The organism is Wolbachia endosymbiont (group A) of Opomyza germinationis (assembly GCF_964264765.1).
Taxonomy (GTDB): Bacteria; Pseudomonadota; Alphaproteobacteria; order Rickettsiales; family Anaplasmataceae; genus Wolbachia; species Wolbachia pipientis.
In genome coordinates this window covers 1,211,100-1,326,442 of record NZ_OZ183482.1, presented here as the reverse complement: position 1 = coordinate 1,326,442, position 115,343 = coordinate 1,211,100, and the positions used below count along the sequence as shown (strand labels likewise).

Annotated in this window: 114 protein-coding genes, 6 tRNA genes and 13 pseudogenes (1 of these 133 only partly in view); 57 read left to right on the top strand and 76 right to left on the bottom strand. The window is 35.9% G+C overall.

Features of this window, described 5'->3' with window-relative positions; all coding sequences use genetic code 11:
* From tldD to ACFEL3_RS06650, 3 genes are all read left to right on the top strand, one after another.
* Positions 1 to 1,162 carry the 3' portion of a metalloprotease TldD gene (tldD, locus tag ACFEL3_RS06660; RefSeq protein ID WP_010962974.1) on the top strand. 257 nt of this gene lie to the left of the window's left edge, so 1,162 of the gene's 1,419 nt are visible here — the last part of the coding sequence; its start codon lies beyond the left edge, outside the window; it ends in the stop codon at positions 1,160 to 1,162.
* 55 nt (positions 1,163 to 1,217) lie between these two features.
* Complete coding sequence (locus ACFEL3_RS06655) at positions 1,218 to 1,358, top strand: hypothetical protein (RefSeq protein WP_153296798.1); 141 nt, start codon at positions 1,218 to 1,220, stop codon at positions 1,356 to 1,358.
* Positions 1,359 to 1,448: 90 nt separating this feature from the next.
* Positions 1,449 to 2,696 (top strand): IscS subfamily cysteine desulfurase, encoded by a 1,248-nt coding sequence (locus tag ACFEL3_RS06650; protein ID WP_010081919.1) that lies wholly within the window; start codon positions 1,449 to 1,451, stop codon positions 2,694 to 2,696.
* A 34-nt stretch (positions 2,697 to 2,730) separates the two neighbouring features.
* Here the strand turns inward: ACFEL3_RS06650 and ACFEL3_RS06645 are convergent, their stop codons facing one another.
* The 8 genes and pseudogenes from ACFEL3_RS06645 to ACFEL3_RS06610 all read right to left on the bottom strand — a co-directional run bounded on the left by ACFEL3_RS06645 (position 2,731) and on the right by ACFEL3_RS06610 (position 9,774).
* Positions 2,731 to 3,531, bottom strand: coding sequence for an Rpn family recombination-promoting nuclease/putative transposase (locus tag ACFEL3_RS06645; RefSeq protein ID WP_010962972.1), 801 nt, complete (start codon positions 3,529 to 3,531; stop codon positions 2,731 to 2,733).
* Entirely contained in the window at positions 3,528 to 5,075 is a 1,548-nt protein-coding gene (gene ltrA, locus ACFEL3_RS06640; RefSeq protein ID WP_006280223.1) for a group II intron reverse transcriptase/maturase, read from the bottom strand. Before ltrA ends, ACFEL3_RS06645 begins: the two co-directional genes overlap by 4 nt.
* A gap of 37 nt (positions 5,076 to 5,112) precedes the next feature.
* A complete protein-coding gene (locus ACFEL3_RS06635) occupies positions 5,113 to 5,256 on the bottom strand; it encodes a hypothetical protein (RefSeq protein WP_173862902.1) in 144 nt (47 codons plus the stop codon).
* Positions 5,257 to 5,710: 454 nt separating this feature from the next.
* Positions 5,711 to 5,956 (bottom strand): annotated as a pseudogene (locus tag ACFEL3_RS06630) (PD-(D/E)XK nuclease family transposase); the annotation flags it as partial.
* 287 nt (positions 5,957 to 6,243) lie between these two features.
* Positions 6,244 to 7,407, bottom strand: coding sequence for a 1-deoxy-D-xylulose-5-phosphate reductoisomerase (gene dxr / locus ACFEL3_RS06625; RefSeq protein ID WP_070356952.1), 1,164 nt, complete (start codon positions 7,405 to 7,407; stop codon positions 6,244 to 6,246).
* Positions 7,408 to 7,479: 72 nt separating this feature from the next.
* Entirely contained in the window at positions 7,480 to 7,977 is a 498-nt protein-coding gene (locus ACFEL3_RS06620) for a hypothetical protein (protein ID WP_010082318.1), read from the bottom strand.
* A gap of 320 nt (positions 7,978 to 8,297) precedes the next feature.
* Positions 8,298 to 8,999, bottom strand: a complete 702-nt coding sequence (locus tag ACFEL3_RS06615) for an ABC transporter ATP-binding protein (protein WP_006279859.1) — start codon at positions 8,997 to 8,999, stop codon at positions 8,298 to 8,300.
* Complete coding sequence (locus ACFEL3_RS06610; protein ID WP_038199265.1) at positions 8,992 to 9,774, bottom strand: MlaE family ABC transporter permease; 783 nt, start codon at positions 9,772 to 9,774, stop codon at positions 8,992 to 8,994. Before ACFEL3_RS06610 ends, ACFEL3_RS06615 begins: the two co-directional genes overlap by 8 nt.
* A gap of 910 nt (positions 9,775 to 10,684) precedes the next feature.
* Here ACFEL3_RS06610 and rpmF point away from each other — a divergent pair.
* The 4 genes from rpmF to ACFEL3_RS06590 all read left to right on the top strand — a co-directional run bounded on the left by rpmF (position 10,685) and on the right by ACFEL3_RS06590 (position 13,146).
* Positions 10,685 to 10,867, top strand: a complete 183-nt coding sequence (gene rpmF, locus ACFEL3_RS06605) for a 50S ribosomal protein L32 (RefSeq protein WP_010962967.1) — start codon at positions 10,685 to 10,687, stop codon at positions 10,865 to 10,867.
* 10 nt (positions 10,868 to 10,877) lie between these two features.
* Positions 10,878 to 11,915 (top strand): phosphate acyltransferase PlsX, encoded by a 1,038-nt coding sequence (gene plsX, locus ACFEL3_RS06600; RefSeq protein ID WP_038199264.1) that lies wholly within the window; start codon positions 10,878 to 10,880, stop codon positions 11,913 to 11,915.
* On the top strand, positions 11,908 to 12,864 hold the full coding sequence (locus ACFEL3_RS06595; RefSeq protein ID WP_010962965.1) for a beta-ketoacyl-ACP synthase III: 957 nt from the start codon (positions 11,908 to 11,910) through the stop codon (positions 12,862 to 12,864). The genes plsX and ACFEL3_RS06595 overlap by 8 nt, the downstream gene beginning before the upstream one ends.
* 111 nt (positions 12,865 to 12,975) lie before the next feature.
* Positions 12,976 to 13,146 carry a hypothetical protein gene (locus ACFEL3_RS06590; protein WP_265039588.1) on the top strand — a complete coding sequence of 57 codons (171 nt, stop codon included), beginning with the start codon at positions 12,976 to 12,978 and terminating at the stop codon, positions 13,144 to 13,146.
* Positions 13,147 to 13,706: 560 nt separating this feature from the next.
* Here ACFEL3_RS06590 and ACFEL3_RS06585 read toward each other — a convergent pair.
* From ACFEL3_RS06585 to mnmE, 3 genes are all read right to left on the bottom strand, one after another.
* A complete protein-coding gene (locus ACFEL3_RS06585) occupies positions 13,707 to 14,723 on the bottom strand; it encodes an NAD(P)/FAD-dependent oxidoreductase (protein WP_038199260.1) in 1,017 nt (338 codons plus the stop codon).
* Positions 14,724 to 14,891: 168 nt separating this feature from the next.
* A tRNA-Ser gene (locus ACFEL3_RS06580) sits at positions 14,892 to 14,979 on the bottom strand.
* A gap of 47 nt (positions 14,980 to 15,026) precedes the next feature.
* Positions 15,027 to 16,553, bottom strand: a complete 1,527-nt coding sequence (mnmE, locus tag ACFEL3_RS06575; protein ID WP_010082336.1) for a tRNA uridine-5-carboxymethylaminomethyl(34) synthesis GTPase MnmE — start codon at positions 16,551 to 16,553, stop codon at positions 15,027 to 15,029.
* Between the two features lie 131 nt (positions 16,554 to 16,684).
* Here mnmE and nuoI point away from each other — a divergent pair, with 131 nt between their 5' ends.
* Genes nuoI through infC form a run of 5 tightly spaced genes read left to right on the top strand, consistent with a single transcriptional unit; the run spans position 16,685 to position 19,995 of the window.
* Positions 16,685 to 17,167 carry an NADH-quinone oxidoreductase subunit NuoI gene (gene nuoI / locus ACFEL3_RS06570; protein WP_038199316.1) on the top strand — a complete coding sequence of 161 codons (483 nt, stop codon included), beginning with the start codon at positions 16,685 to 16,687 and terminating at the stop codon, positions 17,165 to 17,167.
* Positions 17,167 to 17,289 (top strand): hypothetical protein, encoded by a 123-nt coding sequence (locus tag ACFEL3_RS06565; protein WP_255322257.1) that lies wholly within the window; start codon positions 17,167 to 17,169, stop codon positions 17,287 to 17,289. Before nuoI ends, ACFEL3_RS06565 begins: the two co-directional genes overlap by 1 nt.
* Entirely contained in the window at positions 17,283 to 17,570 is a 288-nt protein-coding gene (locus ACFEL3_RS06560; RefSeq protein WP_010962961.1) for a hypothetical protein, read from the top strand. The genes ACFEL3_RS06565 and ACFEL3_RS06560 overlap by 7 nt, the downstream gene beginning before the upstream one ends.
* Positions 17,563 to 19,464 (top strand): threonine--tRNA ligase, encoded by a 1,902-nt coding sequence (thrS, locus tag ACFEL3_RS06555; protein WP_010962960.1) that lies wholly within the window; start codon positions 17,563 to 17,565, stop codon positions 19,462 to 19,464. The genes ACFEL3_RS06560 and thrS overlap by 8 nt, the downstream gene beginning before the upstream one ends.
* Before the next feature lie 12 nt (positions 19,465 to 19,476).
* Positions 19,477 to 19,995: a translation initiation factor IF-3 gene (gene infC / locus ACFEL3_RS06550; protein WP_006279610.1), complete on the top strand. Its 519-nt coding sequence runs from the start codon at positions 19,477 to 19,479 to the stop codon at positions 19,993 to 19,995.
* A 28-nt stretch (positions 19,996 to 20,023) separates the two neighbouring features.
* Here the strand turns inward: infC and nuoF are convergent, their stop codons facing one another.
* Both nuoF and ACFEL3_RS06540 read right to left on the bottom strand, forming a co-directional pair.
* Complete coding sequence (gene nuoF / locus ACFEL3_RS06545) at positions 20,024 to 21,277, bottom strand: NADH-quinone oxidoreductase subunit NuoF (RefSeq protein WP_010962959.1); 1,254 nt, start codon at positions 21,275 to 21,277, stop codon at positions 20,024 to 20,026.
* A gap of 19 nt (positions 21,278 to 21,296) precedes the next feature.
* A tRNA-Lys gene (locus tag ACFEL3_RS06540) sits at positions 21,297 to 21,369 on the bottom strand.
* Between the two features lie 341 nt (positions 21,370 to 21,710).
* Here ACFEL3_RS06540 and ACFEL3_RS06535 point away from each other — a divergent pair.
* From ACFEL3_RS06535 to ACFEL3_RS06520, 4 genes are all read left to right on the top strand, one after another.
* Positions 21,711 to 21,786: transfer RNA gene (locus tag ACFEL3_RS06535), tRNA-Ala, on the top strand.
* 212 nt (positions 21,787 to 21,998) lie between these two features.
* Complete coding sequence (locus ACFEL3_RS06530) at positions 21,999 to 23,474, top strand: magnesium transporter MgtE N-terminal domain-containing protein (RefSeq protein WP_038199255.1); 1,476 nt, start codon at positions 21,999 to 22,001, stop codon at positions 23,472 to 23,474.
* A 41-nt stretch (positions 23,475 to 23,515) separates the two neighbouring features.
* Complete coding sequence (locus tag ACFEL3_RS06525) at positions 23,516 to 24,001, top strand: hypothetical protein (protein ID WP_010082371.1); 486 nt, start codon at positions 23,516 to 23,518, stop codon at positions 23,999 to 24,001.
* Between the two features lie 97 nt (positions 24,002 to 24,098).
* Positions 24,099 to 24,473, top strand: a complete 375-nt coding sequence (locus ACFEL3_RS06520; protein WP_010082372.1) for a hypothetical protein — start codon at positions 24,099 to 24,101, stop codon at positions 24,471 to 24,473.
* A 72-nt stretch (positions 24,474 to 24,545) separates the two neighbouring features.
* On the opposite strand, the gene ccmE is transcribed toward ACFEL3_RS06520, so the two are convergent.
* Genes ccmE through ACFEL3_RS06480 form a run of 8 tightly spaced genes read right to left on the bottom strand, consistent with a single transcriptional unit; the run spans position 24,546 to position 31,662 of the window.
* On the bottom strand, positions 24,546 to 24,938 hold the full coding sequence (gene ccmE, locus ACFEL3_RS06515; protein WP_010082373.1) for a cytochrome c maturation protein CcmE: 393 nt from the start codon (positions 24,936 to 24,938) through the stop codon (positions 24,546 to 24,548).
* Positions 24,922 to 25,059, bottom strand: a complete 138-nt coding sequence (locus ACFEL3_RS06510) for a hypothetical protein (RefSeq protein WP_010962957.1) — start codon at positions 25,057 to 25,059, stop codon at positions 24,922 to 24,924. The genes ccmE and ACFEL3_RS06510 overlap by 17 nt, the downstream gene beginning before the upstream one ends.
* Positions 25,056 to 26,099, bottom strand: coding sequence for a biotin--[acetyl-CoA-carboxylase] ligase (locus ACFEL3_RS06505; protein ID WP_375316758.1), 1,044 nt, complete (start codon positions 26,097 to 26,099; stop codon positions 25,056 to 25,058). The genes ACFEL3_RS06510 and ACFEL3_RS06505 overlap by 4 nt, the downstream gene beginning before the upstream one ends.
* A gap of 17 nt (positions 26,100 to 26,116) precedes the next feature.
* Positions 26,117 to 27,481, bottom strand: coding sequence for an NADH-quinone oxidoreductase subunit N (locus ACFEL3_RS06500; protein WP_095742783.1), 1,365 nt, complete (start codon positions 27,479 to 27,481; stop codon positions 26,117 to 26,119).
* A complete protein-coding gene (locus tag ACFEL3_RS06495; protein WP_010962955.1) occupies positions 27,478 to 28,920 on the bottom strand; it encodes a NuoM family protein in 1,443 nt (480 codons plus the stop codon). Before ACFEL3_RS06495 ends, ACFEL3_RS06500 begins: the two co-directional genes overlap by 4 nt.
* Positions 28,921 to 28,923: 3 nt before the next feature.
* Complete coding sequence (gene nuoL / locus ACFEL3_RS06490; RefSeq protein ID WP_022626390.1) at positions 28,924 to 30,771, bottom strand: NADH-quinone oxidoreductase subunit L; 1,848 nt, start codon at positions 30,769 to 30,771, stop codon at positions 28,924 to 28,926.
* A 4-nt stretch (positions 30,772 to 30,775) separates the two neighbouring features.
* The gene (gene nuoK, locus ACFEL3_RS06485) at positions 30,776 to 31,084 is read right to left on the bottom strand and encodes an NADH-quinone oxidoreductase subunit NuoK (RefSeq protein WP_010962953.1); all 309 of its coding nucleotides are present in this window, start codon (positions 31,082 to 31,084) and stop codon (positions 30,776 to 30,778) included.
* Entirely contained in the window at positions 31,075 to 31,662 is a 588-nt protein-coding gene (locus ACFEL3_RS06480) for an NADH-quinone oxidoreductase subunit J (RefSeq protein ID WP_010962952.1), read from the bottom strand. The genes nuoK and ACFEL3_RS06480 overlap by 10 nt, the downstream gene beginning before the upstream one ends.
* Before the next feature lie 212 nt (positions 31,663 to 31,874).
* On the opposite strand from ACFEL3_RS06480, the gene ACFEL3_RS06475 reads away from it, so the two are divergent.
* Both ACFEL3_RS06475 and ACFEL3_RS06470 read left to right on the top strand, forming a co-directional pair.
* A complete protein-coding gene (locus ACFEL3_RS06475) occupies positions 31,875 to 32,303 on the top strand; it encodes a hypothetical protein (RefSeq protein WP_010082321.1) in 429 nt (142 codons plus the stop codon).
* A 127-nt stretch (positions 32,304 to 32,430) separates the two neighbouring features.
* A complete protein-coding gene (locus tag ACFEL3_RS06470; RefSeq protein ID WP_375316757.1) occupies positions 32,431 to 34,347 on the top strand; it encodes an ATP-dependent helicase in 1,917 nt (638 codons plus the stop codon).
* Between the two features lie 223 nt (positions 34,348 to 34,570).
* On the opposite strand, the gene ACFEL3_RS06465 is transcribed toward ACFEL3_RS06470, so the two are convergent.
* From ACFEL3_RS06465 to ACFEL3_RS06435, 7 genes are all read right to left on the bottom strand, one after another.
* On the bottom strand, positions 34,571 to 34,714 hold the full coding sequence (locus tag ACFEL3_RS06465) for a Putative reverse transcriptase (protein ID WP_022626389.1): 144 nt from the start codon (positions 34,712 to 34,714) through the stop codon (positions 34,571 to 34,573).
* Positions 34,715 to 34,876: 162 nt separating this feature from the next.
* On the bottom strand, positions 34,877 to 35,113 hold the full coding sequence (locus tag ACFEL3_RS06460; protein WP_238513961.1) for a hypothetical protein: 237 nt from the start codon (positions 35,111 to 35,113) through the stop codon (positions 34,877 to 34,879).
* 17 nt (positions 35,114 to 35,130) lie between these two features.
* Complete coding sequence (locus ACFEL3_RS06455; protein WP_255317429.1) at positions 35,131 to 35,259, bottom strand: hypothetical protein; 129 nt, start codon at positions 35,257 to 35,259, stop codon at positions 35,131 to 35,133.
* Between the two features lie 33 nt (positions 35,260 to 35,292).
* Positions 35,293 to 35,496: an IS5 family transposase gene (locus ACFEL3_RS06450; protein ID WP_007549940.1), complete on the bottom strand. Its 204-nt coding sequence runs from the start codon at positions 35,494 to 35,496 to the stop codon at positions 35,293 to 35,295.
* A gap of 91 nt (positions 35,497 to 35,587) precedes the next feature.
* Positions 35,588 to 36,754: an aspartate kinase gene (locus tag ACFEL3_RS06445; RefSeq protein WP_010962950.1), complete on the bottom strand. Its 1,167-nt coding sequence runs from the start codon at positions 36,752 to 36,754 to the stop codon at positions 35,588 to 35,590.
* A gap of 92 nt (positions 36,755 to 36,846) precedes the next feature.
* Positions 36,847 to 37,047 carry a hypothetical protein gene (locus ACFEL3_RS06865; RefSeq protein WP_010962949.1) on the bottom strand — a complete coding sequence of 67 codons (201 nt, stop codon included), beginning with the start codon at positions 37,045 to 37,047 and terminating at the stop codon, positions 36,847 to 36,849.
* Between the two features lie 133 nt (positions 37,048 to 37,180).
* Positions 37,181 to 38,647, bottom strand: coding sequence for a hypothetical protein (locus ACFEL3_RS06435; protein ID WP_208571710.1), 1,467 nt, complete (start codon positions 38,645 to 38,647; stop codon positions 37,181 to 37,183).
* Positions 38,648 to 38,782: 135 nt separating this feature from the next.
* On the opposite strand from ACFEL3_RS06435, the gene ACFEL3_RS06430 reads away from it, so the two are divergent.
* Positions 38,783 to 40,057, top strand: coding sequence for an APC family permease (locus ACFEL3_RS06430; RefSeq protein ID WP_010082345.1), 1,275 nt, complete (start codon positions 38,783 to 38,785; stop codon positions 40,055 to 40,057).
* 213 nt (positions 40,058 to 40,270) lie between these two features.
* On the opposite strand, the gene ACFEL3_RS06425 is transcribed toward ACFEL3_RS06430, so the two are convergent.
* The 3 genes and pseudogenes from ACFEL3_RS06425 to ACFEL3_RS06415 all read right to left on the bottom strand — a co-directional run bounded on the left by ACFEL3_RS06425 (position 40,271) and on the right by ACFEL3_RS06415 (position 42,004).
* Positions 40,271 to 40,594, bottom strand: a complete 324-nt coding sequence (locus tag ACFEL3_RS06425; protein WP_182183164.1) for a transposase — start codon at positions 40,592 to 40,594, stop codon at positions 40,271 to 40,273.
* Positions 40,595 to 40,846: 252 nt separating this feature from the next.
* A pseudogene (locus ACFEL3_RS06420) lies at positions 40,847 to 41,231 on the bottom strand (IS110 family transposase); the annotation flags it as partial.
* Between the two features lie 320 nt (positions 41,232 to 41,551).
* Positions 41,552 to 42,004, bottom strand: a complete 453-nt coding sequence (locus ACFEL3_RS06415) for a hypothetical protein (RefSeq protein ID WP_015589289.1) — start codon at positions 42,002 to 42,004, stop codon at positions 41,552 to 41,554.
* A 140-nt stretch (positions 42,005 to 42,144) separates the two neighbouring features.
* On the opposite strand from ACFEL3_RS06415, the gene ACFEL3_RS06410 reads away from it, so the two are divergent.
* Entirely contained in the window at positions 42,145 to 43,179 is a 1,035-nt protein-coding gene (locus ACFEL3_RS06410) for an aspartate-semialdehyde dehydrogenase (RefSeq protein WP_010962945.1), read from the top strand.
* 882 nt (positions 43,180 to 44,061) lie between these two features.
* Here ACFEL3_RS06410 and ACFEL3_RS06405 read toward each other — a convergent pair.
* Positions 44,062 to 44,562 carry a Smr/MutS family protein gene (locus ACFEL3_RS06405; RefSeq protein WP_010082340.1) on the bottom strand — a complete coding sequence of 167 codons (501 nt, stop codon included), beginning with the start codon at positions 44,560 to 44,562 and terminating at the stop codon, positions 44,062 to 44,064.
* 92 nt (positions 44,563 to 44,654) lie between these two features.
* Here ACFEL3_RS06405 and rlmB point away from each other — a divergent pair, with 92 nt between their 5' ends.
* From rlmB to ACFEL3_RS06385, 4 genes are all read left to right on the top strand, one after another.
* Positions 44,655 to 45,419 carry a 23S rRNA (guanosine(2251)-2'-O)-methyltransferase RlmB gene (gene rlmB / locus ACFEL3_RS06400; RefSeq protein ID WP_038199241.1) on the top strand — a complete coding sequence of 255 codons (765 nt, stop codon included), beginning with the start codon at positions 44,655 to 44,657 and terminating at the stop codon, positions 45,417 to 45,419.
* 79 nt (positions 45,420 to 45,498) lie between these two features.
* Complete coding sequence (locus tag ACFEL3_RS06395; protein ID WP_010962942.1) at positions 45,499 to 46,221, top strand: Bax inhibitor-1/YccA family protein; 723 nt, start codon at positions 45,499 to 45,501, stop codon at positions 46,219 to 46,221.
* The gene (locus ACFEL3_RS06390; protein WP_010082343.1) at positions 46,222 to 46,758 is read left to right on the top strand and encodes a cytochrome c oxidase assembly protein; all 537 of its coding nucleotides are present in this window, start codon (positions 46,222 to 46,224) and stop codon (positions 46,756 to 46,758) included.
* 170 nt (positions 46,759 to 46,928) lie between these two features.
* Positions 46,929 to 47,906 carry a quinone oxidoreductase family protein gene (locus tag ACFEL3_RS06385; RefSeq protein WP_038199239.1) on the top strand — a complete coding sequence of 326 codons (978 nt, stop codon included), beginning with the start codon at positions 46,929 to 46,931 and terminating at the stop codon, positions 47,904 to 47,906.
* Positions 47,907 to 48,254: 348 nt separating this feature from the next.
* On the opposite strand, the gene ACFEL3_RS06380 is transcribed toward ACFEL3_RS06385, so the two are convergent.
* A complete protein-coding gene (locus ACFEL3_RS06380) occupies positions 48,255 to 48,662 on the bottom strand; it encodes a transposase (protein WP_095742788.1) in 408 nt (135 codons plus the stop codon).
* A gap of 212 nt (positions 48,663 to 48,874) precedes the next feature.
* Positions 48,875 to 49,081, bottom strand: a complete 207-nt coding sequence (locus ACFEL3_RS06375) for a transposase (RefSeq protein ID WP_233641170.1) — start codon at positions 49,079 to 49,081, stop codon at positions 48,875 to 48,877.
* On the opposite strand from ACFEL3_RS06375, the gene ACFEL3_RS06370 reads away from it, so the two are divergent.
* The gene (locus ACFEL3_RS06370; protein WP_179943772.1) at positions 49,001 to 49,390 is read left to right on the top strand and encodes a hypothetical protein; all 390 of its coding nucleotides are present in this window, start codon (positions 49,001 to 49,003) and stop codon (positions 49,388 to 49,390) included. The genes ACFEL3_RS06375 and ACFEL3_RS06370 overlap by 81 nt on opposite strands.
* 25 nt (positions 49,391 to 49,415) lie before the next feature.
* Positions 49,416 to 50,398: pseudogene (locus tag ACFEL3_RS06365) on the top strand (IS4 family transposase); the annotation flags it as partial.
* Positions 50,399 to 50,591: 193 nt separating this feature from the next.
* Here the strand turns inward: ACFEL3_RS06365 and ACFEL3_RS06360 are convergent.
* Positions 50,592 to 51,523 (bottom strand): annotated as a pseudogene (locus tag ACFEL3_RS06360) (IS110 family transposase).
* A 216-nt stretch (positions 51,524 to 51,739) separates the two neighbouring features.
* Between ACFEL3_RS06360 and ACFEL3_RS06355 the strand changes: the two are divergent.
* The 4 genes and pseudogenes from ACFEL3_RS06355 to ACFEL3_RS06340 all read left to right on the top strand — a co-directional run.
* Positions 51,740 to 52,147 (top strand): annotated as a pseudogene (locus ACFEL3_RS06355) (IS4 family transposase); the annotation flags it as partial.
* 157 nt (positions 52,148 to 52,304) lie between these two features.
* Positions 52,305 to 53,918, top strand: coding sequence for a hypothetical protein (locus ACFEL3_RS06350; protein ID WP_010962938.1), 1,614 nt, complete (start codon positions 52,305 to 52,307; stop codon positions 53,916 to 53,918).
* Positions 53,919 to 54,095: 177 nt separating this feature from the next.
* Complete coding sequence (locus tag ACFEL3_RS06345; protein ID WP_022626382.1) at positions 54,096 to 54,443, top strand: IS630 transposase-related protein; 348 nt, start codon at positions 54,096 to 54,098, stop codon at positions 54,441 to 54,443.
* 167 nt (positions 54,444 to 54,610) lie between these two features.
* Complete coding sequence (locus ACFEL3_RS06340) at positions 54,611 to 54,946, top strand: transposase (RefSeq protein ID WP_049973597.1); 336 nt, start codon at positions 54,611 to 54,613, stop codon at positions 54,944 to 54,946.
* Between the two features lie 416 nt (positions 54,947 to 55,362).
* On the opposite strand, the gene ubiB is transcribed toward ACFEL3_RS06340, so the two are convergent.
* The gene (gene ubiB, locus ACFEL3_RS06335; RefSeq protein WP_375316756.1) at positions 55,363 to 56,793 is read right to left on the bottom strand and encodes a 2-polyprenylphenol 6-hydroxylase; all 1,431 of its coding nucleotides are present in this window, start codon (positions 56,791 to 56,793) and stop codon (positions 55,363 to 55,365) included.
* Positions 56,790 to 57,530 (bottom strand): metal ABC transporter ATP-binding protein, encoded by a 741-nt coding sequence (locus tag ACFEL3_RS06330; protein WP_038199232.1) that lies wholly within the window; start codon positions 57,528 to 57,530, stop codon positions 56,790 to 56,792. The genes ubiB and ACFEL3_RS06330 overlap by 4 nt, the downstream gene beginning before the upstream one ends.
* On the opposite strand from ACFEL3_RS06330, the gene ACFEL3_RS06325 reads away from it, so the two are divergent.
* Positions 57,522 to 58,403, top strand: coding sequence for a zinc ABC transporter substrate-binding protein (locus ACFEL3_RS06325; RefSeq protein WP_010962934.1), 882 nt, complete (start codon positions 57,522 to 57,524; stop codon positions 58,401 to 58,403). The two genes, ACFEL3_RS06330 and ACFEL3_RS06325, sit on opposite strands and share 9 nt — an antisense overlap.
* Before the next feature lie 232 nt (positions 58,404 to 58,635).
* Here ACFEL3_RS06325 and ACFEL3_RS06320 read toward each other — a convergent pair whose 3' ends face one another.
* Together ACFEL3_RS06320 and ACFEL3_RS06315 are read right to left on the bottom strand one after the other, a co-directional pair.
* Entirely contained in the window at positions 58,636 to 59,109 is a 474-nt protein-coding gene (locus tag ACFEL3_RS06320; protein WP_250296353.1) for a transposase, read from the bottom strand.
* A 139-nt stretch (positions 59,110 to 59,248) separates the two neighbouring features.
* The gene (locus tag ACFEL3_RS06315) at positions 59,249 to 59,455 is read right to left on the bottom strand and encodes a transposase (RefSeq protein WP_233641170.1); all 207 of its coding nucleotides are present in this window, start codon (positions 59,453 to 59,455) and stop codon (positions 59,249 to 59,251) included.
* Here ACFEL3_RS06315 and ACFEL3_RS06310 point away from each other — a divergent pair.
* A complete protein-coding gene (locus ACFEL3_RS06310; protein ID WP_233641017.1) occupies positions 59,375 to 59,665 on the top strand; it encodes a hypothetical protein in 291 nt (96 codons plus the stop codon). The genes ACFEL3_RS06315 and ACFEL3_RS06310 overlap by 81 nt on opposite strands.
* Positions 59,666 to 59,853: 188 nt before the next feature.
* Here the strand turns inward: ACFEL3_RS06310 and ACFEL3_RS06305 are convergent, their stop codons facing one another.
* Positions 59,854 to 60,129 (bottom strand): helix-turn-helix domain-containing protein, encoded by a 276-nt coding sequence (locus ACFEL3_RS06305; protein ID WP_010082632.1) that lies wholly within the window; start codon positions 60,127 to 60,129, stop codon positions 59,854 to 59,856.
* Between the two features lie 25 nt (positions 60,130 to 60,154).
* On the bottom strand, positions 60,155 to 60,355 hold the full coding sequence (gene rpmG / locus ACFEL3_RS06300) for a 50S ribosomal protein L33 (RefSeq protein WP_010082633.1): 201 nt from the start codon (positions 60,353 to 60,355) through the stop codon (positions 60,155 to 60,157).
* Between the two features lie 149 nt (positions 60,356 to 60,504).
* On the opposite strand from rpmG, the gene ACFEL3_RS06295 reads away from it, so the two are divergent.
* The 5 genes and pseudogenes from ACFEL3_RS06295 (at position 60,505) to ACFEL3_RS06275 (ending at position 67,431) form a co-directional block, all read left to right on the top strand.
* On the top strand, positions 60,505 to 62,268 hold the full coding sequence (locus ACFEL3_RS06295) for a ribonuclease E/G (protein ID WP_265039585.1): 1,764 nt from the start codon (positions 60,505 to 60,507) through the stop codon (positions 62,266 to 62,268).
* Between the two features lie 86 nt (positions 62,269 to 62,354).
* Positions 62,355 to 64,277 carry a molecular chaperone DnaK gene (dnaK, locus tag ACFEL3_RS06290; RefSeq protein ID WP_010962930.1) on the top strand — a complete coding sequence of 641 codons (1,923 nt, stop codon included), beginning with the start codon at positions 62,355 to 62,357 and terminating at the stop codon, positions 64,275 to 64,277.
* A 79-nt stretch (positions 64,278 to 64,356) separates the two neighbouring features.
* Positions 64,357 to 64,641, top strand: a complete 285-nt coding sequence (locus tag ACFEL3_RS06285; protein WP_010962929.1) for a BolA family protein — start codon at positions 64,357 to 64,359, stop codon at positions 64,639 to 64,641.
* 7 nt (positions 64,642 to 64,648) lie between these two features.
* Positions 64,649 to 65,882, top strand: a pseudogene (gene metC / locus ACFEL3_RS06280) (cystathionine beta-lyase).
* Positions 65,857 to 67,431: a UDP-N-acetylmuramoyl-L-alanyl-D-glutamate--2,6-diaminopimelate ligase gene (locus ACFEL3_RS06275; RefSeq protein ID WP_070356941.1), complete on the top strand. Its 1,575-nt coding sequence runs from the start codon at positions 65,857 to 65,859 to the stop codon at positions 67,429 to 67,431. Before metC ends, ACFEL3_RS06275 begins: the two are co-directional and overlap by 26 nt.
* A gap of 1 nt (position 67,432) precedes the next feature.
* Here ACFEL3_RS06275 and ACFEL3_RS06270 read toward each other — a convergent pair whose 3' ends face one another.
* The 7 genes from ACFEL3_RS06270 to ACFEL3_RS06240 all read right to left on the bottom strand — a co-directional run bounded on the left by ACFEL3_RS06270 (position 67,433) and on the right by ACFEL3_RS06240 (position 76,795).
* The gene (locus ACFEL3_RS06270; RefSeq protein ID WP_182282677.1) at positions 67,433 to 68,287 is read right to left on the bottom strand and encodes an ankyrin repeat domain-containing protein; all 855 of its coding nucleotides are present in this window, start codon (positions 68,285 to 68,287) and stop codon (positions 67,433 to 67,435) included.
* A 67-nt stretch (positions 68,288 to 68,354) separates the two neighbouring features.
* A complete protein-coding gene (locus ACFEL3_RS06265; protein WP_208571762.1) occupies positions 68,355 to 69,080 on the bottom strand; it encodes a ComF family protein in 726 nt (241 codons plus the stop codon).
* A 227-nt stretch (positions 69,081 to 69,307) separates the two neighbouring features.
* Positions 69,308 to 69,622 (bottom strand): hypothetical protein, encoded by a 315-nt coding sequence (locus ACFEL3_RS06260; protein WP_010082388.1) that lies wholly within the window; start codon positions 69,620 to 69,622, stop codon positions 69,308 to 69,310.
* Between the two features lie 54 nt (positions 69,623 to 69,676).
* Positions 69,677 to 72,472, bottom strand: a complete 2,796-nt coding sequence (gene uvrA, locus ACFEL3_RS06255) for an excinuclease ABC subunit UvrA (RefSeq protein WP_265017990.1) — start codon at positions 72,470 to 72,472, stop codon at positions 69,677 to 69,679.
* Positions 72,473 to 72,897: 425 nt separating this feature from the next.
* A complete protein-coding gene (locus ACFEL3_RS06250; protein ID WP_010962923.1) occupies positions 72,898 to 73,038 on the bottom strand; it encodes a hypothetical protein in 141 nt (46 codons plus the stop codon).
* Between the two features lie 50 nt (positions 73,039 to 73,088).
* A complete protein-coding gene (locus ACFEL3_RS06245; RefSeq protein WP_022626376.1) occupies positions 73,089 to 73,601 on the bottom strand; it encodes a hypothetical protein in 513 nt (170 codons plus the stop codon).
* A gap of 95 nt (positions 73,602 to 73,696) precedes the next feature.
* Positions 73,697 to 76,795 carry a phosphoribosylformylglycinamidine synthase subunit PurL gene (locus ACFEL3_RS06240; RefSeq protein WP_095742772.1) on the bottom strand — a complete coding sequence of 1,033 codons (3,099 nt, stop codon included), beginning with the start codon at positions 76,793 to 76,795 and terminating at the stop codon, positions 73,697 to 73,699.
* A 99-nt stretch (positions 76,796 to 76,894) separates the two neighbouring features.
* Between ACFEL3_RS06240 and ACFEL3_RS06235 the strand changes: the two genes are divergently transcribed.
* Positions 76,895 to 79,693, top strand: a complete 2,799-nt coding sequence (locus ACFEL3_RS06235) for a WPE palindromic element domain-containing protein (protein WP_182282680.1) — start codon at positions 76,895 to 76,897, stop codon at positions 79,691 to 79,693.
* Positions 79,684 to 79,818: a hypothetical protein gene (locus ACFEL3_RS06230; protein WP_256437677.1), complete on the top strand. Its 135-nt coding sequence runs from the start codon at positions 79,684 to 79,686 to the stop codon at positions 79,816 to 79,818. Before ACFEL3_RS06235 ends, ACFEL3_RS06230 begins: the two co-directional genes overlap by 10 nt.
* Here ACFEL3_RS06230 and ACFEL3_RS06225 read toward each other — a convergent pair whose 3' ends face one another.
* The gene (locus ACFEL3_RS06225; protein ID WP_223823060.1) at positions 79,819 to 80,211 is read right to left on the bottom strand and encodes a transposase; all 393 of its coding nucleotides are present in this window, start codon (positions 80,209 to 80,211) and stop codon (positions 79,819 to 79,821) included. It lies immediately after the preceding gene.
* Positions 80,212 to 80,468: 257 nt separating this feature from the next.
* On the opposite strand from ACFEL3_RS06225, the gene ACFEL3_RS06220 reads away from it, so the two are divergent.
* Positions 80,469 to 81,301, top strand: a protein-coding gene (locus ACFEL3_RS06220) for an IS5-like element ISWpi1 family transposase (protein WP_265017989.1) whose coding sequence is annotated in 2 segments (ribosomal slippage) — positions 80,469 to 80,838 and positions 80,838 to 81,301 — 834 coding nt in all. Because the reading frame shifts where the segments join, the coding sequence is not laid out codon by codon here.
* Positions 81,302 to 81,390: 89 nt separating this feature from the next.
* Positions 81,391 to 82,242: pseudogene (locus ACFEL3_RS06215) on the top strand (IS630 family transposase).
* A 28-nt stretch (positions 82,243 to 82,270) separates the two neighbouring features.
* On the opposite strand, the pseudogene ACFEL3_RS06210 reads toward ACFEL3_RS06215, so the two are convergent.
* The 6 genes and pseudogenes from ACFEL3_RS06210 to ACFEL3_RS06185 form a co-directional block, all read right to left on the bottom strand.
* Positions 82,271 to 82,654: pseudogene (locus tag ACFEL3_RS06210) on the bottom strand (IS66 family transposase); the annotation flags it as partial.
* Positions 82,655 to 82,859: 205 nt separating this feature from the next.
* The gene (gene pnp / locus ACFEL3_RS06205; protein ID WP_095742791.1) at positions 82,860 to 85,133 is read right to left on the bottom strand and encodes a polyribonucleotide nucleotidyltransferase; all 2,274 of its coding nucleotides are present in this window, start codon (positions 85,131 to 85,133) and stop codon (positions 82,860 to 82,862) included.
* A 14-nt stretch (positions 85,134 to 85,147) separates the two neighbouring features.
* Entirely contained in the window at positions 85,148 to 85,420 is a 273-nt protein-coding gene (gene rpsO, locus ACFEL3_RS06200) for a 30S ribosomal protein S15 (RefSeq protein ID WP_006279944.1), read from the bottom strand.
* 12 nt (positions 85,421 to 85,432) lie between these two features.
* The gene (locus ACFEL3_RS06195; RefSeq protein ID WP_231115842.1) at positions 85,433 to 85,771 is read right to left on the bottom strand and encodes a hypothetical protein; all 339 of its coding nucleotides are present in this window, start codon (positions 85,769 to 85,771) and stop codon (positions 85,433 to 85,435) included.
* 7 nt (positions 85,772 to 85,778) lie between these two features.
* Positions 85,779 to 86,186, bottom strand: a complete 408-nt coding sequence (locus tag ACFEL3_RS06190) for a transposase (protein ID WP_010962940.1) — start codon at positions 86,184 to 86,186, stop codon at positions 85,779 to 85,781.
* A 212-nt stretch (positions 86,187 to 86,398) separates the two neighbouring features.
* Positions 86,399 to 86,605, bottom strand: a complete 207-nt coding sequence (locus tag ACFEL3_RS06185; protein ID WP_233641170.1) for a transposase — start codon at positions 86,603 to 86,605, stop codon at positions 86,399 to 86,401.
* On the opposite strand from ACFEL3_RS06185, the gene ACFEL3_RS06180 reads away from it, so the two are divergent.
* Positions 86,525 to 86,914, top strand: a complete 390-nt coding sequence (locus ACFEL3_RS06180) for a hypothetical protein (protein WP_179943772.1) — start codon at positions 86,525 to 86,527, stop codon at positions 86,912 to 86,914. The two genes, ACFEL3_RS06185 and ACFEL3_RS06180, sit on opposite strands and share 81 nt — an antisense overlap.
* A gap of 25 nt (positions 86,915 to 86,939) precedes the next feature.
* A pseudogene (locus ACFEL3_RS06175) lies at positions 86,940 to 87,922 on the top strand (IS4 family transposase); the annotation flags it as partial.
* A 193-nt stretch (positions 87,923 to 88,115) separates the two neighbouring features.
* Here the strand turns inward: ACFEL3_RS06175 and ACFEL3_RS06170 are convergent.
* A pseudogene (locus ACFEL3_RS06170) lies at positions 88,116 to 89,047 on the bottom strand (IS110 family transposase).
* 216 nt (positions 89,048 to 89,263) lie between these two features.
* Between ACFEL3_RS06170 and ACFEL3_RS06165 the strand changes: the two are divergent.
* Positions 89,264 to 89,671: pseudogene (locus ACFEL3_RS06165) on the top strand (IS4 family transposase); the annotation flags it as partial.
* Positions 89,672 to 89,678: 7 nt separating this feature from the next.
* Here ACFEL3_RS06165 and ACFEL3_RS06160 read toward each other — a convergent pair.
* Positions 89,679 to 90,222, bottom strand: a pseudogene (locus ACFEL3_RS06160) (DUF6444 domain-containing protein); the annotation flags it as partial.
* 497 nt (positions 90,223 to 90,719) lie between these two features.
* Here ACFEL3_RS06160 and ACFEL3_RS06155 point away from each other — a divergent pair.
* The 4 genes from ACFEL3_RS06155 to lepB all read left to right on the top strand — a co-directional run bounded on the left by ACFEL3_RS06155 (position 90,720) and on the right by lepB (position 94,532).
* Positions 90,720 to 91,745, top strand: a complete 1,026-nt coding sequence (locus ACFEL3_RS06155) for an extracellular solute-binding protein (RefSeq protein WP_265017988.1) — start codon at positions 90,720 to 90,722, stop codon at positions 91,743 to 91,745.
* A 203-nt stretch (positions 91,746 to 91,948) separates the two neighbouring features.
* Positions 91,949 to 92,836, top strand: a complete 888-nt coding sequence (locus ACFEL3_RS06150) for an aspartate carbamoyltransferase catalytic subunit (protein WP_006280416.1) — start codon at positions 91,949 to 91,951, stop codon at positions 92,834 to 92,836.
* Positions 92,837 to 92,881: 45 nt separating this feature from the next.
* Positions 92,882 to 93,013, top strand: a complete 132-nt coding sequence (locus ACFEL3_RS06145; RefSeq protein ID WP_255317428.1) for a hypothetical protein — start codon at positions 92,882 to 92,884, stop codon at positions 93,011 to 93,013.
* Between the two features lie 772 nt (positions 93,014 to 93,785).
* On the top strand, positions 93,786 to 94,532 hold the full coding sequence (gene lepB / locus ACFEL3_RS06140; RefSeq protein ID WP_010962911.1) for a signal peptidase I: 747 nt from the start codon (positions 93,786 to 93,788) through the stop codon (positions 94,530 to 94,532).
* 7 nt (positions 94,533 to 94,539) lie between these two features.
* Here the strand turns inward: lepB and hscA are convergent, their stop codons facing one another.
* From hscA to iscU, 4 genes are read right to left on the bottom strand one after another with little or no spacing between them, the layout of a single operon-like run.
* The gene (gene hscA, locus ACFEL3_RS06135) at positions 94,540 to 96,288 is read right to left on the bottom strand and encodes a Fe-S protein assembly chaperone HscA (RefSeq protein WP_010082333.1); all 1,749 of its coding nucleotides are present in this window, start codon (positions 96,286 to 96,288) and stop codon (positions 94,540 to 94,542) included.
* The gene (locus tag ACFEL3_RS06130) at positions 96,266 to 96,724 is read right to left on the bottom strand and encodes an iron-sulfur cluster co-chaperone HscB C-terminal domain-containing protein (protein WP_010962909.1); all 459 of its coding nucleotides are present in this window, start codon (positions 96,722 to 96,724) and stop codon (positions 96,266 to 96,268) included. The genes hscA and ACFEL3_RS06130 overlap by 23 nt, the downstream gene beginning before the upstream one ends.
* Entirely contained in the window at positions 96,717 to 97,130 is a 414-nt protein-coding gene (locus ACFEL3_RS06125) for a HesB/IscA family protein (protein WP_038199190.1), read from the bottom strand. Before ACFEL3_RS06125 ends, ACFEL3_RS06130 begins: the two co-directional genes overlap by 8 nt.
* A gap of 12 nt (positions 97,131 to 97,142) precedes the next feature.
* Positions 97,143 to 97,526 carry a Fe-S cluster assembly scaffold IscU gene (iscU, locus tag ACFEL3_RS06120; RefSeq protein WP_007548853.1) on the bottom strand — a complete coding sequence of 128 codons (384 nt, stop codon included), beginning with the start codon at positions 97,524 to 97,526 and terminating at the stop codon, positions 97,143 to 97,145.
* Between the two features lie 191 nt (positions 97,527 to 97,717).
* On the opposite strand from iscU, the gene ftsY reads away from it, so the two are divergent.
* On the top strand, positions 97,718 to 98,629 hold the full coding sequence (ftsY, locus tag ACFEL3_RS06115) for a signal recognition particle-docking protein FtsY (RefSeq protein ID WP_010962907.1): 912 nt from the start codon (positions 97,718 to 97,720) through the stop codon (positions 98,627 to 98,629).
* Here ftsY and radA read toward each other — a convergent pair.
* The 9 genes from radA to ACFEL3_RS06070 all read right to left on the bottom strand — a co-directional run bounded on the left by radA (position 98,616) and on the right by ACFEL3_RS06070 (position 105,720).
* Positions 98,616 to 99,959 carry a DNA repair protein RadA gene (radA, locus tag ACFEL3_RS06110; protein WP_070356933.1) on the bottom strand — a complete coding sequence of 448 codons (1,344 nt, stop codon included), beginning with the start codon at positions 99,957 to 99,959 and terminating at the stop codon, positions 98,616 to 98,618. The two genes, ftsY and radA, sit on opposite strands and share 14 nt — an antisense overlap.
* 925 nt (positions 99,960 to 100,884) lie before the next feature.
* On the bottom strand, positions 100,885 to 101,622 hold the full coding sequence (locus tag ACFEL3_RS06105) for a putative folate metabolism gamma-glutamate ligase (protein ID WP_010081866.1): 738 nt from the start codon (positions 101,620 to 101,622) through the stop codon (positions 100,885 to 100,887).
* 1 nt (position 101,623) lies between these two features.
* Entirely contained in the window at positions 101,624 to 102,103 is a 480-nt protein-coding gene (locus tag ACFEL3_RS06100; RefSeq protein ID WP_038199174.1) for a dihydrofolate reductase, read from the bottom strand.
* Positions 102,100 to 103,380 carry a dihydropteroate synthase gene (folP, locus tag ACFEL3_RS06095; RefSeq protein WP_138317886.1) on the bottom strand — a complete coding sequence of 427 codons (1,281 nt, stop codon included), beginning with the start codon at positions 103,378 to 103,380 and terminating at the stop codon, positions 102,100 to 102,102. Before folP ends, ACFEL3_RS06100 begins: the two co-directional genes overlap by 4 nt.
* Positions 103,377 to 103,763, bottom strand: a complete 387-nt coding sequence (locus ACFEL3_RS06090) for a dihydroneopterin aldolase (RefSeq protein WP_007548841.1) — start codon at positions 103,761 to 103,763, stop codon at positions 103,377 to 103,379. Before ACFEL3_RS06090 ends, folP begins: the two co-directional genes overlap by 4 nt.
* A gap of 39 nt (positions 103,764 to 103,802) precedes the next feature.
* Complete coding sequence (locus ACFEL3_RS06085) at positions 103,803 to 104,459, bottom strand: CADD family putative folate metabolism protein (RefSeq protein WP_022626367.1); 657 nt, start codon at positions 104,457 to 104,459, stop codon at positions 103,803 to 103,805.
* A 70-nt stretch (positions 104,460 to 104,529) separates the two neighbouring features.
* Positions 104,530 to 104,606, bottom strand: a tRNA-Ile gene (locus ACFEL3_RS06080).
* A 42-nt stretch (positions 104,607 to 104,648) separates the two neighbouring features.
* Positions 104,649 to 104,972, bottom strand: a complete 324-nt coding sequence (gene trxA / locus ACFEL3_RS06075) for a thioredoxin (protein WP_010962901.1) — start codon at positions 104,970 to 104,972, stop codon at positions 104,649 to 104,651.
* Positions 104,973 to 105,099: 127 nt separating this feature from the next.
* A complete protein-coding gene (locus tag ACFEL3_RS06070) occupies positions 105,100 to 105,720 on the bottom strand; it encodes a ribonuclease D (RefSeq protein WP_010962900.1) in 621 nt (206 codons plus the stop codon).
* 180 nt (positions 105,721 to 105,900) lie between these two features.
* On the opposite strand from ACFEL3_RS06070, the gene ACFEL3_RS06065 reads away from it, so the two are divergent.
* Positions 105,901 to 105,973: transfer RNA gene (locus ACFEL3_RS06065), tRNA-Gly, on the top strand.
* 930 nt (positions 105,974 to 106,903) lie between these two features.
* Here ACFEL3_RS06065 and ACFEL3_RS06060 read toward each other — a convergent pair.
* Positions 106,904 to 107,203 carry a hypothetical protein gene (locus ACFEL3_RS06060; RefSeq protein WP_156768666.1) on the bottom strand — a complete coding sequence of 100 codons (300 nt, stop codon included), beginning with the start codon at positions 107,201 to 107,203 and terminating at the stop codon, positions 106,904 to 106,906.
* On the opposite strand from ACFEL3_RS06060, the gene ACFEL3_RS06055 reads away from it, so the two are divergent.
* From ACFEL3_RS06055 to ACFEL3_RS06030, 6 genes and pseudogenes are all read left to right on the top strand, one after another.
* On the top strand, positions 107,099 to 107,317 hold the full coding sequence (locus ACFEL3_RS06055; protein WP_375316784.1) for a transposase: 219 nt from the start codon (positions 107,099 to 107,101) through the stop codon (positions 107,315 to 107,317). The two genes, ACFEL3_RS06060 and ACFEL3_RS06055, sit on opposite strands and share 105 nt — an antisense overlap.
* A gap of 106 nt (positions 107,318 to 107,423) precedes the next feature.
* Positions 107,424 to 108,068: pseudogene (locus ACFEL3_RS06050) on the top strand (IS630 family transposase); the annotation flags it as partial.
* 72 nt (positions 108,069 to 108,140) lie between these two features.
* The gene (locus ACFEL3_RS06045) at positions 108,141 to 108,404 is read left to right on the top strand and encodes a transposase (RefSeq protein ID WP_010082386.1); all 264 of its coding nucleotides are present in this window, start codon (positions 108,141 to 108,143) and stop codon (positions 108,402 to 108,404) included.
* Positions 108,405 to 108,455: 51 nt separating this feature from the next.
* The gene (locus tag ACFEL3_RS06040; protein WP_081420820.1) at positions 108,456 to 108,797 is read left to right on the top strand and encodes an IS3 family transposase; all 342 of its coding nucleotides are present in this window, start codon (positions 108,456 to 108,458) and stop codon (positions 108,795 to 108,797) included.
* Between the two features lie 114 nt (positions 108,798 to 108,911).
* Positions 108,912 to 109,046, top strand: coding sequence for a hypothetical protein (locus ACFEL3_RS06035; protein WP_375316743.1), 135 nt, complete (start codon positions 108,912 to 108,914; stop codon positions 109,044 to 109,046).
* On the top strand, positions 109,036 to 109,200 hold the full coding sequence (locus tag ACFEL3_RS06030) for an IS3 family transposase (protein ID WP_080717620.1): 165 nt from the start codon (positions 109,036 to 109,038) through the stop codon (positions 109,198 to 109,200). Before ACFEL3_RS06035 ends, ACFEL3_RS06030 begins: the two co-directional genes overlap by 11 nt.
* Positions 109,201 to 109,440: 240 nt before the next feature.
* Here ACFEL3_RS06030 and ACFEL3_RS06025 read toward each other — a convergent pair whose 3' ends face one another.
* The 3 genes from ACFEL3_RS06025 to rpmE form a co-directional block, all read right to left on the bottom strand.
* Positions 109,441 to 110,796 carry a hypothetical protein gene (locus ACFEL3_RS06025; RefSeq protein WP_070356931.1) on the bottom strand — a complete coding sequence of 452 codons (1,356 nt, stop codon included), beginning with the start codon at positions 110,794 to 110,796 and terminating at the stop codon, positions 109,441 to 109,443.
* Between the two features lie 83 nt (positions 110,797 to 110,879).
* A complete protein-coding gene (locus ACFEL3_RS06020) occupies positions 110,880 to 111,674 on the bottom strand; it encodes an NAD kinase (protein WP_070356930.1) in 795 nt (264 codons plus the stop codon).
* Positions 111,675 to 111,712: 38 nt separating this feature from the next.
* Positions 111,713 to 111,916, bottom strand: a complete 204-nt coding sequence (gene rpmE, locus ACFEL3_RS06015; protein WP_007548602.1) for a 50S ribosomal protein L31 — start codon at positions 111,914 to 111,916, stop codon at positions 111,713 to 111,715.
* Between the two features lie 128 nt (positions 111,917 to 112,044).
* Between rpmE and fabD the strand changes: the two genes are divergently transcribed.
* Entirely contained in the window at positions 112,045 to 113,025 is a 981-nt protein-coding gene (gene fabD / locus ACFEL3_RS06010) for an ACP S-malonyltransferase (RefSeq protein WP_038199165.1), read from the top strand.
* A 39-nt stretch (positions 113,026 to 113,064) separates the two neighbouring features.
* Here fabD and gpmI read toward each other — a convergent pair whose 3' ends face one another.
* Both gpmI and ACFEL3_RS06000 read right to left on the bottom strand, forming a co-directional pair.
* Positions 113,065 to 114,585, bottom strand: a complete 1,521-nt coding sequence (gene gpmI / locus ACFEL3_RS06005; RefSeq protein ID WP_010082408.1) for a 2,3-bisphosphoglycerate-independent phosphoglycerate mutase — start codon at positions 114,583 to 114,585, stop codon at positions 113,065 to 113,067.
* Between the two features lie 33 nt (positions 114,586 to 114,618).
* Positions 114,619 to 114,690 (bottom strand) — tRNA-Asn (locus ACFEL3_RS06000).
* Positions 114,691 to 115,343 lie beyond the last annotated feature (653 nt).

Sequence of the window (115,343 nt, the reverse complement as noted above, 5' to 3'; positions counted from 1 at the left end):
TAGTAATGCTGCTTCTATGGTAAAAAGCTCAGTGTCTTTAAACAAGACAAATTCAATAAATTTAAACGAAGAGACAAAAAGCCTATATTCGAGGATTAACCCTATAAATGAAATGGATCTGAATTCAAAGATTAAGCTACTCAATGAGGTTAATGAGTATGTAAGGTCCAAAAATAACTGCGTGAAGCAAGTAAAAATAACTCTAAGTGGAGAATGGCAAGTTGTACAAATAATAAAGGGTGATCACAGATTAAGCGATATCAGGCCTCTGGTACGTTTTAATGTGCTAGTCATTGTAGAAAAAGATGGCCGTACCGAAAGAGGTTCTGCAGGGCATGGTGGAAGGGACTCTTATAGTAAGTTTATTTCTGAGAAAAAGTGGAAAGAAGTTGCAAACCAAGCGTTAGAACAAGCACTGGTAAATCTTGAAGCAATTCCAACTCCAGCCGGAGAAATGACAGTCGTTTTAGGTCCAGGCTGGCCAGGAATATTGTTACACGAAGCCGTGGGTCATGGACTTGAGGGCGACTTCAATCGCAAAAAAGTCTCAGCATTTTCAAATTCTGTGGGTAAACAAGTAGCAGCTAGTGACATCACAGTAGTTGATGACGGAACTCTGCCCAATTTGCGCGGCTCTATCAGCGTAGACGATGAAGGCACTCCACCCAGTTATAATATATTGATAGAGGATGGGATCCTAAAAGGATACATGCAGGATCATATGAACGCTAAACTCATGGGTGTAAGCCCAACTGGTAATGGTAGAAGAGAAAGTTATAAAGAAGTTATTATGCCGCGCATGACAAATACCTATATGTTGCCCGGAAAGTATACACCGAAGGAAATAATATCTAGCGTAAAGAAAGGTCTATATGCAGTAAATTTCGGTGGTGGGCAGGTTGATATAACGTCAGGAAAATTTGTTTTTTCATCTTCGGAAGCTTACCTAATAGAAAATGGCAAAATTACACAGCCAGTAAAAGGAGCAACACTAATTGGTGACGGTCCAACAGTGTTGAAAAAAGTATCTATGGTTGGTAATGACTTAAAGTTAGATCCTGGTGTTGGCACATGCTCGAAAGATGGACAAAATGTGCCCGTTGGAGTTGGTCAGCCGACACTCAAAGTCGACGCAATAACTGTTGGTGGAACTGAGATATAGATAAGGGCTAAAACGGATTCCAGCGCACGGCGCACAGCTGTACAAACATTATGATTTGGAAGCAATTGCCACCAATAGGGTGTCATCCCAGTGTCTGGGCACTGCCTTTGTGTTTGAGGCAAAACTGGCTATAACATTTAACACACTGCTTTCGCAAATAAATGTTCGTACAGTTATGTGTCAGCTACTTGGATGACACTTTTGTACTTGATGCAAGATTATATCTTGAAAAAATTAAGTTTTAATGCTATAAAATAATTGTAAATTTTGTCTCCGTGGTAGCTTTATGAATGTTGAAAGTAAAAAAATACACGATGCTAAAATAAAATTACCAATATTTCTTGATTATCAATCTACTACTAAAGTAGATCCCCGTGTTTTAGAGGTGATGATACCTTACTTTGGTGAGTTCAGCAATGCACACTCTCGCAGCCATTCATTTGGTTGGACTGCTGAAGAAGCAGTGGAAAAAGCAAGGAAACACATCGCTGATCTGGTGAACGCAGATAGCAAAGAAATTATCTTTACCTCAGGTGCAACTGAGTCAAATAATACGGCAATCAAGGGCGTTGCTCACTTTTATAAAAATAAAGGAAATCATATAATCACTGTCTGCACGGAGCATAAGTGTGTTCTGGATTCTTGTCGGCATCTGGAAAATGAAGGCTTTAAAGTTACATATTTGCCTGTTAAGCAAAACGGAATTATAGATTTATCAAAGCTTGAGGAAGCAATTACTGATAAAACAATTTTGATTTCAGTAATGATGGTAAATAATGAAATCGGAGTAATTCAGCCTGTAAAGGAGATTGGTAAAATATGCAGAAAGCATAATATATTTTTCCATACAGATGCAGCTCAAAGCTTTGGAAAAGTTCCAATTGATGTTAATGAGATGTGCATTGATCTTATGAGTCTCTCTAGCCACAAAATTTATGGACCTATGGGAATAGGCGCATTATATGTACGTAGAAAGAATCCTCGTGTTAGGCTGATACCACTAATTAGTGGTGGTGGACAGGAAAGAGGCATGCGTTCTGGAACAGTTCCAACACCTCTTGCAGTTGGTTTTGGTGAAGCGGCACGTATTGCTAGAGAAGAAATGAAAAAAGAAACAACTAGAGTGGAAGAATTAAGGGATATTTTGTATAACAAGATAAAAGAAGCGTTTCCTGATATCGTTTTAAATGGTGATTATGAAAATAGAATTCCTGGCAACCTAAACTTGAGCTTTCCCTATGTTGAGGGTGAGTCTCTCATCATGGCAATCAAGGATTTAGCAGTAAGTTCTGGTTCTGCGTGCACGTCTGCGTCTCTTGAGCCTTCCTATGTAGTACGGTCGCTAAATAATGGCCATGACCTTGAGCATTCATCAATTAGATTTGGCCTAGGCCGATTTACAACTAGAGAAGAAGTTTTGTATGCAGCAGATCTTGTTGCTAAAAATGTTGGCCGACTGAGAGAAATGAGCCCACTTTGGGAGATGGTACAAGAAGGAGTAGATTTGAACACCGTGAAATGGGACTCTCATTAAATGTATCCGTTCCAACTGCAAATGCACTTTGAAATTACTCTGTACCGTTCACACTTAATTCTTCAATCTCACTAATAGAAAGGCCAGTAAATTTGACAATAGTGTTGACATCAACATTGTTAGCCAGCATTGCTTTTGCGACTTCGATTTTTCCTTCAATTTTCCCTTCCTCTTTACCGATTTTGATGCCTCTTTCTTCGCCAATTTGGATGCCTTTTTCAGTAGCAAGGTCAAGTCTGTATTCAAGAATGGCTTCTTCTTTCCGTAGATCCATTATTCTTTCTTCATAAGCTACTAAATCTTTTTCATTCCAGCTAAACCTGTCTAATTCATCGTAGGCTAACTTTATTATTGGTGCTTTTTCTGCTATTTTCCTTAAGTCTTCTTCCGTAGTTTCATCTGCATATTTGAAGAAAAATAACCAACGATCCACTATGCTTTCTAGCTGTTCTTCCTTATTCTTAGGAAATTTAGGTAGTTCAATAAATACAAATTGAAAATCTTTTAAGTCATGCTCATTGGTTTTCTCATCTCTTATAGTGTGGCTGGATATATAATCAAGCTTATCAGGAAATAAATTACAATTAGAGATAGCAATAAAGAAAACCTTCTTTAAATCAATGTACTTACCAGATTTATCAGCTTGCCTTGAGTAAGCCTTAGCAGCATATAGTTGAGCTCGTTTTTCGAAGCCTTTATCGCGAGTGAGCTGGTTAGGTAAGGAAGTAGTATTGCTACTACTCCCTCCCTTAGAAACGCAGCATGCAGGTTTCCCCACACTACGCTTGAGCCCCTTATCTAAGTCCTTCTTTTCTCGAACCGGCTTGTCCTTCATGATTCCTCAGAAAACATCATTCTTAATGGTGACACCAACAGTAGAGAACCTTCTCTTGAGAAAGAGCTTGCTAACATTTTTGTTTGTTTCACTCTTTCATCAAAATACTTTTTCCATTTTAAGTCAAGTGGATTTGCATCCGCCCTGATTTTAACATGTCGTCTGATAGGTATATCAATCAACCTAAGCAGTCTTAAATACCTTATCTCTTTCGGTTTGTTCTTGCATATGGGTGCAGCAAAGACCCATTGGCGTTGTTTCATTACCTTGAAGTAACGATTCTTTATCCAACGTAATCCTTTACGAGGATGTCTTTTCTTTGCCCATTTCCATAGAGCACACATAATTTCATGGTCTATTTTGTTAAAAGCTCTTTTCGCACACACATGGCTGTAGTAATTTCCCCATCCCCTTAATAGGGAATTGAGCAACTTGATTAGTACGGCCTGAGTGTTCGCTATGTTTGCCTTTATCAATGTACGTGCTTTATTAAGAAGTTTCTTAATACTTTCTTTTGAAGGTTTTATAATTAACTTCTTATTATACCTGCGTACATTACAACCAAGAAAGTCAAACCCTGTTGTAATAGATGTAATTTTTGTTTTCTCTTCGGAAAGGATAAGACCTCTCTCCTGAAGAAAGGACGATACTAGAGGTTTTACTTCATTTTCCAGTACTTCACGTGTGATTCCTGAAATGATAAAGTCATCTGCGTACCTGATTACATTTACTCCACTTCTGATTTTGCTTCTTCTTTTACTGCCAAGTTTACCAAATTGACTTTCCAATGATTTTTCAAGTCCATTTAGGGCTAGATTTGCTAGTATTGGAGAGATGATACTACCTTGTGGGGTACCTGCAGTTGTGGAATACAGAGTTTTTGATTCTAGGAAGCCAGCTTTTAACCAGCTATGAAGAATTTTCTTCTCCATAGGAATATGCTTCATGAGCCATTCATGGTTAATGTTATCAAAACACCCTTTAATATCACCTTCGAGTATCCATTGTAGTTGGTTACGGCTTGCCAGTAACAAGTGACAAGCCACAGTAGCGTCTGCGCAGGATCTTTTTGGTCTAAAACCATAAGAGTGACGATCACTGATCGTTTCAGCTATCGGTTCCAAAGCAAACAAGTATAATGCTTGCATGGCTCTATCTTTTATCGTAGGGATTCCAAGAGGTCTTCTTTTGCCATTAGACTTACTGATGTATATCCGTTTTAGCGGAGAAGGTTTGTATCCTCTTTGTTTTAATAGCTTTATTCCTTGAAATTTTGTGTTGCAAGTTGACCATATTTGACGATCTACACCTGCTGTGTTTTTTCCTTGGTTTTCAGTTACTCTCTTAACCGCCAAAGCTTTGCCGCTAAAAGAGCGTGTGAGAAGGTGTTGTAAAGTTTTCACCTTACCCCATCTGCCTTGTTGGACAGCCTTAACAATACGCCTCTGTAGCCTCATAACAACTTTTTGGCATTTCTTCCAGGGTAACTGGTTCCATGCTTCGGAGTTATTGGTAGGTGCACTTACAGTTGTACTTGTAATCATCTGCTTTCCTACCTTAAGTGGTTAACAAAGTTTCTTGTCATGAGGGACCAAATGGAAGTCTGCTCGTTTTCACGCGAATTAATGTTACAAATTCTATCCATTTCGTTACAAAATGGCATTCGCTTTCTCCATTATCCTTTACCTGCACATCCATCAGCATTCCTTGCGGGTTGCCTGCCATATAGGCGAAAATACAGGCTTATCCTGTTCCTTTTGTCATACAATAGTGGGTTAGGTGGCTTCTCTATACCGGTGGAATTATTATTTGCGTACATCCAGAAATGAAAAATGTAACTCATCCACATTACCTTTTGGTCGGAGCTTATCAGCATCTTTAGCTCTTTAATCGTTACGATACTTATGAAGCTTCACTTACGTTCACCATACCACTAAGCCTAGCCCTCCAACCACATGATGCTTGTAGTTTATGCTTTCTCTCACGATTGAGCATCTTCTTTATCAAGAGGAGGTTCATTGTCCGCGTCGCTCGGCACCAACTGGTTACCCAATTCGCACTGATGCGTAGACTCAGATGGCAAAACATCTGGTTCAATAAGCTTTAGAATCCTTTCAGTTTCTTTCTGAATGAATTCCTCTCCTTTTAAACAATATGACCGAAGGCTTTCAGGTCGCACCATTTCAATCACATACCTAGCCCCACTAGAGTCCCTGCAAAGAACATCAACTATACTTTGCTTATCAGAGGCAATTTCAGGATCCATTATAGTACTGAGGAATTCCACTTCTTGTATAGTATTTATCTCGGTAAACCCTAAAATATCATTCAAAAAATGTATGAGAATATTCTTATTTTTTTCAGTGCCAAATATTTTTTTGAAGGTTAAATCCAGCTTAGGGTCGAGAAACTTAGATAAAGCCATAGCCAAAGTGCTTAAAAATATTAATAATTATACACTATTATTAACAATTATTCAACCATATTTTTGAAGATAGCTATGCCGCCGCGAACCGTCATACCGCCGCGGTATCTCTAGATCCCGCTAACAAGCAGCGGGATGACGAATTACTTAACCGTCATACCACCGCGAACCGTCATACCGCGATTCATTCGCGGTATCTCGGCATAGATTCCGCTAACTAGTAGCGGAATGACGATTGTGTATCGTGTTTTGCTAAAAATCACAGAATGCAGTCTGGTTACATTACTCTAGCTATACGCAACAACTTTACTTTCAACAATTTTGTGAGCAATAATACGACTTTCATAATCAATATTTATTATATCAGATAGTGAATTAATATCAGTATAACTACCAAAACTTTCCATTGTTGATTCCACTACCTCTACTATTTTTAAAAAGCCGATTCGTGACTTCAAAAATTCATTAACAGCTATTTCATTTGCAGCATTGAGCACAATACTGTTTGTTTGTGGAGCAGAAGAGTTTAACACTGCCATGCTAAGCTTTAGCGCAGGAAAACGCTTATGGTCTGGTTCTTGAAAGGTCAATTTTCCTTGCTTTGTTAAATCTAATTTACGATTTAAAGCTGATCTTTCCGGCCAAGATAGAGCATATGAAATAGGAATTGCCATGTCAGTTTCTGCAAGCACAGCAAAGTTGAACCCATCCTTATAAGTTACAATTCCATGTACTATTGACTCAGGATGCACTATTGCTTCAATTTTATCCGGGCTGATATTAAACAAGTTATGTGCTTCTATTATCTCTAGTGCCTTATTCATCATTGTTGCGCTATCAACCGAGATTTTCTTTCCCATATTCCAAGTGGGGTGACTAAGCGCCTTATCTACCATAACATTTCTTAATTGCTCAAGGCTATAATTTAAGAATGGTCCACCAGAAGCAGTAAGTATGATCTTTTCTACGCATTTGTCGTCATTTTGCAAAATTTGAAAAATTGCATTGTGCTCAGAGTCAATAGGGATTATTTGTACATTTTTTTCTTTAGCTTTTTTGAGTAATAACTTTCCACCGCAAACAATGCTTTCTTTGTTTGCCAATGCAATGACTTTGGTACCGCTTTCTATAACTTCCATAACTGGCCCAAGGCCTGCAATGCCAACTATTGCAACAACTGAGAGATCAACAGGTATGGTAGCAATATTTGTAGCACCAATTGCTATTTTTACATCTGTACCAAGTAAACTTTCTTTCAAATCTTTGTAAAGCCTTTCATCGGAGATAGCAACATATTTTGCATTTAGCAGTTTTGCTTGGTGTGCCAGTAGAGCAAAGTTCGAATGGGCACTTAGTGCTTCCACTTGGTATTCTTCTTTTCTCTTTGAGAGCAAATCTACAGTCTTTTTTCCAACACTTCCTGTTGATCCCAAAACTGAAACCTTTTTCACTAAGACAAACTCATAACAACAGCAACTTTTCTTATTAGGCCTTCTTCCAACTATTCAATAGTTTTTAAGTGTTTAACCAAGTTCATGTCCGTGGTCATCGCCAACAGATGGTGAAGGACCAGGTGAAAAAGATTGACCATGGTGATCACCTGCATCATGCATGTCTTGCAAACCATCAGCATTATGAGCTATTTCGTTATTGGCATGAGGGTAATCATCTGAGTGATGTCCATCATCACCATGAGCCATATCCATTTCTTCTGATGGCATATCTTCCCCACCTCCACCTGAAAAATATTCTGCAAGGCCTTCAAGAAGTTTTATGCCAAACATATTACCTGACTTTCCAAACAATGTTACTAGACTACTGCCACTCACCAAACCTTCAAACACGTTACTATAAGCAGCAATTGCTCCTTCATGAAAGTTGAACAACCATTTCATTCCATCGACAACTGTTGAAACAGAGTCACTATGACCAAGACCAAAACCACTTTTCTCACCAGCAGCCTCTTGGTGTTGCTGCTGCGCTTGCCATTCTGCAATGTTTGGACCTTGAGCTTCACTCATAAATTTTTACTCTCAACCTTAAGCTATTATTTTATCACAAATATTGCAAAATATCAATAGAGCTTTTGAATATAGCTAATACAAACAATTTCTGTCATCCTATATATAGCTAAACTGACTTACGACAATTTGAAAAACGACAAATTCGTCATTCCGCTACTAGTTAGCGGAATCTATGCCGAGATACCGCGAATGAATCGCGGTATGACGTGTTAGCTATAGGATCCAGTTTGAAAAAAATCTGAATTCCAATGTTCACTACCTTTTACAAAGTTAAAACTTAAAAATATGACTGTTAGCAATAGTGTATATATCTTTAGCTATATATAATGAATGAATTTTTTTATATATTCGTTATTAGTATTTTGTATTTCCTGAACAGTTCCATGGGAAATGATCTCCCCTTCATATAATACTGCTATTTTATCAGCTATTTTAAATGCGCTATGAATATCATGTGTAATCGTGATAATTGTAGGGTTAAGATCTCTAGATAATTTTATTATTATCTCGTTTACTATATCTGACATAATTGGGTCCAATCCTGAAGTTGGTTCATCCAAAATAATGATTTCTGGATTGTGTGCAATCGCCCTTGCAAGTGCCACTCTTTTTTTCATTCCACCTGATAGCTCTATTGGAAACATATCTGCTATGCTTTCCTCCAGTCCAACATCATTTAACTTCTCGATTGCTAGCTGTTTTGCCTCTTTTTTGCTGATATTAAAGCGCTTTTTATAATTAAAAGATATATTTTCCCACACTGTAACGTAGTCAAATAAAGCGGAATTTTGAAATAAAACCCCAAATTTATTTTTGCTTTTACTATTTATTTTAACAGACCCTGAGTCTGGAGCAAGCAAGCCGATAATTGTTTTTGTTAATACAGATTTGCCGCTTCCTGAGCCACCAAGTATGACTAATGATTCCCCTTTTAATATATCAAAATTTAGATCTTTTAGTACTGTCCTATCATCAAAAGATAAGCTTAAGTTCAATATTGATATTATGGGGTTACGCATGTATCAAAGTAATCATGTAGTTTGCTAAAATGATCAGTATGGACGATAAAACAACAGTTGATGTTGTAGCAACACCTACTCCTCGTGCACCTTCTTTGCAATGGTAACCGTAATAGCAGCTTGAGACAGAAATTATGGCGCCAAATGCAGTTGCTTTTATTAGCCCAGTTATAAAATCATACGTATTAAAGAACTGAGCTGTGTGTTTAATGTATATATTTAAATTGTGGTTAAATTCGAAGACTGCAGTGATGCATCCTCCAAATATTCCTATTAAATCTGCACATACTGTAAGTATGGGAAATACTATGATTGACGCTAAAATCCTTGGTGCAATTAAATATTTGAAAGGGTTGATGTTCAAAGTTGTAAGGGCATCTATTTGCTCGGTGATGCGCATCGTACCAATTTCTGCTGCAACTGATGATCCAACCTTTCCTACCATTATTAAGCTGATCAAAACTGGTCCTAACTCTTTAATGATAGTGATCGTAACAAGTTTGGGTATTATCTGTTCTTGGTTAATTAATGGGTCACTCAAGCTACTTTGTAAAACTATCGCCGCTCCTATAAAAACTCCAGTGAGCCCAACAATTGGCAGAGAGAAAAAGCCTATCTCTATAATTTGTCTTGCTATGTTGCTAAAATAATATGGTGGCACAAGGCAGTGGTATAGAGATTGAATAAAAAATATGAATGCACTACCAAGCCTTAACAAAAAATTGATAAAGTACCTACCAATTATTCTAACACTATTTATATCAAAAAAGCTCACTTTGTATTCATTTTAGCTAGAGGTTAGTCTTACTGATTTTATTAAAATTTTTATTAACTTTATCGCAAAGTATAGCTGAGATATGTTTTAAGTTCAATATACTTGATGTTTTAATTTAAAGCTTAACCCAAGAAAGGTTTCCCTACGTCATACCGCCACGGTATCCACAACTGTACGAACGTTGTAGTTTGGGAGCAATTCCCACCAGTGGGCCAGTGCCCAGACACTGGGATGGCTTTGTTGCATCGCTACTTATGAAAGGCTAACTATAATTAGGATTATAAGCAACTTATTGAAAATCTTGTTTTTTTGCAATCAATCTGATCAAATTTAAGAATAGTAATTTGTTATTTATATTAATAAATTTAATTCTATTGAAAATAGCTAAAGCATTGAAATTCTTGAATTTTAGCCAGATTAGTGAGTGGTAGTGAAATTTCTTTTACTCAAATTTAGGTATTCACTGACCGTTCTTGTTATAAATACCAGAATAATAAGCTACTGATATTCCCTATCTTTTTTATCTTTAATCCATCATAGCTAGCGATGCAACAAAGCCCACTGGGATCCAGCTTCTATGCAACTTAATTAAAAACGTTTGTTTTAGCATAAGACAACTACCTTTAGCTCATCAGCTCAGTTATAAGCAAAATTTCTGGATTCCAGACTGGAATGACATCATCTGTTGTGCAATTTACCTTCAAAAATGAATGTTCGTACAGCTATGGATTCATTCGCGGTATAGATTCCGCTAACGAGTAGCGGAATGACGGTTTTTCAAATTGTAGAGCCACTTTAGCTATAGAACTCAATTACATAAGCAAACCTTACTTATTTTACTATCCCTGTTTACTTCCTGTAAAAAACATGTTACTAATGAATTGAATTTTGTAGTAGAATGGAGGAAGTTTTGGCAGTTCCAAAAAGAAAAAAGTCAAAGTCAAGGCGTAATATGCATCGTTCTCATCATGCTATTGAGCCTAAGAATGTTGTGGTATGTTCAACAACTGGGGAATTCATGTTGCCTCATAACGTAGCAGTTGATGGCAGTTACAAAGGAAAACGGGTTTTCATCAAGCAACAGGCAGAGTGACTATTATGATATGTTATCTACGGTCAATAATAATATAGTTATTGCACTTGACGCTATGGGGGGCGATTTTGCGCCTCTTTCCGTAATTCATGGTGCTGGTTTTTTTTTAGACAACCTTGTTGACCCAGGCATTAAAGTTTTTTTTCATATTTATGGAGATAAGGAAGAAGTATCTCCTTTGCTTTTGAAATATAAAAAAGTAAGTAACAATTCTGAATTTACTCATTGTTCTGACAATGTCCTTGCAAATGATAAGCCATCTTTTGCGCTGAGACATCGTAAAGACTCAAGTATGAAAGCTGCAATTGTTGCAGTGAAAGAAGGTAAAGCTTTCGGAGTGGTATCTTCAGGCAACACCGGAGCGTTGATGGCAATTTCCAGATTTATTTTAGGAACATTACCAAACATTTATCGTCCTGCTATTGCCTCTATCTGTCCAACTAAGACAAAAAGCTTCGCTTTGCTTGACCTTGGTGCAAATGTTGATTGTAATGCCGACTCATTATTTCAATTTGCGTTAATGGGTAGTATATTTGCAAAAATAGCATTAAAAATTGACAATCCTGAAGTTGCTTTGCTAAATATCGGCACAGAAGAAGTTAAAGGTAATGACTCAGTGCGCGGCGCTTTTGAGTTGCTTAAAAACGCTCCAGGCATTAATTTCAAAGGGTATATAGAGGCAAGTGAATTTTTAGAGGGTAATATAGATGTGATTGTTGCTGATGGTTTTGTTGGCAATGTAATGCTCAAAACGGCTGAGGCAACCGCTAGTACCTTTATCAATCTAATAAAGCAGGAAGTATTCAATTCGTGGATAGCGAAAATGCTTGTTGGTATATTGTTAAAATCCAAACTAAATAAAGCTTTAACGCGTTTTAATCCCAAAATTAGAAGTGGAGCTATGTTTTTAGGGCTGAATGGTATCATCATTAAAAGTCATGGAAATTCTGATGCTATTTCTTTTGCCCATGCCATAAAATTTGCAGTAAATGCAATTAGTGAAAATTTAAATCAAAAGATAATTAACGGGGTAAGTCATATTGAATAAAAGTTTCATATTAAGCACTGGATCTTACCTACCAAGAAAAATGTTGAGTAACAACGAAATTGCATCGATAGTTGAGACGAGCGATGAATGGATAAGGCAGAGAACAGGAATAGTTCAAAGGCATATAGCAGATGAAGGAGAACTAACGTCAGATCTAGCTGTAAATGCAGCAAAAAGTGCTATAGAAAAAGCTAAAATTTCAGTAGATGAAATTGACTTGATTATAGTTGCTACAACAACTCCTGATAAAACTTTTCCTAGCTGTGCAACGATTGTACAAAGTAAGTTAAAATGTAAAAACGCATTTGCTTTTGATGTACAAGCAGCATGCTCTGGTTTTATATATGCAGTTACAGTTGCTGATTCGCTCATAAAATCTAACAATAGAATTAAATATGCATTGGTTATAGGTGCTGAAATAATGTCTAGGATTGTTGATTGGGAAGATAGGTCAACTTGTGTACTCTTTGGTGATGGTGCTGGTGCAGTGGTGATGAAATCAGAAATGGGTAGAAGCGGCATCATATCAACAAACTTATACTCTGACGGCAATGTGGACATACTATGTACGAACGGAGGGATATCCTCAACTGGTGATTCTGGAAAAATATGCATGAATGGAAGAGAAGTGTTTAAACATGCAGTGGATAAGTTAACAGCCTCAGTAGAGGAAACTCTGAAATGCAATAATTTGAAAATCACTGATATTGACTGGTTAATTCCCCATCAAGCAAACATTCGTATTATTGAAGCAGTAGTAAAGAAATTAGATTTTCCTATAGAGAAAGTGATTAATACCGTTGATAAGCATGCAAACACCTCAGCGGCATCAATTCCACTGGCCTTAGACTATGCAATACAAGAATCAAAAATAAAATCAGGAAATCTGGTACTGCTGATTTCAATAGGTGCAGGCCTGACCTGGGGTTCCGTGTTGCTGCACTATTAGACTTCCTGCATTACCTCCTGTCATCCAAGTACCCTCTTTGTCATTCCAGTGCCTCTTTCTCCTGTCATCCCAGTGCCCTGACTACTTGGATCCAGAAAAAAGAATGGTGTCATGAAAGTAGCTGATACTGGTTTTCATCCAAGAGGGTGTAATCTCAGTGCCCTGACTACTTGGATCCAGGAAAGTTTGCTTGTAAGCAAGCAAACTAGCACAGAAAGTGGTTACAACATTTTCGATGAGATTATATGGAAAACTAGATCCCAGTGTCAAGCACTGGGATGACAAAAAAAGGAGCACTGGGATGACAGCAGTCCTACGTCATACCGCGATTCATTCGCGGTATCTCTAGATCCCGCTAACAAGCAGCGGGATGACGGTTGTCGTTTAGCCATAAATATTTAAGAAATTTACCAAATGAAAAAAAAGGCAAAAGAAGCCCTGGGGTTATTATCCGCTTTAAAATATTGGCGTTTTTTATGTTTTAAACGCTTGACAAGCGAGATTAAGCTGCTTTTAATTGCAACTAACTTACGCTGCAAACGTTTAAGAAATTTACTAAGCAGAAAAAAAGACAAAGAATCCCCGAGTTAGCTAGTCTTTTACTATCTCTGTCGAGTATTGGCATTTTTTGATGTCTTGTAACGCTTTGTAAGCGCGTTCAGCTTATTTAGATAAAAATCTAGATGTAGATGAAGTTTTGTAAAGACATACAGTATCTATATACTGCAAAAAATTGAACATAAGACGCCGATACATTAAGTAATCCTTACCTTTTAATCTGCAGATTGGCGAAAGCAAATACAATAGCTTCAGTTTCATGATAAGGGAGCTGGCGAGGTTTGTCAAGGAAGTTTTTCTTTTCCGTGAATTCCCTTTGAGGTTGAATATTGAAAATTAACCGGAGAGTTGTGGATTACTTTGTATATGTCATAACAAGCCATGGCGCTCTCAGCAAAACCATTTAGTATTAATTTTAGTTTGCCTGAATAAATAGCTATATCTCCGATTGCATATATCCTATCTCTACTGGTTTTAAGTGTAGCTGGGTCGACAACTATGCGGCTATGTTCTAACTGTATACCCCAATTGTTTATTGGACCAAGATTCATTGACAATCCAAAAAATGGCAGCAAAAAATCAGCGGATATTTCTTTTTCTTCCTTAGAGGCAATGTTTTTTACTATCACTGCGCTCAACTGCCCATTACCTCCTGCTAGTTCGTGTAATTGATATGGCACTACCAGTTCTATTTTTCCATCAATTTCAAGTGATTCTAATTTATTTCTAGTTTCAGGAGTGCAGCGAAATTCCTTTCTCCTATGTATCACATAAATTTTCTTCGCAACTTTAGAAAGTTCTACAGTCCAATCAGCCGCAGAATCACCCCCACCTGCAATGACTATAGTTTTGTCCTGAAAATCAGAAATTTTATTTACACTGTAAAATACAGATTTATTTTCATATTCTAATATACCACTTAAGGGTGGACGGTTAGGTTCAAACATTCCGTTACCTGCAGCAACAATAACGGCTTTGCATTTTACCTCTGTACCTATGTTCGTTATGACAGTAAAGCTTTCACCTTCGTTATTTGAAATCTTTTCCACTTTTTGACTTAAATGGTAAACAGGCTTAAATGGCGAAGATTGCTCCATTAGTTGCTCAATTAATTTTTGGGCAGTGATTACAGGATAACCAGGTATATCATATATTGGCTTTTCTGGGTAAAGAGCTGTGCATTGTCCTCCTGCTTGATCCAAAACATCTATTATATGACATCTCATATCAAGCATTCCCGCTTGAAAAGCAGTGAATATTCCAACAGGTCCTGCACCTATTATTACTATATCGGTTTTCATATTCAGATGGTGATCTATTTATAGATATTAGCTTTCTTTGCTAACAAGGTCAATTTACAAAGGGATGTATTTTTAAAAGATGTGGCTAGATTAGACAAGATTTCCAGCGTTATGAACCACATAGTCCAAATAAGCTCTAAAAATCAGCTAGCATAGCGAGATGCTGTGCGGACGGAATGGGATTCGAACCCATGGTACGCTCATCACGTACGTCAGTTTTCAAGACTGGTGCCTTAAACCGCTCGGCCATCCGTCCATTTCTTTTCTATCACAACATTTGATTTTAAGCAATCTATAAAAGCTTTACTTGCCCACGCAAAAGTTGCTAAACACACTACTCAATATTTCCTCAACATCAATAATTCCAATCACCGCACCAAGTTCAAATGCAGCAAGCCTCAAATCTTCAGATATCAACTCAATTGGATTATCGATATTAAAACGTTGTAAATGTTCCAGTGCTTTCTTCATGTGATTCCTATGTCTTTGCCGAGTGATTACAGGAGTGTCTCTATCATGCCCAAATTTTTCCTCTGCCTTCTCTTTTATGAGAGAGATCAATTTGTTTGTACCTATTTCCTTTAGAATAGAAATGGGTAAAAGATCTATGCCATTAATTTTTATATTGTGATTATTGATAACATCGTCAGCTTTGCTCAATACATAAATGGTGTCATTTTGGTCTGATGTCATGCAAGTAGCTGACACTGGAATCCAGCTATGAACATTGTTTTCAGCACATGTTTCTAGAATCCATTGTCTATTGCATAATTTGCAAGTATTTTTATATCTGGATCCCAGTGTCAAGCACTGGGATGACACCGTTTGTTGATTACAATATTTGCATAGTTGTGTGTCAACGACAGATGGTATATTGCCTGTGGCTTGATAATTGACATCGTGTCGTTGTTCAAAAGGAAATAGCTCTATTCTTAAATCAGCTTCAAAAGACCTCTTTTTCGCTCGACTTATACCTTCTAATTCTATTGGATCTGAACTTTCACGAATTCCAGCAGTATCAGAGAGAATGATTGGGTATCCGCCAATGTCAATATGAGCTTCAAGTATATCTCTTGTTGTGCCTGCATATTCAGAAACAATAGCAATATCACGCTTGGCTAAGAAATTAAACAGAGTTGATTTACCGACATTTGGTTCACCAGTTATTACAATATGTAAACCCTCACGCAACCTTTCGCCCCGTCTATTATCATTTAAATGCTCTTGTATCAACTGCACGAGAGATTGCACTTCATTATTAATTTTTTCCAATTCACTTTTTTCTGCCCAAATGTCCTCTGGAAAGTCTATATATGCTTCGATTTTGGATTGTATCGTTATTAATCTTTGCCTCCAATTGCTGTATAGTCTCTCCAATTCTCCTGATATCTGCTTAATCGCTTGTTTAGCTTGCATTTTCGTCTCAGCATCAATTAAGTCTGCAATCCCTTCTATTTGCGTTAAGTCAAATTTACCATTTAGAAAAGCCCTAAGTGAGAATTCTCCAGGCTTGGCCATAACGAAAACTTTTGATAATTCCTCCAAGATGATTTTTATAACTGCCTTGCTTCCATGCACTTGTAACTCTATAACGTCCTCGCCAGTGAAACTGTTTGGAGCAGGGAAATAGATGATTATTCCATTATCTATCAATTGACTGGAATCATCATATAGATCAACTAAAGTAGCAAATCTTGGTTTAATTTCTTTCTTAATATGAAAATGATTTAAAGCTTTAAGCGCGTAGTTGCCTGAAATTCTGATTACTGCAACTCCTGACTTACCAAATACGGTCGATAAAGCGAAAATAGTTTCATTTGTGTTTGTCATTATTTATATAAACTACTTAGCAATATTACACTTAAGAAACCAAAATACCTAAAAAGTCACCCAGGTGAAAATATTTATTTTGAAAACTGATAATATGATTTATAATGACTGACACAAGTTTTAAATATTTTATGCTCAAGAAATTAGCTTGGTACTGGTCTTTTGTAGAGTTAATTAAAGGGTTTGTTATTACATTAAAATATATGTTTAAGCCAAAGGTTACTTTGAGGTATCCTATGGAGAAGGGCCCTTTAAGTCCAAGGTTTCGTGGTGAGCATGCGTTGCGTAGGTATCCAAACGGTGAAGAACGATGCATAGCTTGTAAATTATGTGAAGTTATCTGCCCTGCTCAAGCAATAGTTATTGAAGCAGAGGAAAGAGAAGACGGTAGTCGCCGCACCACGCGCTATGATATTGATATGACAAAATGCATATACTGCGGACTTTGCCAAGAGGCATGTCCAGTTGATGCAATTGTTGAAGGTCCTAACTTTGAATTTGCTACTGAAACAAGAGAGGAGCTAATGTACAATAAAGAAAAGTTATTGCGTAATGGTGAAGTTTGGGAAGACGCAATTGCACTCAGGTTAAAAAAGAATAGGCCTTATTATTAATGTTCAGAGCTTATAACCCTGTTATCCATTATGATTTAGGGGCAGTGCCCACTAGGGGTGGTGTCATCCCAGTAGCTGATACACAACTGTACGAACATTTGTTTGCGAGGGCAGTATGTTAAATGTTATAGCCTGTTTTGCCTCAAACACAAAGGTGTCATCCCAGTGCTTGACACTGGGATCCAGTAAAATTGATTGTGAACAAGCACACTATGCAACATTTTCAATGAAATTACAAAAAAGCTGGATTCCAGTGTCAAGCACTGGGATGACACCATTTGCTGTGCAATTTACCTTCGAAAATGAATGTTCGTATGGCTATGTGCGTGACACTGGGATGACACCGTTGGAAGAAGCAAACCGCCTTCAAGCTACATGTCCGTATAGGTTTATTTATGGTTAGGGTTACTTTTTCAACCGAACAAAAAGTAAAAGAATACAGTGGTAAAGTCACTGGCTTTGATATATTACAACCGGATGCTTTGAAAGAAGTAGTTGCATTGAAAGTAAATGGTGAGCTATATGACCTCTCACGTGAAATTGAAGCTGATGCAGAGATAGAGGTGATACAACTGAGTGACGAAGTGGGTTTAGATATAATAAGGCATGATGCTGCTCATATAATGGCGCAGGCAGTGAAAGAGCTATTTCCTAATACTCAGATTACTATCGGCCCAACAATTCAGGACGGTTTTTACTATGATTTTGCTACAGATCGTACCTTCACTACGGACGATCTTACCGCAATAGAAAAGAAAATGAAAGAGATTGTAAAAAGTAACCACAGATTTGTTCGAGAAGTTTGGACTCGCAAGCAGTCAGTTGATTTCTTTAGTGGTATAGGCGAAAAATATAAGGTTGATATTATCTCATCCATACCAGAGGGTGAAAACCTAACTGTTTATAGGCAAGGTGATTTTGTTGACCTATGCCGTGGTCCGCACTCACCATCAACCGGTAGAGTTAAAGCGTTTAAACTTATGAAAGTAGCGGGTGCATACTGGCGTGGTGATTCTAAGGGCCCAATGTTGCAGCGAATATATGGCACAGCATGGGGAAATAAGGATGAATTAAACGCTTACCTTGAGTGCCTCAAAGAAGCAGAAAAACGTGATCACCGCAAAATTGCTAAGGATATGGATTTATTTCACATTCAAGAGGAAGCTGTTGGGCAGGTTTTTTGGCATGAACAAGGATATATTCTATATAATGTTCTTGAGTCTTACATCAGAAAGAAGCTAATAAATAATGGCTATTTTGAGGTAAAAACTCCTATTTTAGTAAGTAAAGAGCTGTGGGAAAGATCTGGACATTGGGATAAGTTTCGTGAAAATATGTTTATTGTTGACGAATCTGAGAATAAAAAGTTAGCAATAAAACCCATGAATTGTCCTTGTCATGTGCAGATTTTTAATTCTCACACCAGGAGCTACCGTGATTTACCAATACGTATGGCAGAGTTTGGCACATGCCATAGAAATGAAAGCTCAGGCTCATTGCACGGACTGATGCGAGTGCGTGGTTTTACGCAAGACGATGCACACATTTTTTGTATGGAAGAACAAGTGAATTCTGAGACTATAAAGTTTTGTGACCTTTTAAAAGAAGTATATTCAGAGCTTGGATTTAATGAAATTTCTGTGAAATTTTCAGACCGTCCAGATATTAGAGCAGGTAATGATGAAGTGTGGGATAGAGCTGAAAAAGCGCTGCTTGAAGCCGTTAAAGAAGCGGGCTTGAGTTATAAACTTAACCCTGGTGAAGGTGCATTTTATGGTCCAAAGTTAGAGTTCGTTTTGAAAGACGCAATAGGCAGAAATTGGCAATGTGGAACATTACAAGTTGATTTCATTTTACCAGAACGTCTGGGAGCTTTTTATATAGGGGCAGATGGGCACAAGCATCACCCTGTCATGTTACATAGGGCAATTCTTGGGACTTTTGAGCGTTTTATCGGAATTTTGATAGAAAATTATGCAGGAAAATTTCCAGTTTGGCTTGCTCCAACGCAACTTGCTATTCTGACCATTACAAATGAAGCTGACGGTTACGCCACAGAAATTAGCAATATTTTAAAAGAACAAGGTGTGAGAGTCAAGACTGATTTGACCAATGAAAAAATTAGTTATAAGATACGTTTGCATAGTTCAAACAAGGTTCCTATATTGTGGATTGTAGGCAAAAATGAAGTTACAAGTAAAACTGTGTCAGTAAGAAATTTAGGATCGGAAAGACAGGAGTCTTTTTCTTTGGAAAAGGCTAATGAATCGCTGTTAAAAAGTATTAATTTGAATTAAGGGAGTTAAAGTTTGCAAGTTAAAAAGAACAATAAAAACAGAATTAATGGATTTATCACAGCTAAGGAGGTACGCTTAGTTGATCATAGTGGTGAAATGGTCGGAATCGTGCCAATAGAACGAGCTTTGGAATTTGCACAGGGTGTTGGTTTAGACTTGGTGGAAATTGCACCTGATTCAACCCCTCCAGTATGTAAAATTCTGGATTATAGCAAGCAAAAGTATGATATAAAAAAGAAAGCAAGTGAAGCAAAAAAGAAACAAAAAACATTAACTATAAAAGAAATTAAACTGGGTCCCAATATTGGTGATCACGATTACGGAACAAAATTGCGTCAAGCAAGAGACTTACTTGCCCACGGACATAAAATTAAAGTCACAATGAGATTTAGAGGGAGAGAGCTTATAAACACTGAAGTTGGACTGGAAAAATTAGAACGGCTAATTCGAGACACTGAAGATATCGCAAAGGTAGAATTGGCACCTAAAAGAGAAGGGAATCAATATTTTTTAGCTCTGGTTGCTAAGTAGCAAAACGGCTTAAGAAGTATAAGTAAAGTTAAATTATCGCTCTCTCTTTGATAACATGGCGAAAATGTCTTATTAATCCTTGAATCGGCCAAGCTGCAGCATCGCCAAGTGCGCAAATTGTATGTCCTTCTATTTGAGTTGTAAGGTCAAGCAGCTTATCTATTTCATCAGGCTTAATATCTCCTGCCACCATCCTCTTCATAATCCTCCACATCCATCCAGTACCTTCACGGCATGGTGTGCATTGTCCACAGGACTCATGCATATAAAAGTGTGATAACCTCTCTATTGCAGCTATTATATCAGTTGATTTATTCATCACTATTACAGCAGCAGTACCAAGCCCTGATTGTGCAGTTCTTAATGAATCAAAATCCATTTCAATAGTATCACATATAGATTTTGGAATTAATGGCACTGAAGACCCACCAGGTATTACAGCAAGTAAATTATCCCAACCTCCTCGCACTCCACCTGCGTATTTTTCAATTAATTCACGTAATGGAATTCCGAGCTCTTCTTCAACATTACACGGGTTGTTTACGTGCCCTGAAATACAAAAGACCTTGGTACCAGTATTATTTGGTTTACCAAGAGATGCAAACCATTCTCCTCCGCGATTCAGAATATCTGGAACCATGGCTATAGTTTCAACGTTGTTTATTGTGGTTGGGCAGCCAAAAAGTCCAACACCTGCGGGAAATGGAGGCTTCATGCGAGGAAAGCCCTTTTTTCCTTCAATTGATTCGAGTTGAGCTGTTTCTTCCCCACATATGTAAGCTCCTGCGCCCCTATGGATAAACACATCAAGATCATAACCTGATTTGCAGGCATTTTTTCCAATTAAACCTTCTTTATAGGCTTCCTCAAGTGCTTTTTTTAGAACTAAATATTCATTATAAAATTCACCCCTGATATAAATATATGCAACTGATGCGCTGATCGCTTTGCCGGCCAGGAGAATTCCCTCAAGTAACTTATGTGGCTCATATCGCAATATATCTCTATCTTTACATGTACCAGGTTCTGACTCATCTGCATTGACTACTAAATATGCTTTTGGGAGATTTTTGGGCATAAAGCTCCACTTAAGGCCGGTGGAAAATCCTGCACCCCCTCGACCTCTCAAACCAGATTTCTTTACTTCATCAATGATCTTTTCTGATCCTAAATCCAGTAATTCCTTTGTTTTTTGCCAGCTACCACGTTTTTTTGCACCCTCAAGTAGTGGAGTTCCTTTACCATTTAGGTTGGTGAATATTTTGTCTTGTTCTTTTAGCATGTTTTTCAAAATTTGTGAGTGATCCCGACGCGATTCGAACGCGTGACCCACTGATTAAAAGTCAGTTGCTCTACCGGCTGAGCTACGGGATCATTTCATTTTTCAGCTATACTAAACATCAATACAGTTTTTATCCGTTTTAATCAAACTAAAATTTTCATGTGTGGTTAAATAAATTATATAATATACTGCGTTAGTGATAATTTAGTTAAAAAATCTATGAATAATTTAAAAAAATTTCCAAAGGAAAACTTCTTGTTAATTTTCAGTTCACAGATTTATTTGGATGGTGTGACGTATAACGCTAAGGAGACAAAAAAATAGAGAAGTGTGTACACCCTGCAGAATTTGTACACTATTTAGCAATAGCCTAATAGATAAATATTTCTTGCATTTCAGCCTGAGTGATTTATGCTTTAAGCAAGAATTACCTGGGGGTATAGCTCAGCTGGTAGAGCATCTGTTTTGCACGCAGAAGGTCAGCGGTTCGATCCCGCTTGCCTCCACCAGTCTATACAGCTCTAGCCGCCACAAAACCTGTCAAAGCAGCTTATTTTAATCTATGAGGATTTTATACTATTTCCCTGAAAATCTCTATTTCTTTTCGTAACTTTTCTCTACACAAGTAATGTTGGTTATTACAATTGTAATATATACTAACTTAACAATAAATTAATCAATAAATGTTAGAATACTAACAATTAATTTATTGGTAACGCCTATGAGTGGAAAAAAGCATGTTTTTAAGATGATACCTGGAAAAGAGGTGTTTAGAAAAACCCCGACTACAAGGATAAAGTGGCCTGAAGGTAATGATCCTACAATGCCTATTAAAAAAGTTGAGCTTGTATCGCTGGATGATAAAAACGATGTAGTACTAGGCTTATTGCCTATAAAACTTTGCAGCAGTTCTTGCCTAGACAGTTACATATGTCTGGAGGAAGAAAATGAAGGAAATCTGGTAGCCAAAGATTATAAAAGTGATTCTAACTTAGATTATGTAAAAAGTAACCATACATTTGTATATTACGGTAATGAGTTGGCTAAGTTATCATATACAAGAGAGCTTGTGCAGCCTTTCAAAACTATGTGTAGCAGTTCTATTAAATCAAAAAAATTGGAATACAAATATGTAACATGGGAAGATTCAGATACTGGCAACAATAAATATTATTTTTCAGACGAGGCAGGAAATATAATCGATTCACCTGACAATGAGGTATTACAAGACATTATGTTATACTACGGTGAGAGACATATAAGAGATGTGCTACTGTTGCTATCAAACGCGTTTACTAAAGTTTTTATTCAGGGCCTAACAGACGGCCAACTAAAAACTCTTGCCAATACTCTTAGTAACGAGCAACTGCAAAAAATAATTCCTGAACTGAGCTCAAGCCAGTTGCAGGCCTTAGCAGAGAACTTAACAGATGAACAACTCCAAGCTTTAGTGGATCATCTAACCAATCACCAGCTAAAAACCCTCGCTCAGGAACTAAATCCAGAAAAGTTACAAATAATTGTTCCTATTTTAAATGATACTCAGCTTGAAGCTCTAGTGAGAAAATTAAATTCAGAGCAAGTAAAAGAAATTTTACCTCACTTAAAAGTGGATCAGTTCAAAGCACTTATTAAAACTTTAAATGACGAGCAATTTACAGTGCTTGCAAAAGACTTGGCTGAGCACCACTTGACAATACTCTCCAAAGAATTAGAAGGTGATCAGTTGAAAGCTTTAGTAAATAGTCTGCAAGAAGAACAACTGAAAGACTTAGTTAATAAGCTTGATCCTGAGAAACTCGAAGCAATTGCTCAGGATTTAACTGATTCTAATAAGATTCAGATTATCATTAAGTCTTTAGTTGACAACCCAGACAAACTTCAAGCTTTTGCTCGCAATATGTCTAATGAGCAGTTTAAAGAACTTTTGGATAACGTAGGCGCAGAAGAGCTTAAAGACATCATTCACAAACTGCCTTATGAGAAAGTGACAGCTGTGATCGGTGATCTCAGCAATCAAGATCAGTCTAAAGCTATTATTGATGCATTAAAAGGGAAACTTGACGAGCAGAGTAAACAGAACAAGGAAATGATTGAGATGCTCAAGCAAATCAAGGACGATATGCCAGGCATTGCAGAAGCTCCAGATTTTACAATAGTAGAAAACAATAACGATTCAATGCTACTTGTATGGTAGCAATTTATGAAAATCAATTTTTTTATAGGAGGTAACTTATTATGAGTAAAAACAATGTAGAATTATATTTTGGTGACGAGCCTTCAGACCAAAGTAAATTACTAAAACTTGAGAGCCCGGTTTTTACAAAACCAGATTTTGTAAAACCAAGTATAGATTCAGTAAAAATTCAGAATAAAGAAAAAGGTGCTAAGGAGTTAGATTTTGATATAAATCAGCCACTGGAAAAAATACCTATAGCGGAAATGAAGCAAACAGCCGCAGCTATAACATACCTTAAAAAGGTTTATGATGGCTTGATAGACAGTATTAATGAGTATAACACAAGTTTAAGCAGTAACATTACAACTGGCATAGTGGAGCCACTGTCAACAACTATATCAAATATAGGGAACAATACAACTGAAATAAAAAGTCAACTTCAAACTCTTCGAGATGAGCTTCAGGAATTTCGTGATGATCAGCCAGGCATTGCAGAAGCTTCCATATTCCCTCATGCTACTGGCGAAGAGAACGGGTTGCTTTAATAAAAAAGGTAATAGCTTGCTAGCTGTTACTCTTTCCACATACCACTTCAATGTAGCTGAATTGATTTTAAAATTATAATTTTTTATAGGAGTTAGCATGAATAATAGTAAACAAGAAAGCAAAAACGAACTTAAAGTAATAAGCAAAATAGAAGTTAACACCAAACCTAAAGGTTATGATGAAACAGTTGCGCGAAATCCAGCGCAGCTTGGTTATGTCCACAAAGCTTTAGATAAATTAATCGCAGAGCTGAACACGAAATTCGTTCCTGAATTGGATGATGTATTGCATAACAATAGCAACTCTATCAGTCAATTAAATGACATGCTAACAGAAGAAAGGAGTAAGCTTGACGAGCTAATTACAAAGGTTGGTAATGAAAATAGTGGTTTAGTACAGAGCCTGAATAACTTACAGACAAAAGTAGAGGAATTAGAAAACAATACCATTAATGAACCAGATTGGGGTTAAACTGGAAAGAGTAATAGTCTCTAGGCTGTGACTCTCTCTACATACCGTTTCAATACAGCCAGGTTAAGGAATCTATTTTAAAACTTTCGGCATATAGTTCTCATCATGTTTTGCAAACACTGTATCTGCAAGAAAAGTACTATTATCAAACATTTTACCTTGCACAACAACACCACTTTTTTCTGAAAACATTGGTGGAAGTATTCCCTGATATTTCACCATAACGCTCTTATTAAAATCTGTCATTTGAAAAATCACTTCACTTTCGTTGCGTATCACGCTATTTTCAACAACCATTCCACCAACACGGATTAGTTTTTGACCATTTGGTAAAACTATTGCCTCACTTACTGTATAGAAAAATGAGATATTTTCTTTGAGCGTTGTTAAAATAAAAAAAACTGCACAACTTAAAAAGCAGAAAATTCCTGAAGTTATAAGTAATCGCTTATGTTTCTTCTTCATGATTATCTTTCAGGCTTTCTAGAATTTTTTTACTTTTAGTATAACAAGAAATGGTAAAAATTAGCTCTCCAGCAATCAGCGTGAAACTAATAAGGTAAGCAAAAATTACATATGTATTCATAATGCATTATCAATAAATAACTCACCTGCATCAAAATAAATTAAGCTTCCATCCTTTTGCTGCAACACCAATTTACCACTTTTATCTATATCAGCAAAAATTCCTTCATACAATTTGTCAGCTAACTTTGCACTGATTTGCTCATTCATTTTGAATGCTTTTTTTAACCACATTTCTCTTATAGCATAAAACCCATCAAGTAGCCATTGCTTTCTTAGCTTATTAAAATTTATTATTAATTTCTTTAACAGATCTATGTTAGACACAGACTCACCGTAATTGCTAATGCACGTTGTTCCTGGAAGTGGTGCATGACTGACATTAATTCCAATTCCTATAATGAGCCAATTCGAATTGGATCTTTTTTCAAGCAATATTCCACTTATTTTCTTGCCATCGATTAGAATGTCATTTGGCCATTTATACTGGAGATTTAGACCATTTATAAATGACAGTATAGCATTTCCAACAGCAAGAGCAGTAACAAAAGTCAATTCTGTTAATTTGCTAACTTGATTCATTAAACCTCTTTCTATCATCCCAGTATTTTCCCCAGTGCTTGACACATAACTATGCGAACATTGCAATTTGCAGGTGGTATGTGGTGTCATTCCAGTGCGTGACACTGGAATCCAGTTCTTATTACACAGTTGCCTGATGTGCCCATTTGTAATTAAGTTTTCTGGATCCCAGTGCCAGGCTACTCGGATGACATCATCCTTGGTGGGAATACCACAACGTTTGTACAGTTGTGTGCTTGACCATTCTTCTTGATTTCTAGATTCCAGCGTCACGCGCTGGAATGACACCGAAAGCTGGCTTTCATTCAGATAATCGTTAAAGAGGTTTATTACCAAACTTGCATAAAAATTACCCTCTGGAGAAATCCAGTTTTTTCCGGTGCGCCCCCTGCCTTCTGTTTGTTTATCAGCAACAATAATAGTTTCATTTGATATTCCTTTATCAATTAAATCCAACGCTTCTTTATTAGTGCTTGAAACTTTTTTGTAATGATGAATATGAAAACCCTCAGGGGTCACCTTGTCAGCCCTTTAGTTCAATGAGTGAGTAAAACGTACAAGAAAAGAACGAGGTTGATCAGCGAAGCCACCGAAGTGATAATGAATAGGCCCTTAGAATAAGCAACCTTATTACCACTAGCTTTATCGAAATACATAGCTTTTATAATATTTAGATAATAGTAACACGATACAACACTCGCCACCACAAGGGTCAAAGACAGGCTGATAAAGCCAGAATTTATTAAACTTTTGAATATAAAAAATTTAGCGATAAAACCTGCAAGTGGAGGTATTCCCGACATCGAGAGTAACAGTACAGAAAGATGAAATGCTACAATTGGGCGTTTCTTCCCTATACCAGATAAATTTGCAATATCACAATCTTCATCGTCAATTTGTACAAGATATGAGAATAGCCCTATGCTTGTGATGATATATATCACCAGATACATTAAGGCACTATCTGTTCCTGCTTGTGTAAAAATAGAAAGTGAAGCAAATATAAAACCAATGTGACCAATTGAACTGTAAGCAAGCAGCCTTTTTAAGTTTTGCTGACGTAAGGCCCCAAAAGCTGAGATAAGAACAGACAATGCTGAAACGTATAAGAAAATAGGCTGAACATAACTTTTTACATTTACTAACTCTTCATTCATCAATCGAATTAAAAATGTTACAAGTGCAGCTTTTGGGGCCGTAGAAAAAAACGCAGTTACTATGGTAGGTGCACCTTGATAGACATCTGGAGCCCACATATGAAAAGGAGCAATAGCAAGCTTGAAACACAAACCAATTAGGACAAAGACTAACCCAAAAACTATTCCATAAGTTATCTGATGGTTTTGCAAGAATGAACCGAGCTCAGAGAAATTGACTTGTCCTGTATATCCATAAAGCAGCGACATTCCATATAGCATAATGCAGGAAGATAATGCACTGAGTGTAAAATATTTCACTCCTGCTTCACATGAATAAATCGAATCTTTATTAAAGCTCGCAAGAACATACAAAGATATACTCATCAACTCAAAAGCTAAATAAAAAGAAATCAGACTATTTGCTGAAACCAAAGTTATCATGCCAAATAGCGCAAAAAGAATCAGCATTGAAAATTCATACTTATAGTCATATTTTGATAAATTCAGCATCAAAAGTATTAAAATTCCTGTGCTGAGAATTAACCCTTGGGCTGACCTGATGTATAAATTGAGTTTTAACAACGAATTAAAGAGAAAAATTTCATTGTTTTCTGCCGAAAGAATTAAAATAATCAAAGTTACCACTGTGCAGCCAAGTGCTAATAAGTTGATAGTTCTGCGGTTAAATATAATCCCAAGCAGCAGCAACACTAACGAGGAGATAATAGAGAACGTTTCCGGCAATATCTGTATATAATTCATAGCGCATTATATTTGACTAACAAATTTGCCATACATGGCTTCAAATAATTCAGTGCAAGGGTTGGGTAAAATCCAAGCAAAATAACAAACACTGCAAGCAGAATTAAGACAGAAAATTCTATGCTATCCAAACGGTTATTTAATAATTTAGAATAGCTAACCCCCCATATTATTTGCTTACATAAATTCAGCATATAAACTGCGCTTAAAATAGTGCCAAGTGCGATAAATCCTGTAAAAAACCCTATGCTCTTAAACATTCCAACCATAGCCAAAAACTCACCTGCGAACCCAGATGTTCCAGGTAGCCCTATTGAAGCCATTGAAAATAAAATGAACATAAAACCAAATTTTGGCATTGTGTTTACTATGCCAAAATATTTTGCAATCTCCAAAGTTCCAGTTCGAGTATATAGCATTCCAACACATAAAAATAAAGCAGCAGAAATAAGGCCATGACTAATCATTTGAAATATGCTACCCAGTACTCCTTCCTCACAAAATGAAAAGAGGCCAGCAGTAACGATCCCCATATGTGCTATTGAAGAATAAGCTATTAACTTCTTTATATCATCTTGAGCAAACGCAACTAGAGAAGCATATATCACCGCAATAATGCTCAGCACAACAACGAAATTTGAAAAATACAAACTTGCCTGAGGAAGCATTGGAATAGAAAACCTTAAAAATCCATATCCCCCCATTTTAATAAGCAAGCCAGCTAAAATCACAGATCCAGAAGTTGGTGATTGCACATGTGCATCAGGAAGCCAAGTGTGAAATGGAAACATCGGTACTTTTATTGCAAAAGAAATAAAAAATGCAATCCACAGCAATGACTGCACTTCAAGATCAAGGCTTGGCACTAATGTAGCTAATTTTTGTATATTAAACGTTCCAAAAATGTTATAGATGTAAACCAATCCAAGTAGAAATAATAATGAGCCAGTTAATGTATAAAGAAACAACTTAAACGTTGCATATACCCTGTGTTTTCCTCCCCAGATGCCAATAATAAAGAACATTGGTATTAAAACAGCTTCAAAAAACACATAAAAGCTTATAGCATTCAGTGAAACGAAAAAACCGACTACAAAACTCTCAAGCAGTAGAAACAATGCCATATAGGCTTTTAGGGTCGTATAACTCATTTTGCAGTTGTAGAGTATACAAATTACAAACAAGAAAGTTGTAAGCAGAAGGAAAAGCAACGATATACCATCTATCCCTATTCCAACATTTCTAATTGGGTAGCTGACAAACTGAAAGTCCGCATTGTTATAATCAAATTCTATACAAGCTACAATGCTAAGCAAAAATGGAAGTACAGCAAAAAATAGAGCAAGGAATCTTAAGTGTATAGATTGATGATTAATCCTGATTAAGGATAAAATCAACGCTCCTATCAGTGGAAGCAAGAATATACTAAGTAACAACACCTTCTATTTAATTCCAATAATATATAAAGCACCGATTATTAGAGTAACAAACATAATAAATGCATAATCAAATATATAACCAGTTTGTAACTTTATAGAACTTTTTGAACATTCATTAACCAACCTTACAACACCATTTGGTCCAAATGAATCAATAGCCTTAACATCAAACTTCCATAGAAGCCTAGATATAAACCTTATCGGTGCAATTATAACAAACTCATACACCTCATCAAAGTACCATTTATTCTGCAAAAACTTAAGTAAAAATTTACTCTTAATTTGCCTAATTACTTGATATTGGTAAATTAGGTACGCAAGTGCTATTCCACTTAGGCTTGCTAAGGTTGGCAGTAGTTTTATAAAGAAATTATGAACTCCATGCTCATCAATCATCACTAAACTTGATTTCCAAAACGCATTACTAGTTATGTTCAAAATATTTGCTCCCCATATTCCAGAAAATACTGATCCAAAAGCGAGTATCAGTAATGGTATAAGCATAATCTTTGGTGCCTCATGTATATTAATTTTACTTTGTTTTTGGCTGTGGAACACAAGAAGCAATAACCTCCAAGAGTAAAACGCTGTGAAGAATGCAACAACTAAGCTTATTACAAAAGCAAAGCTATCCGTGCTATAAGCATGTTCAATTATCAAATCCTTTGAATAAAAACCTGCAAATGGGAATATCCCAGAAAGCGCAAGAGATCCAATCCACATGAGAGCGTAAGTGCAAGGGATTTTCTTCCAGCAATTTCCCATTTTCTGAATGTTTTGCTCATGATGCATTGCATGAATCACATTGCCAGCACCAAGAAATAGTAGAGCTTTAAAAAAAGCGTGTGTCATTAAATGAAAAATAGCAACATTGTAAGCAGAAAGCCCACATGCCATGAACATATAACCAAGTTGACTGCAGGTTGAATAAGCAATTATTTTCTTTATATCGTTCTGAGTAATTGCAACGGTGGCTGCAAAAAAAGCAGTGAGTGCTCCAACGATAACTATTAATTCTCGTGCCACATTTGATAACTCAAACAATGGAGAACACTTTGCTACTAAAAATATACCTGCTGTTACCATCGTTGCTGCGTGAATAAGTGCAGAAACAGGAGTTGGCCCTTCCATTGCATCTGGCAACCAAACATGTAAACCAAGCTGTGCAGATTTACCCATACAGCCAATAAAAAGTAATATGCATATTATATGAGTTACTTTGAATTCACAGCAGAATGCCCTAATGTTCTGCGTGCCAAGAAGATCAGTTGTGTCAAAAACTTCAGTAAAATTCAAAGAGTGAAATGTATAATAAATAAGAAAGATTCCAATCAATAGTGCAAAGTCTCCTACCCTATTCACAACAAATGCTTTAATTGCTGCATTATTTGCAGAATATTTTTGGAACCAAAATCCTATGAGTAAATAAGAACATAGGCCAACCCCTTCCCAGCCAAAAAAAAGCTGCACGAAATTATCGCTTACAACCAGCACAATCATGCAAAACGTAAATAGCGATAGGTAAGAAAAAAACCTCGACTTCCCCTTATCATGCTCCATATAACCGATAGAGTAGAGATGTACTACCAGTGAAACGGTGGTAATAACAATAAGCATTAAGGATGAGAGAGCATCCACACTAATTGCCCAATTTACTTTTAAGATGCTCAATGAAAACAAAGGAAATAAACTCAAGTGATAATTTTCAGAGAAGGTGAGAAAAACATACCAAGATAAAACTGCAGATATTCCAATCCCTGCCGTTGTAACTAACTGACTTTTTCTAAAAAGTGCTGCAAATAGCGAACCAAAAAGTGGCAAAAATACTATTAATTTCAGTATATCCATCATACTTTCATTCTTTCATTAAATTTGCTTGTTCAACATCTATATTGCCACGGCTTCTATAATATACAACCAATATTGCAAGCCCAACTCCTGACTCTGCTGCCGCAACAGTCAACACAAACATCACAAAAATTTGCCCAACTATATCATTCATAAAGGCAGAAAAAGCAACTAGATTGATGTTAATCGCCAACAATAATATTTCTATTGATAACAATATATTGATTATGCTCTTACGGTTGATGAAAATACCGCACACCCCAACAGTGAACAAAATAGCAGCAACTATCAAAAAATGATTTAATCCTATTTCCATTCCACTCCTTTTCCAAATTTAGCCTTAACCAATTTTACAGATGAAGATTGCGTCAATTGCTTTAATACATTCTGTTTTTTAACTCCTTTTTTCTTGTCCTGCAAAGTAAGAGCAATTGCACCGACAATTGCAACAAGTAGCAAAATTCCAGAAAGATGAAAAGCGTACATGTAGTCAGTGTAGAGCAAATTACCGATAGCTTTCACGTTATTGGCATTATAGTTTATAACATTACTTATATTCAGCGTTGAGCTGCGGATTACAAAACTGATAATCAAAAAAAACACACCACACAATATAGCACCAAGAGTGAAATGCTTCGCAAAACCCTGGCGCAATCTTATGTAGTCAATATCGAGCATCATAACTACAAAGAGGAACAACACTGCAACTGCACCGATGTATACTATCAGTACCATCATAGCGATGAATTCAGCTCCAAGGAGAATGAAAAGCACTGCAGAGTTAACGAAGGTGAAAATTAAAAATAATACTGCATGCACAGGATTTCTTACACTAATTACGCATACAGCAGATAAAATGCTAAGAATTGCAAAAAAATAAAAGAAAAAAGGCATTGATACTTTAACTGCAACAATAGTTACTAATTTAAAGTGACTATCGTTGTAAAGTCAATATTATATTAAACGTTTGAAAACATTGTACTACAAAGCTCCAGCTCCATTTTAAATTATTATACAGAGCGCTTTCTAAGTGCTTAATCAATACACTAAGTCCTTAATTTATCAATATATAATATGTGTATGTTAGTAATTAATGGCGGCTCAAAATGTACAACATATTTGGTTATTTTAAAAGCAACAATAGTTCTAACGCACAAAGTAGCAGACTAGATGGAGAAAGTTATCAATACACCACAAGAGACTATATGACAATTTACTTTAATAACACACTAGCAAGTTTCAGTAGATCATTGAGAGAATTTAAAGAAAAAGCGTATGGATTTATGTATGATATCGGAACTTGGTTGAAAGAAACATATGAAAATCTCACTGAACGACCTGCAACGCATAATCGCTATACCCCAAAAGAAAAACCCCTTGTTGAAGTTGAAGAAATAGAAATGAAGGAACTAAACCGTACATATAAGCCATTCCAAACTCCACTTATCCACCCAACAAGCAGAAGTTCTGGTGCCAATACCTCAAATCAAGTTGTTGTTACTCGACATACACCTGAAACTACTAAAACAAAATAGATGTAAAACCTACGTTTAAATATGTAGTACTTGAGTGAAGCATTCTTTAACTGTTCTATTCAATAAAACCTTTACAATATTTCAATCATAGGTTTAACTTTACGAAGTTATAATCTATAGGGCTACGATGAACGATTATCTCTCACTGCTAAATCCAGAACAACAATCAGCTGTAACTAACATAGATGGACCAGTTTTGATACTGGCAGGAGCCGGGACGGGAAAAACAAGAACGATTACTTCAAGAATAGCACACATAATTAGAAACGGTCACGCTTATTCTGATGAGATATTAGCAGTTACATTTACAAATAAAGCAGCAAATGAGATGGTATCAAGGGTACTTGAGCTAACGGGCACAAACATACCATGGCTTGGCACTTTCCATGCAATTGCAGCAAAAATCTTGCGCCTGCACGCAGAAATTGTGGGCTTAAACCCCAATTTTACAATCATTGGTGTGGATGACCAATTACAGGTAATAAAAAATATTATCAATGAAATAAATCCTGATTACCTATCAGAAAAATGTAAGACCATTATGAATATTATTCAGCAATGGAAAGAGAAGTGCTTATTGCCATCTGAAGTGGAAGATATTCAATCATTTAGGCCAGTATATGTAACTGCACTCAAAGTCTATCACCAGTATCAGGAAAGGTTGAAATTCCTTAATTCTGTCGATTTTGGTGACTTATTGCTATATAACATACAGCTCTTTAATCAAAAGACCGAAGTTCTGTCCTACTACCAAAACAAGTTTAAATATGTTATGGTAGATGAATATCAAGATACAAATGCGATACAATATCTTTGGCTAAAATACCTTGCAAAAGAGCACTCAAATATTTGCTGTGTAGGAGATGATGACCAGTCGATATATAGTTGGCGTGGTGCAGAAGTTGAAAATATTTTGAAGTTTTCTGATGATTTTAAAAATGCAAAAACCGTTAAACTAGAGTGTAACTACAGGTCAACATCCCACATACTTGCAACTGCGTCATATGTTATCAATCACAATAAGACTCGCTTAGAAAAAAAATTGTGGACAACAAACATTGAAGGGGAAAAGGTAAATCTAATAAAATTATGGGATGGGAAAGCTGAAGCAAGGTTCATAAGCGAACAGATATTGAAACTCAATAAATACAGATTTAGTGACATTGCAGTGCTGGTAAGGGCCACTTTTCAAACTAGAGTTCTCGAAGAGTATTTTATAAAATATTCAATTCCCTACAAGATTATAAGTGGCGTAAAATTCTACGAACGTCAGGAAGTCAGGGATATAATTGCATATTTAAGACTTGTTACAAACAATAACGATGACTTAGCTTTCGAAAGGATAGTAAATCGGCCAAAAAGAAGCATAGGAGCTACAACTCTAAAGAAAATATACACGACTGCTCAGGATAACAGAATTTCTTTTTTTGAGGCAGCAAAAATATTAGTTAATAGTAATCAGGTAACCGAAAGAATTAAACTCTCACTCAACGATTTTTTAAATAAAATTAAAGCTTGGGAAGAAATAGTAAGCGTAAAACCACTGCATGAATTCGTTAAAATCGTAGCAAACCAATCAGGATATATTGAAATGCTTGAAAATGAGGAGGTAACAGGCTTAGCACGAATAGAAAATGTTAAAGAGCTCATCTCATCTTTAAAAAATTTCGATAATGCCACAACTTTCTTGGAGCATATAAGTCTGGTGATGGAAGTGGATAATATGAATAACGATGACACCGTATATGTTATGACTCTTCATGCAGCCAAAGGACTTGAATTCCCGTGCGTGTTTCTACCTGGTTGGGAAGAGGGATTATTTCCTCATCAAAGATCTTTTGATGACAAAAGTGGTAAAGCTTTAGAAGAAGAAAGGAGACTCGCATATGTTGGCATAACCAGAGCCAAAGAAAGGTTAATCATTTCATGTGCAGATAGGAGGGAAATTAACAACCAGTGGCAACCGATGCGCACTTCTCGGTTCATTAAAGAATTGCCAAGAGAAAATGTTGAGGTAATTAAAAGCAACATTGCCTACTGTTGAAGCTATAATTGCAGATAAACATATCTTACAAATCTGAATTACTTTAACTATATGTTTCTCCTGGCAAAAATTCTGTAACCGTTCACACTTAATTCTTCAATCTCATACCAATTTCTATTACATAACAAACAAATAGACAATAGAAGTGAGAAGGTTATACTAAGGCAGTATAATGATGGAGTTTTGGAATGGCATTGGTATCAGGTTGCAATTTTAGCTTACATTATGCCAATCTTTCTTCAATTGCTGCTCGCATAAATTCTGCCTGTCTTTTAGTTCTGCAGTGCACTATCGCATCATCCACATATCTTTCAAATGGTACTGTTGGGTGATTTTGTTTCATCCATATATCAAATGCATGGTGCATAAATATGTTTGAAATGATTGGGCTTATTGAACCTCCTTGCGGAACTCCTTTTTTCCCTAACTACCTTACTGCCATCTGCTTGCTGAATAGGGGATTTCATCCACCTTTCAACATACAGTATGACCCATTTGCAGTCTGTGTGCTTCTTGATAGCCTGCAGTGCTAAATTGTGGTCCAGATTGTCGAAAAATCCTGTAACATCAACAGCTTTCTTGGTAATCGTATCCTGTCTCCAATAAACAGCGGTTTTGCTATGTATCCTTGATCAGCAAAAAACTTACGTAAAGTTGGAGCCTTGTATTTAGCTTGAGTGAAAAGATTTAGAGCACCATCACGATCTTGAACACTTGCACTATGAACATCAGCCGCAATAATTAAGCCCACTGTATCTACAACAATATGACGTTTTCTACCCTTTATTTTTTTTTCAGCATCATATCCTCTGGATCCCCTTTTTGAGTGGTTTTTACTGATTGACTGTCAATTATTCCTACTGAAGGTGTTTCATTTTTACCAAACATTTTTCTTACCTCTTTTACTAGCATATTATGTATTTTTTCCAATTTGCCATTACTACGTCACCTGAGAAAATAGTCATACACCGTCTTCCATGGAGGAAAATCTTTCGGCAGCATTCTCCATTGACAACCACCTCTCATTATATACCTTATTGCATTAATAATTGTTCTGATATTGTGCTTTCTTGGCCTCCCTATCTTTCCTTGTGCAACATGTGGCTCCAAAATTTCCCATTCCTTATCACTTATATCACTTGGATACAATTTTCCCTCCTATTTTTTACTTACACTATCATATTTTTTTCCTCATTCCTTTTTAAGACATACTCTTAGACAACTGGACGTCAAGCCTATCCTAGTGCTGCATATCAAGCTCATACTCAGTATGTAAATCTTTGACTAAAGCTACAGCGCATTCTTTTTGAACAATTATACTGATTTTGATTTCAGATGTTGTGATAGCAAGTATTTCTATCTTTTTTTCGCTTAAAACCTTGAGTGTGCGGTGCATCACTTCAGTGTTAGACATAACACCAATACCAATTATTGAAATTTTAGCTACATTATCGTTTATAGCATAATTTTCATTCTTATTCAGTAACTTTTCCATTAAATCAATATCAAATTTGGAGATAACAAAACTTGACCCATGTATCATATCAATTTTAACGTTTGCTCCTGCTATATCTCTTAAAGTACGCAAGTTATTTGCAAGGTTAGTGAAAGTTACAAGAGCTTCATTAGTGCTATAAGTTATTCCAGTAATTAAGTATCTCTCTAGTACATCCCTTTTGTGTAGCACTGTGGTGCCTTCTACTTCCTTAAAAGTGGATAGCACTTGCACTTTAATGTTATGTTTCATTGCAAGTTGTACTGAACGATTATGCAGTATTTTAGCACCAGATGACGACATTTCCAACATTTCATCGTAAGAGATAAATTTGAGCTTGCGTGCCTTTGGAACAATTCTCGGGTCTGCTGTATATATTCCATCAATATCAGTAAAAATTTCGCAAGTTCTAACACCAAAGGCTACCGCGAAGGCAACTGCTGATATATCAGAGCCTCCTCTTCCAAAAGTAGTGATTCTATCATCATTTATACCCTGAAAACCAGCAATGATCGCAGCAGTATAACCCTCAGCAAAAGATCTTTTCACACGTTCAATCTTTATTGTTTTTATTTTAGACTCAGAATAAAAATCATCAGTTACAATTGGTAACTGCCAGGCAAGCCACGATTTAGCATTAACTCCGATCGATTGGAGAGTGATAGCTAATAGACCGCAAGAGATTTGTTCTCCTGCTGAAAGCATAACGTCATACTCTGATAACTCTTGTCTATAACTTAAATTTGAGATTTGCCTAGCCTGAAAAACCATTTGGTCAGTAAATCCTGCAACAGCAGATACAACAACGATTACATTACAACCTTTCTCAATATCGTTTTTTATCAAATTTGCAACTCGGTTTAAATCAGTTAGCGAAGTCCCACCAAATTTTTTTATGATTATTTTGTCCATAGTTACAATATAACTCTCTTCTGAAGAAAAATATAGTTTTTGTAGAGATAGCAGCTTGCAAGCCATTCAGAAAAGGGAAGACAAAGCTATAGCTAACGCGTCATACCACGATTCATTCCATAGCTGTACGAACATTCATTTTTGAAGGTAAATTGCACAGCAAATGGTGTCATCCCAGTGCCTAGACACTGGGATCCAGAAGACTTAATTTCAACCAAGTGGCTGCATAATAAAGGCTGGATTCCAGTGCCAAGCACTGGAATGACACCCTCCCTTGTGGAAATTGCTCTCAAATCACAATGTTCGTACAGCTATGGATTCATTCGCGGTATAGATTCCGCTAACTAGTAGCGGAATGACGAATTTGTTGTTTTAAAATTGTCAGTAAATCTAAGTCAGTTTAGCTATATAGCACGAACTAAACCACTAAGCAGCAGAAGACCTTGCATGACCTCCAAAAAATGTTTTTACTCTTTCAAGATAAGTAAGTGGTTCTGCAGGAATTTCTATCTCGTCTATCTTATAAGATATTGCTGCATCTATGACTTCATCTGTTATTAATTCTCTTAGCCTTTGTTTTATTTGCCCTCTCCGAATATGTTCTCCATAGTCGTTATAAAACTTTACATATAATTCCTTAAACACAAATTCTTTTATAGCATCTCTTGTATAAGAAATGCCATCCTTTACTTCATCACTCACGCTGCTCAAATCCACCCCAGAACTTGGTGAATACAAATTATCAAAATTTTCTTTCAAAACTTTTATTTTATGGTAGTGCTTATCCACATATTTCTCAAGAAATCTTTTAGTAGCATCACTAGCCAACTTTCCTATTGGCTGAGGCTCTAGTTGAGCTGCAAAATTATTTTCCGCTTTAAGACCACTTAATGCATAAATGATACGGTTGAGCATTCCAGGACCACATTGGCGATTACTTTCCTCAAAGCGAACCAGTAATATAGACTTCAATAATTCTATATCTGCATTTTGCTTTCTTGCCGCAATTAAAACTAAATTTATAGCCTGTGTCAATGTCAATCCGGTTTGTGAATCTGCCCAATTTACCCACTCCCCAGTTTCATAACCATCCAATCTTAGATAAGGTTCTATCATTCGTTTTTGCTGACTTGTTAAACCGCTTATATAACTTTTAAACTCTTCATCCAACTCATTTAACGGCGTACCATGTTCTTCCTTTAATTTTTTGGCACATTCAATAACGCTTTGCTGAAAACTTCTAGTATGAACGCTCTGACTACTAGTACCCACATCACTTACATTAAACAAAAAGCTTAGCTGCTTTACATTCAAACCCAAAGGTGAAAAGAGTTTTACTGATGGATATTTTATTAACTCAAGAAGTGCTACTGGAATTAGCAGTGCATAATTTAACAATAATAAACCAAAATTAAATATAAGAAACCCACGTAGAGCTGATACCTTTGATGCAATATACAAAAATGGAAGCTGTAGGTAATATATCAAGTGTATACTGAAGAATAAGATTTTGTCCTTTAATTTTATTGTTGGATCTTTATAAACCTCAAACAACATGCTATTGCTATCAATATTGTTGTTTTTAAAGGAGGTATAGTTGTTTATGATCTTCTCTTGCAAGGGAAGAAGCATTTTATTCAGGCAAATAAACGCAGCAATAACAATAAAACCTGTAGCCAAAAATGCTAGTGCAGGGCTAGAAGTGCTTGTAGATAAATAGGCATAAAGACCATCAACAATTAAGTTTTTGTATAATCTTTCAAAGGGACGAACTAGAATCGGGTCAAGGATATAGTTAACAAGAAGATTTAAATAATACACGAGAAACAAAAGTGCAATCAAAAATGCAATAATACTACAAACAACCAAAAATGCTTTTAATCTCGGATTCATAACCCCCTCTTAATAATCTGTTAATATAATCTATTTTAGGAATAAATTGAAAAAAATGCAAGTTTTTATGTTAAAAGATCAATTGAAATTTCTGAGTTTAGGGTATATTGTTAATCTATTTAGATAAGAATTATTGTGTCAAATAAAATAGGTTTTTGGGCTATTTTTGCCTTAGTGATTAGCAGCCAAATTGGCTCTGGAATTTTTATGCTTCCAATTAGCCTTGCTCCATATGGCATGTATAGCCTTATAAGCTGGATAATATCAGGGCTTGGTGCTATATCTCTTGCTTTAGTTTTTGCCTCACTCTGCGCAAAATTTCCGGAAACGGGTGGCCCTCACGTCTATGTAAAGCATGCTTTTGGCCCTGCTGCAGCTTTTTTTGTTGGTTGGACGTATTGGGTGATCTCATGGGTTAGCACAACAGCCGTAATAGTTGTGGGTGTTGGTTATCTTACACCATTTTTCCATGAAGATATTCAAAACGTACATCTGTTTTTAGAGATGTTATTACTTACAATTATTACACTAATAAATTTTAGAGGAGTAGCTACTGCTGGACGTGTTGAGTTTTTATTGACGGTGATAAAAATTTCTGTATTGCTTGTAATACCTATAGCAGCATTGTTTTTTTTTGATAGAAATAACTTCATCATAAGTGAAGAAATATCAAATCTTACAACATCGCAGATTCTTGCCCGTTCTACACTTATTACTCTATGGGGTTTTATTGGAGTTGAATTGGCAACAGCACCTGCAGGGTCAGTTGATAATCCAGCTAGAACAATACCAAGAGCTGTGGTACTTGGAACAATCTCTGTTGCTGTTGTGTATTTTATCAACAATCTTGCAATTATGGGATTAATAAATGGCAATGATTTAGCAAGTTCAAGAGCACCATATGTTGACGCAATAAAAATTATGGCCTCTGGCAATTGGCACTTGATTATTTCTATAACTGCGTTCATTTTTTGTGTTGGTACTTTAAACGCTTGGGTACTAGCTAGTGGACAAGTGGCCCTTGGCCTTGCAAAAGATAAACTGATGCCACAGTTTTTTGCTCAAAGAAACAAGCACGGTTCTCCTTTCTGGGGCATAACAACTAGCTCAGTTGGAACTGCAACTTTACTAATCCTCACTTCAAGCAACAATTTTGCTAAGCAGATCACATCAATTATCGACTTTTCTGTAGTTTCATTTTTATTTGTTTACCTTGCATGCAGTCTTGCTTTTCTCAAAGTTATTGTGCAAGAAAAGAGTTGTTACAAATTTTTAATTGGCAGTATAGCAACAACCTTTTGCTGCTGGGTAATATTTGAAACTTCTGTGAATACCTTGCTGATCGCAAGCTTATTCACTGCAAGTGGCGTACCTCTTTATTTATTTTGGTATCGCAGAGTTTCTGTATAGCAAATGTTATGTATCTGTTCAGCAGAGTGGCAAAATAAGGTAGACGAGAAAAGACAACTATAGGAAGAAATGGGTGTCATGCCAGTGCGTGACACTGGCATCCAGTTCTTTCGCGCAGTTCCATCAAAAACGTTGTAAAGGATTAATCGCTTTCGTGTTTACCAACTTAGTGCCCAATCTGGATCCCAGATACTGTCTCTGCTGTCAAACAAATTATCCAACAAAATTACAATTAAATGGTTGATTATTTTTAAGAATACCAAAAAAGACATGCATTAATTTTCGCATTAACGCAAGAACTATGACTTTTGGACATTTGCCTTTACTTGCTAGACGCTGACAAAACTTTTGAAAATGATTATTATGGTTTTTGACTACTATAGCTGGCATATAAAGAGCTTTTCGAATACGCTCAGATCCTATTTTGCATATGCAACTTCTCTTACTTACTGACGATCCCGATTGATAATGTCCTGGATTTAGACCAGCAAAAGCTGTAAATTGTTTAGCATTGTCAAAGTTATCAACTGATGGCATTTCTGCGACAACAGCAACAGCAGTAAGATATCCTATACCTTTTATAGTCTTAAGGTTTTCCACCATATTTTTTAGATGTGGATAGTTATTTATATGCTCATTAATTTCTTTTTCGAGAACAATAATTTGCTCCTCTATTGCCAAAATTACTTTAGATATAGCTTCTTTGCAACTGGAATGCATATTTTTGTTTTCCAAGCGATTTGTCTGTTGCACCTTATCATCTTTTAGCGATTGCATGCAACGGTAAAGCTCCCTCAAATGCCTCATTTCAGGTGCAATGGGCTTCCAAAGAGCAGGTTTGTTGGCGATACAAAATCTAGCTATCATAGCTGCATCTGATTTATCTGTCTTATTTCTGAGCAGCTCACTTTTGCCAAAAGCTTTCTGGGTTTACTATACTGACATTATGTCCTAAATCGTGCATAAAAGTAGCCAAATCTTCTCCATACCAACTAGTTGCTTCAAGACATAAATGAGTAAGATTTGCTCCATGGCCATTGCACCAAACTACAAGTTTTGCAAAACCATCTTGATTATTTTGAAAGACTTTGTGTCGTTTTTTACTGTCCACTAACAAACAAACATCAAATTTCTTTTTTGAAATATCCACACCCAAAATAGCATTTACTTGCATAAAATTGCCTCCAAGACTATAAATAAACTGAGAGTTTAGACTAACCTTGTAATACGGGATATAATTCCAAAAGATACTGTTCAGTCTTTAACTCTATGGGAGGGAAGCAAAATCTGGCTTAATGGCATTAGTGTCGCATCAGCTTCACCCTCCCTGTGAGGTATTTTAGCTCTAATGCCTCACATCATAAAGATACAAGTGTCACGCACTGGGATGACGAGAAAGGAGCACTGGAATTTTTGTTTCAATATTTGTACATGAGCCATGCATCTGAACAGATACAATGTTATAACTAGAGATAATTTTTAAATGATTGATATTTATGAACTACGACTTTTCTTGTTGTCCACTTGTTCAACATTACCCTTCTCAAGTTTACTATCTACTTCTTTTGTGTGTTCATCATCTATACTAGTTTCATCTTTTATCTTACTAGGGTAATCTTCCTGCGATTTTTTATATGCTTCCATGTTGTCATATATAGGGTTACTGATGATTTCTATTTTTTCAGGTGTGAAAATCCTTGCTAAAAATCTCCTTATTATTGGTATTGACCTTAAGAGATCTCTTAGCTTTGAAGATTCTTGTCTTTTGTTTAGAGACTGTTGGTCTATTTTAGAGGTTTTTACACCATACTTTTTATCATCAAAATTTATTGTAGGCTTTCTTTTATTCGAAAGAACACTTTGGGCCTTTGATCCATTGGTTCCTTCAGGCCCTTGAGGTGTAGACATTGCAGGTTTAACCTTAGTTTCATCGTATTCCTTACTCATCTTTCATTTCATTATGTAATATTACTAATATTGCATAATAATAGCTAAATTACAATTAATTGCAAGGTAAAAATATTAAAACAATTGTAAATTTTGTCAGTAAAAATATAATAGAACTTTAAAATTAGAGGTTCATCTATATGAGATACAAAATTGCTGTTATTGGAGCAACCGGAAGAGTAGGGCGTGAGGTATTAAGCACGCTTGCTGAATTTCAAGATGAGGCGATAGATTGCGTTATTGCACTTGCATCGAAAAAATCAGAAGGGAAGAAGGTGAGCTTTGGTGACAAAGAGTTAACAGTTTTATGCCTTGAGGATTATGACTTCGTTGGAACTAATGTAGCCATTTTCTGTGCTGGATCTCATGTTTCTGAAGAGTATGTACCAATTGCAACACAGGCTGGATGCATCGTGATAGATAACAGTTCCCATTTTAGAATGAAAGAGGGTGTGCCACTCATTATTCCAGAGATTAATAAAGAAAAAATTATGGAATATAAAAACCACAACATAATATCCAATCCAAACTGTACTACAATACAGATGCTGCTAGTACTACATCTATTACACCAAAAAGCAAAAATAAAGAGAATCGTTGCTTCAACTTATCAATCAACTTCTGGTGCAGGCAAAGCAGCAATGGATGAGCTCTATGACCAGACAAAAAAAATCTTTATGAACGAAGCTAAAAAACCCAAGATATTCTCTAAGCAAATAGCATTCAATTGCATTCCCCATGTAGGAGAATTCATGGAAAATGGCTCTACAGAAGAGGAATGGAAAATGCAAGAGGAGACAAAAAAAATTTTAGAGGAAGATATAAAAGTTACTGCAACTTGTGTAAGGGTACCCGTCTTTATCGGTCACGCTATGGCAGTAAATGTGGAATTTGATCAACATATCACTGAAGAACAAGCTCGTGAAGTGCTAAGTGAAGCCGAAGATAGTGGAGTTTTAGTGTACAACAGGCGTGAAGATAGTGAATACATAACTCAAATTGATGTTGTACAGGAGAATGCTGTATATGTATCGCGTATTAGAAGAGACAATACTGTTGAGCACGGATTAAATATGTGGATAGTGGCTGACAACCTGCGCAAAGGCGCAGCATTAAATATAGTGCAGATTCTTGAGATTTTGATAAGAGAGCATTTGTCAATCAAGTGCATATAGAGCGCACGTACGTTGTAATTCGAAGGAAATTGTATATCACATGGCAGCGCGTGACGCTGGAATGGCTTTGTTGCATCGCTACTTATGAAAGGCTAACTATAATTAGGATTATAAGCAACTTATTGAAAATCTTGTTTTTTTTGCAATCAATCTGATCAAATTTAAGAATAGTAACTTGTTATTTATATTAATAAATTTAATTCTATTGAAAATAGCTAAAGCATTGAAATTCTTGAATTTTAGCCGGATTAGTGAGTGGTAGTGAAATTTCTTTTACTCAAATTTAGGTATTCACTGACCGTTCTTGTTATAAATACCAGAATAATAAGCTACTGATATTCTCCACCTTTTTTATCTTTAATCCATCATAGCTAGCGATGCAACAAAGCCGGCTGGATTCCAGTGTCAAGCACTGGAATGACACCATTTGCTGTGCAGTTTACCTTCAAAAATGAATGTTCGTACAGCTATGGAATAAATCGCGGTATGACGGTTCGCAGCGGTATAGTAACTCGTCACCCCGCTATTTGTTAGCGGCTGAGATACCGCGGCGGTATGACGTAGAAGCTATACTTTTATACTCACCAACTCAGTATCCAATCTGGATCCAAGTAGTCAAGCTATTCGGATGACACCCTCATAAAGTGAAATGAGATCCCGCTAACACGTAGCGGGATGACGAGAAAGGGGCTACTCGGATGACACCCTCATAAAGTGAAATGAGATCCCGCTAACACGTAGCGGGATGACGGGAAAAGAGGTACTGGGAGACATCCTTCCTGGTAGACCCAAATCACAATGTTCGCACAGTTGTGCGTCACGCGCTGCCGAACACTGTATGGTTATACAAGAAAAATTAAGGCTTAAAAGGAATTTTAAGTATCAGGACTCAAGGTTTTTATTCCTTCTTAATAAAACATAAAAAGCCCCTTTACCACCATGTTTTTTCGTAGCTTGTTGGTAGTATAGAACCATATGCTGGATTTTAGTGTCATTTAACCATTTATTTAAGTTACTCTTTATAGTGTCTGTTTTGTTTGTTGCACTGCCGTATCCCGTAATTACCAATAAACATCTATTTCCTGCTCGATAATTTTTGATAATAAAATCTATCAATTTACAGTAAGCATCCTCTATATTATAGCCATGCAAATCGAGCTTATCGCTTATAAAATATTTACCCCTATCAACTTTTGATTTTGTGTTTTGGTCAAGACAAAATGATGAGTTACTATTATTGGTATTAAGAAAATTCCCTTGTAAGTCGGAGGTACCTTTATCAACCATAGACTTTATATTTACTTTATGATCAACTTTCAAAGTAACTTTTCCACATTTTATTGGCTTAACATTTTTTTGCCAATCCAACTCATCGTCCGACATAAACGCATTAATCGAATTGTATAATTTTACAACAATATTCAAACATAGTAAAATGTTGCTTATTCTATAAAAACCCGATTTTCAATAATACGATGAAATCGTCAAAAACTAATGAGAATTTTTGGCTGTATGGAAAGCACACCTGCATGTCAGCACTGAAGAATAAAAATAGGCGGTGTATAGAACTGTTAGTAACAGAAAATTTCTATAGAGAACACGAAAAAGAAATTAAGCAATATGCAAATAGTAAGGGCATTAAAGTTCGATTAGTAGAAAACAAAATACTTAATGACGTTTTACCCAAAGGTGCTAACCATCAAGGAATTGCTTTAAATGTTGCCCCTATTCTTTATAACTTAAGCATCGAAGAAGTAGCTGAAAGCTCAAACGACAGTTCTACTATAGTCATTTTAGATCAAGTCACTGACACGCACAATATTGGATCAATTTTAAGAACTTCAGCTTGTTTTAATGTCGACGCATTGGTTTTACCACATAACCATTCACCGAGTGAAAATGCATCTATTGCAAAAGCAGCAAGTGGGGCTTTAGATATTGTTCCGCTAATATACGTTACAAATATAGTAAAAACTATGCAGTATTTAAAAAAGGTCGGCTACTGGTGTTACGGGTTTGATTGCAATGCTAAAGAAAATATAGATGAAATAAAGAGTTTTGAGAAAAAAAGAGTAATTATTTTTGGTTCTGAAGAGAAAGGAATGCGGAGGTTAGTTAAAGAAAATTGTGATTATCTTTTAAAAATCCCAATGTCAAATGCAATTAACAGTTTAAATGTTTCAAACGCAGCAGCAATAGGCCTATATTCTATTTATATTAAAACAAATGCCAGCGCATAGCTGTTTATAATAAAAACACTTGATAAAAATATGGTTTTATATTATAATGTGTTAAGTAATGGATAAAAGGAGTTATATTATGTCTTATATGAGAAATGAACAGGATATTCGCTCTCAAGGCGTTTATTATAGTGCTGGGCTTAGAAGTTACCTAACTAAAGTATATAATTACATGGCTTTAGCTTTGGGCGTCACAGGGCTTGTTGCATTTTTAACAGTATTTTCTGGTCTTTTTCAAGTAATTTATTCTAATCCCGTTCTATCGCTTGTGGTAATGTTATCTCCAGTTGCATTGGTGTTCTACATGTCTTATAGAATTCAACACCTAAGTGCTCAGTCTGCCGTTACTATATTTTTCTCGTTCTCAGTGTTAATGGGGCTTTCCTTATCTTATGTTTTTATAGTTTATACTGCAGAAAATATAGCAAGGGCGTTTTTCATTACATCAATCATGTTTGGCTCTATGGCTTTATATGGCAATACTACAAAAAGAGATCTTACAAGTATGGGCTCTTTCTTGATTATGGGAGTTTGGGGGTTAATCATTGCGTCTATAGTAAATTTATTTCTTGGAAGTAGTCCTCTCCACTTTGCAATATCGTTCATATCAGTAATAGTCTTTACCTTAATGACTGCGTATGATGCTCAAAGAATCAAGGACGTTTATTATAAACATAATGACGGATCAGAAGTTGCTACTACTAAATTGGCAATACTCGGTGCAACTAATCTTTATTTTGACTTTATTAATATATTTCTCAATCTACTCAGGTTACTTAACTTGTTCAACAATAGGGATTAGATGTTTTCCTTTTTAAGGAAAGGCAGTAAGAATTCTATAGTTTTCTTTTTAGTATCTTTAGTTGTGTCGATGATATGTCTTGCATATGCATCGGTACCTCTATATAGCATTTTCTGTAAAGCTACTGGGTATGGTGGCACAATAAGAAAAGTAACTAACACAACAACAAATATAACTAACCAAAAGATCAGGGTCCATTTCAATGCTGATATAATGTCCGATCTACCTTGGGAGTTTAAATCAGAAACTAACTACGTTGACGTAAACATAGGAGAACAAAGTTTAGCGTTTTATTACGCAAAAAATCTATCTGATCAGCCTTCATTTGGTATGGCGGTGTATAATGTTACGCCTTTCAAAGCAGGTAAGTATTTCAATAAAGTTGCATGCTTTTGTTTTGAAGAGCAAATGTTGCTACCAAAACAAAAAGCAGCTATGCCCGTATCTTTCTATATAGATCCTGAGATAATGCTTGATAGTAATACAAAAGATTTGGGCGAAATAACACTATCATACACGTTCTTTAAGCTTAAGTAACAGAATGTTTGCAAACCGTGTCATTTCAGTAATCAATAGGGTGTCATCCAAGTAGCTGACACTGGAATGACAGGAGGTAACGCAAGAAGTCTATTGATTGTGAAAACAATAACTTTGCAAAATATTAATTGTTAGATAACATAATCAAAGTTTTTATCTTAATATTCATCATGGTTAGAGCTATACAAATTAAAAAAACTGGGGGACCAGAAGTATTAGAATTTGTAGATAAGAGTATAGGTGAGCCAAAAGGCGAGGAAGTTTTAGTACGTCACACAACTATCGGCTTAAATCGTTATGATTTAGAGCACAGAAAAGGTACGCGCAAAATTAAAAATTTACCATCAGTGCTTGGGGTAGAAGCAGTGGGAGTTATTGAAAAGCTTGGTAAAAAAATCAGTGATGGATTGAAGGTTGGAGACAGAGTTGGATATTGCACAGCTCCTCCAGGGGCATATTGTGAAAAGCGCATTATACACCAGAAATATCTGATAAAAATTCCAGATGACATATCTGATGAAGTTGCTGCTGCAGTGCTGTTTAAAGGTATGACAGCTCACTATTTAGTTAATCAATCTTATAAAGTTAGGCCTGGTGCTTTCGTGCTAGTTCATGGGGCTAATGGTGGTTTAGGACAAATAATATGCCAATGGGCAAAGGATAAAAAAGGTGTAGTGATAGGTTCTGTAAGCTCTGATGAAAAAATGAAGATAGCTTTACAAAGTGGCTGCACATACGCAATAAACTACAATGATAAAGACTTCGTTTCTAAAGTTATGGAGATTACGCAAAACAGAGGAGTAGGTGCAGTGTATGACCCTATAGGTTACGCTACAAGCAAGCTTTCTTTTGAATCTTTAGGCAGGTTCGGCATATACGTTTCCTATGGGCAGATATCAGGTAACGCTCCTATTAGTTTTTCTTTACTTAGTTCACGTTCGTTATTTGCAACTGGAACCTCAATATACCATTATAAGCATGATAGATTCACATTAGTGCTTACCACAATGGAAATCTTCGAGATGATAAGAAAAAAACTTTTAACTGTACGGATCAATAAAAAATATAAATTTGATGAAATAATTCAAGCACATCGTGATATGGAAAATAGAAAAGCGAGTGGGTTAAATATTATCAAAATCTCTTAAATAAATTAGTAATTTAAACTAACCATTCATTAAGTCATATCAACTAGAACTTCACATATTTAATTCTCCTTTTGGGGGAATTAAAAGCATATAGCTAAACTGACTTAGATTTACCGACAACCGTCATCCCGCTACGTGTTAGCGGAATCTATACCGCGAATAGACTTCTTGCATAACCCAAATTAAGTAGAAAAAGGTATCATCCGAGTAACTGACACTGGTTCCTTTATGACGGTAGTAGCCCCCCTTCTCCTGTCATTCCAGTGCTCCCTTTCTTGTCATCCAAGTAGCTGACACTGGGATGGCTTTGTTGCATCACACTTTATGAGATGGTGATTTATGGTAAATTCATGTAACTATCTCAAATTTAGCCATACCAATATCAGTGAACTTATTGAGCAAATAGCATTTAACAAGTAGTTCCTTCTCTCTATTTGTCTCAGATTTATTCCTAAAACTAAACCCGAATGTTTGTTTCAGTTGCGAGAAAAAACTTTCTATATAAGATCTTTTTCCATAACTCATCTCTTTTTTCCACTTCTTTATACCATCTTCATCATATGACTTTATGAGCTTGACTGCAGAATTTCTCTCAGCCATATAGTCTAACTTTGGATGCTCTGCTGCGTTGTTTTTCGGAGGAATTTTCGTTTTTATACCATATTGATTACACAGCTTATAGAGCTTTTCTCTGTCATATGCCCTATCTGCATATAGTACTTTTATGACATACTGAAAATCGACTTCTTTTAGCAAATCACAAGCTCCATAGTGATCAGCCGTTACTGTATTTTACAGCTATGGCTTTTTTGTTGTTTATATTCAACATTACGTGCAATTTTCTCGTTTGCTCATAGCCACGATATTTTCTGTCAGTGCTATTTTCCTTGCTGTGTGTTGTTGTATATACTAATTCCTGTACTGTCTATAGCAATTTCGATATCTTCCATATTATTTTCTGCAATCATTTATCTTAATATTAAGTTTCTTTTGATGCTTGTGAATAGCTGCAAATCTCTTCCTATTTGTTGCAAATACCCTTTTATAAACCCGACTGTTTGTCTTAAACCAATTCTAAAGAAACTGACGATTATATGCACCAAAATCACAACTTTATCACTATAAATATAGTTGCCGCCCTGCATTTTTGGACAATTCTCGTACCAATTTTCTATGGCGTCATTGATATAACAAAAAATGCTTCCTCTTTCTTGGAGAAATTTGTTATATTCATGGCAGTTACTGACTCTCATTTTTTGTGGCATATTTTTTCTTCAACAGTTAAATGGCTATTTATAATGAATTTTGTCAGTAACTGCCAGTTCTTTTCGCTTGAGCGATGCAACAAAGCCCACTGGGATCCAGTTTCACCTTGTGATGGTGTCATGAAAGTAGCTGACACTGGTTTCCATCCAAGACGGTGTCATTCCTTACTATTACCCACAAATATAAATGGACTAAAAAGTAAAATATTACAATATTAAAGTTTGCAAATATTGAGGGTGTAAAATGGCAAGTAAAAGTAGTGAATGGGCTAAAAATGAATTTGGAGATAAAAGGTTAACTGAGCGATTAGTAAAGATTGCTGATATGTTTGACAAAATTACCTGAAAGTTAGATTAATCAAGCATGTGAAAGTTGGTCAGAAGCAAAAACAGCATAACGTTTTTTTCAAAATGAGAATGTAAAAGAAAGTGATATTTTAGCTACACATATTAATAAGACGGTTGAGAGAACAAAAGCTCACAAGAGGGTTCTTGTCATTCAAGATACCAGTTACATTGTATATAATAACCATAAAAAAACAAGCGGATTAGCAAATTTGTCCAGTTATGATACTGCAAAAGGTATTATAATGCATACAGCTCTTGCCGTTAGTATAGAAGGTTTGGTACTAGGGATACTAGATCAAAAAGTTTATTCAAGACCTGAAGAAACTGAGAACCTTAAAAAAAAGAGCGATCGCATTGAAGATAAAGAAAGCGTAAAGTGGTTGGAAACTTTAAGAAAAACAAATAATATTATTGATCCAACTCAAACTGAGACTATAACTGTATGCGATAGAGAAGCAGATATATATGACTTTTTTGAGCTTGCACATAATCTTAATTCGGCAGTGCTAGTTAGAGCATGCAGAGATAGAGCAGTAAATAGAAAATCTCGATATCCTGAAAAAGGTGAGCAGAAGTTATGGGCATTTATTAAATCCTCTCATTGTGCAGGTACGGTAGAAGTTGAAGTTCCTGTAAAAGATAATAAGCCAAAAAGAACAGCACGTTTGGAAGTTAGATTTGGAAAGTTTATGATGAATCCATCTAAGAATAATATTAGGCATAAGACGGAAGAACTACCTAAATTACCACTTTATGCAGTTTATGTTGTTGAGAAAACTCCCCTTCCCTTAAAAAAAACCGCTAGAATGGATGCTATTAACGAATCTTTCAGTTAATACTTTCGATGAAGCTGTTGAAAAAATTAGTTGGTATCAACTATGTTTTTTAAAAATTTTTTTATTTGTGTAATTTTGCAAATTATATGGGCAATAAAAACCCGTTTGTCATAGAAATAGAATTTTATATCAAACAGCTACCACAGCAATTTCTGCTTAAGCTAATGAATATGTGCTTTAAGTCTGTGTGGACGCACATATTCATTAGCCAATTTCAGTTACCGTTGTGAAGATTTTTAAGTATGCAAATTAATTGCTTCTTTAAGTCTTGTATTAGCAATTACTATAATTTTACGCATTAGGGCTGTTATAGCCACCATCTTCTTCTTACCACTTTCAACAAGCTTAGAATAAAAGGCGCCAAGTATAGATTTTGACCTTGTAGCAGCCATAGCGGCTGTAAAGAGCTTTGAACGAACGTTACTTCTACCACCTGTAATCCTTCGGTAACCAACAGCTTTACCACTTTCTTTTGGATGCGGTGCAACTCCGGCAAGACTTGCTACTTCTTTTCTATTTAAGTAACCAAGCTCTGGCATTAAACACAAAAAATCTTGTGATAACTTTTCCAGGAACTGTTTTAAGAATTTTTTGGCGTTGTTGTAATTCGCGGCTTTCATCAATAATCTTTTGTATAGTATCATTGAGTTCGTTTATTTGACTATCGAAAAACTCAATGGTCTTTTGACAGCTTTCTTTTATATGATCATTTTCCGGTGCTTCAAGTCTGCATTTTTCTTGAGTTCTCATTTGCGTAATATCATCACGACGTTGACAAAGTGCAGCCAAAGTTGATTGTTCTGTAGAGGTAGGTACAAATAGAGAGATAGTTCTATGGCGTTCAAATCCATATTGAGCAAGAGCTCTTGCATCTAGACTTTGCTAAAGTTCCGTGAGATAAAATAAAGCTTTTTACTTTACGAGTATTAGCTCGATGCACGGCAATATTTTTGTCGGTAAGAAAATGTGATAAGCCAAGCTCATATTTCCCTGTATTTTCTAAAGTCACTAAAGCATTAGGTAGAATATCTGAAAACTCTTGAAATAATTGTTGCCAACCAGAAGCATTATTATCAAATTCGACAGCATTCTTCTGTTTGTGAATTGCAACGATATTTTTAAATTTTCCGATGTCAATGCCAATAAAATTTTGATAAGATGTAACCATAATAAACCTCGATAGTTTTAGTTAATTTAAGATTGTAAACGGGTGCATATATATGTCCCAAGCAACTATTCAAACGTATCGAGAGATAGGGCTAGCGTACCTTGATACCAACGGTTGTAATACCAATTTCCTTTCGGTCGCGCACGCCCGCTATTCCTAGTGAGCAGGGTTATCTTTCTCTCTTATCTCTTTTATATCACGTTTTTAACTTACAATTGCCTTAGATGGAAAATAGAGATATTACATAAAATTTTAAATCCGGTCTCAAAGTTGAAGAATGTAGGCTTGGAATAGCAGAAAGACTAATGAGATATCTAACAGTTATGAGTATTATTGCTTGGAGGATCTTCTTTATTACATCAATTGCAAGAGCTAACCCAACATTACCATGTACTACCTTATTAGCTGAAGAAGAATGGAAAGTTTTATACGTTAAAATACACAGAAAACCATGTCCAAGTGTAGTTCCCAACATAAAAGAAGCTGTTTCATGAACTTGGAGGCCATTTAGCAAGAAAAAATGACCCAAAACCAGGACCAATTACTCTTTGGAAAGGATATAAACGTCTCTTTGATTTAGCAGAAGGATGGCGACTTGCTCACGAACTTTATATTTGTGGGTAATAGTAAGTTGTTAGGGGGATCTGGAGATACCGCGGCGGTATGACGTAGGGAAATCTTACTTATTATAGCTATAGTTCTACATGAATTACAAAAGTAATATTTACTAGATCTTAATATTTTAGATCTATATTTTAATAAATAATGAGCTGTAATTAGTATGAATAATCCATTTAAAAGTGAGAACTATAAAAAAAATCTCGATTCTCTGATCAAAGCTGTAAAGCTAGGAAATGCAGAGAAACAATATAACAAAACGTTAAGGGATTTATCTCATGCATTAGAAGGTTTTACAGGTGAGGCAAAAGGTATAGCTGAGTTTGTTATATATACTGACTTGAACAATTATGTAGAACAGCCATTAGGTCTTTTTAAAACATTAATGAATAGAATTTTGGGAAAAAATTTTCCAACCAAGAACAGTAGTATAAGTAATTTTGTAAATGATGAGTTGTCAAGTTTCACTTTAGAAACAGCAGCTAAGTATACAAGAATTTTAAAAAAAATTGATCTCTTGGAACAATTAGAAAAAGATTTCAGAAAAAATAATATTTTAAAAGATTCTTTAAATTTAGAACAAAGTGAAAAGAGTCAAGGAAAAGATAGATCACACGAAGTGAGTTTGGAAGGTAGAAAGCAAAAGGAAGGTACTTTTGAGCTGCGAAAAGAAGAACAGCCGAAAGAAAAATTAGGTGGTAATCGCATGAGGCAAATAAAGCGACCAACAACAGCACCTCCGGCTGCTCCAGATTCGAGGAAGGTACGCTTTAAATCAGAAATATCCTCAGATGGAGAAAGCAAGGCAAAGTCTACATCTTCTTTACTAAAAGGAGCTAATAGTTTTAGTATGCCTGATGCTAAGGAAAATCCTTCTGAGGATTCAGGCTATGAAAGTTCATTAGATCAGGGGTCTGAATATGAAGACATATCAAATTATCAAGAGAAAAAGCAAAAGGAAAATCCTTTATATGAGCAGAGAGAAGATTCAGGCTATGGAAGTTCATTAAATGAAGAGTCTGTATACAAAGAGATATCAAATTATCAAGAGAAGAAGAGTAAAATTTTAATAGAAAATTCGCAGAGTTCAAAATCGCCCAAAGAAGAGCCAATTTATGCAACAGTTCCTAAAGAACATATAGAAGCAAAAAGAGAACGTAAGCAGAAACAACAACCTCAATCCCTCGTACCACCAAAACCACCGCAAGTGCCAAAAAAAATGTTTACTACTGGTCAAGAAGTTAGACAAGAATCGAAAGTGGTAATCAAAGATAAACCTGCAGTACCGCCAAAGCCTAAAAATCTAAGCCGTGCTAATCAAAAAGTAAGCACAGAGCCAAAAGTAGTAGGAGTAATTCTTAAAAAATCAGCTGAAAGAGTACCACTAAAATCTGAAAATCAAGACAATAGGAAATCAGCACAAAAAGCTGCTGGTAAGGCGATACCAAAAGTAGCAGCAGCTACTATGAAAGGAGGAGCTAATCGCGAGATGGGCAGTAAAGTAAAGGCATTAAAAGAAAAATTTGAGCAAAATCAAGCAAAAGGAAATGCTAATGTACAGCTTGCTGAAAGCAAAACCACTCCAGCAGCACAAGCGGATATCGGTGTGAAGAAAAAACAATCTCATTCATTTCTAACAGAGAATAAAAGATCTGCAACGAAACACGTAACAGCAAAATCTGATCCAAAATCTCATGTCAGCAAAAATTCCCTTCTCACGCATGCAAATGTAAAGGAAATGGTTGCACAAATTGAGAAAGGAAAAGGAGGAAGATAGTAACATTTGGGAAAAAAACATATGTGTCAAGTCAAGAGATTGTGAGCAAATTTAGGAAATTATAGCTAAACTGACTTAGATTTACCGACAATTTGAAAAACCGTCATTCCGCTAACTATAGTATTTTCAAAAGCGAATGATAAAGGTATAATATGTTTTTTTAAAGTAGGGAAAGCGATGGTATATAGTGTAGATTTAAGGGAAAAAGCAGTGTCTTTGGTAGAAAAAGGAAAGTCAAAGGTTGAAGTTGCAGAGGTTTTTGAGATAGGGATAGCAACACTATATAGATGGCTAAAAAAGAAAGCTACTGGCCAAGGTCTCAAAGCGGTAAAAAGTACTGGTTTTATTCGAAAAATAGATCCAGAAATACTCAAAGAATATGTCAAAAAACACCCAGATCACACACTAGCAGAAATGAAACAAAACCTTGGCTTTGGGATAAGTGCAATTTGGTATAGATTAAGACAGCTAAAAATAACCTTTAAAAAAAGTCACATTCTATCAAGAGCGCAATCAAGAAGATAGGCAGCAATTTATCGATAAAGTCTCAAAAATAGACCACTGTAGCATTTTATATATAGATGAAGCAGGAGTTGATAATAGACTATACCGAGAATATGCACGAGCTCCAAGAGGAGAAAAAATATATGCTGATGTTCCAGGAAAAAAGCGGGAAAGAGTGAGTATAATAGGTGGATGAGAAGTTTATTGCACCAATGACCTTCACAGGAGGGTGTAATAAAGATATATTTAATGTATGGTTAGAGCGAAGATTACTTCCACAATTACAGCGTGATACAACCATAGTTATGGATAATGCTACATTCCATAAAACTCCCAAAACAAAGTCATTAATAGAGTCTTTTGGCTGTCATTTGCTTTATCTTCCAACATATTCACCTGATCTAAATCCGATAGAGCATTGTTGGCACACCATCAAAAGTTGCCTCAGACCTCTAATGCATCAATGTACAGACTTACACCTTTTAGTTGGTAATACCATTTTAGACGTTTATCATTCGTTTTAGAAAATACTATAGTTGAAATAGCGCAGTTACTCACCCCATAAATTTGGTGCTCTCTTTCAATCAAAGGTGTCTTGCTGCTTGAAATGTTTTCTTTGTAAAAATTTGGCTTATCTTTATATCATCTCATTCAAACAGCATTAACATAACTTATGCCTTTTTTGGATGTAGAAATTTTCTAGGAATTGTCTTTTTGAATTCTATGGTATTTTGTTTAACATTGAAACAAGAGGCCAGTGTCACGCACTGGCATGACACCCATTTGTTCCTATAGTTGTCTTTTCTCGTCTACCTTATTTTGCCACTCTGCTGAACAGATACATAAAGAAAGTGGAAAATTGGACATTCTCAACTCGGCTCCTGCAGATTAAAAATTAAGTTGAATAAAAATTGGATTTGACGCAGTTTTTTCCCATAGTTTAAGAAATTAAAAGTTTAACGATTAGAATTATAATTACAAACCACAATAAAAAATAGACTTTTCCATTTGATTTATTTTTAATTTGGATGTTTTCTAATTTTTTATCAGCTATTAGGTTTAATTTTTTTATAAGGCTAAATATCCCTTGGATTGTTTTTACAGGATAAGAACTTCTAATTTTTTCCCTATACCCTATTTTATTTTCATGTTGACTGCTTATCCACGCTTCAACTACTTTCCACATATTGATTTCTGAGTAGATCTTTCTACATGTCCCTTCCAGTAAAATCATAGTTTTCTGCAGCAATAACAATTGTGTTTGAACTTTCATATCAAAATCACCAGTTATTTTTAATAGCTGAGCAAGTAAACTAGCAAATGAAATCTTCTGTATAGGCTGCCCAATAATGGGTTCACCTATTGCCCTGCAAGCTGTGACAAAATTTCTATGCTGTGATGAAACATAACCAGCCCTAAAGTGCATTTTTGCAACGTGATCATAATCCCGATTTAAAAAGCCTTTGAGTATCTCTATAACGTAATAGCATGTCTCACGATCTATTCTACCCATGATTCCACAATCCAGGGCAATAATATTGTTATTACTATCAACCATTAGATTTCCAGGATGCATATCAGCATGAAAAAAACAATCCCTGTATACTTGATTGCAAAACGATTCTATAAGATTGATAGCTATTTGCTTACGATTATTCAGTTTTTCAACTTCGTATATTGGCGTTGCTTCTATCCATTCTAATGTTAAAACCTTTTTCGAAGTTCTATTCCAATCTATTTCAGGTACGTAAAAACCTCTGTCATTTTTTGTGTTTTCCTTTAGTTCCGAAGAGTGAGCAGCTTCAAAACGTAGATCTAACTCTAATCGGCAAATTTCAGCAAAAGTTTTGACTAATTCAATTGGCCTCAGCCTTTTTGATTGTTCGCTAAATTTTTCTGCAATTTCTGCAAGCCAAGAAAGCATTTTTATATCCCTTGAGAATGTTTTCTCAATATTTGGCCTTAAAACCTTCACAGCAACTTCCTTACCCTCAGTTGTAACCGCTCTATGCACCTGAGAAATCGATGCTGCTGCAATTGGCTTTTCAGAAAAGCTTGAAAAAATGTCGCTCAATTTACAATTAAACTCACTTTCTATAGTTTTAACTGCTATTTTATGTGAAAATGATGGCAATCTATCACATATCAATAACAAGTTATTTGTTATATCCTCATTTAAAACATCAGTACGTGATGAGATAGACTGCCCAAACTTAATGAACACCGGACCTAATTTTTCAAGAGCACACTTTAGCTTGTGGCCTTGTATTTTATTTATTGATTTTTTTGATGGTGGAAGTAAATAAGGTAATATATTGTAACGCGTCAGCACCGTAGTTATGTGCAGAAGACGCAAAATATTTTGAATCATTTCGCTGCGTAACTGCTAAATATTTCATTTAGGGTTCTATTTTTCATAATCTCATCAGGCTTGCCTTGGCAATAGATAGTATTATTTATACAAATTATGTAATCTGAGGATGGTAGAGCAGAGTTAAGATCATGAGAAGTCATAAGAATCGATACCAATCGTTTTTTTGCTATTTTATTTATAATATCATAAAATTTAGCCCGCGCGTTAATATCCATTGCACTAACTGGTTCATCTAGAATGATCAAGTCAGGCTCTGCAATTAAACAACGTGCAAGCAGTAATAATTGTGTTTGCCCTGCAGAAATTTCTAACACTTGATTTTTCAAAATGTTACCGATACCAGCCAACTCTATCGTTTCTGTAATAATGGATTGATTTTTCTTTAGTCTTTTCAAGGAGCTATTTAAAAGAAAATATTCAACTGTTATTGGCATCAAATTACTAATACTAAAATTTTGCGGCATGTAGCTAATTTTTGTGTTCTCAGCTAACACAATATTTCCAGTATAATTTTTATTTATACCAGCAATTGCTTTCACTAAAGAGGTTTTACCTCCACCATTTGGACCAAGTATTGTAATTATGTCTCCTCTTTCCATGAACATATTGATATTGTCAAGGATTCTTTTACCATCATATGCGAGAGCAAGATTTTCTATTTTTAGAACACGATTATTGACATTATTCAATTTATTGACAAAATTTAACTTCTTCTCAACGTTTATATGAGACATTTACTGGCTTTTTTTCTATTACTTTCACTTACACTATACTATAATATTGCCTTTTCATCCAATTTAAAAGTTGTAGCTACAATCAAACCTATCCACTCACTTGTAGCTTCTGTTACAGAAGGGATTTTAGAACCGGAATTGCTTGGCTATGCAACATCTGCACATAATTATATATTAAAGCCATCTGATGCGAGTAATTTAGAATCAAGTGACGTTATATTTTATGTTGACGATAACTTAGAGACGTTTGTTCAAACTTTCGCCAAAAATAATAAAGAACTAGTGCAATTGTCAAAGGCAATCAACCTACTTCCTACTCGGCCACATTCATTTTCTAGAAAAATCACTCACATTCAAGATGAAAAAGATTTACACATGTGGCTGAGTCCCGAAAATGCAAAGAGCATGATACTTTCTATAAGTGCAACATTGTCTGACATAGATAAAGGAAATTCCCATCGATACAGTTCTAATGCAACAAAAGCTATAAAAAAAATAGACCAAGAAGTAAAAGAAATCATGAAAGAACTGAATGATTTTAAAAATCAAAAATACATCGTTACTCATGATGCTTATCAATATTTTGAAAAATATTTCGGTCTAAATCATCCAAGCGCTATTCTTTCCATAGAAGAGGATTCTTACATAGGTATGAAGAGTTTAATGAAGCTAAAAAAGATAATGAAGGAAGAAAACGTTAAATGTATATTTGCTCATTCACAGGAAGATAGCATAAAGCCTAACGCCCTTTCTAATGACGCAAAAATGGTAGTTCTTGATCCTATTGGATCAGACATAGAGCCTGGAAAAGATGCATATCTAGCTATAATCAATAGCATTGCACAAAATTTTAAGTCTTGTTTTGTTGAGTAATAAGTTCCCTTTTAGCTTACTGTTTTATTGTTCTACAAATCAAGAAGAAGTGAGTTTACAACAAATGGTGTCATTCCAGTCTGGAATCCAGCTTTTTCATAATCATCAAAACGTTGTATTTTAACATAAAATGGCTGCTTTTATGCTTACTAACTTAATAAAATTCCTGGATCCCAGTGGGCTTTGTTGCATCACACTTTATGAGATGGTGATTTATGGTAAATTCATGTAACTATCTCAAATTTAGCCATACCAATATCAGTGAATTTATTAAGCAAATAGCATTTAGTTCTTTTTCTCGATTTATCTCAGATTTATTCCTAAAACTAAATCCGAATATTTGCTTTAATCTTGAGAAAAACCCTTCAATATAAGATCTTTTCCCATAATTTACTTCTTTTTTCCATTCTTTCATGCCATCTTCACCGTATAATTTTATTAACCTAATAGCAGCATTCCTGTCAGACATATAATCTATTTCTGGATGTTCTGCCGCATTGTTTATTGGTGGAATTTTTGTCTTTATATCATATTCGTTACACAACTTATAAAACTTGTGCCTATCACATGCTCTATCTGCATATAGTGCTTTTATGGCATGCTGAAAATCAACTTCTTTTAGCAAATCACAAGCTCCATAGTGATCAGAGTAGACACCGTTACTGTATTTTACAGCTATGGCTTTTTTGTTGTTTATATTCAACATTACGTGCAATTTTCTCGTTTGCTCATAGCCACGATATTTTCTGTCAGTGCTATTTTCCTTGCTGTGTGTTGTTGTATATACTAATTCCTGTACTGTCTATAGCAATTTCGATATCTTCCATATTATTTTCTGCAATCATTTATCTTAATATTAAGTTTCTTTTGATGCTTGTGAATAGCTGCAAATCTCTTCCTATTTGTTGCAAATACCCTTTTATAAACCCGACTGTTTGTCTTAAACCAATTCTAAAGAAACTGACGATTATATGCACCAAAATCACAACTTTATCACTATAAATATAGTTGCCGCCCTGCATTTTTGGACAATTCTCGTACCAATTTTCTATGGCGTCATTGATATAACAAAAAATGCTTCCTCTTTCTTGGAGAAATTTGTTATATTCATGGCAGTTACTGACTCTCATTTTTTGTGGCATATTTTTTCTTCAACAGTTAAATGGCTATTTATAATGAATTTTGTCAGTAACTGCCAGTTCTTTTCACTTGAGCGATGCAACAAAGCCATCCCAGTGTCAAGCACTGGGATGACATCGTAGGGGTGCTGGCCTGATAACCGTCATCCCGCTACTTGTTAGCGGGATCTAGAGATACCGCGAATGAATCGCGGTATGACGGTTCGCGGCGGCATGACGATAAGGTTTATACCTTGTCATCCCAGTGCTTGACACCGAGATTGATTTATCTTGTCTACCTTATTTTGCCACTCCGCTGAACGGATACCATATTATGCAGGTTTAGAATTATGCTTTATTCTTACGTTTATGTCTTGGCCCAATACAATCAATAAGTTAAGCAAGTATTCTAAGGAGAACCCTTCGATTTTTGACCTATTGATTTGAGATACTTTAGGTTGATCAATCTTTAGAGCGTTTGCTGCTTTTTTCTGTGTTGTGTACTTCTTACTTATTAATTGTGCAATGACCTTTATTAATTTCAGTTTTGTATCTTTCACATCCCCCAACTCTACTATTATAGGATAACTTAATTGTAAATTTTGCATAATAATAAAATTCCTTATAAAAAAATTACTTTAGTTTTTCTTCTTTAAATAACACATGCCTTCTGACTACTGGGTCATACTTCCTAAACTCCAGTTTTTTGGTGAGCTTTTTTGGATTACGCTTTTTTACATAAAAATAGCCAGTTGATTTTTCTTCACCAGTTTTTGTTATCTTGATTGCAGTGCTGACTAACTTAACGAGCAAAGAAGCATTTTTTTTCGCCATACTTATAATGATATAATAAATTCTATGCGAGTTTATTACGCAAAATACTAAAAGTCAATCGAATAATGCAGATTGCAAAATCCTTGACAATCAACAGTGCATTAAGTAGCATAAAGTTAACTTCAGAATAAAAAGCAAACGGTAAATAAGTGACAAATAGTGGTAAAAGGGTATTATTGATAGAAAATTCTATCTGTTCTAATGAGGTAAGAGTTGCCTTGTCAATTAATAACAAGGTTGTAGAATTTGAACAAGAATTCAAGGAAAAAAAACAATTAAGAGGTAATATATACGTTGCTTATATAAAGCGTATAGAGCCTTCTTTGCAAGCCGTATTTATTGAATATGGGAAAAATAAGCAAGGTTTTTTGTCTTTTTCCGAGATATCTCTAGATTACTTCAACATTCCAGAAAAAGAAAAGGAAACTATCTTTGAGGGCTACTCAAATGACGATTGTATAGAAGAAGCCTCAGCAAATGTTTCTTCAGATTCTGCAGCTAGTAAGAATGTCAACGGATCAGGTAGTGGTTTTGTAAGAGAGGTACCTTTATATAAAAAATACAAATTACAAGATGTTATTTCAGTAAATCAAAAAGTATTGGTCCAGCTAACTAAAGAGGAACGAGGCAATAAAGGAGCTTCATTTACAACATACATAACTTTAGTGGGTAGATACTGTGTTTTCATGCCAAATTCCATGAGCAAAGGTGGAGTGTCCCGCAGAATTGAAGATGCTAATGTCAGAAAGCAGTTAAAGGAGATACTGAGTTCAATAAACTTGCCAAAAAGATCAGGTTTAATAGTAAGAACTGTTGGTTCAGGAAAAAATAAGAAAGAAATTGAGCAGGATTACAATTACTTATCCTCATTATGGCAGAGCATTCAAAAAAATGCCTTCTCTGTAAACGTTCCATCATTAATTTACAATGAAGCAGATGTAATTATGAGATCTGTTCGTGATTTTTGTAGCGATGGTATAGAAGTTATAGTGTCTGGAAAGGAAGCTTTTGAGGCAGTTAGGCAATATGCTAACAATGCACTAAAAGGTAGTAAGTTGCGCTATAGATTGTATAGAGGTTATGCTCCGATCTTTACTTACTACGGAATCGAAGATCAAATTTCTGAGTTATATAGCAATAGAGTAGAATTGCCATCTGGTGGGTCTTTGATAATAACTTTAACTGAGGCGTTTGTTTCAATAGACGTAAATTCAGGAAAGATGACAGGAGAAGATAGCATAGAAGAAACAGCTTATAGAACCAACATGGAAGCAGTACCTGAAATATCAAGACAGGTGAATCTTAGGGGCCTATCAGGATTAATAGTAGTCGATTTTATTGATATGTTGAAATATCAGTATTGCAGAGCTGTTGAGTCTGCTATAAAGCAAGCGTTTAAAGATGATAAAGCTAAAGTTCAATTTAGCTACATAAATGACTTTGGTTTAATGGTATTTTCAAGGCAAAGAATTAAACCAAACATACAAGAAATTAATACTACAGAGTGTTTACACTGCAAAGGTACTGGAAGAGTAAAATCAAACGAAGTAATTGTTTCATCAATACTAAGGGATTTACAACATATTGCTAACAAGAATCGAAATAAGTCTTTTGATTTAGTAGCACACAGTGCAGTTATAGCGCACATTTTTAATAACAAACGCAATACAGTTTCTACAATCGAAAAAGAGTTTAATATTATATTGAACGTTAGTATTGATAACAGTTTAGATGTAAATACATTTGTTTTAAAACAAGGAGATGATGTTAATTTAAACGGTTATAAGCCATTACAGAACTCTGGATACCAAATTGGGGATAGCAGCAATGAAGAAGCTGATAATTCAAATAAACTACGAGGCAATTTTTGGCTGACTAAGTGGCTTTCGCGCCTTTTAAGTTCTAATAACTAATTAGAAACCTAAATTGGGCTTGTAATTAATGAGCCCTATACTTATATATTCTTATATCAGATAATATTTACAATGGGGTACTCATTATGGGAAGAGCAATAGGCATAGATCTCGGAACAACAAATTCTTGTGTTGCAATAATGCAGGGCAAGGATACAAAGGTAATAGAAAATAAAGAAGGGGCAAGAACTACTCCATCTATAGTTGCATTGACTTCTTCAGGAGAAAGGTTGATTGGTGCTCCAGCAAAAAGGCAAGCAACCACCAATGCAAGTAATACCTTTTTTGCTACTAAGAGATTAATAGGCCGTCAATATAGTGATCCTGAGATGAAAAATCTAAGTGTACCATACAAAGTATTTGCAGCAAAAAGTGGTGATGCATGGGTTAAAACAACTGATAATAAAGAATATTCTCCTAGTCAAATTGGTGCATTTATACTACAAAACATGAAAGAGGCAGCAGAAGCTTATCTTGGAGAGGAAGTAAAAGATGCTGTGATAACAGTGCCAGCATACTTCAACGACTCTCAACGTCAAGCAACAAAAGATGCAGGAAAAATTGCCGGATTAAATGTACTCAGAATAGTAAATGAACCGACTGCTGCAGCACTTGCTTATGGTCTTGATAAGAAACATGGGCACACAATAGTAGTATATGACCTTGGTGGTGGTACATTTGACGTTTCAATACTTGAAATAGGTGATGGAGTTTTCGAAGTGAAAGCAACAAACGGTGATACCCATCTTGGAGGTGAAGACTTTGATAATGGAGTAGTGAGTTATTTACTAGATGAATTCAAGAAAAGTAATGGCATTGATTTGAAAAATGATCCAATGGCTATGCAAAGAATCAAAGAAGCTGCTGAAAAAGCGAAAATTGAATTATCAAGTGCAATGGAAACGGAAATAAATCTACCGTTTATTACAGCTGATGCAAGTGGTCCAAAACACTTAAATATGAAATTAACGAGAGCAAAACTTGAAAGCTTAGTGAATGATTTAATCGAAAGAACTATGGCTCCTTGTAAAAAAGCTCTTGAGGATGCTGGTTTATCTGCTAGTCAAATTGGCGAAGTGGTTCTTGTTGGTGGCATGACTCGTATGCCAAAAGTCATAGAGAAAGTTAAAGAATTCTTTGGCAAAGATCCACATAGAGGAGTTAACCCTGATGAAGTTGTAGCAATTGGAGCTGCAATACAGGCGGGGATCATTCAAGGTGATGTAAGAGATGTGTTACTACTTGATGTGACCCCACTTTCTCTTGGTATTGAAACTCTAGGAGGAGTATTCACTCCACTTATTGAGCGTAATACTACAATTCCTACTAAAAAATCTCAGGTGTTTTCAACTGCAGAAGATAACCAAACAGCTGTTACAATTAAGGTGCATCAGGGTGAAAGAAAACTGGCAGTTGATAATAAGCTACTCGGTCAGTTTAGTTTGGAAGGGATACCTCCTGCTCCGCGCGGAAGGCCACAAATTGAAGTGACATTTGATATAGATGCAAATGGAATAGCACACGTTTCTGCAAAAGATAAAGCTACTGGAAAAGAGCAAAAAATACGCATTCAATCTTCAGGTGGTTTATCTGATAATGAAATAAATCGCATGGTAAAAGAAGCTGAAGAAAAAGCGCAAGAAGATGAAAAGCGCAAAAAGTTTATTGAAGTGAAGAATCAAGCGGATAGCTTAGTCCATTCTACAGAAAAGTCTCTGACAGAGTATGGTGATAAAGTTTCACCAGAAGATAGATCTGCTATTGAAAATGCAGTTAACGAATTAAAAGAAGTTAGTAAATCTGATAACATTGATGACGCTGATTCAATACAGCAGAAAGTTACTAATCTTTCTCAATTATCTATGAAACTTGGAGAAGCTATGTATCAAACATCTCAACAAAATAGTGCTGAAAATGGCTTTTCATCAGAAGGAAATCCAAATGATAAAGAGGAAAAAGTAGTAGATTCTGATTATCAAGACATAGATAATAAAGAAGAGAATAAATAATTGTGATCACTTTTCCTGTCATCCGAGTAGCTGACACTGAGATGACAGGAGGAGCATATTGTTGCTTAAAGAAACCATTATGGACATTATTAAGGCAATAGAAGAAAAGATACGCGATTCGATAGATGTAATTGATATCAACATTATCGATGAATCAGCAAAGCATGCTGATCATTATTTTGCTTCATCTTCAACATTACCTTCGCACATTAAATTAATATTAATATCTGACGGCTTTATTGGAATGAGCGTTCTAAAAAGACACAAGTTGATTTATGAGTTATTGAAGGGTGAGATAGAGCTAATACATGCAATTTCTCTTCACTTGTATACGCAAGATGAGTACAATTTAAAAAATAAATAATAAAAATGTGAAGGAAGAGTCTATATTAGTTAAAGCAGGAAGAAAATTTAATGACTATAAAGGTTCCATGAACCCGCCAGTTTATCATTCTTCTACCATATTATTCCCTACTTACAAGGACTACTTAAATGCAGCAAATGGAGAAAGTATATACGATGTAATCAACGATGGTGTTGCAAGGGATTATAGCTACAGTAATGTTGGTACTCCTACTGTTCATTATCTTTCAAATGCACTGGCTGAAATTGAAGGGAGTGGACAAGCGCTTATTTATCCTTCCGGACTATTTGCACTTACTTTTGCTATTCTAACTTTCGCTAAAGCAGGCTCGCACGTTTTAATTCAAGATAATAGTTATTATAGGCTTAGGAGGTTTGCAGAAAATGAGCTACCAAAAAGAGGAACAGAAGTAACTTTTTATGATCCAACACAGGATATAACTGATTTAATTCAGAGTAATACTTCATTGATAATGATCGAGACTCCTGGTTCTGTAACGTTTGAGATTTCGAATATAGAGCATATAGTAAAAGTTGCTAAGGAACATAAAATTGTGACCGTTTGTGACAATTCATGGGCCACTCCTTTGTTATTTAAGCCGCTTGATTATGGAGTTGATGTTGCACTATATGCGGTGACAAAGTATCTAGCCGGTCACTCAGATTTAGTGATGGGGGCTATTATTGCTGAAGGTGAAATTTTTAAATTGCTTTATGAGAGCTATAAAAATTATGGGGTAACCATTCAATCGCACGACTGCTACCTTGCACATAGGGGACTTAGAACATTGTACACACGTATGAAAAGGCACCAAAATACAGCAATGGAAGTGGCAAAGTGGCTAGAAAAACATTCAAAAATCAAAAAAGTTTTGTATCCAGCACTTCCCTCCCATCCTCAACACGAATTATGGAAAAGTTACTTCAAAGGAGCAAGCGGCACATTCAGTATAGCACTAGATAGAGAATATTCATGTGAAGAACTAAGCTGCATGGTTGATCACATGAAAATTTTTGGTATCGGTGCTTCTTGGGGAGGATGCGACAGTTTGATATTACCAATAGATCGTAGATCTATGTCAAGATCTGTAATGAATTCAGATTATGGTGGAAGTTTTATACGGATATTTTGTGGACTGGAAGATCCTGAAGATTTAATCTCTGATTTAAATGCTGCACTAGCAAGGTTGCCATGTTTGAACACTAAAACTGGCAGATGAAACTGAGAGAATTACTGCATAACATTATTGATGTTAACTTTGATATTGAAATCAAGGGCGTTACATGTAATCCCAATAGAGTAAAGGAAGGTTATCTTTTTGTTTGTGTGTCTGCGGTGTCATTCCAGCGCGTGACGCTGGAATCTAGAAAACCAGCATGTATCCAGATTTTTCCTACTGAATCCCAGTATCACGCACACGACTGTGTAGACGTTGTCATACAAGGAACCAAAAAAGATGTCATCCCAGTGCTTGACTACTTGGATCCAGAAAATTTAATTGCAAATGAACACACTAAGCAATTGCATAATAAAAACTGGATTCCAGTGTCAGCTACTTGCATGACAAATACTCCGAGTTTTGCAGTGCTTGACCACCCAAACCCTCAAGAAATATACAGAGAAATAGTCAGCAGGTTTTATCAATTCAAACAGCCCAAATATGTTGCTGCTGTAACTGGTACAAATGGTAAAACTTCAGTAGTAGAATTTTGCCGCCAGATCTGGCAAAACTCTGGCTATAATGCTGCGTCTATTGGAACACTTGGAACATGCATCAATAATGACAGAGAAGATAATAGCGATAATCTTACCACTCCAGGCGCAGATGACCTTTATTCCACATTATGTGGTATAAATAGTAAGAACGTAGAACAATTAGCATTAGAGGCTTCAAGCCATGGAATTGACCAATACAGAATTCATGGACTTAGGTTCACTGCTGCAGCTTTTACTAATTTCTCGCAAGATCATTTGGACTATCATAAGAGTATCGATGAGTATTTTGAGGCTAAGAAAAGGTTATTTTATGAGGTACTACCAGAGGGAGAAACAGTAATTTTAAATGCGGATATAAATGAGTACCATGCATTGCTTAAAATAGCTGAAAAACGCAGCAACAAAGTTATCACCTATGGAAAAACAGGTTCTGATATTACTTTATTAGAGCAAACACCAACCCCTAATGGTCAATACCTTACAATTAAAATTGGCGATGAAATTTATAACATGTTTTTTCCAGTTTTGGGGCAATTTCAAGCATATAATCTGTTGTGTGCAATTGGTATAGTTACCTCGTCTGGACTGAATTACAGAGAAATATCTATAGGTAAACTCGTTTCTCCACCAGGAAGAATGGAAAAAGTTAAACCTTTTGCATTCGTGGATTACGCACACACTCCAAGTGCGCTTAAACAAGCCCTGTTGTCTTTAAAATGGCACTTCAACAAAAAAATAGTCCTAGTTTTTGGATGCGGTGGCAATCGTGATCGGAAGAAGCGTTCAGAAATGGGTAAAATAGCACAAATGTATGCAGACAAAGTAATAATCACAGATGACAATCCGCGTGATGAAGATCCTGCAAAAATTCGCCACGATATTTTGCTATATTGTCCTAGTGCACTGGAGATAGGGGACAGGAAAGAAGCCATAGAAAAAGGCATAGATATTGCCTATAACGAGGGTATGATTCTGCTGGTTGCAGGAAAAGGACATGAGAAATTTCAAATCATAGGGAATCAAACCTTTGAGTTTAGTGATGTTGAGGTTATTAAAAGTAAAGTTTTATCTTGACCTATATACTCTGACCAATTTCCTGTACAGAGCTCTCTGTTCCTTCCATTTTAGTGTTAGGTTTTGACATTACGTACGCAATGCAAACAGATACTAATGCAATGGATACAGATATACCAATAGTTACTAGTATAGGTAATTCAACAATGTATCCAATACCCGCCACTATCAATGCAGTTGCAATACCACCTACAGCAATCATTTTTGCTTGCCTTTTTTTCTTACATTCCATTTCTCTCTTATGTTTTTCTTCTTCTGCTTTCTTTAAAGCAGCAGCATTTTCCTTATGCTTCTCTTCTTCTGCTTTCTCCAAGACAGCAATCACCTCTTTGTCTGTAGCAAACATACTGGGAATGGAATTATTATTATCTAGTGCTAAAGGACTAGCTCCTTTATTTAACAGGCACCTCACTGCATTTATATGATTATTAGTAGCAGCAAAATGCAGCGGTGTTGAGCCAAGTTTAGAACATGAGTGAATATGTGCTCCTTGCTCCAGTAGTAATTCTATTATTTCCGTATTACCGCTGCTAGCGGCACAATGCAGAGCAGTGTGTCCACCACCATCGCGTGTACTAACCTCTGCACCTTTCTCCAGTAGACGTCTTACTGTTTTTACTAAGCCTTTATGAGCAGCAATGTTTAACGCAGTAGTATAATACCTAGAAGCATGGGTAATCTCTTGCCGTATTTCAAATAAATGATCTATGTGAAAATTAAGTCTTTTCCACTGATTGTATGTATCTTGGTTACATGCGAGCAGCTTTTGCTTAATTTCTTCAATTATGTCACTTTCTTTTGATTCTTGCTCTATTTCTTGGAATATAGCATCAATTTCTTGCTCTTTTATACTCATACGCTCCCCAACAACTATTCAACTATAAATTATAATTTTATGGATATAGTAAAAGCAAGCCAAGATTTTATGTAATAGCCTCACAATCATTCACCGTTCTTGCAAGTGATAGCACTCTCACTTCTTTTGCACCGGAGTTTAAAATTTCCTGAGAGCAAGATCTTACAGTTGCTCCGGTTGTTACCACATCATCAACTAATATCACGATTTTATTTTCGATAATTTTCTTGTTGCTTGTTTTAAAAGCCTTCTTTAAATTTTTTTCACGCTGTTTAAGTGAAAGACCAGCTTGAGGCGCAGTATGGCGAAGGCGTTTTATTGCAAATGGCGTATAGGATAAATTGGACAACTTACTCAATTCTTTTGCAAGCAGTGCTGCTTGATTATATTTACGTTTAAACAAGCGCATTTTATGTAACGGTATAGGGATTATGATCTCTGCGTTCTGAAATGTATCCTGATTAGCTTGGTGTATCCACTTTGCATAGATTTTTACGTAATTCAAATTATCAAAAAATTTGAAATTTATAATCATGTTTCTACTATGTTGATCATAAGCAAAAACTGATCTTAATACTTTAAACGGTGGAGGATTGATGATGCACTTACCACACGTATAAATATTGTCTGAGATTACTACGCCACAAACATTGCAGTAATGCTTAGTTAGAAAATTGATTTTTTTGTTGCATTCACTACACAGATTAAGATTTTCATCAATGATACATTCGCAACTTACGCATACGCTTGGAAATATGAGATTTGTAGCTTTTTTTAGTAAGAGAAGGTTCACAACTCATTAAATATATTATAAAATAATTTATATAGTATAGCTAAAGTAACTTAAGCTTACACTCTTTCACTTTTTATTCCATTTCAATATAGTTCAAACTGAGCCACTGCTGGGTGCTGTAGCTAGTGCAAGTCAGGTTTTCCTACTTCATACCGCCGCGGTATCTCTAGATCCCGCTAACAAGCAGCGGGATGACGAATTTGTCGTTTATCAAATCGTCGGTAAACCTAAGTCACTTTAGTTATAGTATCAAACATAAAGGTTGCAATATTATGTTGGCTGCTAAAATAGCACCAAGTGCACACAATGAATACACTTTCTCTGCCCTGTGACCCACGTTTATCATTATCTTGATAATACTTGTTATAATTGTCTTTACTCTCAACTCCACAAATTACATCTTTCACAGGTCCTAGCACATTATCAACGTAACGTACAGATTTATAGAAACTATTTTCTGGAACTAGTGTGTTATCTTCTGCTTTCTTAGCAGGTACAACTCCATATTCAACGTACCTTCTAAAGTATCGATATACTGACATTCTTATCTCCAAATCATAAATATGCAACCTAGCCTAATATAATTAAGAAATAGTTTATAATAAATACGTTTTAAGATACCTGCCTGTAACACTTTCTGGAATTTTTACCACTTCTTCTGGAGTTCCAGTAGCAATCACTTCTCCGCCTTTTATTCCGCCCTCTGGTCCGATGTCTATTATATAATCTGCAGTTTTTATAACGTGCAAATTGTGCTCGATAACTATAACAGTGTTTCCCAGATTGACTAATCTATGGAGTATTTTTAGTAAGTTATTTATATCTTCAAAGTGTAATCCAGTTGTTGGCTCATCAAGAATATACAATGTTCTTCCGGTAAATCGTTTTGATAGCTCTTTGGACAGCTTTATTCGTTGTGCTTCACCCCCAGACAACGTTGTTGACGACTGTCCGAGTTTTATATAGCCAAGCCCTACTTCCTGCAAAGAAACCAACTTTTCTTTTACCATTGGAAGGTTTTCAAAAAAATCACAAGCCTGATCTATCGTCATATCAAGCACATCAGAGATTGATTTTTCTTTATAAGTAACTTCCAATGTTTCCCGATTATACCTTCGCCCTTTACATTGCTCACACTTCACATAAACGTCCGGTAGAAAATGCATCTCTATCTTTAAGTGCCCATCACCTTTACAAGCCTCACACCTTCCCCCTCTGGTATTAAATGAAAACCGGCCTATATTATATCCCCTTGCTTTTGACTCCGAAAGACCTGCAAACCAATTTCTTATATGAGTGAACATACCAACATATGTTGCTGGATTTGACGCAGGAGTTCTACCAATTGGCGACTGATCAACTTCTATAACTTTATCTATATATTCAAGGCCTTCTATTCTATCACACTGACCATACCTTGCAGACGAATGATGTATCTTATGTGCTGAATATTTATATAACGTTTCTATGACTAAACTTGATTTTCCCCCTCCTGATATTCCAGTAACACAAATAAGATTCCCTATAGGAAATTTAACGTTTACATTTTTTAAGTTATTTTCACATGCATTTATTACTTTTATGAACTGAGTTGCTTGCTTTCTTCTCCTTGGAATTAAAATTTTTTTCTCTCCACTCAAATATTGCCCTGTTATGCTCCCTGAATTTCTTTGCACCTGGTCTGGTGTTCCTTCTGCAACAACTTTTCCACCATTTACGCCAGCTCCAGGACCAATATCAATCGCATAATCAGCAGCCATTATTGTATCTTCATCATGCTCAACAACGATTACAGTGTTACCCATGTCTCTTAAGTTTTTTAGTGTGGCAATTAACCGATCATTATCACATTGATGAAGGCCAATCGAGGGTTCATCAAGAACATATAAAACCCCCGTTAATCCTGAGCCAATTTGCGAAGCAAGTCTGATCCTCTGACTCTCACCGCCAGAGAGAGTGCTAGATTCTCGATCAAGCGTTAGGTAATTCAACCCTACATTCTTTAAAAATGTTAGCCTCTTGATTATTTCACTTAGTATTTTATTTGAGATTTGCTTCTGTTGTTCTGTGAGCTTGTCTGGCAAATTTTCAAACCACTTAAGGGATTCATCGATACTAAGCCCTGATATTTCACCTATATGTTTGCTATCAATTTTTACTGTAAGCGCTTCTTTTCTCAATCTATAGCCAGTGCATTCTCTGCAGTGAGTGACAGAGCAATATCGCTCAACAAGTGTTTCATCATAATCCATCTGGTTCTCCAAGATACTGATCAAACCTTGAAATTTATTAGAGCCAAAGAGTATCATATCTTTTACTTCTTGATCTATGTTCTTCCACGGAATATCAAGGTTAAATTTGTAGTTTTCAGCCAGTGATAGAATTGCACTTTTTAGAAATCCATAACCTGTGTGCACTTGGCGGAACATTGATCCCACTGGCTTTAAAGCACCCTCAGATATTGAAAGAGTTTCATCCGGTACTATTAGCTTTATATCAACACTTAGTTTTTTACCAAGCCCATTACACGAACCACATGCACCGTAAGGGCTGTTAAAAGAAAATAATCTTGGTTCTATTTCCTCAAGAGTGAAACCAGACTCGGGGCATGCAAAATTCTCTGAAAAAGTCAGAATTCGACCATTTTTATACTCGGAATTATGGTTGTCAGGTAGGTTTACTATTTCTACATACATTAGACCATTACCAAGTTTTAGTGCGGATTCTATACTACTTGGCAGTCGATTTCCTATATCGCCCAATATTGATATTCTATCTGCAACCACAAAAACGTCGTGTTTCTTGTTCTTATCGAGTTTAGGGAAGTCATCTACATTGTACACTTCACCATCTATTTTGAACCTTACGTAACCTTGTCTTTTAATTTCCAATATCTCTTTAAGATGTTCTCCCTTTCTACCACGCACAACAGGGGCAAGTATATATATCTTAGTTTCTAAAGGTAACGCAATTATAGTGTCTACAATTTGAGACACCGTTTGTTTTGTTATTGGTAATCCAGTTGCAGGTGAATAAGGAACTCCTATTCGTGCATATACTAAGCGCAAGTAATCGTAAATTTCGGTAACAGTTCCAACTGTTGACCTTGGATTTTTTGAGATCGATTTCTGGTTGATAGATATTGCAGGAGAGAGACCTGTAATCGACTCAACATCTGGTTTATCCTGAATGTTGAGAAATTGACGCGCGTAAGCTGACAGGCTTTCAACGTACCGGCGTTGGCCTTCTGCATAAATCGTATCAAATGCAAGGCTAGACTTGCCAGAACCACTTAGCCCAGTTATAACAACTAGCTTATTTTTCGGTATATTGACGTCTACACCTTGCAGATTATGTTCCCTTGCGCCCTTAACTCTGATAAAATCGTCCATATTATACCATATAACGTATTAACCATTATAGCCTCAAAATACGTGAATTTATAGTGATATATTGATTTTCTATTGATTTTTTCAACTGTTACGGAAAATTAGGCAGCGTTTGATAAATCGTCATTCCGCTACTTGTTAGCGGCTGAGATACCGCGACGGTATGACGGTTAAGTAGGCCAGTGCCCCTATGATGTCATCCCAGTGTCAAGCACATAGCTGTACGAACGTTGTAGTTTAGGAGCAATTCCCACCAGTGGGCCAGTGCCCAGACACTGGTTCTATGCAACTTAATTAAAAACGTTTGTTTTAGCGTAAGACAACTACCTTTAGCTCATCAGCTCAGTTATAAGCAAAATTTCTGGATTCCAGACTGGAATGACACCATTTGCTGTGCAATTTACCTTCAAAAATGAATGTTCGTACAGCTATGTGTCAAGCACTGGGATGACACCATTCTTTTTTCTGGATTCCAGACTGGAATGACACCCCCCTGATAGGCTCAAATCATAATGTTTGTACAGTTGTGGGTTTAGGCTACCTATAAATTCTAAACTGTTGTTACGCACCAAATACACCCCTAGGACCCAAAGTCAGTTTAGCTATATCAGAAAACAGGTTATGTGGAAATCTTAAAATACTTCTTGTTTGCCAAGCAAAATAAATACATTCCTACAAACAAACAGATGCTCAATACTGACGCATAAGAAAACTTAAAAATTAAGTCTCTAGTATATATTGATAGGCATTTACCTGCAGAAAATTTGTATAGTAATCCAACACATACAACGGCACTATCAACCACTGATGCTATAATTAAAGTAATGAAATTTGCCATATGAAAATTCAACTTGGACTTCAATTTTTCAAAAATAATTATGCTTGAGAGAAGAGATACTAAAATTGCAGTATATGAAATCAATATCATCAAATTAAAACTTTGCCATTTAAAAACACAACATAGCGCTGTACACACTATTAAGTTGTACGTAGCTTTGCTTCTGCCATAAAATTCAACCATTGAATTTACAACTAAAGCAGCTCCCACAAATAAGGCAGCACATATCATCAATTTATTTGAAGTGTTGAGTAAAGAAAGACTGATAAACAGGAGTATCGATAAAATAGACATAATTACCTACCCAAAATTAATAACATACATTCATTCTAAATAAACATTACATATAGTAAAAGAGTTATTTAGCATAATAAGAAAAATATTTTATATTAGCATGCCACATCTTTCAGATCTACTTTTAAAACATCCTTTATGTTTAGCACCTTTTTCTCTGTTACTTTGCCAATACATGAATAAACTGCACCTTCAAACAATTCTTCAAACCTCTTCTGATTTTGTGGTGCAATAGTAACCAAAATTCTACTTTGCGATTCAGAAAACATTATTATCTTGTTTATTATGTCTGTATTTTGTATTTTTCCTATTGGCACTAGTGAAAGATCGATTTCAGCACCAAGGTCTCCTGCAATTAGCGATTTTGCCAGAGCAATAACTAATCCGCCTAAGTTTGGTGCAATTGCAGAGGCAATTATGCCATCTTTTATTGCCTGGTTGTAACGCTCATACAACTTCCTAGCGCTCTTTGCATCAACTTTTGGTACGTTGTTATTACCTATTCCACTATATAACTGATATTCAGATCTACCAAGTTCATCAAGTGTTTCTCCAAGCACATATATCAAGTCCCCTGGCATTTTTACATCAAGCGATACCGCATTTTCAATATTTTCTATAATTCCAATTGCTGAGATGAGTAATGAAGGTGGTGCAGAGATTATCACTTTCTCGCCATTTTCATCATATCCCTTGAAGTCATTGAACATACTGTCTTTTCCGGATATGAATGGTGTTTTAAATGCAGTTGCGAAGTCGTAACAAGCCTCTGCAGCTTTCTTTAGTTGCCACAACCTTTCTGGATTATAAGCATCACACCAACAAAAATTGTCGAGCAACGCTAGATGATTTATATTTCCTCCTGCGGCTACATAGTTGCGTATCGCGGTGTCAATTGCACATGCTGCCATGTGGTAGGTGTCAATTTCTCCATAACTTGAGCCAAATCCTTGCGATTTTACAACACCTTTATTTGAAGAAAGGATTGGCCTTGAAACAATAGCTTCACTGCACACTCTTCCCTTGCCCTGCAGTGGTTTCAGCACTGACGACCCTTGAACCTCATGGTCATATTGCACCACTATGAACTCTTTGCTGCAAATGTTTGGTCTGCTCAGCATTTCTTTTAGTTCAATTGCTAAAGAAGGCGAACTTGTTGTCATTCCAGCGCATAGCGCTGGAAGCCCCTTAGACCACGGTTTCGTCTGTAAATGCACTTTGGGATTACCATCATGCAGAAATTCAGTTTCGATGTCCATTATTACTGTCCCTTCAGGACATTTAACAACAGCTTTACCACTCTCATTAAACTCTCCAATCACACAAACCTCCACATCATGTTTTTTCATGATTTGCTTAAACATAGGGAGATTTTCTTCTGGCACTGCTAAGGTCATTCTCTCTTGTGATTCTGATATCCATATTTCCCACTGAGCCATACCATCGTTTTTAAGGAGAACCTTGCTCAAATCAACTTCAAATCCGTCTTTTCCCATTTCACCAATAGACGACGACAGCCCACCTGCTCCGTTATCCGTTATTGCATTATAAAGATCAAGATCTCTTGCTTTTATGACGGCATTGGATAATTTTTTTTGTGTTATAGGGTCACCAATTTGCACAATTGTTGAAGGGCTATTTCCCGATAAAGCCTCTGAAGAGAACGTTGCACCGTGAATTCCATCTCTTCCAACTCTTCCGCCAATAATTACAATCTTATCGCCATTTTTTGGTCCTTTAATGTGTGAAGGTGCATTATTTATATTGCGTGGAATAATTCCAATGCTTCCGACAAAAACTAATGGCTTGCCACAAAATCTATCGTCGAAATATACCGATCCAAGTTGTGTTGGAATACCAGAGCAATTACCAGCAACATTAACACCGTGAATCACTTCTTTCATTATATATTTTGGCGGTAAGATCTCATCAGTGCGCTCTTTATCCCTATAAAATTTGCCTTTTGCTTCTTTGGCAAAGCAAAAGTAATAGGTATTCATTATAGGCTCTGCGCCTTTCCCGAAACCCACTATATCGCGATTAACTCCAAGCACTCCGGTCATTGCTCCACCAAATGGATCAAGAGCTGAAGGGCTATTGTGAGTTTCAACTTTATCTACAATCAAGTAATCGTCATCAAAAATTATTCCTCCTGCGTTGTCGGAGAAAACTGACACGCATATGTCAGAATTTATCTCACGCGTTGCACGCTTAATATAATGAGCATATAGACCGTCTTTTATTTCATCAATAGGGGAGCAAAAAATATTGTGTTTACAATGTTCAGACCAAGTCTGTGCCAGAGACTCAAGTTCAATATCATATGGATTTCTACCAAGTTTTTTAAAGTAATCCTTTATAGCTTTCATTGCTGCCAGCGAGAGCCCTAAAGTGCCATTACCATCGATTCCATCTCTGCTGATTTTCTCAAGTTCTTGGTCACTTACATTTAAATCAACAGATTTAGCCCCATTACTACTTGATATCACTCCAGTGCTCTCTTTTGTCATCCCAGCCTTTTTTTCTGTCATCCCAGTGCTTGACACTGGGATCCATTCTTTTTTTTCCTGGTCACGCGCTGGAATGACACCGGAGTGGGTATTTAATGACTTATATTTACCATAATATTTCCAGCTATAGTTATTATTTTCTTTACAGATAAGTGTGCAATACTCAGTGATGGGGTTGAACTCTTGTTTTATATCATCTTCGGTTGGTAAATCTCCTTGACTTAGAATCAATTTTGAACTTCTTGCTTTGATCTCAATTGGTGTCATTCCAGCGCGTGACGCTGGAATCTGCGTTTTCTCTTTCTGGATCCCAGTGTCAAGCACTGGGATGACAAAAGAAGGGGCTGGGATGACAGGCTGGTCGATATAGCCTTTGCTTATTAAATACTCTCTAACAATTTGTTTCACTGTGTTGCCTACATTATCGGTCATGCCAGGTAGGAAGCTTATTTCCAAGCCCCACTTTGCTTGTGGTTCTATGAAATCATACGGAACTTCTTCAAGGTTTTCATTGTAGGAATAATAACGGCAGTCTTGTATGACTTTATTATAAAATAGCCCGCAAATTTCTTCATATAATTTGGATGGTAATTCTTTGCGTATGTAAATCGAGTAAACGTTGACTAACCATCTGCAGCCAATTTGCTCGCATTTATTTAAAACTTCTATTCTAATGTTTGCCATGTAATGTTATAAAAAATTTTAATATATAATAGCATACAAGCACGTTTATATTTTGAATAATTTCTATACAATAAAATATTGTATTAATTGTTACTGTTAGTGGGAAGAGTTTTTACCGTTAATGTGGATGAATCTCTTTTTGATGTGCTGGTTCAGCACATATTTTCTGAATATGAAAGAGAAAAAATTCCTGAAGTAAAAATCATACTTCCTTGCAAGAGGGATGTGATAGCGCTGCTGAGTGCATTCAAGAATCATAACGCTAAAAAATGCATAATTTTGCCAGAGATAGTTTCGCTAGAGAATATTGATGAGGAAGATTTAATATTAAATCTTGATAGGGTTAAAGTTATCAAGCCAACAAAAAGGACACTGCTACTCATTCAATTCATATTGGAGTGGAATAGAAAAAATAATGATAATTTTCCAATTGATTTAGCTTATAGCCTGCCATCACTGCTTGATAAAATTCAATCTACCCAAACAACGGATTGTTATCAATTTGATGAACATTCAAAAAAAATAGAGAATTTCATAAGCTTACTCACTGAGACTTGGAGTAAAACTTTAAAAGATTTAGAAGTAGTAGATATATTAAAACATAAGAGTGATTACATAAACAATATGATAATCTCTTTACAAAAAGACCAATATATAATCTTTGTTGGAATTGGAAAGGATAAGTCGTTAATTAGGGCTATATATGATCTGCCATTTGGAAAAATAATTTTGCCTAACTTGAATTTGAAAATTAAAGAGAAAGACTGGAAATCGCTTGATAAAAAACATTATCAATATTGCCTGAAAGATCTGCTCGATTATTTAAAAGTGGATAGAAGGGATGTGAGTTTTCTGCCAGAAGCGTGTTCTCCAGTGCCCAGACACTGGGATCCAGAAAACTTAACTTTAAATGAGCGCACCAGGTGGCTGTATAATGAAAACTGGATCCCAGTGTCAGCTACTTGGATGACAGAAGAAAGGGCTGGGATAACAGGAAGTCCTGAGGAATATCTAGATTACGTCTTTGATACAACTGCCGATCTAAGCAAAGTTAGTAGTGGACATGTTGGCAATATTGAAGTCATCACTTGTGATTCCAGAGAGGAAGAAGCACAAGTGACATCATTAATTATAGAAAATGAAGGTTATGAAAACATTTCTTTGGTCGTCTTTGATAAATTACTTGCAGCTCGTATAGCATGTTTATCAAGGCAACACAGTGCCATACCGGAAAATTACCCTTATATAACGCTTCTGCTTTATAGTATCGAAGTTTTGACCTCAAATTGGAGCAGTGTGTCATTACTTTCGCTCCTTAAACATAGGCTAGTGACTTTTGGTTACACTCAAGAAGAGTACACTCGGATTTTATCTGAATTTGAAATAGAGATATTACGCAACTTTAGTACAAATGGTCTGAGCGATATTATAAATGCTATCAATGCCCATAAAAAGCTAAAATACAAAGAAGATATATTACTTATTATCAGTAAGTTAGAGGTTATATTTAATCCTTTACTTCGTTCTATAAATTGCTCTATTTTCGATGTGGTAGCAACTCATTTGCAGTGTATTAATATATTATCTGGTATAAATTTTTCAGAGCTAAATAGTGAAATAGGTAATTTTACCTGTAATTTCTCAAATGCATGTGAGGGTGTAGGAATTAAATGCTCCTTAGAGTTATATAGCCAAATTCTGACCTTATTTTTAGAGAAAGAGTTTTTCTTTGTAGCAAGTGACTTGAATAAATTCAGCTTATATCACAACAAAGTTGTAATACTTGCTGGATTTAATGAAGCGCCAAGCTTTCAAAGTCCGCTTTTGAATGCACTTACGAGAGAAAAATTTAATCTTCCTTCTGCACAAGAAGAGCAGGGGTATTTTTTTTATACTTTACACAATTTGTTTTGTGCAAGTAAGGTTTATATTACAAGATCGCTAAGCCATAGAAAGCCAATTCTATTGCAGCGTTTGGAAATTCTACTCAAGGAGGGGAAGCAGCCGTATCGTGATTGGCTAAGGATATTAAATACGCCTGAATGTACTGTTCCATGTACTCAGCCTATGCCAAAACCTCAAACCGAAGTTAGAAAAGAAAAAATGCAGGTGATGTCTTGCAGTGCAATAGAAAAGCTAATTCGTAATCCTTATTCATTTTACGTTGAATATATACTGGGTCTTAAACAATTAAGAGACTTGAATTTCAAGCCATCGATATTGGAATTTGGCACTATGGTACACAACATTCTTGCAAGATATTTACGCAACAAAAAATCTCCAATGAGCATTGCACGAGAAGCATTCTCGACTAGTCAGTTTAATTTTTCAAATATGTGGTGGGTAAGACTACAAAAGATAATTCAATCTTTTGTCGAATTTGATGAAACTCGAAGCAATTATGTTGAGTTGGAAAAGAACTTTTCCTGTCCGATATTTCATATTCCAGCGCGTGACACTGGTTCTTGTGATCAGTATGAAACTGCTTGGATGACAAATAAGCCACAAGAAATTTCACTGATAGCAAGATGTGATAGAGTTGAGTATCTACCAAGTGGGCAAGTGGCAATTATAGACTATAAGCTTGGTACACCACCTTCCAATGAAGAAGTAATGTCGGGATTTTTTCCGCAATTAATTTTACAAGCCTTAGCGGTAGAACATATAACAAAAAGAGAAGTCTCAGAACTTGCTTATTGGAAACTTGATTATGATAAAATAAAAGTTATTTCTATACAAAATTATAGATACAAAATGCAAGAATTAAAAAATGATCTGCCTGGTTTTTTATCTAACTATTTAAGTAATTCCACACCCTTTATTGCCTCTCCATATTTTGATAAATTCCTGAGATTTAACAGCTATAAACAGCTAGAAAGGGTAGGAGAGTGGTTGTAAATGGTGTCATCCGAGTACCTGACACTGGTTTCCATCCAAAAGGGTGTCATCCCAGTGCCCAGACACTGGGATGGCTTTGTTGCATCACACTTTATGAGATGGTGATTTATGGTAAATTCATGTAACTATCTCAAATTTAGCCATACCAATATCAGTGAATTTATTAAGCAAATAGCATTTAGTTCTTTTTCTCGATTTATCTCAGATTTATTCCTAAAACTAAATCCGAATATTTGCTTTAATCTTGAGAAAAACCCTTCAATATAAGATCTTTTCCCATAATTTACTTCTTTTTTCCATTCTTTCATGCCATCTTCACCGTATAATTTTATTAACCTAATAGCAGCATTCCTGTCAGACATATAATCTATTTCTGGATGTTCTGCCGCATTGTTTATTGGTGGAATTTTTGTCTTTATATCATATTCGTTACACAACTTATAAAACTTGTGCCTATCACATGCTCTATCTGCATATAGTGCTTTTATGGCATGCTGAAAATCAACTTCTTTTAGCAAATCACAAGCTCCATAGTGATCAGCCGTTACTGTATTTTACAGCTATGGCTTTTTTGTTGTTTATATTCAACATTACGTGCAATTTTCTCGTTTGCTCATAGCCACGATATTTTCTGTCAGTGCTATTTTCCTTCAGGAGTGTTGTTGTATATACTAATTCCTGTACTGTCTATAGCAATTTCGATATCTTCCATATTAGAGGTTGTCCGGAAACAAGTAAAAGGCTATAATATCTGAAATTTTAGTACGGGGTAAAGATGAGAAAAAAGTATCCAACAGATCTAAGCGAAAGGGAATGGGCAAGAATAGAAAAACACTTCAGAGTATCATACAAGAAAGGAGGAAGGCTGCCAAAGTATAGCAAAAAAGAAATATTAGAAGCAATTTTCTATGTATTGCGTACAGGGTGTCAATGGCGGTATTTACCAAATGATTTTCCGCTATGGAAGACTGTGTATGAGCAGTTCAGGCAATGGAAGAAGCAGGGAATTTTTGAGAAAATGAATTATGAAATTACAAAATATAGTAGAAGAAAAATAGGAAGGAATGAGCAGCCGAGTGCCTGTATAGTAGATAGTCAATCTGTAAAGACTACAGAAAAGGGGGAATCAAAGGCTATGATGGAAGTAAAAAAGTAAAGGGTAGAAAAAGGCATATAATTACAGACACTCAGGGTTTTATACTAGGTTGTTACGTAGGCGCTGCTAACGAAAATGATAGAGATGGTATTAAAATAGCATTAAACAATATGAGAACAAAATATACTAAAGTTAAAAAAATGTGGGCTGACATGGGATACCAAGGAAGAAATTTAAAGAATCACATAAAGGAAGAATATGACATAGATATTGAAATTGTTAAAAGGCCTCCATGTAGATTTTGGGTGCACAAAGATACGCCACCTGAGCTACTACCAACAAGAGAACAAGGGTTTAAAGTACAGCCAAGAAGATGGGTTGTAGAAAGGACTTTTGCTTGGGTTAATAGGAATAGAAGGCTATCGAAGGAGTATGATTTACTCACAACATCCACTGAGAATTTCATATACCTAGCTATGAGTAGGGTTATGTTAAAGAGGGAATATGCTTGAATTTACTAGTTTCCGGACAACCTCTTATAGCTCTTTCCATAAAAGTCCGGATGTGATAGGATAAGGGTAGATGATGATAAGGAGGTTGAATGCCAGCAGCATATAGTTATGATTTAAGAAAAAAAGCAATGGAAGCGCTAGACGAAGGAGAAAGCAGAGAAACAGTGGCAGCAAGATTTAAGATTGGACGAACTACTTTATGGGAGTGGCAGCAAAGAAGAAAAGAAACAGGAGACTTTCAATCAAAAAAACTTGGAAATGGGGGTTACAATCACAAAATTACCGACTGGGATACCTTTGCCAAATTTGCCAGAGAACACGGAGGAAAGACTCTATCGGAAATGGCTAAACTTTGGAACAACGTTAGTATCCAAACGATCTATCGAGCCCTTAAAAAAATTGGATTTACGCGCAAAAAAAGACATATGGATACAAGGAAAGAAACGAAGAAAAACGTGCTGAATTTTTGAAAATTATAGCGACAAAAGAACCTAAAAACTTAGTGTATATAGATGAGTCTGGCATTGATAACACCGAACTACGGATATTGCCAGAAAGGACAGCGGTTTTATGCCTTAAAATCTGGAAAGAAAACTCAACGAATCAGTATGGTTGCAGCCTTAAGTGGAAGAAAGATAGTTGTTCCGTTAACCTTTGAAGGCCACTGTAATATGGATGTTTTTAATGGATGGTTTGAGCAATTTTTGACACCGATCTTGGAACCTGGACAGACTGTCATTCTTGACAATGCTACTTTTCATAAGTCTGATAAGATTATCGAGCTTGCTAAAGGGGTTGGTGCAGAAATTTTGTATCTGCCGCCTTATTCTCCAGATTTCAACAAAATTGAGCATCATTGGTTTGCTATAAAAAACAGAGCCAGGAAAAACATTCCTCTATTCGAATCCTTTCGTCGTGCTGTTGATTCTGCCTTCCTATGACCTGTTCGGACTATTATGAGAAATGCTATACTACATAAGGCCTAATTTCCGGAAGATCAACTTTTTGGTGAACATAAGGTTTTTCGCATATTACAAGCTCTCCTCCGCATTCGCAAATATTAGGCAACTCTATTTTTACTACTTTATCCGCTTCCATTGTAGCATGAAAATTTCCTTTATGCCCAACCTGATCGCCAACATTCCTTTCGCTTTTTGGCTTGTCCTTTTTTGTTTTGTACAATTCTTTAGAGCTCGGTAGAGATGAATTTTTCGAGTTTAAACCAAGCCTTTCCTTTAATTCAGCGTTCTCTATCTTTAAAGCTTTATTTTCTGCTTTTAAGTTTTCTATCTCTGCTTTCAGTTTTTCTATTTTTTGCTGTAAATTTTTGCAAAGTTCTAAAAGGTTTACCACATTACCTCACTTTTGCTCTATGATTATCTTTTTAGATCACTTTGTCTACCTTATTCTACCACTCCGCTGAACGGATACCTTGGGTTAGCTATAGCTAACACCACAATTGTACTAACATTGTGATTTGAGAACAACCTTCACCAGAAAGGGTGTCATTCCAGTGTTAAGCACTGGAATGACGAGAGGTAACGCAAGAAGTTTACTCTTAATAAAAACCTGATGATGAATCATTATTACCAAATTTCGGCCTATTTCTGTTGCTGAAACCAGAACGAGGACGAGGAGGCCTCTTATGGTGACTTCCTCCAGGTTTTCTACTAAATGAATTATTGTAATAATTATCCCTGTCATTTGGACCATCTTTCCTTTCCTCGTTGTAAAGCTCACCTTCAAAAAACTCTCCCGTCTCTTGATCAACCCGACGTCTTGACAACTTTGGACACCCACCTTTTTCGAAGTCAATTACTAGTGCTTTGAAAGTATCATCTTGTTTAAGTACGCTCTCTATAGAATCTATATGTTCATTAGCTACTTCACTTATGTGCATTTTTCCTTTTCTGCCATTAAGAAATTCAAGCTCTACAATAGACTTCTCTATTCTTACAACCTTGACATCAACTATAGAACCTTGTTCTAGTTCTGTTATTGAATCAATCATCATACTCTTTGCAATTTCAGCTTCAGTGCCACTCGTAGCAAAAACAGAAACTTTACCATCATCTCCTATTTCAATTTTTGCATTACTTCTTTCACACACACTGCGTATATTTTTCCCCTTAGAACCTATAGCAGCAGAAATTTTGTCTTTATCTATGTAAAATGATAACATCCTTGGTGCATGGTCTTTGACATCATCACTGTGTTCTGAAATCACTGCATTCATTTTTTCTAAAATATGTAATCTTCCAGCTTTTGCCTGTTCTAAAGATTTTTCAACAATTTCAAAGCTTATACCAGAAATTTTCATGTCCATTTGTAGCGCCGTAACCCCTTCACTAGTTCCTGCTACTTTAAAGTCCATATCACCAAGATAATCTTCATCACCAAGTATATCGGAAAGTATTACATACTCGTCTTTATCTTTGATGAGACCCATAGCAATTCCAGCAACAGGGGCCTTTATTGGCACACCCGTATCCATTAAAGCAAGAGAAGTCCCACAAACTGTTGCCATAGAAGAAGAACCATCAGACTCCAAAATTTCGGACACTACTCTTATTGTATAAGGAAATTCAGACTTATCGGGTAAAACAGGATGAATTGCTTTCCAAGCAAGTTTGCCATGACCGATTTCTCTTCTTCCTGGTGCACGCGCAGCAGAAGTTTCTCCAACAGCAAATGAGGGAAAGTTATAATGCAACATGAAATGCTCACGTCTATCCCCTTCAATATCATCCACAATTTGCTCATCTTGAGTGGTGCCAAGAGCAGTAACAACCAGTGCCTGAGTATTGCCTCTTGTAAATAGTGCAGAACCGTGAGTTTTGGACAGAATATCAACTTCAACTTCTATCTGACGTATCTCATCATGCTTACGACCGTCTATCCTTACACTTTTCTTCCTAATTATTTCACGTACTAAAGATCTTTCAAAGTTTTTTACTGCATACGTAATTAACTTTTCGTCTTTTCCAGTTTCTTTAAGAGTATTCAATATATTCTCTCTGATCGCTTCTAGAGCTTGAACTCGCTCTTGTTTTACTGTTTGCGAATATGCTTTTTCAAAATCTTTACCGTATTTTTCGAGCTCTTGTGTTATATCTGATGCATCAATAGGGGCAAAGCTCTCAGGTTTATTGCCAATTGTATCAGCAAACTCTTTTATGAGCTTAATGACAGGCTTAAGGTGTTCATGGCCAAATTTTATTGCATTAAAAACATTTTCTTCAGAGAGCTCTTTCACTTCTGATTCAACCATTAAAATTGAATTTTCATCACCAGACAAAAACAGATCCAAGCTGCTTGCTTTCATCTCTTGAACAGAAGGGTTGAGTATATAGTTATTATTTTCATCACAACCAACCATCACTCCAGCTATAGTAAAGTGAAAGGGAACACCAGAAATTGCAAGAGCTGCAACAGCACCAATCAATGCTGGCACTTCAGGAGGATTGACTGTATCATAAGTTAATAGATTGCACACCACACTAATTTCATCATGAAATCCTTCTGGGAATAGTGGTCTTATACTTCTATCTATTACTCTTGAGATTAAAGTTTCTCTATCAGATGGCTTGCCTTCTCTTTTAAAAAACCCGCCAGGGATCTTACCCATGGCATAGCTTTTTGCGATAAACTGCACATTTAAAGGTAGGAAATCAACGCTTTCTTCCTTCTTTTTACGTACAACAGTTACTAAAACAGAAGTATCACCGTAATTTACAACTACTGAACCATGAGCTTGGCGTGCTATTTTTCCTGTTTCTAAAGATAAGGCACGACCACCCCACTCTATAGATTTTTTTATAATTTTAAACATATTAAATTCCTCGATTATTTTCTAATGCCTAACTTCTCTATTAATTCCTGATAGGCTTCATTACCAAATTTACGCTTTATATAATTTAAGTGCTTGCGTCTTCTACCTATCAATATAAGTAAACCACGCTTAGAGTGATGGTCATGCTTGTGCACTTTAAAATGCTCAGTTAAGTTACTGATCCTCTCGGTCAAAATTGCACATTGTACAAAAGATGAGCCTGTATCATCTTCTTTAATTGCATATATATTTATCAAACTCTTTTTCTTTTCGGATGTTATCGACATCTAAACCTCATTTTAAATATTAAAAACACGAATAGGTTTCACACAACCATAAATAAAACTGCAGATTGCAATAGGTACACTACCCACCACCGTACAACAAATATCATGATTCTTTAAATTACGCAAGTTATTTAATACAACTTCCTGACCTTTTCTGATTTTCCCCGCATCTTCTAGGGAAATTTCAACTTTGAACATCGATTTTAAAGCCGATTCAATGGGGATGACGAAACTTTTTGTATTACTCCCTGTCACTCCATCATCTTCTGTCATCCCACCCCCCTCTGTCATCCAAGTAGCTGACACTGGGATGGCTTTGTTGCATCGCTCTTCGGATAGTAGGTAACGCACAATAAATTTATGAAGCTATCTCAAATTTAGCCATACCAATATCAGTGAACTTATTGAGCAAATAGCATTTAACAAGTAGTTCCTTCTCTCTATTTGTCTCAGATTTATTCCTAAAACTAAACCCGAATGTTTGTTTCAGTTGCGAGAAAAAACTTTCTATATAAGATCTTTTTCCATAACTCATCTCTTTTTTCCACTTCTTTATACCATCTTCATCATATGACTTTATGAGCTTGACTGCAGAATTTCTCTCAGCCATATAGTCTAACTTTGGATGCTCTGCTGCGTTGTTTTTCGGAGGAATTTTCGTTTTTATACCATATTGATTACACAGCTTATAGAGCTTTTCTCTGTCATATGCCCTATCTGCATATAGTACTTTTATGACATACTGAAAATCGACTTCTTTTAGCAAATCACAAGCTCCATAGTGATCAGCCGTTACTGTATTTTACAGCTATGGCTTTTTTGTTGTTTATATTCAACATTACGTGCAATTTTCTCGTTTGCTCATAGCCACGATATTTTCTGTCAGTGCTATTTTCCTTGCTGTGTGTTGTTGTATATACTAATTCCTGTACTGTCTATAGCAATTTCGATATCTTCCATATTATTTTCTGCAATCATTTATCTTAATATTAAGTTTCTTTTGATGCTTGTGAATAGCTGCAAATCTCTTCCTATTTGTTGCAAATACCCTTTTATAAACCCGACTGTTTGTCTTAAACCAATTCTAAAGAAACTGACGATTATATGCACCAAAATCACAACTTTATCACTATAAATATAGTTGCCGCCCTGCATTTTTGGACAATTCTCGTACCAATTTTCTATGGCGTCATTGATATAACAAAAAATGCTTCCTCTTTCTTGGAGAAATTTGTTATATTCATGGCAGTTACTGACTCTCATTTTTTGTGGCATATTTTTTCTTCAACAGTTAAATGGCTATTTATAATGAATTTTGTCAGTAACTGCCAGTTCTTTTCGCTTGAGCGATGCAACAAAGCCCACTGGGATCCAGTTTCACCTTGTGATGGTGTCATGAAAGTAGCTGACACTGGTTTCCATCCAAGACGGTGTCATTCCTTACTATTACCCACAAATATAAATGGACTAAAAAGTAAAATATTACAATATTAAAGTTTGCAAATATTGAGGGTGTAAAATGGCAAGTAAAAGTAGTGAATGGGCTAAAAATGAATTTGGAGATAAAAGGTTAACTGAGCGATTAGTAAAGATTGCTGATATGTTTGACAAAATTACCTGAAAGTTAGATTAATCAAGCATGTGAAAGTTGGTCAGAAGCAAAAACAGCATAACGTTTTTTTCAAAATGAGAATGTAAAAGAAAGTGATATTTTAGCTACACATATTAATAAGACGGTTGAGAGAACAAAAGCTCACAAGAGGGTTCTTGTCATTCAAGATACCAGTTACATTGTATATAATAACCATAAAAAAACAAGCGGATTAGCAAATTTGTCCAGTTATGATACTGCAAAAGGTATTATAATGCATACAGCTCTTGCCGTTAGTATAGAAGGTTTGGTACTAGGGATACTAGATCAAAAAGTTTATTCAAGACCTGAAGAAACTGAGAACCTTAAAAAAAAGAGCGATCGCATTGAAGATAAAGAAAGCGTAAAGTGGTTGGAAACTTTAAGAAAAACAAATAATATTATTGATCCAACTCAAACTGAGACTATAACTGTATGCGATAGAGAAGCAGATATATATGACTTTTTTGAGCTTGCACATAATCTTAATTCGGCAGTGCTAGTTAGAGCATGCAGAGATAGAGCAGTAAATAGAAAATCTCGATATCCTGAAAAAGGTGAGCAGAAGTTATGGGCATTTATTAAATCCTCTCATTGTGCAGGTACGGTAGAAGTTGAAGTTCCTGTAAAAGATAATAAGCCAAAAAGAACAGCACGTTTGGAAGTTAGATTTGGAAAGTTTATGATGAATCCATCTAAGAATAATATTAGGCATAAGACGGAAGAACTACCTAAATTACCACTTTATGCAGTTTATGTTGTTGAGAAAACTCCCCTTCCCTTAAAAAAAACCGCTAGAATGGATGCTATTAACGAATCTTTCAGTTAATACTTTCGATGAAGCTGTTGAAAAAATTAGTTGGTATCAACTATGTTTTTTAAAAATTTTTTTATTTGTGTAATTTTGCAAATTATATGGGCAATAAAAACCCGTTTGTCATAGAAATAGAATTTTATATCAAACAGCTACCACAGCAATTTCTGCTTAAGCTAATGAATATGTGCTTTAAGTCTGTGTGGACGCACATATTCATTAGCCAATTTCAGTTACCGTTGTGAAGATTTTTAAGTATGCAAATTAATTGCTTCTTTAAGTCTTGTATTAGCAATTACTATAATTTTACGCATTAGGGCTGTTATAGCCACCATCTTCTTCTTACCACTTTCAACAAGCTTAGAATAAAAGGCGCCAAGTATAGATTTTGACCTTGTAGCAGCCATAGCGGCTGTAAAGAGCTTTGAACGAACGTTACTTCTACCACCTGTAATCCTTCGGTAACCAACAGCTTTACCACTTTCTTTTGGATGCGGTGCAACTCCGGCAAGACTTGCTACTTCTTTTCTATTTAAGTAACCAAGCTCTGGCATTAAACACAAAAAATCTTGTGATAACTTTTCCAGGAACTGTTTTAAGAATTTTTTGGCGTTGTTGTAATTCGCGGCTTTCATCAATAATCTTTTGTATAGTATCATTGAGTTCGTTTATTTGACTATCGAAAAACTCAATGGTCTTTTGACAGCTTTCTTTTATATGATCATTTTCCGGTGCTTCAAGTCTGCATTTTTCTTGAGTTCTCATTTGCGTAATATCATCACGACGTTGACAAAGTGCAGCCAAAGTTGATTGTTCTGTAGAGGTAGGTACAAATAGAGAGATAGTTCTATGGCGTTCAAATCCATATTGAGCAAGAGCTCTTGCATCTAGACTTTGCTAAAGTTCCGTGAGATAAAATAAAGCTTTTTACTTTACGAGTATTAGCTCGATGCACGGCAATATTTTTGTCGGTAAGAAAATGTGATAAGCCAAGCTCATATTTCCCTGTATTTTCTAAAGTCACTAAAGCATTAGGTAGAATATCTGAAAACTCTTGAAATAATTGTTGCCAACCAGAAGCATTATTATCAAATTCGACAGCATTCTTCTGTTTGTGAATTGCAACGATATTTTTAAATTTTCCGATGTCAATGCCAATAAAATTTTGATAAGATGTAACCATAATAAACCTCGATAGTTTTAGTTAATTTAAGATTGTAAACGGGTGCATATATATGTCCCAAGCAACTATTCAAACGTATCGAGAGATAGGGCTAGCGTACCTTGATACCAACGGTTGTAATACCAATTTCCTTTCGGTCGCGCACGCCCGCTATTCCTAGTGAGCAGGGTTATCTTTCTCTCTTATCTCTTTTATATCACGTTTTTAACTTACAATTGCCTTAGATGGAAAATAGAGATATTACATAAAATTTTAAATCCGGTCTCAAAGTTGAAGAATGTAGGCTTGGAATAGCAGAAAGACTAATGAGATATCTAACAGTTATGAGTATTATTGCTTGGAGGATCTTCTTTATTACATCAATTGCAAGAGCTAACCCAACATTACCATGTACTACCTTATTAGCTGAAGAAGAATGGAAAGTTTTATACGTTAAAATACACAGAAAACCATGTCCAAGTGTAGTTCCCAACATAAAAGAAGCTGTTTCATGAACTTGGAGGCCATTTAGCAAGAAAAAATGACCCAAAACCAGGACCAATTACTCTTTGGAAAGGATATAAACGTCTCTTTGATTTAGCAGAAGGATGGCGACTTGCTCACGAACCTCATATTTGTGGGTAATAGTAAGATTTGATATGCTGCCAACACTTATGTTCAAATTAAAAATGTCATTTATGATACTAGCCACTTCACGCTTTGAGTTTTTGTAAAATTCGCTGAGTGCTGCAATTATAGACTTAACCCTTGGACCAAATGTATCTGGCGTAACACCTTCTGGTAACTTGCTACTTTTTCTTTTTCTGCATCTCCAACAACGACCATGTTCCAATTACTACATAAGGCCTAATTTCCGGAAGATCAACTTTTTGGTGAACATAAGGTTTTTCGCATATTACAAGCTCTCCTCCGCATTCGCAAATATTAGGCAACTCTATTTTTACTACTTTATCCGCTTCCATTGTGGCATGAAAATTTCCTTTATGCCCAACCTGATCGCCAACATTCCTTTCGCTTTTTGGCTTGTCCTTTTTTATTTTGTATAGCTCTTTTGAGCTGGGCAGGGATGAGTTTTTTGAATTTAAACCGAGCCTTTCCTTTAATTCAGCGTTCTCTATCTTTAAAGCTTTATTTTCTGCTTTTAAGTTTTCTATCTCTGCTTTCAGTTTTTCTATTTTTTGCTGTAAATTTTTGCAAAGTTCTCAAAGGTTTACCACATTACCTCACTTTTGCTCTATGATTATCTTTATTATCTTGCTTTGTCTACCTTATTCTACCACTCCGCTGAACGGATACAATTTACTAAACAGAAAAAAAGGCAAAAGAAACCCTAGGGTAGCTAGTTATTCACTATCCATTTTTTAAGTTGGCGTTTTTTAATGTTTTAAATAGCGCATTTCAGCTTATATTAGGTAAAAACCTAGAAATTTTATAAAGAAATAAGGTGCACATAGTGCAAAAAATTAAGCATGATTTACGCCAAATACATTAAGTTTTTTGTCATTAATCCACTGCAGAGATTGCGAAGATAAATAAATAGCTTCAGTGTTATAATAAGGGGGCTGGCGAAGCTTGTCAAGGAAGTTTTTATGATTTATCTAACGAACTTTACACTTGCTAAAGTTGTACCATCTTGGTAACTTTAACTGAAAGAAGTTATTTTTTATCCAATATGAAAAAAGCCTTTATATTCACATCCTTAATAGCAATTATATTGATAGTTATTACTTATTTATACAGAAACGACGGAACTAATGACTCACAAGTGGTAAATGTTTATTCATCGCGCAAAGAAAAATTAGTACGTACTTTGTTTGATGAATTCACGAAAAATACAGGTATTAAAGTACGTTACATCATTGATGATTATTCTCAGCTACTTTCACGAATGGAAAACGGTGGTGAAGCTGACTTATTTTTGACTGCTGATGCAATCAACTTAATTCTAGCAAAAAAAAGAGGACTTTTATCTCAAGTAGATTCAGAGGTTTTAAAAAGTGTTATACCTGCAAGATTTAGAGACAGTGAAGATTATTGGTTTGGTCTTACAAAAAGAGCTAGGATATTGGTTTACAATAAAGAGTCAGTAGACCCTAAGGACTTAAGTACTTATGAAGATTTAGCAAATGAAAAATGGAAAGGAAAAATATTAGTGCGTTCTTCTACAAGTCCATATAACAGATCGTTAATTGCTTTTATGATTGCAAATAATGGTTTTGAAAAGACGAAAGAATGGGTAAGCGGAATTGTGAGCAATATGGCAAGAAAACCAAGTGGTGGTGATACTGATCAAATTTACGCCGTAGCAGCGGGTGAGGGAGATGTTGCAATAGTAAACAGCTACTACTTTGCGAGAATTCTTTCATCAGAAAATAAAAAGAATGTTGCAGACAAGCTAGGGGCTTTTTTTCCTAATCGCAACGATCACGGTGTAATGGTAAACATCAGTGGTGCAGCAGTAACAAAAAACGCAAAAAACAGGGAAAATGCTATAGTCTTATTGGAATTTTTAGTAAGCAAGCAGGCTCAAGAGTTATACGCTAAAAAAAACCAAGAATATCCTATTATTGAAGGCGTTGAAACTTCCGATATACTAAAATCTTGGGGAAATTATTCACAAAGTGATTTGCCTCTAAGTGAACTTGAGAAGCATCTTTTTGAGGCTGTTATGATAGCGGATGAGTGTAAGTGGAAGTAATCCCCAGCGCCACTAAACATTGGGATGAAAGATTTATGCTAATATACCTTACTCTTGACTCGCTGAACTTTTTCTTCCTTCTAACTTAATTTTGACTTTACTATCTTTTTCCGTTCTTTCACCAAAACAATTGCTGCACAAGAAGTCTATTGAAAAAAGGTAATAAGAAAGTAGAATAGGTTCAAGTAGTTGAAAAGGAAACTATGAACAAGAGAAGGAATTTGTTAAACATCTCAGACCTTACAGTCGATGATGTAGAAAATATAACTAAGTTGGCCAACCAGTACCTTAAAAAAGAAGTTGCAAATAGTCATATCTTGGAAAATAAGACAGTAATAAATTTATTCTTTGAAGATTCAACGCGTACACTTGCGTCTTTTGAAATAGCAGCAAAAAGCCTTGGAGCAAATGTTGTAACTTTGCCAATAAGATCTTCTTCTATTAACAAGGGAGAAGATCTAAAAGACATGATCAAAACATTAAATGCAATGAATCCTGATTACATAATAATCAGGCATAAAAGTAGTGGTATCATTAATACACTGGCAAAGTATGTTAACTGCTCGCTAATCAATGCAGGCGATGGAAGTAGTGAACATCCAACTCAAGCTCTTGCAGACTATCTTGTAATCAGCAATCACAAAAAGCAAATAAAGGACCTCAAAGTTGTGATATGTGGAGATATTCTGCACAGTAGAGTTGCAAGATCAAATATAAGATTGCTAAAAATGTTTGGAGCAGAGATAAACTTGGTCGCACCACCAACTTTGATTTGTAAGCATTTTCCTGAAGTAGATTCAGTCCATTATTCATTAATTGAAGGTATAAAGGATGCTGACGTAATTATGCTTTTGAGATTGCAGAAAGAGCGCATGAATAATAGTTCTTCAGAGAAAGAATATTTTTATTTGTATGGACTTGATTCACAAAAGCTATCATACGCAAAACCAGATGCGATTGTTATGCACCCAGGGCCAATAAACAGAGGGATTGAGATTAGCAGCGATGTAGCAGATTGTGTTATTTTACAGCAAGTAGAATTTGGATTGGCAATACGTAAGGCAGTGTTGCACTATTATAGGCCTTGCTAATATTAAAAGATGCTACACAACTAATGCAAAAAGGGGGGGCATGAAATGACAAGGCTTGTAAATGGTTTGAGAATGGCCATTAAGATGTTAAGGCCGAGGATATGGTGTGGAAGTTTTTACGAAAGCCTGAAGTCAATCAACAACCTTGCAGAACGGCAAATTAGACGGCTATCGTAAAAACAGCTTTTTCACCTGGTCGGAACATGGAGAAAGATTTGTGGAAAGAATGTTGTCGATATTTTTGACATCACGTCTCAATGGCCAAAATCCCTTCCAAAAGTTACGACTGCTTAGTTCTTTATTCATTCTCACAATCCGTGAACGGTTACAACCTAGATTCCAGTGGGCTTTGTTGCATCGCTAGCTATGATGGATTAAAGATAAAAAAGATAGGGAATATCAGTAGCTTATTATTCTGGTATTTATAACAAGAACGGTCAATGAATACCTAAATTTGAGTAAAAGAAATTTCACTACCATTTACCAATCCGGCTAAAATTCAAGAATTTCAATGCTTTAGCTATTTTCAATAGAATTAAATTTATTAATATAAATAACAAATTACTATTCTTAAATTTGATCAGATTGATTGCAAAAAAACAAGATTTTCAATAGGTTGCTTATAATCCTAACTATAGTTAGCCTTTCATAAGTAGCGATGCAACAAAGCCATTCCAGTGTCAGCTACTTTCATAACACCATATTACCTTAACAAAAGCAAATGTTCGTACAGATGTGCATCAGCTACTTTCATCTGCCACCTGCAAATTGCAATGTTCATACAGTTATGTGTCACGCTACTTGGATGACACCGTTGAAAGAAATGAACCGCCTTTTCAAAATTGTTTTGAATAGAGGAATAACATTCACAAGTAAAATTTCATATTACCATTTTTTAATTTATGTATTATAATAAGCTTAATCTATAAGAAAAACAAAGTTGGAAAAGTTGGAAGAACTAAGCAAAAACTGGGTGATAAGAACGGGAAGATTTTTATCTTCATTGTTTTTTTTACTGTTGATTGCGCTATCAATACGTAGTTTTTTATTCGAGCCATTTCATATACCTTCTGGTTCAATGAAAAGCACCCTACTTGAAGGGGATTACATTTTTACTAGTAAATATTCATACGGTTACAGTAAACACTCCTTTCCATTTTCTCCAAACATTTTTAGCGGCAGGATTTTTTATACCCCTCCAAAGCGTGGCGACATAGTAGTTTTCAAACCCACAAGAAATGACAGCATCAGGTTTGTTAAGCGAGTAATAGGAACACCAGGTGACAAAGTGCAAATGATAGAGGGAGAATTATACCTAAATGATCAGAAAGTAGAGCGAAGGCAAATTGAAAGTTTTTTTGATTATGAGTCAAATCGTAACATACCAAGATATATAGAAACGCTTTTAAGTGGCAAGGAACATGAGATTTTGGTAGATGACATTTCTAATAAGCTATCATATAACACTCCGGTTTATTATGTACCTAACGATCAATTTTTCGTTATGGGAGACAATAGAAATAATTCTTTAGATAGTAGGTTTCCTGAAGTTGGTTTTGTACCAATGGAAAATATCATTGGGCGTGTAAGCATAGTTGGTTTATCATTTAAATTAGGAAAGGTCGATTGGTTACCATTTAATTTCAGGTTACCTGTTGCTTTGAGATTAAATAGGGTATTGCACAAGGTTGTGTAAGCTTTTTCTACCTATTTGTTAATTCACACAACTCTAAAGAAGAATTTTCTAACTCGGCGATAGTGTTGTTAATTTCATTCAAGTCATTGCCTTGTAAAGCGTTTTTTGCATTTTGTAATAGGTTTTTCAACTTTTGATCAGTGGAAAGGTTATTATTGTTTTCAACCAAGTGTATGAGTTTATTTCCATTAATTTTAGCACCTGCAAGGGAACGAGCCTTCATATCTTCGTCAAAACTGTTTATTGACTGGTTAACCATATTTTGAACATCAGCTTCACTCAAGCCAAAACTTGAATTTACTTTAACTGTCTGCTCAATTCCAGTAGTTTTTTCTCTTGCAGTAACAGTCAAGATTCCGTCAACGTTAACTGTAAATTCTATTTCAACTCTTGCAGAACCTGCAGGCAGTGGCGGTATACCTTTTAGTTCAAACTGCGCTAGAGATTTGTTATCCTCTATCATTTCACGTTCTCCCTGACAAACATGAATTTTCATTGCTGTTTGCCCATCAATATAAGTTGTAAACTCTTTTGTTTCTGAAACTGGCAGTGGCGTATTTCTTGGTATGATTTTTTCAACTATGCCTCCCATAGTTTCTATGCCAAGTGATAGAGGTAAAACATCCAGGAGAATATTCCTATCTTTTGAGCTCGAAGTTAAATCATGAGCCTGCAGAGCTGCCCCAATGGCAACTGCTTTATCTGGATCCACGTCATTTAGTACTTTATTTCCAAAGAGTTTGACTAGTGAATTTTGAACCAATGGTGTTCTAGTTGCACCACCAACTAAAATTACTCCTTTTATATCATCAATTTTAAGATCTATATCACTTATAGTACGAGTGACTATATTGATAGTCTTATTGACCAAAGAACTGATTGCCTGCTCGAATTCTTCTCTGGTAATTTCGCACTCAAATGGCTTGCCGTTAACATTAAATTCGAAGATACCTATAGTGTGATTGCTTAGGTACTCTTTCACAGAGCGTGATTCGATAAGTAAGGAATTTAGTTGCTTAGCCGTCTTTTCTCTATACTTATCAATCACAATTGAACTCAGCAAATGATCAAAATCATCACCGCCGAGTTTGGTATCACCACCAACTGCAAGAACTTGAAACACTCCTTGATGCAATTTCAATATCGAAATATCAAATGTTCCACCACCAAGGTCATAAACTGCATATATTCCACTGTTATTGTTCTTTTCAATGGAGTAAGAAAGCGCTGCAGCGGTTGGCTCGTTAACGAGGCGAAGAACTTCTATGCCAGCTAATTTTGCTGCATATTTAGTTGCGTTACGTGCTGAATCGTCAAAGTAAGCTGGCACAGTAATTACTGCTTTTTTTACTTCCAGCCCCTTAGACTTTTTTACCCTCTCACATAAAGCTTTTAATATCTCAGCAGAAATCTCAACAGGAGTAAGATACTTTTCCTCCGAACATTTTACTCTAATAACTTTTTCACTTTCGTTATCTATTTCAAAATAAACACCCATCTTGTTCAAATCTTTAACACTTTTACCCATTAAACGTTTTATTGAGTGGATTGCATTTGAGCCAACATCATAGCCAGTTTTCAATGTATTATTTTCACATGAAATGATAGAAGGTAATAGCTCTCTTCCCTGTTCATCTTTAAATATCTCCACGTTGCCAGCTTTATTTACCATAGCAATTAAAGAGTTGGTAGTGCCAAGATCTATACCAAAAACTACTTCATTTGAATTTGGTTCAGAAATTTGAATTGGTTGCATTTTTCTTCATCTCCTCAAATGACTTGTATAAATATTTCAATCTTAAGACTTGTGTAGCAGCTCTATCAAAATTCTTTACAGCAAAAGTGTTAATTAGATTTTTAATGCAACCTTTTATTTTTTCATCGATCATCCTACTTGCAAATTGTAGATCGTCGCAGTCTAGTAAGTACTCTCTTATTTCCATTGATTCACTTAATATTTCAGAATTTAAGTGGTCCTTTTGGCTTTTCACATTAAAAAAATCCAGCAAATGCTCAGCACGTTTTAGCGGTGACTTTAGTATCTGATAAGCTCTGTTAATATTTTCCATGTTTTGGGACTGTCTTTCATTTATATCAGTCCTGCTTAGCTCAATATATTTTTTCTCTAACTCATCAAAGCTGATATTGAAAGCTGGTTCAATTTCAAACAATGCAAAATAGTTGCTAGACATGAAAACTCTCTCCACAACCACATTTTCCTTTCTCATTAGGATTTTTGAAAACAAAACCCGATGAAAATTTTTCTTCTACATAATCCATTTCAGAGCCAAGAATAAACATGACGGATTTTGGGTCGATCAACACTTTAACTTTTTGGCCATCACTACAGTTTTCTTCAATTACCGACTCTAAAGGACGAGTATCATATGCATATTCAATATCATATTTTAAACCAGAACATCCTTTTTGCTTAATTAGCACTCTTATTCCTATTGCTTCTTCCGGTTTCTCAAGGTTAGTATGCTTCTTTTGGTCCAATAAATACCTTATCCTTTCTACTGCTTCCGCAGTTATAGTGATAAGTTTTTTATTCTTTTTTACAGTTTCACCTCCGCCTACTTCTTGATATTCACCCATGTTCGTAGCTTCTTAATTCTTTTGTTTACTTTGATAGTCATGAATAGCAGCCTTTATAGCATCTTCAGCAAGTACCGAACAGTGTATCTTCACTGGAGGTAAAGACAACTCTTCCACTATTTGAGTATTCTTTATCTGTGTAACGTCACTGATGGTTCTTCCCTTTATCATCTCTGTTAACAAGGAACTTGAAGCAATGGCAGAACCACAACCAAAAGTTTTAAATTTTGCATCTTCAATAACACCTTTGTCATTGACCTTTATCTGCAATTTCATTACATCACCGCACGATGGTGCACCAACTAGGCCAGTACCAACATTTGGATCATTTTTATCCAGAGAGCCAACATTCCTTGGATTTTCGTAATGATCTAAAATTTTCTCATTATAACTCATAAAATTACCTGTGAACCGCTATTCTACATTATAACATATTTAGGTTAAAAACTAAAGTAAAATACACTCAAAAAGTGTAATTTTTGTAAGGTAAAATTGTAGTTTTTGAGTGCATTTTACTTTACAAATTCGCGTAGTGCATGTCATTCTTTATATTGTAATTAAGTTTATAATTTAAAAAGGAGTATCCCTTGAGTTTGTTTAGTAACCTTTATCAGGGCCTGTTAAAAACTTCTTCTCGCTTTAGCGACGGGGTGAAAAGTATTTTTTCTGGCAAAAAAAAATTAGATCAGTCGCTTTTAGATGAATTAGAAGAATTGCTAATTAGCATGGATATTGGTCATAAAACTTCCAAGTTGATTATCGATAGGCTCACAAGCATCAAATTTGACAAGGAAGTTGAGTATAATACCATCACACAGCAGCTAATGAGCGAAATAGAATCGATATTGAACCCTGCTGTGCAACCGCTAATTTTAAACAAAAAACCACATATAATAATGGTATGCGGAGTAAATGGTAACGGTAAAACCACGACTATAGGTAAGCTCGCATATAAATATAAGGAAATGGGAAAATCCGTTATGCTTGTTGCATGCGACACATTTAGAGCTGCTGCTAGTGAACAATTAAACATTTGGGCAGAACGTTCTGATTGCTTGATTGTTACTGGAGAGTACGGTAGCGACTCTGCAAGTGTGGCATATAGAGCTGTAAGTCAAGCTATAAAAGATAACGTTGATGTTGTTCTAATTGACACAGCAGGAAGGCTGCAAAATAATGTGAACCTTATGGAGGAGTTATCAAAAATATATAGAACGATAAAGAAATTGGATGACACTGCCCCTCATGACGTTATTTTAGTTCTTGACGCAACTACCGGCCAAAATGCTTATAGCCAATTAGAAGCATTTAGCAAAATGGTTAATGTTACCGGGCTAATCGTAACAAAGTTAGATGGCACTGCTAAGGGCGGAGTGGTAATTGGACTTGCAGAAGCTTATAAGATAAAGTTACATGCTATAGGAATTGGCGAAAATATAGAGGACTTAAGGGAGTTTACTAGCAAAGAATTTGCTGAAGCGTTATTTAATTGTAATTAAAGACTTCTCTTAATTCCCTTACGTGACCAAGCTTGATTATTTCAATATCATGAGAAGAATAGTTACCATTTTTAGGCATAATTGCTTTTTTGAATCCTAACTTTTGTGCTTCTTTTAGTCTGAGATCAGCATGCGAGATGTTCCTAATTTCTCCTGAAAGTGCAACTTCACCGCAGATTATTGAAGAAGTTGGCAGCGGTAAATTTACTATACTTGAAATAAGGGAAGCAGCAACAGCAAGATCAGCCGATGGTTCCTGTATTTTGAGTCCCCCTGCAATGTTTAGGTATACCTCTTTATCATGCAAAAACATTTTGCAACGAGCATTTAGCACCGCGATGATCATAGCCAATCTATTAATATCCCACCCAACTACTGCCCTTCTTGGGGTTGCCATATTAGTCCCTGCTATTAATGCTTGCACTTCCATTAAAATTGGTCTTGAACCTTCAATTCCTGCAAATACGGCGCTGCCAACTACTTCTCTGTCATGGGCCATCAGAAACAATGATGATGGATTATCAACAGGCACAAGTCCTGCTTCAGACATCTCAAAAACACCAATTTCATTTGCAGGGCCAAATCTATTTTTAATAGTACGCAAAATGCGATATTGATTGCTATTTTCACCTTCAAAATATAATACCGTATCCACCATATGCTCCAGAGTTTTGGGTCCAGCTATTTGTCCATCCTTAGTTATATGACCAACTATTAAAAGAGAAACACCATATTGTTTCGCAAGAATAGTTAATTCATGTGCGCAAGTACGAACCTGAGTTACAGTTCCTGGTGCCGATGTAATTCTGCTATCATACATTGTTTGTATAGAGTCAATTACTAAGAATTTAATACTTTTGTTTTCCTTTATTGTTGCTACTACATCAGTTAAAGACACTGTAGATAAAAGCTTAATTTTAGGTTCATTTATCTTAAGACGCTTTGCTCTGAGACTCACCTGCTCTAAAGACTCCTCGCCGGATACATAAAGACATTCAAAAGAGGAAAGTTGCACAACATTAGCTGCAATTCTAAGCAAAAGGGTGGATTTTCCAATACCAGGTTCGCCACCAATTAAAATGCTAGCACCTTGAACGATACCCCCACCAAAAACTCTATCTAATTCTTCTATTCCTGTTAAAAAACGACTTGGAGTGATAATTTCGCTACCCGATAACGTCTTTATTAAAATTGGTGCAGATATACTTCTTTTGCCCGTTTTTACTGCTATTTCCTCAACAATTGTATCCCAATTGTCACATGCGATGCACTTCCCTACCCACCTACCAGTGCTGTGACCACAGGATTGACATACATATACAGTTTTCATCAAAGCCAAAATTATTTTGTTGTAATTGTAATAAAAATTAGCTGAATATGCGAAGTAAATCTATAGCTAACCCAAGAAAGGGTTCCCTATGTCATACCGCGATTCATTCGCGGTATCTCTAGATCCCGCTAACAAGTAGCGGGATGACGAGCTTATCGTCACGCCGCCGCGAACCGTCATACCGCGATTCATTCGCGGTATCTCAAAGCATAGATCCCGCTAACACGTAGCGGGATGACGAGGTCATGCCACCGCGCGAACCGTCATACCGTCACGGTATCTCTAGATCCCGCTAACACGTAGCGGGATGACGAGGTCATGCCACCGCAAACCGTCATACCGCCGCGGTATCTCTTAGCCGCTAACACGTAGCGGGATGACGGTTGTCGTTTAGCTACAAACGTTAAGAAATTTACCAAATGAAAAAAAAGGCAAAAGAAGCCCTGGGGTTATTATCCGCTTTAAAATATTGGCGTTTTTTATGTTTTAAACGCTTGACAAGCAAGATTAAGCTGCTTTTAATTGCAACTAACTTACGCTGCAAATGTTTAAGAAGTTTACTAAGCAGAAAAAAAGACAAAGAATCCCCGAGTTAGCTAGTCTTTTACTATCTCTGTCGAGTATTGGCATTTTTTGATGTCTTGTAACGCTTTATAAGCGCGTTCAGCTTATTTAGATAAAAATCTAGATGTAGATGAAGTTTTGTAAAGACATACAGTATCTATGTACTGCAAAAAATTAAACATAAGACGCCGATACATTAAGTAATCCTTACCTTTTAATCTGCAGATTGGCGAAAGCAAATACAATAGCTTCACTATCATGATAAGGGCGCTGGCGAAGGGTGTCAAGTAAGTTTTTTGTTTCTATTCCCAATGTTATATGGTTATGTAAGAAGTCTAATAGCAAATTTTTAAGTTCCTCTTTAACTCTTTAACCAGCGGGCTCGCATGAGGAGAGGAGAGTAAAGGTCCTCTTCCATAGATATCTTCACACTTTTTTCTTCTTCTGTAGTTGGCGGACGAGTAAGAAAGTGAATCTTTGGTGCGCCACTAATTATTGCCATTGGTGTTTGCTCCGCCCCTTCTCCCATAACTAAAACAGCAGACGTTGCCAGCGCATCAAGAAGATTGACTTGTGTTACTTGCAGTGGTTGATCATAAAGATCTGGCTTGCCTATATAGGAATAAAATGGTTCAAATCCACACCAACCAAGAGCAACGCCCGTAACCCCAAGGCGCATAGGTGTTATGTTACTATCTGTAATCAAAATACCAAGATGTTTTATGCAGTGTTTTGTCTTGAGATAGTTCCATATTGATAGAGCTGTTTTCTGAACATCCTTTGGGTATAAAATATACATTTCATTACCATTTGATTCATCAATACCAGCAGATGGAATTAAGATATTGTCTTTGATTGTTAAATAGATGCCGTAAGAATTATGGTCTACATCAACAATTGCATCAGCTTCTCTTTTGATTAGCTCTTCTTTAGAACAAGCAGTTTTGCAAACCACTTGTTTTTGACAAATAGAAATGATTTTTGATGTGATAGCAAGAACAACTTCCTCTCTTAGCAACTCTGAAACATAGCGATCAAGAACCTGCTCTAATACTTCTCCACATTCAATGCGGTGGGTATAAATTGCTTCAACATGCATATTAACGTGTCAGCTTGCATATAGTATAATCTTTCGTTTTGGTGAGAATAGTTTTATGCCATCCATCAAGAAGTGTTAAGTTGAAATATACATCACCTTTATAGGGTTTGTGAATTTCTGTTATGATAAATTCTGAGATTAGATCATACTCCAAAAAAAGATGCGCTATTTGTGCTCCACCAATCATGAAGACTTTAGAATTACTTTGGATTGACAAAAACTCTTGCATAGAAGAAATAATAGTGCATTTTACTCCTCTGTTAAAACAAGAATTTAATTTGTCACGAGAAAAAACAACAGGGATACGATTCCCTAATATGTCTTGAGGCATAGTTTCAAATGTCTTTCTCCCCATAACAATAACTTGTTTTTCAGTCACCTGACGAAAATGATCTAACTCACTTGGATAATGCCAGGGCAATCCATTATTTATTCCAATTACCCCCTTGGGATCAACAGCCATAATTCCGATAACTATCATCCCTGTAAAGCAGCTTGAGCTACAAAAAATCGCATGTGATCACGCACATTATGCACTCGAAGGAAATCAACCTTGTTGTGTAATACAGATGATGTAGCAATTGTTTCTAAATCTCGGTTAAAGACAGGTTCTGTAGAAAAAGAAGAAATAAATGACTTTCTAGAATGGCCAACCAGAACTTTGCAGCCAAAATTTTGTAACGTTTCTATACTGCGTAAAATCTGGATATTCTGGTACATAGATTTGCCAAAACCAATACCAGGATCAATAATGATCGAGCTTTGATCAAAACCTAGAGCTAGTAATCTATTAATGTTCCTTTCTGCCCAATTATTTATGGTATCAATTGGATCAATGTCACTTGGGATAATGTTGTCACTATGTGGTGGTATGGAGAGTGAATGCATAATAACGATACTACATCCACTGCTAGCAATCGCTTTTAAGGTATTATCATCTAGATCTCCCTTCTGATCGTTTACCCAGGCAATGTTGTAGTGCTCCAAAACATTCAAAATAACATCTGGCCAGAAACTATCAATGCTGACTTTAATGTCACCAACTTTCATATACTGATTGAGATTATCAAGCACTGGTTTTAAGCGTGCATATTCTGCTTTTGGAGTTTGTATTGAGGAGCCAGGTCTTGTTGATTGAGCACCAAGTTCAACTATGCTTGCACCATCTGATAACAGCCGCAGTGCCTGCTTGGTTGCTTGATCTGCATCATAATAAAGACCACCATCTGAAAATGAATCAGGAGTAATATTGACAATACCTACAAGCTCTGGTGAAAGCGTAAAACTCCTTAAAAAGCAATCCTTAATGTTAGGGTTAACAGTACCAAACGTTTTGTTAACTACTGCCATAGGGTTCAGCATTGTCATCAAGTGAAGCAAAAATGGTCTGTTTATCAATTCTGGGTGAGGAATCTTAAGGTAGGGTGTATCAAGTGTCAGGTCATCCCATAACAAAATATCCAAATCAATAACGCGAGGTGCCCATTTTTCATAGACCTGCAGACGGCCAATGTCACATTCAATTTGTTTAAGGCCCTTTAACAGCTCTTCAGGAGAAGAAGAACAACTTCCATACACAACCATATTTAGAAATGGCCTGTCCCACCCAGGTGAAGCATCATTTGGTAAAATAGCCTTAGTTTCCAGAATAATTGAAGATTTTAAATTTTTAAAATAGCGCTCCTGCAGTAACTGAGCAGCCTTTTGTAAATGGGAAAAGCGATTTCCTATATTTGAGCCAACAGAAATGTAAATCATTCTTGCAACGCATTACGATAAGTAAAGAAAACACCTCCATGCACACTGGGGACAGGTGGTGCAACTTTGTGAATAGTTACGCCTATAGAAGAAATAATAAGCTTTTTTTGCATCACAAGGTTATTAATGGTCCTGTATATATCATGAGTTAAATGCTCGATTAAGTTGAATTGCTTGCTTTGAACGAGAGATTGAATACTCTGAACTACCTCCAAGTAGCATATAGTATCCTCAAGCCGGTCAGTTGTAAGTCCTAAAGGGGGGGATTTAAAGGTAAAATCAATATTAACACTAACTAATTGAGAATGATACTTCTCTTCTGCACTATAGCCTAAATGAACCCAAAGCCGTAAGTCAGATATAAGAAGATTACATGCAGACATTGCATTCCAACATCACTGAGTTTAAGCTACTTACAACTACTAACACACGCTAGCATTCATCATTCCATCAAGAAAACCCCACAAGAGCCTTGCTCCCTTTTGAGCACCCTGCATAACTTTATCTTGCTCTTTTTCATCTAGATCTTCAATAAGATTTGCACATTCCTCAGAATGCCATTCATCAGCATGCATATGGACCGTAAAAAATTGAAGAGAACGCTCATCACTTATTGAATAGTGTTTTTTTAAACCTTCAATTTTAGACTTGGAAACCTCTGGAGTTTGACGTTCGTAAGCGTACAAGGCTCCAAGACCTGCTGCAAAACCTGATCTTACAATGTCAAAGTAACCATCAATTAATTCTTGTGTCTCCTTAATCTGTGCACTTTCACGAAGATCAGATCGCGCAACGCCAAGCCCTTCAGCAAAACGTTTCCATAACTCTGGATGATTTTCATCACCTTGTTCCTCTTCTATTAAATTACCAAGTAAAACCTGTCGCATTTTTAGATCTGGGCACAGAAAATGTATACCACTGATGTAACGAGGAAACGCAGCAACATGGTGATAATATTCTTTAGCATAGGTTTGTAAAGCTTGCAAGCTTAAGCTTCCTGTATTCCATGATTGGTAGAATGGATGATTTAGTAAGTGCAATTCATCTAACTTGTTATTTAGAGACTTAGTAAATTCCATCATTTCCCCCATTACATTAATATATAGTTCATATACTATAGCTTTCTCATTGTTACGATCATGCTAACAATGGTGGGATTGGTAGGACTCGAACCTACGGCCAATTCGTTATGAGCGAACTGCTCTAACCGACTGAGCTACAATCCCTTTTATCAATATTTATAATACACACAAAAGCAAATTTGTCTATTAGCTTATTTCACTATCAACCCAACTTAGCAGATCATTTGTTGCACCAATTTTGCGTGCAATTTCCTTACCATCTTGAAATATAATCAAAGTAGGTATAGATTGAACCCCATACTTACTTGGCACTTCAGTCCCTTCATCTATGTCGAACTTGCAGATCTTAATCTTGCCTTTTCTGTCTTTAGCCAACTGTTCAATACGCGGCATTAGACTTTTACATGGCCCACACCATTCTGCCCAAAAATCTACCAGAACAAACCCTTTATAGTCAGTGACTTCAGATTTGAAATTTTGATCATTTACCGGTGTAATATCATCACTCATAAAATACCTAAACTTAAAACGATTGCTTGTAAAATATAGCGTATCTATTAGCAGTTAATCAACTAAATTCTTACCGCAGAGCTTGAAAAATTGCCCTAAAGTGTTTTGCACAAACAAAAAACTTCTATTACATCTGGTGGTTAAAGATATCCACGTTTTCCCAACCCATTAAGTCTAATTCAATACGAGTAGGAAGAAATTCAAAGCACTTTTGGGCCAATTCTTTTCTATTTTCACGCTCCAGCATTAAGTCTAGCTTTTCCTTTATCCTGTGGAGATACAAAACATCAGATGCAGCATAACTTTTTTGTTTGTCTGTTAAATTTTCATTTCCCCAATCAGAAGATTGCTGCTGCTTATTTAGTTTGGTATCAAGCAGCTCTAAGCACAACTCTTTTAAGCTATGATTATCTGTGTAAGTGCGAACTAAACGTGAAGCTATCTTTGTGCAATAGCACGGAAGTGCCCAAGTTTCCAAGTAATAACGTATTATGCTCACATCAAATCGCGCGAAGTGAAATATTTTAGTTATATTTTTATCCTCTAATATTTTTCTTAAATTTGGCGCTGTATAATCGTTCTTGAGTTGAACTAAGTGAGCGTTGCCATCATTAAAAGAGAGCTGCACAAGGCATAATCTATCTCTGCTATGAAGTAGCCCCATTGCCTCGGTATCAACAGCTATAGACCTTATATCATCTGGTATTGAACTAGCTGGCAAGTCGTCTTTATATAAAAATATTCCCATAAAATTAATACATTTTTTGGCACAATTGAAAACCTATGATAATCAAAAATGAGTCTTAAGTATACGAAAAGATCATAGAAGGAACCACGCAAATTTATGGGCTCTCACATTTTTCGTGTACACGGGGTTTACAAATCGCTGTATATGCCTATAATTAAGTAAATTTAGGTTAATTTAATTGCGGGAGTAGCTCAGTTGGTAGAGCGCAACCTTGCCAAGGTTGAGGTCGAGGGTTCGAACCCCTTCTCCCGCTCTTTGCTTTCAAAATCATTTCGTCAAAAATCCCTTGACAAACTCCGCCAGCTCCCTTATCATGATAGTGAAGCTATTGTATTTGCTTTCGCCAATCTGCAGATTAAAAGGTAAGGATTACTTAATGTATCGGCGTCTTATGTTCAATTTTTTGCAGTATATAGATACTGTATGTCTTTACAAAACTTCATCTACATCTAGATTTTTGTCTAAATAAGCTGAACGCGCTTATAAAGCGTTACAAGACATCAAAAAATGCCAATACTCGACAGAGATAGTAAAAGACTAGCTAACTCGGGGATTCTTTGTCTTTTTTTCTGCTTAGTAAATTTCTTAAACGTTTGCAGCATAAGTTAGTTGCAATTAAAAGCAGCTGAACTTCGCTTGTCAAGCGTTTAAAACATAAAAAACGCCAATATTTTAAAGCGGATAATAACCACGGGGCTTCTTTTGCCTTTTTTTTCATTTGGTAAATTTCTTAATGTTTGTGGCTGAACGACAACCGTCATCCCGCTACTTGTTAGCGGGATCTCTTGTTAGCGGCTGAGATACCGCGAATGAATCGCGGTATGACGTAGGACTGCTGTCATTCCAGCGCGTGACGCTGGAATCCAGTTCTTATTACCTGGTGTAAAGTTAAGTTTCCTGGATCCCAGTGTCTGGGCACTGGGATGACAAGAAAGGAGCACTGGGATGACAAGAAAGAGGCTACTTGGATAACAGAAGAAGGAGGCTACTTGGACAACACCCTGACAACCATCATCCCGCTACGTGTTAGCGGGATCTGGAAATACCGCGGCGGTATGACGTAGGACTGCTGTCATTCCAGTCTGGAATCCAAAAAAGGATGATGTCATCCCAGTGCTTGACACTGGGATCCAGCTTCTGTGCAACCTCATCAAAAACATTCATTTAGTATAAACTTTCCATGCTAGTTTGCTTGCTTACAAGCAAACTTTCCTGGATCCCAGTGGGCTTTGTTGCATCGCTCAAGTGAAAAGAACTGGCAGTTACTGACAAAATTCATTATAAATAGCCATTTAACTGTTGAAGAAAAAATATGCCACAAAAAATGAGAGTCAGTAACTGCCATGAATATAACAAATTTCTCCAAGAAAGAGGAAGCATTTTTTGTTATATCAATGACGCCATAGAAAATTGGTACGAGAATTGTCCAAAAATGCAGGGCGGCAACTATATTTATAGTGATAAAGTTGTGATTTTGGTGCATATAATCGTCAGTTTCTTTAGAATTGGTTTAAGACAAACAGTCGGGTTTATAAAAGGGTATTTGCAACAAATAGGAAGAGATTTGCAGCTATTCACAAGCATCAAGAAGGTTTAAGAAACTTAATATTAAGATAAATGATTGCAGAATTGATAAAAATATAGCTCTTTCCATAAAAGTCCGGATGTGATAGGATAAGGGTAGATGATGATAAGGAGGTTGAATGCCAGCAGCATATAGTTATGATTTAAGAAAAAAAGCAATGGAAGCGCTAGACGAAGGAGAAAGCAGAGAAACAGTGGCAGCAAGATTTAAGATTGGACGAACTACTTTATGGGAGTGGCAGCAAAGAAGAAAAGAAACAGGAGACTTTCAATCAAAAAAACTTGGAAATGGGGGTTACAATCACAAAATTACCGACTGGGATACCTTTGCCAAATTTGCCAGAGAACACGGAGGAAAGACTCTATCGGAAATGGCTAAACTTTGGAACAACGTTAGTATCCAAACGATCTATCGAGCCCTTAAAAAAATTGGATTTACGCGCAAAAAAAGACATATGGATACAAGGAAAGAAACGAAGAAAAACGTGCTGAATTTTTGAAAATTATAGCGACAAAAGAACCTAAAAACTTAGTGTATATAGATGAGTCTGGCATTGATAACACCGAACTACGGATATTGCCAGAAAGGACAGCGGTTTTATGCCTTAAAATCTGGAAAGAAAACTCAACGAATCAGTATGGTTGCAGCCTTAAGTGGAAGAAAGATAGTTGTTCCGTTAACCTTTGAAGGCCACTGTAATATGGATGTTTTTAATGGATGGTTTGAGCAATTTTTGACACCGATCTTGGAACCTGGACAGACTGACCTTACCCAGAAAAAGTGGAGAGAAAGAAAGGAGTTTTTTCGGGTAAAATAAAATTTTGGAGGATTAGAAATGGCAAGAGAATATACGGCAGAATTCAAATTGGAAGCTGTTAAACTGGCAAATGAACAAAGAAAGGCAGGTCAAACAATTACAAAAATAGCAAAGGATTTAGGAATAAAGGGTGGTTTATTAGGAAAATGGATAAAGAAACACAACGAAAAAAAGTCGGCAGCAGATGCATTTCCAGGTAGAGGTAACATGGCTCCTTACGACAAAGAGAGGTTTGATTTACAAAGAGAGTTAGCAAGAGTAACAAGGGAAAGAGACATTTAAAAAAAAGCCCTGGCCAGTCAAAAAGAGTAAAATATTTTTTTATAAAAGAGCATAGTAACTGCTATAAAGTACAGGAATTATGTAGGATTTTCTGCTAGTGGCTACTATAAGTGGACCACAAGAAAAATAAGCAGTAGAGAATCAGCAAATAAAGAGCTACTCGCAGCTATTCAAAAAATATATCAAGTTTCTAAATGTAGATATGGAGCTCCTAAAATTCATGCTGAATTGAAGGCTTTGGGTAAAAGTTGCAACTTAAAAACAGTGCAAAGTATTATGCAGAAAAATGGTATTCAGGCTATATTGAGAAGAAAATTTAAAATTAAGAAACAACAAACGGACAGTAGCTCCCAATATATTAGACCAAAACTTTATTGTCGATCAACCAAATAAAGTATGGGATTACTTATATAAAAACCAAAGAAGGATGGCTATATTTGGCAACAATAATCGATCTATATTCACGCATGGTAGTTAATGAGCAGTTCAATAAATAAACAATTGGTTATGGACTCTTTATTAATGGCCGTTAACAAGCGTAAACCTGCCAAAAATCTACTATTACATAGTGATCAAGGTTCACAATATACTTCGCAAGGTTATCAATATCTCTTATCCATAAAAAACATAGATGAGTTATAAAGGTTGTTGTTACGACAATTCTGTTGTGGAAAGCTTCTTCAGTTCTCTAAAAAGGGAGTTACCAATAGACACCTCTCGGCACTCTAAACAGCATATCAAAACTGCTATATTTGAATATATAGAAATTTTTTATAACAAACAACGTCACTATTAACTATTGCATTCCTGAGCATTTTGATTCATCATTCTCTTTGTGAAAAACATTCCAAACTTTCTCTCCACTTTTTCTGGGTAAGGTCAGTCAGCTACTTGGATGACAGGGGAGGGAGGTGCTACCCTGACAATCGTCATCCCGCTACGTGTTAGCGGGATCTAGAGATACCGCGAATGAATCGCGGTATGACGGTCTGCAGCGGTATGACGTAGGGCTGCACTAGCTATATCATGCATTTTATTAACCGACACTATAAACAATATCCTTACAATTATGAGATTGAACCACAACTTGCTCAAGCGTTAAGCTGCTGCGTTTAGCGTCTTTACTGTGATTTTCCCCAAGAACATTTGTTCTTTCTCGTTTTATTTCCTCAATGAATTTCCCATTAACATCTTTAGGATCAATCTCTTCTTCAGAATATATAAGGTTAGTGCAATTTGTTTTTCTATAATAATGCACGCCAAGACATATAATTGATAATGCAAGTATACCAGAACCTATAAGTAATGATAATCCTATGTTATTAGTCAAAGGGTTTTGGTAAAATTTTTGTACACCATTAACACCATGTGTTGCAAGTAGCCCTAGAGGAAACGCTATATTTGCAGCAACTACACCAGTAAATAATGCAGTAAATATTGGTCTGTCGTTAATTACTGATTTTATTTTATTAGTTCTAGTAATTACTTTTTCGTCAATGTTAGTGAAGCCTTGTTTAGCTTCCCAAGCATTAAGTACAAAATTTGAATGAGTGCCATTGCTATATTCCAGTCTTACAGATTTTATAGCTTTATCTTTTGGCTGGTGCTCCAACACCTCAGCTAAAATTTTATCCGCATCTTTTTTTTGAATGGAATGTTCTTCAGTATCTATAAATTGCCTTGTTGCAAAAAATATTGGACCAATTGCAAGCAATGCAGCAAGTGCGATAACTGGTATAGTGATATATTTTGGGCTGTTTGTAAAAAATGCAATAAATTTTGCTTTATCTTGTAAATATAATAAAGCTGCAGATATACTGAGTATAATAGCACTTGCAGTAAAAATTATAAAGCCCTTCTGCTGCATGGAATACTTTGCTCTTGGCAAGAATCTGTTTGTTTTTTTATTTGTTGTGCCACCTACATCAGAATTTAGTGACAAAGACTCTTCAGAGTCATCTGTCTTATATGATGGTGGAGAAGTTGAAGGTACATTGCTAAGTTTGTTACTTGATTCTCTGCTTAACCGTGTTAATGTTTTATCAAGATCATCAGGATCATCAAATACTGTCTCTTGAGAAGGGGATCTGCTTAGAGTTGAATTTTGTGGCACGTCAACATGAGTTTCTTCACCTTTTGTTTCTTCTAGGGAAGGAGGTGATACTTGAGTCTCAAGAGTTAACGGATCTCTTGAATTAGCATTGCTGTTTTTTTTCTCTTTAAATTCTTCCTCTAACAAAGCTTCTAAAGCTGTATTTTCATCATTTTTTTTCGGAGTACTTGTCCTAAGTGCTGGTATTGGTAAAATTCCTGGTGTTATCTCGCCATCTTCACTTATTGATGTGGAAGAAATTAATGTTACTGTTTGTTCTTCATTTACTGGTCCAGGCATATTCACTCCAAAATTAATTACTATGCTGCATTGATTACGCTATAGTTATTAAGATATAGTAAATACCAATTTACGGATAATTATTAGTATAGAAATTGTCTATCAAAGATTCTTTCATTCAGAGGGTAATCTTTGTCAAAAAGCAAAGTTATTGTGTTTTCGTGGTCTTTTTGTATTTTTATCTGTGATATATTATGAAACTCCTTGTAATCTGATACTACAAGTGCTGGACGGTTTTTTGTGTCGTTAATGTCAATTTGTACGATTGTATCGTTTGATATTAACGCTCCATTCCAATGCCTTGGGTAATAGCTATTGATAGAAGTGAGTGCAAGTAAATTTGAATTTAGCGGCAAGATTGGGCCACCGGCAGAGAAGTTGTATGCAGTGCTGCCTGTGGGGGTAGATAATATTACTCCGTCCCCTCTAAATTTTTCTACTTTTAGCTTATCATTAATAGTAATATTCATCTCTACTATTTGGTTCGCTTTTCTAAAAACGTATACTTCGTTTACTGCTATGTAATGATATCTCTTGCCACTTGTGTCTGTTGCTTCCATTTTTAGCAAAGTTAACTGAGTTGAAGTTGCATGCTCTATATGATCAATTAAATCTTCACTGCAGCTAAAGCATTTATTCATCAAAAACCCAACATTGCCAGTGTTTATCCCATACACATGCATGTTTTTATTTTCTATGACGTAATTGTGCAAAGTGCGTAGCATAAAGCCATCACCGCCAACAACTATCAATAGATCGATTTCGGACTTATTTTCTTCTGTTATATTGATAAAATTAAGTTTCTTTAATAGTTTAGATACTTCCTGCGATTTTGGTGATGGAGAAGCAACATAGCCTATATTTTTGTATTTATGCATGCTTCAGTAAACTCTCTAAAACTTAAAGAGGAGGAGAATTAGAAAATGCTTCCATATTTATCGTTAAACTTAGCTAATTTGCTAGTTTTACTTGCTAACCCGCTTGTCAAACTTCCAGTCCATGCAGGGTGAGTAAGAGGATCTCTATCAAGTTTTACCCTATCTCCCTCCTTTCCATAAGTGGAACGAGTTTCAAACTCTTGACCGTCTGTCATAACTATAATAATTTTATGATAATTCATTGTTGTTTATAAACTTTTAGTCAGCTAATATTCTAGTGAACTTAATTCACTAAGTCAATCATTATTCTAAAATATTGACAAAAAATAAATAAAGTAGTATATTTAATAAGGAATAAATAATAACTATCATGATTTTTGCTTTCCCCGGTCAGGGCTCTCAGTTTGTAGGAATGGGAAAGAGCTTATATAGTGAGTTTTCTGTTGCAAGACAAGTATTTAATGAAGTAGATAGCATATTGGATGGAAAGCTGTCTCATTTAATCTTCAACGGTCCTATTGAAGAATTAACCATTACAGAAAACGCTCAGCCAGCTATAATGGCAGTATCAATTGCAATGCTACGTGTTATGGAGCATGTGTTTGGCAAATCTCTTTTCACTGATCACAATGTTAAATATGTTTGTGGGCATTCAGTTGGCGAATATACAGCGCTGTGTGCTGCAGGAGCGTTAACGCTTGAGTCTGCAATCAAGCTGCTGAAAGTTCGCAGCGAAGCAATGCATGAAGCTTCACTGAAATGTAAAGGCGGAATGGTTGCGTTGCTTGGAGCAGAGATAAATGAAGTGGAAGATATATTGAAATCAGTTCAAATTGACGGAATTTGTGAAATTGCAAACGATAACGGTGGCGGACAAGTGGTTATAAGTGGCACTAGAGAAGCTCTTGAAATGTTACCCGATTTATTCAAAAACTCGAGTGTGAGGAAACTAATTAAATTACAGGTTAGTGGGCCTTTTCATTCATCTCTTATGAAACCTGCTGATGAAAAAGTTTTGGAGTTTTTGAAGGGTATTAAAATAACCCGTCCTATAGTTCCTTTGATATCAAATGTTACAGCTAAAGAGGAGAGTGATCCCAAAGTTATAAAAACTTTACTCGCCAAGCAAGTTGTAAGCAGAGTGAAATGGAGAGAAATGGTTTTGTATATGTCAAGCCGTGGCATTAACAAATTTGTTGAAATTGGCCCTAATAAAGTTTTATCTAATTTGGTCAAAAGAATTGACCAATCTATCAGTACAAAAAATATAGATAGTATTGGTGATATTGACAGCTTCTTTAATGAATCATTAGTACTAACAGCGAAAAATTTAAAAGTTGGATTAAGTTAAAACACATCTATTTGATGTCATTCCGGTGCATAACGCTGCCTAGCTGGAATGACAGAGGGTAATGCAAGAAATCAACGAACTGCCTGTCATTTCGTTTGGTTTTTTAATTCCAAGTAGCTGTAAAATAGTAGGGGCAATGTCAGATAACCTTCCGTCTCTTAGTTTTAGATTATCGCAAGACACAATAAATGGCACTTTATTTAGAGTGTGTGCTGTATGAGGTGTATTATTTTCTTCATCGAACATACATTCCACGTTACCATGGTCTGCAGTAACAATTAATGCGGTGTTGCTTGACTTTTTAACAGCATTCAGCACTTTCGCAAGACAATCATCTACAGCTAGCACAGCTTTCTCGGCTGCTTTTATATTACCTGTATGCCCTACCATATCAGGATTAGCGTAATTTACAACTATCAGTGCGAATTCTTGGGAGTGAATTTTTTCTACAAGCTTTTCTGTGAGCTCGAAGGCTGACATTTCGGGCTGCAAATCGTAAGTTTGAACTTTTGGTGAGGGAATGAGTATTCTTTCTTCACCAGAGAAAGGTTCTTCTTTTCCACAATTGAAAAAGAAAGTCACATGAGCGTATTTCTCGGTTTCGGCGATACGTAATTGTCGTAATTTATTGTCTTCTATTGTTTGTCCTAGAGTATCAGCGAAAGAAGTAGGAGGAAAAATATAAGGAATTTTGAGATCTTCTTTATACTTCATCATACTTAAAATTGAAGAGAATTTTGCTACCTTAGCGTAATCTGTTTTGCCAAGCAAAATACTTGCTAATTGTATCATTCGATCAGCACGAAAGTTAGCCAACAGCACTCCATCTTCTGGTTTTATACCTTGATAATCACCTATTACTGCGGGCCTGATAAACTCATCAGTTATGTTATTTTGATAGTTATTCTCAATCAACGATACTGCATTATCATGACAAGGTGCCTTTGCAAATGCGATAGCCTCATAAGCTTCGATTGTTCTCTTCCACCTGTTGTCACGGTCCATAGCATAGTAACGCCCAGAAACAGTAGCAATTCTTGTGTCATTTCCCTTTATACTCTTTGTAAATTCTTGAATGCATTTTTTTCCTGAATTTGGCAATGTGTCTCTGCCATCTAAAAATGCATGTATCACCACTTTTATTCCATGCTGTGATATTTTATTTGCTAAAGTTGAAATATGCTTTTGATGCGAATGAACACCACCATCGGACACCAATCCCATTATATGGCATACTCCGTTCTTACTTTTTAGATCATTAATAAAACTTTGTAGATTTACATTGTTTTCTATTGTTCCAATCTCTTGATTAATGCGCTGAAGGCTTTGTATTACCACTCTACCACTGCCAATATTCATATGGCCAACTTCTGAGTTACCTATTTGACCACCAGGTAACCCCACATCAGCTCCACAGGCGGATAAACTGCATTTTGGATAATTAGAGCTAATATATTGCCAACAGGGTGGATTTGCGTTGCTGATAGCGTTGTATTTATTATTCTCTATTCCATTTCCCCAGCCATCTAGTATACATAAAACCACTGATTTAATGTTCATATAAAATCAACACTAGAATTTCACAGAGAAGAGCTCCCCGGGCCGGATTCGAACCAGCGACCAATTGGTTAACAGCCAACTGCTCTACCACTGAGCTACCGAGGAATAAACCGTTTTTAATTTACCATGTTGAACGTTGGTTGTAAACGTTTTTTGTGTAGACTTTAAGTCCAACTGACCCATAGAAACAAAAAAACTTACTTGACAAACTCCGCCAGCCCTCTTATCATGAGACTGAAGCTATTGTATTTGCTTTCGCCAATCTGCAGATTAAAAGGTAAGGATTACTTAATGTATCGGCGTCTTATGTTCAATTTTTTGCAGTATATAGATACTGTATGTCTTTACAAAACTTCATCTACATCTAGATTTTTATCTAAATAAGCTGAACGCGCTTATAAAGCGTTACAAGACATCAAAAAATGCCAATACTCGACAGAGATAGTAAAAGACTAGCTAACTCGGGGATTCTTTGTCTTTTTTTCTGCTTAGTAAATTTCTTAAACATTTGCAGCGTAGGTTAGTTGCAATTAAAAGCGGCTGAATCTCGCTTGTCAAGCGTTTAAAACATAAAAAACGCCAATATTTTAAAGCGGATAATAACCTCAGGGCTTCTTTTGCCTTTTTTTTCATTTAGTAAATTTCTTAAACATTTATAGCTAAACGACAACCGTCATCCCGCTGCTTGTTAGCGGCTGAGATACCGCGAATGAATCGCGGTATGACGGTTCGCAGAGGCATGACGGTTCGTGGCAGCA

Coding starts and splice junctions, on each gene's coding strand:
- ACFEL3_RS06650 (WP_010081919.1), top strand. CDS start 1,449: ATGAATGTTGAAAGTAAAAAAATACACGATGCTAAAATAAAATTACCA.
- ACFEL3_RS06645 (WP_010962972.1), bottom strand. CDS start 3,531: ATGAAGGACAAGCCGGTTCGAGAAAAGAAGGACTTAGATAAGGGGCTC.
- ltrA (WP_006280223.1), bottom strand. CDS start 5,075: ATGATTACAAGTACAACTGTAAGTGCACCTACCAATAACTCCGAAGCA.
- ACFEL3_RS06635 (WP_173862902.1), bottom strand. CDS start 5,256: ATGGCAGGCAACCCGCAAGGAATGCTGATGGATGTGCAGGTAAAGGAT.
- ACFEL3_RS06620 (WP_010082318.1), bottom strand. CDS start 7,977: ATGAGTGAAGCTCAAGGTCCAAACATTGCAGAATGGCAAGCGCAGCAG.
- ACFEL3_RS06615 (WP_006279859.1), bottom strand. CDS start 8,999: ATGCGTAACCCCATAATATCAATATTGAACTTAAGCTTATCTTTTGAT.
- plsX (WP_038199264.1), top strand. CDS start 10,878: ATGTTATCTACGGTCAATAATAATATAGTTATTGCACTTGACGCTATG.
- ACFEL3_RS06590 (WP_265039588.1), top strand. CDS start 12,976: ATGAAAGTAGCTGATACTGGTTTTCATCCAAGAGGGTGTAATCTCAGT.
- ACFEL3_RS06585 (WP_038199260.1), bottom strand. CDS start 14,723: ATGAAAACCGATATAGTAATAATAGGTGCAGGACCTGTTGGAATATTC.
- mnmE (WP_010082336.1), bottom strand. CDS start 16,553: ATGACAAACACAAATGAAACTATTTTCGCTTTATCGACCGTATTTGGT.
- nuoI (WP_038199316.1), top strand. CDS start 16,685: ATGCTCAAGAAATTAGCTTGGTACTGGTCTTTTGTAGAGTTAATTAAA.
- ACFEL3_RS06565 (WP_255322257.1), top strand. CDS start 17,167: ATGTTCAGAGCTTATAACCCTGTTATCCATTATGATTTAGGGGCAGTG.
- ACFEL3_RS06560 (WP_010962961.1), top strand. CDS start 17,283: ATGTTAAATGTTATAGCCTGTTTTGCCTCAAACACAAAGGTGTCATCC.
- thrS (WP_010962960.1), top strand. CDS start 17,563: ATGGTTAGGGTTACTTTTTCAACCGAACAAAAAGTAAAAGAATACAGT.
- nuoF (WP_010962959.1), bottom strand. CDS start 21,277: ATGCTAAAAGAACAAGACAAAATATTCACCAACCTAAATGGTAAAGGA.
- ACFEL3_RS06530 (WP_038199255.1), top strand. CDS start 21,999: ATGAGTGGAAAAAAGCATGTTTTTAAGATGATACCTGGAAAAGAGGTG.
- ACFEL3_RS06525 (WP_010082371.1), top strand. CDS start 23,516: ATGAGTAAAAACAATGTAGAATTATATTTTGGTGACGAGCCTTCAGAC.
- ACFEL3_RS06520 (WP_010082372.1), top strand. CDS start 24,099: ATGAATAATAGTAAACAAGAAAGCAAAAACGAACTTAAAGTAATAAGC.
- ccmE (WP_010082373.1), bottom strand. CDS start 24,938: ATGAAGAAGAAACATAAGCGATTACTTATAACTTCAGGAATTTTCTGC.
- ACFEL3_RS06510 (WP_010962957.1), bottom strand. CDS start 25,059: ATGAATACATATGTAATTTTTGCTTACCTTATTAGTTTCACGCTGATT.
- ACFEL3_RS06500 (WP_095742783.1), bottom strand. CDS start 27,481: ATGAATTATATACAGATATTGCCGGAAACGTTCTCTATTATCTCCTCG.
- nuoL (WP_022626390.1), bottom strand. CDS start 30,771: ATGATGGATATACTGAAATTAATAGTATTTTTGCCACTTTTTGGTTCG.
- nuoK (WP_010962953.1), bottom strand. CDS start 31,084: ATGGAAATAGGATTAAATCATTTTTTGATAGTTGCTGCTATTTTGTTC.
- ACFEL3_RS06480 (WP_010962952.1), bottom strand. CDS start 31,662: ATGCCTTTTTTCTTTTATTTTTTTGCAATTCTTAGCATTTTATCTGCT.
- ACFEL3_RS06475 (WP_010082321.1), top strand. CDS start 31,875: ATGTACAACATATTTGGTTATTTTAAAAGCAACAATAGTTCTAACGCA.
- ACFEL3_RS06470 (WP_375316757.1), top strand. CDS start 32,431: ATGAACGATTATCTCTCACTGCTAAATCCAGAACAACAATCAGCTGTA.
- ACFEL3_RS06465 (WP_022626389.1), bottom strand. CDS start 34,714: ATGCACCATGCATTTGATATATGGATGAAACAAAATCACCCAACAGTA.
- ACFEL3_RS06455 (WP_255317429.1), bottom strand. CDS start 35,259: ATGCTAGTAAAAGAGGTAAGAAAAATGTTTGGTAAAAATGAAACACCT.
- ACFEL3_RS06445 (WP_010962950.1), bottom strand. CDS start 36,754: ATGGACAAAATAATCATAAAAAAATTTGGTGGGACTTCGCTAACTGAT.
- ACFEL3_RS06435 (WP_208571710.1), bottom strand. CDS start 38,647: ATGAATCCGAGATTAAAAGCATTTTTGGTTGTTTGTAGTATTATTGCA.
- ACFEL3_RS06425 (WP_182183164.1), bottom strand. CDS start 40,594: ATGCCATCAGTTGATAACTTTGACAATGCTAAACAATTTACAGCTTTT.
- ACFEL3_RS06415 (WP_015589289.1), bottom strand. CDS start 42,004: ATGAGTAAGGAATACGATGAAACTAAGGTTAAACCTGCAATGTCTACA.
- ACFEL3_RS06410 (WP_010962945.1), top strand. CDS start 42,145: ATGAGATACAAAATTGCTGTTATTGGAGCAACCGGAAGAGTAGGGCGT.
- ACFEL3_RS06405 (WP_010082340.1), bottom strand. CDS start 44,562: ATGTCGGACGATGAGTTGGATTGGCAAAAAAATGTTAAGCCAATAAAA.
- rlmB (WP_038199241.1), top strand. CDS start 44,655: ATGAAATCGTCAAAAACTAATGAGAATTTTTGGCTGTATGGAAAGCAC.
- ACFEL3_RS06395 (WP_010962942.1), top strand. CDS start 45,499: ATGTCTTATATGAGAAATGAACAGGATATTCGCTCTCAAGGCGTTTAT.
- ACFEL3_RS06390 (WP_010082343.1), top strand. CDS start 46,222: ATGTTTTCCTTTTTAAGGAAAGGCAGTAAGAATTCTATAGTTTTCTTT.
- ACFEL3_RS06385 (WP_038199239.1), top strand. CDS start 46,929: ATGGTTAGAGCTATACAAATTAAAAAAACTGGGGGACCAGAAGTATTA.
- ACFEL3_RS06370 (WP_179943772.1), top strand. CDS start 49,001: ATGCACCAAAATCACAACTTTATCACTATAAATATAGTTGCCGCCCTG.
- ACFEL3_RS06350 (WP_010962938.1), top strand. CDS start 52,305: ATGAATAATCCATTTAAAAGTGAGAACTATAAAAAAAATCTCGATTCT.
- ACFEL3_RS06345 (WP_022626382.1), top strand. CDS start 54,096: ATGGTATATAGTGTAGATTTAAGGGAAAAAGCAGTGTCTTTGGTAGAA.
- ubiB (WP_375316756.1), bottom strand. CDS start 56,793: ATGATTCAAAATATTTTGCGTCTTCTGCACATAACTACGGTGCTGACG.
- ACFEL3_RS06325 (WP_010962934.1), top strand. CDS start 57,522: ATGAGACATTTACTGGCTTTTTTTCTATTACTTTCACTTACACTATAC.
- ACFEL3_RS06330 (WP_038199232.1), bottom strand. CDS start 57,530: ATGTCTCATATAAACGTTGAGAAGAAGTTAAATTTTGTCAATAAATTG.
- ACFEL3_RS06320 (WP_250296353.1), bottom strand. CDS start 59,109: ATGTTGAATATAAACAACAAAAAAGCCATAGCTGTAAAATACAGTAAC.
- ACFEL3_RS06310 (WP_233641017.1), top strand. CDS start 59,375: ATGCACCAAAATCACAACTTTATCACTATAAATATAGTTGCCGCCCTG.
- ACFEL3_RS06305 (WP_010082632.1), bottom strand. CDS start 60,129: ATGCAAAATTTACAATTAAGTTATCCTATAATAGTAGAGTTGGGGGAT.
- rpmG (WP_010082633.1), bottom strand. CDS start 60,355: ATGGCGAAAAAAAATGCTTCTTTGCTCGTTAAGTTAGTCAGCACTGCA.
- dnaK (WP_010962930.1), top strand. CDS start 62,355: ATGGGAAGAGCAATAGGCATAGATCTCGGAACAACAAATTCTTGTGTT.
- ACFEL3_RS06285 (WP_010962929.1), top strand. CDS start 64,357: ATGGACATTATTAAGGCAATAGAAGAAAAGATACGCGATTCGATAGAT.
- ACFEL3_RS06275 (WP_070356941.1), top strand. CDS start 65,857: ATGAAACTGAGAGAATTACTGCATAACATTATTGATGTTAACTTTGAT.
- ACFEL3_RS06270 (WP_182282677.1), bottom strand. CDS start 68,287: ATGAGTATAAAAGAGCAAGAAATTGATGCTATATTCCAAGAAATAGAG.
- ACFEL3_RS06260 (WP_010082388.1), bottom strand. CDS start 69,622: ATGTCAGTATATCGATACTTTAGAAGGTACGTTGAATATGGAGTTGTA.
- uvrA (WP_265017990.1), bottom strand. CDS start 72,472: ATGGACGATTTTATCAGAGTTAAGGGCGCAAGGGAACATAATCTGCAA.
- ACFEL3_RS06245 (WP_022626376.1), bottom strand. CDS start 73,601: ATGTCTATTTTATCGATACTCCTGTTTATCAGTCTTTCTTTACTCAAC.
- ACFEL3_RS06240 (WP_095742772.1), bottom strand. CDS start 76,795: ATGGCAAACATTAGAATAGAAGTTTTAAATAAATGCGAGCAAATTGGC.
- pnp (WP_095742791.1), bottom strand. CDS start 85,133: ATGTTTAAAATTATAAAAAAATCTATAGAGTGGGGTGGTCGTGCCTTA.
- rpsO (WP_006279944.1), bottom strand. CDS start 85,420: ATGTCGATAACATCCGAAAAGAAAAAGAGTTTGATAAATATATATGCA.
- ACFEL3_RS06180 (WP_179943772.1), top strand. CDS start 86,525: ATGCACCAAAATCACAACTTTATCACTATAAATATAGTTGCCGCCCTG.
- ACFEL3_RS06155 (WP_265017988.1), top strand. CDS start 90,720: ATGAAAAAAGCCTTTATATTCACATCCTTAATAGCAATTATATTGATA.
- ACFEL3_RS06150 (WP_006280416.1), top strand. CDS start 91,949: ATGAACAAGAGAAGGAATTTGTTAAACATCTCAGACCTTACAGTCGAT.
- ACFEL3_RS06145 (WP_255317428.1), top strand. CDS start 92,882: ATGACAAGGCTTGTAAATGGTTTGAGAATGGCCATTAAGATGTTAAGG.
- hscA (WP_010082333.1), bottom strand. CDS start 96,288: ATGCAACCAATTCAAATTTCTGAACCAAATTCAAATGAAGTAGTTTTT.
- ACFEL3_RS06130 (WP_010962909.1), bottom strand. CDS start 96,724: ATGTCTAGCAACTATTTTGCATTGTTTGAAATTGAACCAGCTTTCAAT.
- ACFEL3_RS06125 (WP_038199190.1), bottom strand. CDS start 97,130: ATGGGTGAATATCAAGAAGTAGGCGGAGGTGAAACTGTAAAAAAGAAT.
- iscU (WP_007548853.1), bottom strand. CDS start 97,526: ATGAGTTATAATGAGAAAATTTTAGATCATTACGAAAATCCAAGGAAT.
- radA (WP_070356933.1), bottom strand. CDS start 99,959: ATGAAAACTGTATATGTATGTCAATCCTGTGGTCACAGCACTGGTAGG.
- ACFEL3_RS06105 (WP_010081866.1), bottom strand. CDS start 101,622: ATGCATGTTGAAGCAATTTATACCCACCGCATTGAATGTGGAGAAGTA.
- ACFEL3_RS06100 (WP_038199174.1), bottom strand. CDS start 102,103: ATGATAGTTATCGGAATTATGGCTGTTGATCCCAAGGGGGTAATTGGA.
- folP (WP_138317886.1), bottom strand. CDS start 103,380: ATGATTTACATTTCTGTTGGCTCAAATATAGGAAATCGCTTTTCCCAT.
- ACFEL3_RS06090 (WP_007548841.1), bottom strand. CDS start 103,763: ATGTCTGCATGTAATCTTCTTATATCTGACTTACGGCTTTGGGTTCAT.
- ACFEL3_RS06085 (WP_022626367.1), bottom strand. CDS start 104,459: ATGGAATTTACTAAGTCTCTAAATAACAAGTTAGATGAATTGCACTTA.
- trxA (WP_010962901.1), bottom strand. CDS start 104,972: ATGAGTGATGATATTACACCGGTAAATGATCAAAATTTCAAATCTGAA.
- ACFEL3_RS06070 (WP_010962900.1), bottom strand. CDS start 105,720: ATGGGAATATTTTTATATAAAGACGACTTGCCAGCTAGTTCAATACCA.
- ACFEL3_RS06060 (WP_156768666.1), bottom strand. CDS start 107,203: ATGCACCAAAATCACAACTTTATCACTATAAATATAGTTGCCGCCCTG.
- ACFEL3_RS06045 (WP_010082386.1), top strand. CDS start 108,141: ATGGCAAGAGAATATACGGCAGAATTCAAATTGGAAGCTGTTAAACTG.
- ACFEL3_RS06035 (WP_375316743.1), top strand. CDS start 108,912: ATGGACTCTTTATTAATGGCCGTTAACAAGCGTAAACCTGCCAAAAAT.
- ACFEL3_RS06030 (WP_080717620.1), top strand. CDS start 109,036: ATGAGTTATAAAGGTTGTTGTTACGACAATTCTGTTGTGGAAAGCTTC.
- ACFEL3_RS06025 (WP_070356931.1), bottom strand. CDS start 110,796: ATGCCTGGACCAGTAAATGAAGAACAAACAGTAACATTAATTTCTTCC.
- ACFEL3_RS06020 (WP_070356930.1), bottom strand. CDS start 111,674: ATGCATAAATACAAAAATATAGGCTATGTTGCTTCTCCATCACCAAAA.
- rpmE (WP_007548602.1), bottom strand. CDS start 111,916: ATGAATTATCATAAAATTATTATAGTTATGACAGACGGTCAAGAGTTT.
- fabD (WP_038199165.1), top strand. CDS start 112,045: ATGATTTTTGCTTTCCCCGGTCAGGGCTCTCAGTTTGTAGGAATGGGA.
- gpmI (WP_010082408.1), bottom strand. CDS start 114,585: ATGAACATTAAATCAGTGGTTTTATGTATACTAGATGGCTGGGGAAAT.